This is a genomic window from Rufibacter sp. JT3400010, from assembly GCF_054956755.1.
In genome coordinates, this window is record NZ_JBUDXA010000002.1 from 1 (window position 1) to 115,343 (window position 115,343).

Here is a 115,343-nt window from a genome sequence, read left to right on the forward strand (position 1 = left end):
TTACCAAATGGTGCCTGCGCTCTAGAGTTTAGCGCTTTTGTCTAAAGCCTCAGTAGCTTTGGCGGCAGTCGCTTTTTTGGCTTTTTTGGCTTTGAGGTAAGCATTCAGCACATAACCGGCCTCTCCGTCAATCTGTACCAGAGACCAATCTGCGTTTTGTTTCCGCATCACAATGATATCGTCCTCAGAACCCAGCACCCGTACCACTTCTCCGCCCAAAACAGGCTGACGGTACATTTTAACTCTTTCTGAGTTCACCCGGCTGGTTGGTCCCTGGGCGAATACTGATACTACTTGCATGCAAACTAGAGCGACAACAAAGAATAAACGTTTCATGGTTTTAGATTTTAATGAGTGAAAGCCTAATTAATTGATATTCTATTTCTAAAAAAGAGTCTGATAAATCACCTTTTATCTAAAAAAAGGACGTAACGAGCCAGGGCATATTTTGCCTATTTTTGTTTTAATTAATGCTTTGGATTGTTTCTGTTATATTCTAATAGATGCAGGATCTAAAGAAAGGTTGCTTGCGAATTCAAAATTATTTTTCATTTTCTGTAAGCCTCCTATATTCGTCCTAAAAACTGCTACTTCTTCAGTACCTTCTACTAGCCTGTTGGTTTCTCTTCTAAGTTTACAACATGCGTGCCATTTATTTAAACGCCTATTTTACAGCTCATTATAACTTACAACCCTTTAAACTTGTCCGGTGGCGCGCACTCACTATTCATAATCGGACACCTTGCTCATCTTTTGTCCTGAAAACAACTGAGATAGTAAGCAACTCTGTCTTTTTCAACTTTAAAAGTGACGTATCCTTATTATTACATAAGAATTTATTACTATAGTTCTCATTACTTAATAAGACAACGAAAACCAGTAAAGCCTTTCTTAATTTAAATTACTTGCTCTACTTTTCTTTCCTATATCGTTTCCTTCGATTCAAATATAACAGGGTAATTAAGTTAACACTACACCCAAAATGTTAATTAACAGATATTTAACGCTATCATAAATTAGCTTGTCTTATTTAACATTTTATTAGCATTTACTTTACCGCCAACAACGCACTTCTTATTTTTGGGCTGGAATTTCTACTCTATGGCTACACACTTCCAAATAAAGGAAATAACCGACCTGGCTGAGATGGTTCAGCAGTTTCCATTGATTCAGTGCCTGAACCCAAACATGGAGCCTGCCCGCTATGAAGCCTTACTACGTCTCATGCTACCCCAGCAGTACCGCATGGTAGGCGTCTTTAACGGCACCACCTGCCTTGGCCTGTCTGGCTACTGGATAGGCACCAAACTGTACAGTGGCAAATACCTGGAGGTTGACAACTTTGTGGTAGAGGATCAGTACCGTTCCCAAGGCATAGGAAAGATGTTGATTGATTGGCTCACCGCCGAGGCGGCGAAGCACCAGTGTGAAACCATGATGCTGGATGCCTACGTGGGAAACAACGCCGCCCATAAATTCTACCTCCGCGAAGGCTTTGTCATCAAAGGCTTCCATTTCCTGAAAAAGTTGGGATAGAAACCTGATTTATCAGAAAGGAGAGGCCTTAAGCCGGGTAAGTGGTAAGAGGAATCGGGCACGCCTTCATTCTCCTGCGCGGTTTGGCTGCTCTTTTCCTAAAACTGCCTCAAAACTGTACACCTTCATTTGAACCAGTAAGAATGCGTATCGCCATGGAACCTTTGCTTTTGTTACACGGCGCCCTTGGGTCTAAAAGCCAATTTGAGCCGCTGCTGCCCTTGCTTCCTGCTACCGTGCCGGTACATTCCTTCAACCTGGCCGGGCACGGCGGGGAACCCTTCCCGCAAGGTCCGTTCCGCATAGAAGATTTTGCTCAACAGCTTTTAGAATGGCTAGACGCGCAGAACCTCCCTCCTGTGCAGGTGTTTGGTTACAGCATGGGCGGCTACGTTGCCCTGGAAGCTGCCCGCCAACAACCAGCCCGTTTCTCTAAGATCTTCACCTTGGCCACTAAATTTGACTGGACTCCAGAAACAGCCCGGCAGGAAACCGCGAAACTTAACCCCGAGGTCATTGCCCAGAAAGTGCCCGTTTTTGCGGAAACGCTCCAGAAACGGCACGCCCCTCAAGATTGGAACGAAGTCCTGCACCGCACCGCCCATATGATGCAGCAATTAGGCCAGACGCCCGCTCTTCCGGCCTCGGCTTTAGCCCAGATCATGGTTCCAGTGTGCCTTGCCGTGGGCGACAGAGACCAAATGGTTTCGCTGGAAGAGTCCATGACTGCTTACCGACAACTGCCGTGGGGTCAGTTCCAGGTTTTACCTAATACCAAACATCCACTTGAGCAACTTAACTGGCCCCTGCTGGCCAGTGCTTTACAACATTTCTTTTCTTATGCGTAAGCCCTCCCCACTGTTCCGCTGGAACCTTGTTTGTCTGCTAGTACTTCTTGCTTTTTTCACCACCAACTGCACCTCCACTGCCCCTGCCTTCGGGAAACGGGGCTACACCGAAAACGGCAAAGCCTCCTTTTACTCCGATAAACTGAAAGGCAACAAGATGGCCAACGGCCAGCGTTACCGGCCCGGCAAACGCACCGCCGCTCACAAGAAATTACCCTTTGGCACCAAGGTGAAAGTCATCAACCCACAGAACGGACGCTCCGTCAAAGTCCGCATCACTGATCGTGGTCCTTTCGCTCGGGGCCGTATCATAGATCTGTCTAAGTCTGCGGCCCGCAAGTTGGATATGGTGAATAGTGGGGTGGTACCGGTGCAGATGAAGGTGATCAAGGAAGGGAAGCGGTAAAGCTTTGCTTGTTTTGGTTGCTAGTGGGGTACGCGGCTTGCTGCTTCCTTAGCTTATCTGCTTGTTGAGTGGATATTTTTTGGTGTATGCAGTTTGCCTGTTGCTGGCGTGGCGGCGGGTGGATGCGGTGCCCTTATGCTTTGTTGTTGCATGGCTGACCTCCGTGCGCTCACGGCCGCGAGGCCCCGTCTTCCCCTCGCGCACTGCCCTTTCGGCCTGAAGTGTCTATCTCTTTTAGTTGGTGTCTGTCTAGGGCCAAAAGCGAGGCGCGCTCGGGGAAGACTGGAAAGGGGAAAGTAGCGTAATGCGATGATAGCAATGCATGGGAATACCTTTCAAAAGCAGGGATTCCCCCTTTGAAGGGGGCGAAGGGGGATGTTTACACTAGCAGATTACATGCATTGACCTTCTTCTTCAAAGGTTATTCCCCAAGAAAACATGGTTCAAGTCTGTGACTTGGACCTACCATGACCGGAAGTTTGCAAATCCGTGGGGGTGATTTTGCTGCATTATGGATTGCGTTCCTAACCCGTTTTCTAAAAAATGACTCCAAAGACCTTGTAGTGTGTGCAGTACCTACGAGCGTCTGTGCCAACGGCAGTTAAGTTCCAAAGATTTATTGGCGGGATTTCAGCCAATCATAGATGCTTTCTACATCTGGTTGGCGGCAGAGTTCTGAACCGGGCGTCATGGTGGCGGCGGTGCCGGCGGCTACGCCATACCGAACTACGTCAGGCAAAGGCCAGCCTTCTAACAGTTTCAGGACCATGGCTCCTACCATGCTGTCACCGGCGCCAACGGCACTTTCTTGTTTGACGGTAGGCGGCACTATGTATTCGAATCCTTCTTGAGATGCTAACATTGCGCCCCGGGGGCCTAAAGACACCACCAGCACTTGGCTTTTTCCTTCGGCTAAAACCTGGGTGGCCAGATTTTCCTGTTCTATAGAGGAGATTACTTCTTTGTTGGCCAGGGCGGCTAGCTCGTTCAGGTTGGGTTTGAGCAGGAAGATTCCTTTCCCGGCGGCTTTCAGGAGCGCCTCGCCGGAAGTGTCTACCACCAGTTTGAAGCCTTTTTTGCATGCCAGTTCGGCTATGCGGGCGTAGAAATCATCTGGTACGCCGGGCGGGTTACTGCCGCTGGCAATCACGAACTCCGGGGTTTCTTCCAGTTCTTCCAAGGCCTGCAAAATTTGTTTCCACTCGGGTTCCGATACGTGCGGACCGGGCATTCCGAACCGATATTCCTGCCGGGATGATTTCTCAAACACCATCAAATTCTCCCGCGTGGCTTCCTGACAAGCGAATTTTCTAAAAGACACGCCTTCGGCTTGCAGCAGTTGCCCCAGCTTTTCCCCGGTATGTCCGCCCGACAGGAACCAAGCGCAGGACTCCCCGCCCAACTTCTTGATAGCTCTGGACACGTTGATTCCGCCGCCGCCCGGCTCAAACACGGGCTTTTCGCAGCGGAGTTTCTTTTCTGGGGCCACAGATTCTACCCGGGTGCTTTTGTCCAGCGCAGGGTTTACGGTGATGGTGATGATTTTCATAGGGCAGGTATTGGTTCTGGTTTGGTCAGGTGTTGCTCAGGTAGCATCCGTTCTATAAAGAATAACCAGAAGGTAAATGTCCGGTTTAGGGGCTATTCTTTTGAAAAGAAGCTCAAAACGTTTTTACGGAACTACACCGGATATTTTCGAAGAAAAGTAAATTTTATACTTGCTGCAGGGGCTTTTCTGGTAATAGATGGACCCATAAGCAGAAAGGCCTGCCTAAAAAATAGTAGACAGGCCTTTCTATAGCCACGGCATCTTAGCACAGTTTTGTTACCAGATTTTCACTCTTTTTTCAGGAGCCAGATACAAAGAGTCAGTTGGTTTTACATTGAAAGCGGTGTAGAATTCAGGGATGTTCCGTACCACCCCGTTCACCCGGAACTCGGCGGGGGAGTGCGGGTCTGTGGAAACCTGGTTGCGCAACGCTTCTTCCCGTGCTTTGTTCAACCAGACCTGCCCCCAGCCAAGGAACACCCGCTGTTCTCCGGTATATCCATCCAAAACAGGGGCAGGCTTTCCGTTTAAGCTGTTTTTATAGGCTTTTAAGGCGATACTCAAGCCGCCAAGGTCCCCAATATTTTCGCCTAAGGTAAAGGCGCCGTTTACGTTTAAATCTGGGAATACCTTGAACTCACTGTATTGGGCGACCAGCGCATTAGTGCGTTTTTTAAATTCCTGTTGGTCTTGATCTGTCCACCAGTTGCGCATGACGCCGTTTCCGTCAAAGGTGCTGCCTTGGTCGTCAAACCCATGTCCAATCTCGTGTCCTATTACGGCTCCTATACCCCCGTAATTCACCGCATCTTCGGCAGTCATATCAAAAAACGGCGGCTGTAGAATGGCGGCCGGAAAAACAATCTCATTCAACGGTGGGTTGTAATAAGCATTCACGGTTTGTGGTGTCATGCCCCATTCGCTGCGGTCAACGGGTTTGCCTAGTTTGTTGATGTTACGCTGGTATTCAAAAGCTGTGGCCCGCTGCATGTTCCCGTACAGATCATGCTTGGCTACTTGCAAGGCTGAATAGTCGCGCCATTGGTCAGGGTAGCCAATCTTAGGCGTGAATTTACTTAGTTTATCCAAGGCCTGTTGTTTGGTGGCATCGCTCATCCAATCTAATTCCTTAATACTACTTTCATACGCTTTGATCAGATTGCCCACCAGTACCTGCATGCGCTCTTTGGCCTGAGGTGGAAAATGCTTTTGAACATAAACTTTCCCCACCATTTCGCCCAGACTGCCATTTACCACATCCACACCTATGCGCCATCTAGGTCTTTGTTGCTGTACGCCATACAGGGTCTTCCCATAAAATTCAAAGTTTTGCTTGTCCAGGTCAGACGTTAAGAAAGAAGCAGCAGTATTAAGGGCACTCCATTGCAGATAGGTTTTCCAGGTAGAGAGCGGAGTGGTTTTTACAATGTCATTGACAGCTTTCATGTAGGCCACCTGCGTTACCACAATGCTGTCTTGCTTTATGCCGGCTTCCTGCAGAAAACCGTTCAGGTCAACGGCTGGCATGAGGGCTGCCGCATCTTTTACGGCATATTTGTTATAGAGCGCCACTATGTTGCGGGTGTCTTCCTTCTTCATGTGCTTGGAAGCCATACGTGTCTCCAAGGCCATGATCTGAGAAGCTTTCTCCTTTCCTTTGGCAACACCCGCCAACGCGAACATCTTCTCAATGTGCGCTACATACTTGCTCCGGACATCCTTTGACTTGGCATCATTGAGGAAATAGTATTCGCGCTCTGGCAAACCCAAGCCTCCTTGCCAGGTCATCAACATGTATTGTTTTGGATTCTTAAGATCTGTCTCAACCACTATATTGAACGGAACTTTACCACCATACTTATTGACATAGGCGAAATGCCGGATCAAGTCTTTCTGCGTACGAATAGCGTCTATTTTCTGGAATTCTGCCCTAAGGGGTTTTATGCCAATAGAATCACGGACTTGCATATTCATATAAGACGCGTACAAGTCCCCGATCTTCTGTTCTTCTGACCCTGCCGCGGAATTACCGGCAGCAGCAGTTTCAATAATGGCCTTTATGTCTTCCTGCGCTTTGTCCACGATCAGGGACCAACTCCCAAAAGCCGCTTTATCTGCCGGAATCTCCGTTTTCTTCATCCACGATCCATTGACAAAGGCTGCGAAGTCATCGCCGGGTGCCACCGTAGTATCCATGTTGGCTAGCAAAATTCCCGACTGCAATTTCCTTTCTGGCGCAACTAGCGTGGTTTCTTGTGTAGTGGCAACGGCTTGTTGGTCTGTAGTAGTAATGGCCTTGTTGCAGCTTACTGCCAGAACACCAGCAAGTACAAGAAATATAACTCCTGAAGGTTTAAGGGTATTTTTCAACATCATAAACAGAGTAGTAAAGCTTAAGAAGAAAGGCCATCATGCATCAGAGGAAGAGGAAAGACTTAAAGAAGCGGTTGCTACTAGTAAGTCTTTATTTGAACAGCTATATGTTCAAATTGAAGATCAGTCCAATTTATTATTAAAAAAGCAATATACAAGCTATATACTTGTCGAAGCTCAAATATATAGCCATAGGGCAAAAGCTAAATTCCTGAATCGTTTGACAAGGTATAGCCCCTTATTCTCCTTTGAACAGGGTTTAAGGAAGTATTAATCTGTTGTAGAGGAAGCAAGCTTTAAACGTCCTGATTTATTTCTCTTGTAACGCCACCTCAATTCCGTCTACCCACACCTGCTGTAATTGTAACTCCTGATTCAGGACGACCACGTTGGCGGCGGCACCGGAAATTAGTTGCCCTACTTTGTGCTCCAGTTTGAGAACCTGCGCCGGATACAGAGTCGCCATCCTGATGGCTTCATCTACTGGTATGCCTACCATGTTTACGGTATTCTGTACCGCCTGTAGCATAGTTAAAGCCGAGCCTGCCAAACGTCCATCTTCGGTTTCGCAGCGGCCATTGCGGTAGTACGCTTTGAAGTTCCCGAAATCAGTAAACGGAATGTCTGACCCTACGCAGGCGGCGCAGTCTGAGATGAGCAAGAGTTTCTCGCCCAGCATCTTTTTGGCTAAACGCACGGCGTACGGGTGGCAATGTTCACCGTCTACGATAATGCCGGTCCAGGCTTGGCCGTAATCTAGGGTAGCGGCGGCAAGGCCGGGTTGTTTGGTGTCTATGCCGCTCATGGCGTTGTAGAGGTGGGTAACGGCGGCCACTCCATTCTGGAAGAAGTGGATGGCTTGGTCATAAGTGGCTAAGCTGTGCCCTGCTGATAGAACAATACCACTTTCCGCGAGCCGCTGCAATACGCTTTCCTCCACGCATTCCGGGGCCAGGGTCAGGTACGTAATAACGTCTTTTCCGGCTTCCAGCAACACATCTAGTTCCTGGTGCGTGGCCGTTCTAATGCAGGCTGTGTCATGGGCGCCCGCTTTGCCGGGGTTGAAGTACGGTCCTTCCAGGTGCATGCCCAGAAAGATACTGGGTTGCTGTTGCATGGCCTGCCGTACCGCTGAGATGGTTTCCAGTATCTTTTCCTGAAACGCCGAGATAACGGTGGGCAGAAAACTGGTGGTGCCAAACTGCAAGTGCGCATCTCTGATGGTGTTCAGGCTTTCCAGTGTGGGGTATTGGGTAAAGTACACGCCGCCGCCGCCGTTCACCTGCAAGTCTACAAAGCCGGGGCAGATGATGCCGCCTTTCACATCCAGCACGGCCGCATCTGCAGGAATTTCATCGGCTTGAATGATGTCCAGAATTTTATCGTCTTCGATTAGGACGGCGTAGCCTTGGGCAGTGGTGTAGCCAGAATAGATGGTACCGTTGGTAAGTGCGAGGCGCATGAGGGAGTGTTTTTATTTGGCGGCTAATTTGGGGAAAACAGCCCAAATAGAACGAATCATTTTCCCATTTCCATCCTCTTTTTCCAGAAACAGGTCTGAAACAGGCTTGGCTTTTTTACCAACTCGCTTAAGGGAATTCTTTATAGAATGCTGGGCCAATCTTAGGGATTGCCTTTGTTTATGATTAGCCAAAATGGCCCCGAACGTTATTATGGTTGTTGACGAGAACACGTAACAACGGCAGGAGAAAATGAGGTGAGCACCGCAGATAAATGAAAAGGGCAACCAACAGGAGTTGTCGCTACAGAACATGATAGCAAAGCTGTGTAAGTCCATTCATTGATAGAGTCTTGAGTTCTGAGTTTGATGGGAAGCAGGTGTTTGGGGCGGATTTTCTGGAAAACAAGGCAAAAGCGCCAAGCCAGACGGGGAAGTAAGTCAATTTAATAAAAATGACTCAGGACTCCAGACTCAGAACTCAGGACTATTCAAAGAGACTCAGGACTATTTCAGCAGGATGATCATGACAGAGCCCACCACCATGATAATGGCCCCGAAGGTTTTCTTGAGAATGTTGGTTTCCTGAAAAAACCGATAGCCCAGCCCTATGCTCACCAGCGTGGAGAGTTGAAACAGCGAAAGTGCGTAGCCCACCGGCATTTGTTCAAACGCGAAGTTGGTGGTGAGTTGCATCAGCCCGATGCAGAAGACCAATAGCGTGTACCGCTTCAGCTTATGCTTCGTGAATTCCTGTTTAAACTGCTGCCGGTGCGCAGCTCCCGAAAAAGTAACCATCCCCGAAAACAAAGCTCCAAACCAACACCAACTGATGAAAGAAACGGTGGGCGAAGAATACAGAATGGTCTTCTTGATGAACACCGCCTCAATAGCCGCAAAGACCATGGCCCACAACCGAAACTGGATGCTAGGTTGCTTCAGAAGTTTCCAGGAGAACTTCTCCTTTGTGGTGTCCAGCACAAAATAGCTTCCGCCAATGATAAGCGCAATTCCGGCAACGCCCCAGACATTTGGGAATTCCCTCAGCAGCACCATTCCCGCCAGCAACCCCACCACCGATTTGTACGCATTCACCGGCCCCAACACAGACAAGTCTCCGGTTTGCAGCGCCCGTACCAAAAAGCCGTTCCCCAGCGCTCCAAACAAACCCACTAAAAGCGAGTAGCCCCAAAAGCCTACAGGCAACGCGAGCCAGTTAACACCAACCGCAGGAACAAGACAAAAAACACTCAGCAGAAAATAGGTATTAAAATTCACCAGCAACGGCAGACTACCCAAAGAGGTCAACTGCTTCTGGAAAACATTCGCGAAGGGATTGGAAAGAATTCTGAGGAAAACGGCAAGAAAAATCAAAGCAGCTGGGAGGACGAAGGGCCCGTTGGTTTTTGGGTAAAGTAGAGAAAAAGGGTTTAAAACACGATTACTTTCCGTTTAACGGAGCGGGTTGAAAGAAGGCTGCTTGTTGACCTCCGCAGCAACATTCATACGATCTTTCTTCAGTATTACTCACCTCTATTTTTGCCTGCTTTCCCTAAAAACAGGCCTTAAACAAGACTACACCCATAGTCGTCGCACCAGGTAACCAGACAAAGCACTCACCCCACCTACAATTCCGCCGATGAGCACGGTAGCGACCATCAAAACCCAGGGGGAGTTCACGGTGAACATGGCGGCTACCCGGTTGCTCAGGAGACCGTCGGTCACTAGGTGCCAGAACAGCGCCGCTCCCAACCACGTGAGACCAATCGCGAGAAAACCGGAGAGGAACGCCTGCCCACCGTACCGGGCTTTCCAGAAGGCCAAGGCAAAACAAACCAGCGCAATGCTCCACCACGGCAGAAAGAACTGGACCAATACACTGACGAGAAGAATAAGGACGAAGAGCATGGTTAGTTTTTGGTTAGAGTCCAGTTAACGGAGGTGGCGGCGGGTCTATCTTCCACGCTGCGCAGGAACAGCAGCGGATGCAGCTTCCCGGTTTGCCAATCATTCAGCATATTGTCAAAGTAGCGGCTGCCGGGGTTTCCGCTTTGCCCACCGGGGTACACGCCCCAGGCCTGCACCTGCGGCCCCATCTGCACCACCATACGCCAGGACGGGCCGTGGCTGTTATTGAGGGCATTGATGGAATTGGCGCTTCCGCCCGCATCCAGTTGCTGTCCGAAGCCCGGGAGTTGCGCCATGTGCCGGATGTGCGAGTTTCGTGAGTACCCCCATTCCTTTTTGCCACGGCCTGCCGCCAAGCTATCCGTCACCTCTCGGAAGGTGACATTCGCCAAACCTGCTAGCGTTTCTTGCTGCGGCGTGGTTACATCATCATACCAACGGGCATTGGGCTCAGCTAGAAGCATCTGCACCAGACGATCGCGGGCGGGGGCTTTGAATTTTTCCACGGGGAAGTCATCAGCCCAAACTGAACGGGCGAAAACCTGCCACCATTCCTCAAACAGGTAAGGTGCAGTTTTGTCTGGGTCATAGCGGTAATCCCATTCGGCCAAGATCTGGTACGCCCTCTTCTGCCCCTCAGAAAGTGAAGCCTGATCTACTAGCTTCAGCAGGGTAGGCAACACGTTTCTGGGAACAAAGCTGTAATTGTCTGTTTGCATCAACCGGAAAGAATCTGGCGTGGCCTGCGTCATACCTGAGAGCCGTTGGTTGATGCGGGCGCTCCGTTCATATCCGGCAAAGCTGGAGCCAAGGTAATACGGGTAATCCTTCGGGCTGGCCGGAGTTTGGTTGGCTGAACTTACAAAGCCCCGCTGCGGATTGAGCACCTGCGGCACCTGGTCCATAGGCACCCAGCCTTGCCAGTCGTGCGCGGGGTTGGAGCCGTCCAGCAGAAACTTGCCCTGCCCTTGCCATTTAAGCGGAAACTGTCCATTAGAGACAATGGCAATGTTCTGCGCATCGGCGTACACGAAGTTGAAGGCCGGGGCCGCCCAGGTAGTCAACGCTTGCCTGAACTCGGGGTAATTTCTGGCCCGGTTAATCAGAAGCAGGGTCTTGAGTTCGTTCTGTGGGTCATGGGCCGTCCAGCGCAAGGCGTGGCCCGTAGGGGTGTTGCCGCTCCGGAAAGCTGTTTCATGGGGCAAGTACGCCACTGGTCCATGGTGCGTGTACAAGACTGTGTCTAAGATGTCTGGCCCGCCTTTTACCTTGATTTTCTCCACTACGCGCCGCACGGGTTTCCACTGGTTGTTGTGCCAATATTGTTGCCGCTTCTGGTCTTTGAATTTGATTTCGTACCAATCCAGCACATCGGCACCTACGTTGGTCATGCCCCAGGCAATGTTTTCATTAAACCCAATGCCCACACCTGGTGCCCCCGGAATAGTAACGCCGTAGGTATTAACGCCTGGCGCATGCAATTGCACCACGTACCAGATAGAAGGCAACGTCAAGCCCAAATGCGGGTCTGAGGCCAACAGCGGATACCCATTTGCGCTACGCGCACCCGTAATGGCCCAGTTGTTACTCCCCAGGTTCTCGGGCTTCTGGCGCTCTAGCGTATGGAAAGCCATCCCGGCCACAAACTCCGCCGGCGTAGGCGGAATAGGAAGCGGCTCAAAGTCGGCGCGCGTACCTACCGGCACAATTGGTTCTTCGCGGAAAGGATAATCGGGGAAGAGGTCTTTTACCACGGCAGTTCCGTACTTGCGGAGGGTATTGGTCATGCGCAGATCATCTGAGTACCCGGTCATGTCATTGGCCAGCATCTTGAGCAACAGTGCAATCTTGAGGGTGCTCCACGCTTCTGGCTTGTAATGCAGCAATTTGTACTCAAACGGATACTCCTGCGGCGAAAGCTGGGTAACGTAGGCATTCACGCCGGCGGTATAGGCCTCCATCACGGCGCGGGTCTGCGGGTCTGCCATCATTTTTGCCAGAGACTTTTTAGCCGAGGTCACCATGCCGATCCGGCGCTGGTAGCGGTCCATTTCCAGGGCGCGGTCTCCAACAATTTCAGACAATCGGCCCGCGGCCGCGTGCGTCATGAATTCCATCTGCCACAGCCGGTCTTTGGCCGTGAGGTAGCCTTGGGCATAGTACAGGTCATGGTCGTTCTGGGCGAAGATGTGCGGCACCCGCAAGGAGTCAAACCGCACCTGCACCGGGGCCTGCAATCCTCCCAGGGTGAGTTCTTCTGAGGTGAAACTATCCTCGTTCCCACTTCGCCAGAAGCCTTCATACGGACTCAGAAAAGGCCCTAGCGCCGGAACTATGCCGTAGGTGCGGTTTAGGGCGTAAATGAGGGAAAGGGTCAAGAAAACAGCAAGCAGGGCTTTGATCCATTTCATAGAGGTAGCAGGCAGCAGTGGAATCTTCCGGTAAGATAGCCGCTAGTTCAGGCAATGGCAAGTGCGTGCGATGTAGATCATGTAGGGGCAATCCCTTGTGGTTGCCCTACACGTTAGCTGGTGAATGCTTTCTGATATCGTGGGACAGGTCGCGACCTGTCCGTACAGCATTCTCTGCATATTTATATGGGAAGGAGTAAGGTAATGTAAAAAGGCAACCACAAGGGATTGCCCTTACACTTGCAGTTTTGCAACATTATCCTTTTTAGGGCTATTTTCCAGGAAATACGTCTAAAATAGAAAGCGTCTTTTCAGCAACTTGTTTGCTCAAAAGACCTGACAGCGTTGGGGCTGAGGGCATCTGTGCTGATGGCTTTCCCATAACGCCAATCAGGAGATTGGCTGTCTCATGGTGCGTAGAGCGCTTACGCTAACTCTACGCACAACAACAACAACAACAACAACAACAACAACAACAACAACAACAACAACGGAATCAATGGGACACAAAAAAAGCCAGAGTTTTGCTCCGGCTTTTTTTGTGTCAAAAGGAAAGGCTTATTGGTTGCCTTGGCTGTTCTGACGACGCTGACCGCCGCCTTGGCCTTGTCCGCCGTTGTTTTGTCTTTCCATTTGCTCGGCCAGCATTTTGGCGAATTTCTCTTGCTGGGCTGGGGTTAGAATGGCGTTGATTTCAGTGGCGCGTTTCTGGGCTTCGGCTTGCATGGCGGCACGGTCTGGGCGGGTGCCAGCAGCGCGCATTTTGTCCATGTCTTGCGCCGAGGCCATCACGATGGCTTTGATTTTAGTGGCCTGGTCTGGCGTGAGGTCCAGTTGTTTCTGGTAACGCTCTAATTGCATGGCGGCTCTTTCTTCGGCAGAAAGTCTGGCACGGCCCTGGCCTGGTCCTTGGGTTTGCTGGGCGAAGGCCGAAGTGCCTGCCAACAGCGCGATGAACAGGAAGGCAAGCTGGGTTAATTTTTTCAGGGTGTTCATATTACGGTTTTGTTTAGTGGGTTTACAGATTAGAGGATATTTTTGGGATTAGGTTTAATGCTTGCTCAAAAAAAGAAGAACTATCTGCTAGGCAATCAGGCAAATGGAACAGTTTTTGGGAAAAAAGCCTTAATTTTAAAGATGTTTTCTGGAAACAAAGCCAAAAACACGCCAAACTGTACAAACGACCCTTTATATTTTAATGCTTTTTGAATGAAACGTAAAATTTTGAGTATCCTGTTGCTGGGTGCCAGCTTAACGGCATCTGCGCAGAGCAACAAAATTGAGTTTACGGAGTACGACCTGCCCAATGGTCTGCACGTAATCCTGCACCAGGACAAAACCACTCCCACAGTGGCTGTGACCATGATGTACCACGTGGGCTCCAAGAACGAGAACGCTGACCGTACCGGTTTCGCGCACTTCTTTGAACATTTGATGTTTGAAGGTTCTGAGAACGTGGAACGTGGCAAATACATCAACATGATTCAGAGCGCGGGCGGAGCCGTGAATGCCAATACCTCTTTTGACCGCACCTACTACTACCAGATTCTGCCTTCTAACCAACTGGCCTTAGGTCTCTGGATGGAAGCCGATCGTTTGCGGGCTGCTAAAATTGACCAACAAGGCATAGAGACACAGCGCCAGGTAGTGAAAGAAGAGAAGAAACAGCGCATTGACAATCAGCCGTACGGCTCTTTGCTGGAAAACACCTTCGCCACGGCGTACGCGGTGCACCCGTACCGTTGGGTTCCTATTGGTTCTGCGCAGTACATAGACCGGGCATCGGCCCAGGAATTTGCGCAGTTCTACAAGACGTTCTACGTGCCTAATAACGCCACTTTGACCATTGCCGGTGACCTGAACATTGAGCAAACCAAACAATGGGTGGAGCAGTATTTCGCTTCTATCCCTAAAGGGACAAACGCTATTCCGCGCCCTACGGTGGTGGAACCGGCACAGATAGAGGAAGGCCGCAAAGTAGTGTTTGACAACATTCAGCTACCGGCCGTGGTGCAGGCGTACCACATTCCGGCGCAGGGTTCTGAGGATTCCTACGCCATCAACATGCTCACTACGCTCCTTTCCGGAGGGCAAAGTTCCCGCCTGAACAAAGCGTTGGTAGACAAGCAGCAGAAAGCCGTAACGGTGGCCTCTATCCCGATGTCTTTGGAAGACCCAGGCTTGTTCATCAACCTGGGCATTGCGAACCAAGGCGTAGATGTGCATGACCTGGAGCGGGCCATGGACGCCGAGATTGAGCGCGTGAAAAATGAAACCATCTCTGACCAGGAGTTCCAGAAACTTCGGAACAAAATGGAGACTGACTACATCAACGGCATCTCTACGCTGGAAGGTCGCACTGAGAAACTGGCCTCTTACCACGCGCTGTACGGCAACACCAACCTCATCAACACGGAACTGGATAAAATTCTGGCTGTGACCAAAGATGATTTAATGCGGGTAGCCAAGAAATACTTCACCAAAGAGAACCGCGCCGTGTTGCATTACCTGCCCAAGGTAGCACAAGCCAGATAAGTATTGGTCTCTTTTCCTTATTCACAGAATTCCATGAAAAAATATATTTCGATTTTCTTTTTGGCGCTGGCGGTCTCTTATGGCACCTCGGCCCAAACCACCAAACAAACGCCACCACCTGCGGGTCCGGCCCCAACCATTGAGGTAGGCCAATACGAGTTCTTCACGCTTTCCAACGGCCTGAAAGTGTATGTAGTGGAAAACCACAATCTGCCAACCGTGGCTATGAGTCTGGTGCTGGACCGCGTTCCTATGCTGGAAGGTGAAAAAGCCGGACTAACCGGAGCCGCCGGTTACCTGATGCGTACCGGTACCACCACCCGCACCAAAGACCAGCTAGACGAGCAGATTGACTTCATCGGGGCTTCGTTGAACACTTCTTCCACCGGTTTTTCGGCCTCTGGCCTGAAGAAACACCTCCCTAAACTATTGGAGCTAACCGCCGATGTGGTGTTGCGTCCTAAGTTCACCCAGGAAGAGCTGGACAAGTTCAAGAAGCAGATGGCCTCTAACCTGGCTTCGTCTAAAGACGACCCCGCTACCATTGAAAACAATGCCCAGCAGGCGCTGCTTTACGGCAAGAACCACCCGTACGGCGAAGTGCTGACGGAGAAAACCGTGAGTAACATTGCCTTGGCCGATGTACAGAACTACTACAATTCTTATTTCAGACCGAACATTGGCTATCTGGCCATTGTGGGCGACATTACGGCGAAAGACGCGAAGAAACTAGTGAAAGAGTACTTCGGGAAATGGAAGAAAGCCGATGTGAACCAAAACACCTATCCGGTTCCGCCTGCGTTGTCTGCCAATCAGGTAGCCATCATTGACCGTCCTAATTCGGTGCAGTCTAACATCTCTGTGAACTACGCGGTTGATTTGAAGCCCGGTAGCCCAGATGCGATTGCAGCCAGTTTGATGAACAACATTCTGGGCGGCTCTTTCGCCCGCTTAGACGCGAATCTGCGCGAGAAACACGCCTATACGTACGGCTCTAACTCCTCACTTTCCAACGACCGTATCTCAGGCCGTTTCAGTGCTTTCGCCAGCGTACGGAACACCGTTACTGACAGTGCTTTCACGCAAATCATGCATGAGATGGACCGTCTGCGCAAAGAGCCTGTCCCGGCGCAGGAGTTGCAAAAGGTAAAGAACATGGTCATTGGTTCTTTCGCCCGTTCTCTGGAAAACCCGTTGACGGTAGCCATGTTCGCCATCAACACCGCGCGTTACAACCTGCCTAAAGACTACTACGCCAACTACCTCAAGAACGTAGCCGCCGTAACACCCGCAGACATCCAGCGCGTGGCCCAGCAGTACCTTCAGCCGGAGAAAGCGTACCTGATAGCCGTAGGAAACGCCCGTGAAATCTCTGACAAACTGAAAAGATTCAACGGAAACCAGCCTATCGCCTACCTGAATGCGTTCGGGGAAAAAACCGAGGCTCCCATGATGTCTTTGCCTTCCGGGGTGAATGTGCAAACGGTATTGGCGGCCTACATTAACGCCCTTGGTGGCAAAGCCAACGTGGAGAAAGTAAAGGACCTCACCATTAAGCGCACCATGAACGTGCCCGGCGCACAGCTGGCGGTAACGGTCTTGCAGAAAGGCGTTGACAAGTCTTTGCTGACGGTGAGTTACAATGAAAACCAGATTAACCGCGTGGCCATCAACGGCACCAAAGGCACCATCACCACCCAAGGCCAGGTTAAGGAAATGTCTCTGCCCGAATTGCAGGACCAGAAACTGGACAACTGGCTGAGCTTCCTGAACTATGATCAATTAGGCGTGAAACTGGCCCTGAACCAGATAGAAAAAGTAGAAGGTCGCGATGCCTACAAACTGGAGCTTACCTTACCGAGCGGCAAGAAGGCGTACCACTACTTTGACAAGGAAACGGGCCTGAAAATACGCGAAGTAGCCACCGAGCAAACCTCCGTAGGTACCGCCAGCCAAACCACCGACTTCAAAGATTACCGCGAGGTGAACGGCATCAAATTCCCGCACCAGATTGACCTGCACATTGGCAGCCAGGTGATTTCTTCTACCGTGAACAGCTTAGAAATCAACAAAAACCTGAAAGACGACACCTTCAAACTGAAATAGGCCGTTCTTCCCGTTTTGCATCAGCCCCGCTTTTGAGTTCTTTTCCTGAAAAGAGCCTAAAAGCGGGGCTGACCTTTTTAGGCCTTTGCCGAAGGGAAAGTAGTGTTAGTTTTTAACTTGTTTCTAGGAAAAGCAGGTTAAAAATGGCTGGTGCAGATAAACCGCCATTGGCACAGACGCTCGCAGGTCTGAAAGACACTGCGAGGTCTTTTGAGCTGGCGCAGTTGCGAAGATGAAAGATTGTTTGGAGGGCCCCTAGTAATAAATTTGACTATTCTGGCGCGAGTCTCCAGACTCGTGATTTAGGGTAATGGGTAGTCTCTGACTACCCTCGCTGCAAAACAGCGAAAAAGGGAAAGCAGATTCACTCTTGTGTAGGAAAAGCTTTGGAAAGAATTACTTCTGTATCTTGAGTAAGAGATAAGTGATTGGAGTAATTCAGAGTGCAAGAAAAATCCCTGGCATAGATCACTCATGGTTCCCGGCGATTCTGGAGACTCGCAGCATCCAACGTCATGAGACTTGAGTCTTGTGCCAGTAAAAAGGTAAACGTCCTACTTCCTACAGTAAATGCACTCACTCAAAAGACCTCGTAGTGTCTTTCAGACCTGCGAGCGTCTGTGTTAACACCTGTTCCCTCGTAACTTCTATTTCAGGCCTCTTTCCAGAAACCAAAGCCTAGACGCACCCCTACCACACAAACCCTGGACCCAAGACTCCTTCCTATTGCCTAGCTCGGCTCATTAAAAATGCCCTGAGTGCTTTGTCTAAGGGTTCATGCAGGTGGAAGCGCTCATAGTGAATCTGCTTTTTGCGGGTATCCGTTTCCAATGCCCTTAACCATTCCTGCAAGCGAGCGAGGTACTGAGTGCGTTGGGTCTCTGTGCTGACTTGAAGGGTTTGGCCGGTCTCCAGGTCCTGGAAGGAAACCTGGCCCTGGTACGTGAATTCCAGTTCGTTCATTCCCATGAGGTGAAACAAGAGCGTATCTTTCTCCCGGGCACCTATCTTGCGCAGCAACTCCGTGATTTCAGAGGTTTGCTCGTACATATCGGTCACCAGCACCGTAATCTCTTTTTGCCGCTTTTTCACAAAAACAGGTGCTAAACGATCTGCAGCGGGAAAATGGCCGTTAGGTTTCACGTGTTCCAACTGATAAAAGAACCGCTGCAGGTGCTGACTACTCTGCTGTGGCGCGAGTTGCACCAACTGCTCTTCCTGCAAGACGAACAGTCCTACGGCATCGCCCTGCTGCGTGGCCAGATAGGCCAATGCCGCCACCAGATAACGGGCATAGTCCAGCTTGGTCAGATTCCCGTCTTGGTGCGCCATAGAACCGCTGGCATCCACCACAAACCGCACCGCCACGCTGCTGTCCACCTCAGACTCCCGGATATAGTATCGGTCTGACCGCGCGAACATCTTCCAGTCCAGTTGCCGCAAGTCATCGCCGGGTTGGTAGCTGCGATACTGCGCAAACTCAATGCCCGCCCCTCGTCTAATGCTCTGGTTCTGCCCCAGTAAGAATCCATCTATCACAGCCTTCGCAATTAAGCGCAAGTCTTTGATAGCAGCGAAGGTTTGCGGGTTGAGCAGGCGGTGGGGCATGATTCAAGATTTTAGCGGTGATCAAGAGTTAGGCAAGAGACTTCATTCTATTTTGTCATCTTGGAAAGATCTTGTGGGCGAACTAGAAAGGCCTTAAACTATGGCTATTACCACTTGCCCACAAGGTCCTTTCAGGATGACATAAAGGAGACCGCTAGTTAGTATATTTAATTTGAACCGTAGTAGAATCCAGTGCTTCTTCGTCCTTGAAGTAAACAACGGCTCTATCAGGATATTTCCTGAAGCTTATGATTTCGCTTGGTGGATGGCTGTCTCTAAAATCAACTATTTTTCTATCAAACAGTAAGAACTTTTTCTCATACAGAGTATAGGAACAACACCCTCCTAACAAACCCGAGAACGAACTCCTGACTTCATAAGTACCATTTCTAGCTGCTGCCTCAGCATCTGTTATGGAAGCAGGTGGCCCCCATATTCCAAGAAAAACAGAACCTAAGATTGTTCCAAATATTCCGTCAGCCAACCAACTAATGATGACTGCAATAGGTGATATGATGTATAAAGATGTGTAATACTTTAAATAGCTTTTTCTCCTTAAGGAAAGAAAGAATAATATAATGCCTGATGTGTAAACTACTACTTTCAGAATGAAAACGATTCTATCGTCCATCTCTATCCTGAATACGACCTGAAGTAAAAGGTTTAGCGCTAAGAAAATAAGTAAGCCAAAGTGGATCTGCTTTATTCTGCTTCTCATACCTGGCTATTATTCTACCGCAACACTTCCCTTGGCAGTTCTACTCCTTTCAACAGTTCCTCCACTACTTTATCGGTGGTAATATTATCTGCCTCGGCAGTGAAGTTCACCAGCACTCTGTGCCGAAGCACCGGATACGCCATGGTCTGCAAGTCGGGCAAGGTCACCGCGAACCGGCCTTGCAGCAGGGCGCGGGCTTTGGCGGTGAGAATGAGGGCTTGTCCGGCTCTTGGTCCGGCTCCCCAGCGCACAAACTCCTGTACAAAGTTTACCGGGCTTTCGGCGGGGCGGGTGGCGCGCACCACGCGGGCGACGTAGGCTACTAAATCGTCAGAAATAGAAACTTCGCGCACCAAGCTTTGCAGCGCCAGAATCTCTGGGCCAGATAAAATGGGTTGTACCGTTTCGCGCTTGCCGCCGGTGGTGTTTTTCAGAACCGAGATTTCCTCCAGTTCCGTGGGGTATTTGATTTTGATGTACAGCAAAAAGCGGTCTAATTGTGCCTCTGGCAGTGGGTAGGTGCCGCTCTGCTCAATAGGGTTCTGCGTGGCGAGCAGGAAGAACGGGCGCGGCAGCGGGTAGGTCTTGCCGGCGTAGGTTACCTCAAATTCCTGCATGGCCTCCAGCAGCGCCGCCTGCGTTTTAGGCGGAGTGCGGTTTATCTCATCTGCCAGGACAATGCTGGCGAAGATAGGGCCTTCATTGAACTGGAAAAAGCGCTTGCCCGTGGTATGGTCTTCCTCCAGCACTTCGGTGCCCAGAATATCTGTAGGCATGAGGTCTGGCGTGAACTGGATACGGCGGAAGGGCAAGTCTACGGCACTGGCAAGGGTTCGCACCAAAAGCGTTTTCGCCAAGCCCGGTACGCCTTCCAAGAGTCCGTGGCCACCGGCTAACAAGGTGATGAGCACCTCATCCAGCACTTCCTGCTGGCCTACAATGATTTTACTTATTTCCTGCCGAAGCGCCGGCAGTTTACTTAACAGTTGGGTTACGTCTTGTGGGGTCACGTGGGGCGGAAGCTAAACGGTACTACTTGAACTAGTAAGTAAGCGATTGTTCTTGAATTTGCCGTTCCGATTTTGGTTTGTTTTCAGGAAATCAGGGCAAAAAAGCTATTGGGCATTCTTACGCTGGCGCGAGCCGGAGGCTCGCGCCAGCGGTTGATCACATAAACAATTCTCTGTTATTGGCCCGAATTCTAAAAAACAGGTTAAAAAGGGCAGCCTCAACTCGTGAGCGCATACATCAGAATATTCACGCCAAACTTAGTATTGTCCTCAGCCAGCCAGCGCTTGTTTCTGAAATCATAGTCCCATTCACAGCCGTAGTCTTTGTTGCTGTAGAGCACGGCAATGCGGCCGTTCACTTCGTAGGCTTTCAGGTAGTCGTGTACCAGGTCATCACCCCATCCGTTGAGCTCAAAAGACGTTGTGGGCGGACCTTCCTCAAACTTGAAAAAGGAACGATACAGCGCGTGGCTGTTGGGAATTTTCTTCAAGGCCTTCGGCCCGAAGCAGACGCGCATTTGCTCTTCAAAGGAACGCGCGAAAAGTCCGTCAATATCATGGTTGCAGTCGTCTACAAACACGAAGCCGCCGTTCTGCACGTAGCGCTCAAAATTAGCCCGTTCTTTGGCGTTGAACTGCACTAGTTTGTGGCCGCTCAGGTAGCAGAAAGGGTAACGGAACAACTCGGCACTTTCCAAGCTGATGATTTTCTCCTGCTCTACAATGGGCACAGTGGTGTATTCTACCAGCGAGTGCAGCAGGTTGGAAGGCATACGTTGGTCGGTGTCCCAGTTACCAGAACGGTATTGCAGGCGGGCGAAGGTGAAGGGAGTAGGCATGAAAAGAAAGTAAAGCCGTTCTAGCGTGTAGAACGGCTTTACTGGTTATAGCTATAAATTACACCGCGTCAGACAAGCTGGTAAAGGTAAAGTCTCTGATCTTCATAGGTGGCACCAAGTTACCTCCTATGCGCTGCGGCTTGCCCATGGCTTCCAGGTTGTTGAGCATGATCACGGGGCTTTCATTGAAGCGGAAGTTCTTTACCGGGTGTTTGATCTTGCCGTTCTCAATGTAGAAGGTTCCGTCGCGGGTGAGGCCGGTGTAGAGCAGGGTTTGCGGATCTACGGCTCTGATGTACCACAAGCGGGTCACCAGAATGCCTTTCTGGGTGCCTTTGATTAGGTCTTCCAGGGTTTGGTTTCCGCCGGCCATGATGAAGCCACCGGGAGCAGGCAAGCCTTTCACTCCTTTTTTCTGTGCCCAGAACTGAGAATACGGAATGTTCTTGATCACGCCTTTGTCAATCCAGGTCACTTTCTCGTGTGGACGGCCATCGCCGGACCAGGTAGAGGAAGGCACCTCGGGGTTGGTGGGGTCTGAGGTGATGGTTACGCGCTCGTCAAACATTTTTTCGCCTAGTTTGATCTTTCCGCCAGGCTTGCTCAGGAAAGAGCGACCTTCTTCGGCAGAGCGGGCATCCATGCTCCGGAACATGTTCTGCAGTAAATCTACGGCGGCGGTAGGCTCCAGGATCACGGTGTACTTGCCGGGCTCCACGGCTTTGGCGTTCACTGAGGTCACCGCTTTCTGCGCGGCAATGGCAGATGCGGCGGCAGTATCTAATTTGCTTACATCGCTCACGTCACGGGTTACGTAGCCCGAGCCGGTACCGTCTGCGGTGCGCATGGTCACGGAGAAATCTACGTTGGAGCTTTGGTTATAGGCGAACAGGCCTTTGGAGTTCATCTTGGCGCTGAACCCGCTGCGGTCTTCCCAGAAACCAGCGGCGGTCAGTTTTTGGCTGTCGGCGAGCTGCATGCTTTTGGCGGCGGCATCGGCGCGGTATTCTGGGTCAATGTCATGCGTGGTCTTGAACCAGGCGTTGCTAGGCAGGTAAGTCTGCGGGCCGAGCATGGGCACGTACTCGGGGCTCTCAGGGGCAATGCGGGCCACTTCTTCGGCGCGGCGCACCACTTTCTCCAGCGAGGCATCATCAAACTCATTGATGGTGGCCACGCCAGAGCGTTTCCCGAAGCGGGCTTCCACAGCCAAAGACATGTTTTCTTCTTCCCCGCTGGTAGACACGGTGCTGCGGGCGTAGCGGATGTTACCGCCTTTGTAGCCGCTGAGGTTTACCTCACACTCATCGGCTTTGGAATAGCTCAGGGCTTTTTTGAGGAGCGCCTGTGCTTGATCTTTTGATAATATTGCCATTGGTTGGTATCATGTAGCAGGTAGCAAGACATAAGACATTCTCTAACGTTTCAGGTCTCGCTAGCTTCAGTTCTAATTAAATCTTACGACCGGTGTTTATGACATTGACTCCGTTGAAGCGGGCGTGGGACGAGCCGTGGGAAACGGCACTTACCTGGCTGGGCTGGCCTTTTCCGTCAAAGAAGGAGCCGAACAGGCGGTAATCGCTTTCGTCACAGACGGCGGCGCAGGAGTTCCAGAATTCCTGGGTATTGCTCTGGTACGCCACATCTTCCAGCGGACCCACAATTTTGCCGCCTTTGATCTCGTAGAACAGCTGGCCGCCGAACTGGAAGTTGTAGCGTTGCTGGTCAATGGAGTAAGAACCGCGTCCGGCAATGTACACGCCGCGGTCTACGCCTTTGATCATGTCGTCTACGCTCAGTTTCTGCTTACCCGGGGCCAATGACACGTTGGGCATGCGCTGAAATTGGACCGAGCTCCAATTGTCGGCGTAGGAGCAGCCGTGCGATTCTTTCTCACCTATGATGTGGGCCTGGTCACGGGTGGCTTGGTAATTCACCAACGTTCCGTCTTTGATAAGGTCCCAGCGTTTGGTTTTCACGCCTTCATCGTCATAACCCACCGCGCCCAGTGAGCCCGGCTGCACTTTATCAGCAAAGATGGTCACTTGTTTGCTGCCGTAGGGGAAGTTCTTGGTTTTCCATTTGTCCAGCGTAGCGAAGGAGGTACCGGCGTAATTGGCCTCGTAACCCAGCACACGGTCTAGTTCCAGCGGGTGCCCCACGCTCTCGTGGATGGTCAAGCCCAAGTGGTTGGGATCCAGCACCAGATCATATTTCCCGGCCATCACAGATTTGGCGGTCAGTTTTTCGCGGGCCTGCTTGGCGGCCAAACCGGCATCGGCGACAATGTCAAAGTATTTGTCATAGCCGGTGAGACCAGTGCCCTCAGGGCCTTTCATGGTAGGAGCCTTCACGGTCAAGTACTCAAACCCCATGCCCATGGGCGCACTCAAGGCATCGCGGGTTTTGAATTTACCGCTGGCTTTGTCTACAGCCGTTACCGTGAAGTTAGGCCAGATGCGGTGAATGTCCTGGTCAATGTAAGACCCGTCTGTGGAGGCAAAGTATTTCTGCTCGTTTATCTGAAACAAGGCCGAATTCACAAAATTGGCGCCGTTGGCCAAAGCGGCAGCGTTGGCAGCCAGCAGAATATCGGCTTTGTCTGAAACCGGAACCGCGAAGGCGTTTTGCTTGATGGGCGTTTGCCAACTTACCTCGCCGTAGCCTCTCTGCGGAGCCAGCACCACCGGTTCTTTCTGCAATTTAGAGTTCGCCTTGGCGATGGCTACGGCCTGCTCGGCGGCTTTGGCAATACCTTTGTCGCTCACGTCTGAGGTGGCCGCGAAGCCCCAAGTCCCGTTCGCAATCACGCGCACCCCTACGCCGTAGCTCTCTGTGGTGCTGATGCCTTGTACCTGTTTTTCGCGGGTGAACATGTTCTGGGCCAGGTAACGACCAATGCGCACATCGGTGTAAGTGGCGCCTTTGCTCTTGGCGGCGTTGAGGGCCACATCGGCCAATCGTTTTTTGAGGGCTACGTCCACGGTTTCCAGGGCACGGGCCGGGTCAATCTCATGACCAAAAGTGGGTACGTTGGACAGCAAAAGCCCTCCTACGCCCATAGCGGTCAGTCCTATAAAATCACGTCTTTTCAAGGGGTTTGTTTGTTAGGTAAGCGAGAGGTTTAGGGAGCAGTGATATTTGCTCCATTAAGTTTAATTCTTGTTGGGGAGGAATGCAAGAATAAGTACCACGAATTATAGAATAGCGCCTTCGGGAACCCGCTGAGAGTCCGTTTAAGCGCTGTTTTCGGCAAATAAGGGGAGAAGCGGGTTTGTCTAGTTTCGTTCTGGGAAGTAGAACTTAGAGAGGCAGTAAGGGCAACCACACGGGATTGCCCTACTTTATTGTTTCAAGGCTGTTTTCAGGAAAACACTTCTAAAATACCGATGGCTTTAAAGCAGTTTTTTTTCAGGGACGAAGTTGTTTCAGGCGCGTTCTACGCCATTTGCCCCAAATTGGAGACTCTCTTTTGAACCGGTATTACTGAAAAGACGCCAAAAATAGGTAGCTTCTTCCAATACTCCCTGGCTAGGCTGCACGTGTAGTATTCGGTTTCCTTCCAGCGCAATGGTCAGTTCTCCCTCCGGTGAGGCGGTTACCTGCCAGACGCGTAATTGGTCTTTTTGCCCCCGAACCAGTTCCTGTAGTTTCCGGTCTCTGAGGTTGCTGCCGGGCACCTGCGGGTCAAAGTCGGGGTTCGCGAGCGCTTGTGTGTCTCTGGGGATTTCCACCTCTTCAAACCGAATAGTGACCGCGTTTGCTTCTTCCAGTTGCCAATGACAGGCTATCTCCAGCGTCCAGGCACCTACGTCCAGAATAAGGCCAGTGGCATTCATGACATGCGCCTTCCCGAAGTGGAAGAACTGCACATGCCCCAGCCGGGTCGTTTTGGTTAAGGGCAGTCCTAGTAAGTGCTGCATTTCGGGAAAGATATTCTCGCTCATAGGTTTGCTTCTGTGAATAAAAACGAAGGTACAGCTTTACCTGCTTAGAACAGACAACGTGTTTTAAAGCTGTTTTTGAAAAAGCAGCGTGAAAGCATTTGGCAGCTTGTGTACGGGATCTGTTGATTTCGGCAATAAACCGTATGTTTAAGGATAGATCGTGCTGATAAGCGTGGGAGATACGTTTATTTGGTAGTTAGCAACAATGCAAAGAACAATAAATGCCAGCAAACGAAAACATAGTAGAACTTAAGATATTCAATTTTGAATCTGAACATGGGCAAATTACCGACATGCTTGGATTAACTCCGACAAAATTTTGGGTAAAAGGTGAGGAATACATTTTTGGTGACGAAAGGAACGGATTAAAGAAGACCCAAGAAAATAATTATTGGGAATATAGGTCTACTAATATTTCAAATGGCTGGATTGGTGACTATATAGACAAGTTTATTGAAGAGATTATTCTTCCAAGAAAGGATATATTAAGAAGGATTACAGAACAGTTCCATACAGAACTTTCAATTGTTCAATACATTTACGACAGCTGCAATCCAGGTCTTTACTTCGACAAAAAGGCAATAAAAACTCTAAATGATTGCGGACTTGAGTTGAATATTGACTTGTATGTTTTAAGCGAGACAGATAAAAAATAATAAAAGCTCAGTTGCTAACACCGTGTAAACCTCTGCTTCGGCCAACTGCCTCGCCGTCGTTTACACAAGTACGTTGGGTAAAATAAAAATGATAGATAGAAACTCAGGTCAACTTACTTTCGGAAAGGACAAGACTATTTCCCCGACAACGGCACTTAGTGAAATAAAAGCTTTCAAATTAAGTGAAGTAGTAGAAGAAAAGAATTTTGGTAACGGATGGATTCACTACACTGTTAGAAATGTGGAAGCATTTGATAAATTCTTCCATTTTACTTTCTCTTTTGATAGAGAGAAGTTAAAATCTACCGAATTAGTAATCAACGAATCTCCTTTCGACTTAAGTAAAGGTTGGGATTCTTGGTGCGAACAAAGAGAACGAGAAAATGCCCTGTTGTATAACAATTGGCTAAATAAGGAAATAGGAACTGACAGAAACTTCACTTGGGGAAAGATTTGGGCAGACTATGACCCAAAATGTGGCGGAAGTTCAATAATTATCAGGTATAACTAGAGAATTACTTGGCACAACCTTGTGTAAACATCATACTTCGGCCGACGGCCTCGCTCATCGTTTACATGAGACCGTTGGTGCGCATTTTAAGAACTTGAAAAGAATAATATACAGAACCCTTCTTTGCCTTGTCTTGCCCTTTACTGGATGCTTTGACAACCTGAGAACCTATTGGAGTGAAGGTAATTATGAAGTATGGGACAGCCCATCTGACCCTTCATGTAAAAACTTAAATTACAATTTGGGGGACGGTTCAGGAATTGGGCGAGTAAAATGTATTTCCCATATCGGCTCCAATGATCGATATATTGTGGCTGCAAGTAATAATGGAGGAACCGAATATTGGATACTAGACAAAGAGAAGGACAACAAATATTTTAACTCTGATGAAATTGTTGAAGGTCCGTTTAATCTGGTAGAGTTCAATGCCGAGAAAGAAAAACTAGGAATAAGCGGCCTTGAATTTGAGAAAGAGTTTAAATAAAGAACGAACACCAACAAGGATAACTATTGCACAACTAGTTCATTTCTGATTATTTTCAAATCTATCGGTTAAAAATGATAAATGAAATCATAATAACTATTCTAGGAGTTGGTTTTATAATTGGAGGAATTACAAAAATCCGAGAGAATGCTTATTTAGAAAGCTATGGGGTAAAAGTGAAGGGTATAGTTTATTCCTTAAAGCAACGGAAAAGCTTGTATTATCCAGTAGTAAAATTTCGGGCAAAAGAAGATAGTTGGATAACACAGGAGTTGGGTATTGTATCTAATCCATCGCTCTATTCTGAGGGTGCTGAGGTAGACTTGATTTATGATCCTGAAAATCCAAAAATTGTAGAGTTGGATTCTTATACCAGTTTGACCATAGCGCCAAAGCTGTTTGTTGTAATTGGCATAGGTTTAATGGCTTATACTATCCTATCCTTGTTTGACTTAATTTAAGACAACACCTAAACGGTCACTTTGCTAAACGGCCTCAGCAAAGTACCGTTGACAACAGCCTTGAGTAGCACCAACTTCAACAAGTAGTTTAACAGCAAAGCAAAATTAAGCGCCTGAAATCCTACACTAGCACTTAAAAAAAGGGAGCCATCTTACATACGTGTAAAATGGCTCCCTTCTTTACTTACCAGCCGTCCTTAACGGCTATTCATTGAGGTTGAAGCATCTTATTGATTCCAGCCGCCGCCTAATGCCCGGTAGATATTCACCATGGCGTTCAGTTGCTGCATTTTGGTTTCAATCAGATCAAACCTGGATTCCAGGGCTTCGCGCTGGGTAAGCAGTACTTCTAAATAATCTGCTCTGGCAGACCGAAAAAGGTTGTTAGAGATATCAATAGACTGAGAAAGCGCCTCTACTTCTTTTGATTTCAAAGCGTAGCTCTTTTCCATGTTACTGATCTTCGCCAGTTGGTTTACTACTTCTATGTTCGCATTTAAAATGGTACGCTCATAGTTGTACACCGCCTGTATCTGTTGGGCATTGGCACCAATGTACATGGCTTTGATGGCGTTTTTGTTTACCAATGGCGCAGTGACATCTCCTACTAAAGAGAACAGCAAAGACTCAGGGTTAAACAGGTGCCCGGGGTTATACGCCTGTAAACCTACTCCCGCAGAAAGCCCCAAAGAAGGGTAGAAGCGGGCTTTGGCCACCTGTACATCTAACTTGGCTGCCTCCAGTTGCAGTTCAGCCTGTCTAATATCTGGGCGGTTAGACAACAACTGCACCGGAATACCTGCCTGTATGGTTTTAGGAACTAAACTAGCAAATGCCTCAAAATCACGTTGCACCGGCTGCGGAAATCTACCTACCAGGAAATTAATGCGGTTCTCCGTTTCCGTGATCTTTTGCTGAATGTCATACTGCAGGCTTTGGGTGTTCAGTACCTGGGCCTGAAATCTCCGAACCGCTAATTCTGTAGTGCGGGCCGCTTCTTTCTGCAGTTTTACAATCTCCAAGGCATTGCTTTGCAGCTTTATGTTCTGCTGTACAATGGCCAACTGATTGTCTAGCGCCAGCAATTCATAGTAAGAGTTGGCAATTTCAGAGATAAGGTTGGTCACCATGAAGTTCCGGCCTTCTACGCTAGCCAGATACCGGTTAACGGCAGATTTTTTGGCATTGCGCAGTTTGTGCCAGATGTCCACCTCCCAGTTAGCAAAGACGCCACCCACAAGGTCTGTCAATGGCTCAGGCATTTCTACGCCTTCTTCCATCTCAGTGGTAGCTTCCATGGCACCAATGTTGGTGAATCTGGCCACTTTCTCTACCCCGGCACCACCTCTAATACCCACAGACGGCAAGTACTCACCGGTTCTGGCTCTTACTTCACTCTGGGCAATCTGAATTTCCTGTAAAGTGATATTCAGTTCCTGGTTGTTCTGCAGCGCGGTGTCAATTAAAGCCGCAAGGTTAGGGTCACTGAAGTACTCTTTCCACTTTAGGGTTGCGGTGTTGGTGGTATCCTGCGAGTTGTTATAACTCGCAGGAACCGCTGTGTTGGCAGATTTTTGAACTAAAGTAGGAACACTACAGGCTGTGTAGGTGAGGGAAATGAAAGTCACTCCCACCCATTTCAATATTCTATTTTTACGCATGGGTTTCACTTTCTTCAATGAGGGGAAAACGGTCAATGGCATGGACATAATCTTCGGTGAGAGAAGTCTCCTCTTCATCTTTGATGAGTTGACGTCCGTCTGCCAGATGCGCGAAGATGAAGTACAATCCAGGAATGATGATCACCCCGAAAATGGTACCGAATAACATACCACCCAAGGCGGAAGCCCCAATAGTCCGGTTACCAATGGCGCCTGCACCGGTGGCAATAATCAACGGGATCAAACCAGCAATAAAGGCGAATGAGGTCATTAAAATAGGCCGGAAACGCACTTTGGCACCTTCAATGGCGGCATCTAAAATAGTGGCTCCCTGGTGACGCTTGAGCACGGCAAACTCCACAATCAACACGGCGTTCTTCCCTAGCAAACCAATGAGCATGATGAGTCCTACCTGGGCATAGATGTTATTCTCCAGTCCCATCAGTTTCAGCACCAGGAATGAACCAAATACCCCCACCGGCAGCGAGAATACCACCGCTAGCGGAATGATAAAGCTCTCGTACTGGGCCGCCAACACGAAGTAGACAAACACCAATACAATCAGGAACACATACAAAGACTCATTTCCCCGGGTAGATTCATCATAAGAAAGGCCTTCCCATGCAATGTCATACCCTTTGGGCAGCGTCTTGGCGGCCACTTCCTGTACCGCTTTGATTGCATCTGCCGTAGTATAGCCTTTGGCCGGAAGCCCCTGAATAGCAGATGAATTGTACATGTTGAAACGGGTCACCTCATTTGGTCCCTGCCCTTTCTTCAATCTCATGAAGGCCGAGTAAGGCACCATTTCTCCCTGGTCGTTCTTCACGAAAAGCTTTAGCACATCTGAGGGCAGCCTTCTGAATTTAGGGTCAGACTGCACGTACACCTTGAAAAACTGCCCGAATTTGATAAACCCTTGCTCATAGGTACTACCAATCAGAATGTTGAGGTTTTCCATGGCCGTTCCAATAGACACTCCTTTCTGCATGGCCAGGTTGTTGTCTATCTCCAGCTCGTACTGCGGATAATTGGCCGCGAAGAAGGTAAACAAACCGGAAAGTTCTGGCCGTTTGCGCAGGTTATCCATGAACTCCTGGTTTATCTTATCAAACTCATGGTAGTCTGTGGTGGTGTTTTTATCCAGCAAACGCATAGAGAAACCACCGGAAGAACCGAAGCCTGGGATGGCGGGTGGCTCGAAGAACTCTACTACCGCCCCAAGCCCTCTGGATTTCTCCTCCAGTTCTTCCATGATCTCTTTCACGGTATGATCCCGGTCTGACCAGTTCTTGAGGTTGATCAAACACGTACCGGCGTTGGAACCGCGACCTTCAGTCATGATCTCATACCCGGCCAAAGAAGATACTGATTCTACTCCTTCAATTTTCTCGCAGATTTTTTGCAACCGTTGAGAAACCTGGTTTGTTTTCTCCAGTGTAGAGCCCGGCGGTGTCTGAATAATGGCATAGATAGTGCCCTGGTCTTCGTTAGGAATAAAGCCCGAAGGAAGAATCAGGTTCTCATAGAAGATACCCGCGCCAAAGGCCAGTAAGATGGCAAACGTGAGCCATCTTCTGCTCACAATCCTCTTCAGCAAGCCAACGTATTTTCCGGTCAGTTTATCAAAACCACGGTTAAAACCGTCCAGCGCTCTGGTCAGCAGGTTTTTCTTTTTCTCATGCCCATGATGGTTCTTCAACAGCATGGCACACAGTACCGGGGTAAGCGTTAGCGCGATGATGGCCGAAATCACAATGGAGCTGGCCATGGTAATGGAGAACTGCCGGTAAAAAGTACCCACCGGTCCAGACATAAAGGAGATAGGCAGGAATACAGATACCATTACGGCCGTGATAGCGATGATAGCACCGCTAATCTCACCCAATACTTTCTTCACCGCCTGGTACGGCGTGAGATGCGGCTCTTCCTCCATCTTGGCATGGACGGCCTCTACCACCACAATGGCATCATCTACCACAATACCAATGGCCAATACAAGTGCGAAGAGCGTTACTAAGTTGATGGAAAGCCCGAAGAACTGAATCACGAAGAACGCCCCTATCAAAGACACCGGTACCGCCAGAATTGGAATCAAGGTAGAGCGCCAGTCGCCCAGGAAGATGAACACCACAATGGCCACCAAGATGAAGGCGTCTCTTAAGGTGTGGATCACTTGCTCAATGGAAGCATCCAGGAACTGAGAAACGTCATAGCTGATTTTATAATCCATGCCCGGAGGGAACGTGGATTTCATGTCCTCCAGCTTGGCTTTTACTTCGGCAATCACATCACTGGCATTACTGCCGTAGTTCTGTTTCAACACAATAGCGGCTGATGGATGACCGTCCAGGTTGGAATAGATATCAAAGAACTCACTTCCTAATTCAACCTTGGCAATATCACCCAGATGAATGCTTTCCCCTTCTGAATTAGCCCGCACAATGATGCTCTCGTACTCTTCGGGCTTGTTGTACCGACCTTTGTAGGTAAGCACATATTCCAGTGACTGCGCGGCTATACCGGAGCTTTGACCAATTCTACCAGGACGCCCGATGATGCTTTGCTCTCCCAACGCCTTCATCACTTCTTCTACAGAGATTTTGTAGGCCCGCATACGGTCAGGGTTCAGCCAAACGCGCATGGCGTATCTGCGGCTACCCAGGATTTGTGCCCGGGCTACCCCTTTGGTCCGCTGTATTTCCGGGATCATCTTCACCGTAGCGTAGTTGAACAGGAACTTCTCGTCCATGCTCTTTTCTTTGGAATAGAGGTTGACGTACATCAACATACTAGGCTGTACCGGGGTAATCACCACGCCTTCGCGCTGCACTAACTCGGGCAGGAGCGGCATTACCTGGTCTACCCTGGTCTTCACCCTTATGACTGCGGTATTGGGGTCTGTGCCCGGCTCAAAAATAATTCTGAGTGTAGCTTCACCCGCACTGGTGGCATCTGTGGCCACATACCGCATTCCTTCCACCCCGTTGATTGCTTGCTCCAGGGTGATGAGTGTGGACTGCACTAACACATCTGCGCTGGAACCAGGATAAGCAATAAAGATATTGACGGTGGTTGGGGCGATGTCTGGGAACTGGGATATAGGCAGCTGCTTGATGGCCAAGCTGCCCATAAAAACGATCATGACCGATATTACAATCGCGAATACGGGTCTTTTTATAAACTTACTAAACATGTCTTTTTAGAAAACTTTTTTACTCGGCATATAAATCCAACTGAGACATGACGGTAGCAGGCTCCACGAATTTGGTGTGAATTTTCTCGTTTTCCCGTACCAGGCGTAAACCTTCCAACAAGATCTTGTCACTTGGTTCCAGTCCTTTCTGAACCACATAGATGTGCGGCAACTCAGCGGCTACCGTAATCTCCCTTGACCTGATCACGTTGTTCTTATCCACTACATAGACATATTTCTTTTCCAGCACTTCAAAGGTGGCTTTCTGCGGAATGAGCAGCGCGTTCTTCATGGGTACTTCCATTAGAATATTCCCGGTTTCGCCGTGGCGCAACAGTCCTTTGGAGTTAGGGAAGGTGGCCCTGAAAGCAATGTTCCCTGTTTCATTGTTGAAGTCTGCTTCAATGGTTTCCACCACGCCCGGGTATTCAAATAACTGCTGGTTGGCCATTTTAAGCTTTACTTTCTGCTTGCCTTCATTCTTTTGAATGGTGCTTTTAAAATCTAGGTATTCTGCTTCGGGCACGTTGAAGTACACCCACATCTGGCTGTTGTCAGAAAGGGTGGTCAACAAGTCGCCCTCGTCTACCAAGCTACCTAACCGTACCTGGAAATGGTCCATGATACCGTCAAAAGGGGCTCTGATCTGAGTGAAGCCTAAGTGTACCTGAGCTAAGGAAACCTCGGCTTTCGCTTTGTTTAATTTAGCTTTGGCCATGGCCAGTTCACCGGGTGCCACTACGTTGCTGGAAGCCAGCTTTTGCGTGTTCTGGTATTCTATCTGTGCAAAACTGGCTTCTGCCTGGGCTTTTTGCAGCTCTGCCTGGTACATGGTAGGCATGATCTGGAACATGATCTGCCCTTTCTTTACCAACTGTCCTTCGTCTACAAAAATCTTCTGCAAGTAACCTTTCTCTAAAGCCCTGATCTCAATGTGGCTCACCGCATGGATCTGGCTGACATATTCCTTCGTGATCAAGGTGTCCTTTACTAGAGGGCTGGTTACTGAAAATTCGGTTTCCTCTTCTTTTGCTTCTTTTTTTGATTCGCAGCTTGTCTGGAAAAACAAGGCACTCAAACTCAGGAGCATGAAAATTCTCTTCATGGTAATTTGTTTTAAAAGAATATATAAGAGATGTGTAATTTGATACACTTGTGCCGTCCGCTAGCATGTGGCTACTGGACGCTGTGCAATTGAAAAATGAATGGAGGTTAGGCTGTAGTAAGCAGCCTATGTAGTGGCTGCATCATATTTTGGAATATGAACTACCTGAATACTTTTTTAATGGTGTGCAAGATGTTACACATGCCTCTGGGTAGCGGTAACTACCAGGTGCGGGCATTAAATACCGTAATGGGTGTGAGGGTTAGGCGAGGAGAATTGCCTAAGAGGAAATTACATCATATCCGGAACACGCGGAATATGAGGTACAATCTGTGTGATGAAAAATAAGAGAAATGCTTACAGAAATGTAAGGCTCTTGTTAGCAGGCCCAGGAAAAGAGCGAGCACATGGGCATAGAAAACAGCAGCAATGAAATGTGTGTTTTCCGCAACGTTTTGGAAGAAAGTGAATTCGTCTTCCTCTTTCTCACTTTCAGAGTAGAGCCTGTTTTTTTCAGCGTCAGGCACCGAAGACTTGAGAGTAGTGGCCAGTTCATGTTGCAGCGTGCTAACGCTGGCCGCATGCACAGAGCCTTTCAAGGAATGAGAAGCACTCTCCTTATTTGGTTGGGCATACAGGTGACTGTATCCGCTCAAGAGGAGGATACATAGCGAAAGAAGATATTTCATGAACGCCTTTGTCATCTGGGGCGCAAAAGTAGATCAGGCTTTTGATAAAGACAAGTTGTGCCTCTTTTAATATTTGTTTCAAATTAAAATATATGTTGCGGACACTCATTTAGACAAAATATAACATTGATATACAGTAAGTTACCCATATCAATACATCCTAAATAATTGTTGATCATATTTGCCTTACACAATCATAATTTAAGGACTATTACATTTTAGATACCTGATTTTAAGTACAAAAACCACCTTCACGCAATAGTTTACAGAATAGCACTTTAGCGTTACTGGTACGTTTTCAGGGACAGAAGCGAGAAGGGAGTACTTGTTTGGCGGCATCAGCAATAAACCAATAGAACATGGATAGCTCAACCACAACCATCCAAACCTGGGACAAACTGGCCGCTGCCTACCAGGATAAGTTCATGGACTTTGACCTGTATGATGATACTTATGATACCTTTTGCCAACTGGTGGAGAAACCCAATGCCAAGGTCTTCGAGATTGGGTGCGGGCCAGGAAACATCACCAAGTATATCTTAGCAAAAAGGCCCGATTTCAAGGTAGAGGCCATTGACGCCGCTCCTAACATGGTTGAGTTAGCCAAAGCAAACAACCCCACGGCTCAGTTCAGGACCATGGATTGCAGGGAGATTAACCCGCATCTGGGTAGCTTTGATGCCATCATGTGCGGCTTCTGCCTGCCCTATCTCTCCAAAGAAGAAAGCACGAACCTCATCAAAGACTGTGCTTTCTTATTGAATTCTGGGGGTATCTTTTACTTCAGCACCATTGAAGGAGATTACCAGCACTCTGGCTATGAAACCAGCAGTAACGGGCGGCACAAAATGCATGTGTACTATCATCAGGAGGATTATCTACAAGAGGCCCTGCAAGAGAACCATTTCGAATTGATACACTTGGTACGGAAGCAATACCCTATCACAGCTGGAACCGCCTCCACCCACATGATTTTCATAGCAAGAAGAGTAACAGGTGTAAATGATAGGAAAACATCAGAGAGCGGATTCTTTTGATTGGACCGCATAAACAGTAAAATCCCCTGCTTCTCTGTTAATGGTTCGTTTTTATGAAAACAACCCGTAAACAGATAAGCAGGGGATTTCTGGGTTTAACTTAGGGCCGAGACTCTTCCTTATTTGGTCTTAGAGTTTTTGTTTGACTGGATAGTAAAGTTAGCTCCTTCCTTTTTCAGGAACAGCTCCACGTCTTCGCCGGTAGTGGCCTGCATGATCTTTTTATACTTTTCAAACAGGGCATCAGACTGTTTTTTGTCGTTGAGAAAGAGACCGTTCTTGCTCAGCTTAAACTCATAGTCGGCTTCAGCAGAGGGGATGAGGCCGTCAGATACCAGCGCGGTCTTGAGTTCCTTCATCATGGCGTCATGTTTCTTCATGCGCTCGTTGTGTTCTTCCATCCTAACGGCATGCTCCGCCATACGCTTGCTGTGTTCTTTCTCCCGCTCAATGTGCTCGGCCATGCGGCGTTTATGCTCTTCCATACGGTGGGCTTGATCTTCCAGCCGTCTTTGCTGGCTGTCACGCATGCTGGCGTCAAACTCTATCCGGCTTTCGGTAAATGCCTCCAACCTAGCCTCGTACTCCTTCATGCGGGCTTCGTATTCCTTTATTTCCTTCTGGTAACGCTTATTACCGGCTTTGTCATCTGCTAACGGGGCCAGAGGAGCCATTGGCGGTACGGGCGGGACGGGTGCTCTTTGCAGTCTTGGGGCATGTGGCGCACGTGGGGTGCGAGACATTGGGGGCATGGGCGCAGGCGGAGCTGGTGGTGCGAAGTTTCCATTCGCCTCAATATCTTCTAAGGAAGCTTCTACCCGGCTCATGGCTCTGCTCACTTCCTCGTCGTTCCGCAGGGTTTTGCCTTTTTTGGCGGCGGCTAATTGCTGGTCAATGCGGCTCTGGTATCTCCCCAGTTCGCTTTTAGGAATGCGCTGGCCGTTCACATACACTTCCACTACCTTGCCTTTCTTGTTCTGCACAATCACCAAGCCGTCTTCCAGTTGCTGCAAGGTCAGATCTTCGTCCTGGGCTTCCGGTTGTTCCTGCGGAGCGGCGAGGCTAAAAGAAGACTGGGCAGGTTCGGGCTGCTTTGTTGGTTCCTGGGCTTGGGCAGGGTGGGTGGGCACGTTGTAGTTGGCCCAGGCGCTGGCAGAGAATATCAGAATGCCGGCAATAACGGCACAACTGGCCAGAAACCCTTCTGAGAAAGAAGGCCTACGGGTAGATTTCTGCACCAGTCTGGTGATGCGGCTTAACAAGGACCTGCGGCGGCCCGAAAAGGCGACGGCCAGGCGTGGTGGAGTTACATTCGTTTTCATGAGCAGTTCTTCTAAATTGGTTAAAGCGTAAGCATAAGTGAGCGAATCGCCGCATAGCGCCAGGGCGAGGTCATCACAGGCGTGTTCCCGCTCGGTGCGGGCGCAGTCAGAAATCCACCAGACAGCAGGGTGAAAGAAAAACAGGGTTTCCACCATACTTTGCAGCAGATTCAGGAGGTAATCGCGGCGGTGGATGTGCGCCAGTTCATGCGCCAGAATGGCTTCTACCTGCACCGTAGACAAACCCGTTAGGGCTCCCAAGGGCAGCAGAATCAACGGCTTGAAATGACCTATAACCATGGGCACCTGTACCAGGGCAGATTCTGCTACGCTTACCAGTTGGTGCATTCCCAAGGCTCGGGACAACTCCTGGGCTTTCTGTTGCCACCCTTCGGGCACCGCCCGGGTACGGTAAGATTTTAGCCGTTGCACGTACACCCAGCCGCCCAACACGCGCAACCCCATCAGCAGCATGCCCATAAACCACAGAATGACCACGGCCGGGAGGTGCTGGTTCAAATAATCCTGTCCTTGCGTGAGAGTGTTTTCCCAGACAGAAGGCGGAGCCGTTTTCAAGACAATGGTCTGCAAAGACGGTTCAGGACTCACCACTGCAGCGGTCATCTCTTCGCCGGCGGCGATGTTGGCCTGGTAGAGCTTGCAGTACGTGACCACCGAAATAAGCAGCAGCGCCATCAGGCTTCCCCAAGTAACCCAGTAGCGGGTAGCAGCCGAATGCCGGTGCATTAACCTGAGCAGGACCCCAACCAACAGGGCCATTACTGCTCCTTGCCAGAGCGAGTGCAGGAGCGTGTACCCTAGCGCATGGGTGACCGCCTGCGGGAGTACATCATGAATCAGCGTTTGAGGAGTCATCTTCCAGTTTTTTCAAAAGGTGGCGTATTTGGTTTAATTCATCTGGGGTGGTGCGGTGATTGCCTAGGGCTTGCATGACCAGTTTCATGGCCGAGCCCCGGAAAGTGGTGTCCAGGAAACGGCCCAGGAGGTGCTGCTGGGTTTCTTCTTCGGTGACGGCGGCGCGGTACACGTGCGAGCGGCTTTCCTCATCGCGGGAAACCAGGCTCTTCTCGTACATGATCTGCAGCAGTTTTAGGGTAGTGGTATAGCCTGTTTCCTTTGCTTTATTCTGTTCTTCGTTCACAAACCGGACAGTGCTGGGACCATGCTGCCACAGGATCTGCAAAATTTCCAGTTCGGTTTCAGTGGGTTTGATTGGGGCTGTATTTTCCATGCTCTTTCTTCTCGGCTCTATCCTACGACTTATTTCGTAGTCAATTATACGAAGCTTTTCGTAAAAAGAAAATGTTTGCACGAAATTTTTCGTAATTAAGACCTGATTCAGCTCTATTTGCCTGCATCACACTGATTACCAGCACTATCAAGAATAACAATTGTTTTAGTAGTCCTTTTTGGAAAACAGCCTATAAAAGAAAACCCGCATACCCGCCGTTCAGGAGAAAAGCGGATGCCTACTTTTTTGAGCAGTCGTTTGGTTTTCTCTTCCGTACTTTACCCCATGAAGAAAATATTCCTGTTAGGGCTTTGCCTGAGTTTGCTGAGTTGTCTGCCCGCTTTGGCCCAACGCTATAAAACCGCCGCTGGTCTGCGCATTGGCAATGATGAGTTTGGCGGCACCATTCAGCAAAAGATTCTGGATAAAACTACGTTGGAAGGCATTGTCACTGCCGGAACAAGACAGGTAACGGCCACTGTACTGGCCGAACAACACTTTCCTGTGCTGGGACAGCGCTTCAACTACTATATGGGCGGCGGGGTACACGGTGGCCACTTGAAAGACTACGGAAGCATCTACGGCTTTGACGTAATTGGCGGCTTGGAATATAAAGTAAACGGGCTCCCGTTCCTGTTTTCTGCCGACCTTAAACCTGCCATTCACCTCCGGCACGAGGACTGGTTTGATTTTGGGGGCGCCTTCTCCATCCGTTACGTGATCATAAAGGAGAAACCACCCACTCCGGGGCAGATTATCAAAAGCATTTTCAGCCCTTCAGACAAAAAGAAGAAAAAGAAAAAGGAGGGTTCCTCTATATTCAAATTTTAGTAGAACGGAGTGTTTCTGATTAAAGCCTGTTATCTGTAAAACAGCCTCTAATCAGGAAAAAAGCCACCTAGTTTTTCAGGCATTGAAGGTCACTTTCCCGGCAGAGGTGGTAGAAGTTCTTGCAGCAGTAGCAGGAACACCCGTTGGGCCTGGCATCCGCTCACCGGCTTGGTTAATATAGATCACTTCTTGTTTGTAGCGCATGCCGCTTAACGCATCTTGCAAGGCCAAACCAGAACCAATACACATAGCGAATAATAAGACGATAATTTTCATGGCTTTATGTTTAAGGTAATAAATAGACTATCTCATTGGCGGGAAGTTGCATCCCTTTCTAAGCCCGACACCGGAATTGTTTGTTTATTCTTCCTGCCCTGCTACAACTAAAAGATGCCAAGGCTGTCCTTTTGGTTGTCTGCTCAGGCTACTTTCTTTTCCAAAGCTGTGCCAACTCATAATCACCTTACAGGTCAATTAGTTACACAACTACATGTCTTTGTAACTGTCCGGGTGTGAACTGATTATGTCCAGAAATGAACAATGTGCGGTCAAGCCGATTTTGCGGTGAAAACACCCTCTTCGCGGCTAGCGCCCTATCCACTGCGATGCCCTTACGTATTGCTATTATGCTTCCAGATTTAACGCCTGAACTAACCTTCCAGACTTCGCGCAGCAGTGGCCCCGGCGGACAGAACGTGAACAAAGTAGCCAGCCGGGTAGAAGTGTGGTTTTCTATTGAGAACTCCGCCCTCCTGACGCCGGAACAGAAAACCCTGCTCCTGGAAAAGCTTTCTCCCCGCCTGAACAAAGAAGGATTTCTGCACCTGGCCAGCCAGGAGGACCGCAGCCAGCTGGCCAATAAAGAACTGGTAGTGCAGAAACTCTATGAGGTGCTGGAACAAGCGCTGCATCGTCCTAAACCCCGCAAAAAAACCAAGCCCTCCAAAGCAGCTGTGCAGAAACGCCTGTTGGCGAAGCAAAAGCAAGGACAGAAGAAAGCGAATAGAAGGGTTGGTGGGGAGGATTGAGTTGTTTTAAGGCTGTTCTTTTAGAAATAGACTCAGAACACATTATGGCGGCTACTGAACTCAGCTTAGGATATATTTCGGATATGCTTTATAGTGCATGCAGTCTGCTATTCCCTTAGCTTGTCCGCTTGTTCTGTGGGTGCAAATACTTTGATGTTTCATCTTTTCTGGTAAGCGCTCACGGCCGCGAGGCCTCGTCTTCCCCTCTCGCACTGCCCTTTCGGCCTGCATTGTTTATCTCGCTTAGCAGGCGTCTATCTAGGGCCAAAAGCGAGGCGCGCTCGGGGAAGACTGGAAAAGGGAAAGTTGCAGAAGCGGTGATGGAGGAACAAGTGTCCAGCCTGTCTCTACAGATATCTTTAACAAGTAAATGCTGATTATGTAGGGGCATCCCTTGTGGTTGCCCTTTTTGGGTGATTGTTCCTACAGGCGGGAGGCGGGTAGGAAATGGGAGACACCAAGGGCAACCACAAGGGATGCCTCTACATTTTCTGGTTTGTTACCCTCTTCAGTGGAGCATGGGTAAGTTTACCCCATTCCTATCTCCTGCTGAATGCAGCATTCAATATTGATAGTAGTTTGTAGAAAATAGATTAAAAACGTTACCACTCTTCACCCTACAAGAAACGAACTGCCCAAAGAAAGCAAGTGTCAATTACAACTTTCCCCTTTCCAGTCTTCCCTGAGCGCGCCTCGCTTTTGGCCATAGATAGACTTGAACTAAGCGCAAAGGACAAGTCAGGCCGAAAGGGCAGTGCGCGAGGGGAAGACGGGGCCTCGCGGCCGTGAGCGCACGAAGGGCAGCCATGCAACAACAAAGCATAAGGGCACCGCATCAACCACCCGCCACGCCAGCAGCAGGCAAAAGGCATGCACCAACTAATTCACTTTAAAGGAACAAGCTTCTAAGTAGATACTGAAACCAACCTTTACCTCCTTCTTAAAAACTTAACTGAATACCATTCGTCAGGTTATACAGATAGTTGGGAATAGGCACAATAGGCCGGTTCTCATAGGTATGGGAGAAGTTGGTGGTTAGTTGGAAGCGGGAGTTTATCTTCATGACAATGGAGACATCGCCGCTGAACCGGTGCCGTCCCATATCGGCTGGGCGGTCATAGCCTACCTGGTAATAATGGATGGTGCTCAGCTCCAGAAACGGGTTCAGGGGTAGCCGGATGCTGGCATAGCTGGAAAGCTTGGGAATGTCTTTGTTAATGTAGCGGTCTTCCTCCAGGTTGTGCCAACGCTCGTGCTCTTGCATGACGCCCGTGCCCAGGTTAAACCGAAGATTGTCTTTTTGAACCACCGCAAACCGGATACCAGCCCCCACCAACAGCCGCAGCTCCAACCCTCGGTTATAGTCATACTGCCCCTGTCCGAAGGCCTCATAAGACAAACGCTGCTTCCGCTGGAACGTGACGCGGCCGTGCACATAGCCGGTTTCTATCTGGGTTTCGCCTTTGAGGCGCACGTAATTGTAGGAACCCAGTAGCAGGTACGTGTTGTGTTCAGACACATACCCGATGTTCCCGTTGCCGGTAAGTCCCAGAAAATGGTCGGTTTTGCCTTCTTTGCCCGTAGCCCGGTTAAAGAGATTCAGGTTAACGCCCAGTTTACCAGTGAAGTAATGGGAAGAGTCTTTTTCTACCCGTGCTTTTTCCACGTTCAGGATTTGGGCCGAGGCAGTAGCAATACAAAGAGAAAAAAAGAAGCAAAAGAGGAAAAGACGTAAAAAAGTAAGCATACGCAATAGTAGGGGCACTGCCCGCACGGTACAGTGTCATTTCAAAACAAGCCGAAGCTCTGGAAAATCGCTCCCTTTTAGGGGAAAACAGGTCCGCCAGAAACGCTTCTATCCCGAAGGTATAGATTTCAGGTTAAACGGCCAGTCACTTTTGCCACAAATTGCGCTTTTCATGCCAGAAATGGAGTGAAAAGATTCTGCAAAACCATCACAGCTGTAGCAAAAACTACCTACAGAATAAGAGTTTTACAAAAATGAGAATGCCCGCTTTTTAGGGCTGCTTTCCCGAAAACAAACATAAAACAAGGTTGTGCTTAATGTGCTCAACAGTAAAAGGCCCGTCACGAATGGTCTGTGTTGGGAAGCTGTACTTAGAAACCAATATTTTCCACTCGCTCGCCTCAGGCGAGTGTGAGCTACCTGCGGCGTCCCGCCGCTAATGAATAGAACCTAAGTGGATTTCAGTAACTCGCCTGAGGCGAGCGAGTATTCTTTTCAGTTTGCGCCGGGGAAACCTTTAATAGCCTCACTTAGGTCATAGACGGGCACGTCGGGGATGGCTTGTGCGATAATGCTCACGCCAACCGCCGACCGGTACCCGGCGGCACAATGCACCACAATAGGTTTATCAAAAGGAATCTCGTCAATGCGTTCGCGAAGTTCTGGCAAGGGTATGGCTACGGCATTGGTGAATATGGGCTGCTCTTTTACCTCATTCCTATTGCGCACATCTATAATGGTATAGGCGGCTGGATTGGCCTTGAAGTGCGCCACATCCAGCAGCGGGAGTTGCTCTGTTCCTTCGGGGGCAACGGGTAAGGCTCCTGAAATGAAAGGTTCGTAACCAATGCTGGCAATTCTGCAAATCAAGCTCCGAAGCTTTTCTTCGTCTTCGCCAATCAGGTAAAATCTTTCGTCGGGACCTACAATAGAGCCTAGCCAGGTCTCAAATTTAGGGCCTTCCTGCAGGTTAATGGCGCCGGGCAAATGCCCTTGCTTGAACTTGTCCTGAGGGCGCGTGTCAAGGAGAAGGCAGTCTTTGTCTAGTTTATGGTTGGGTTCCAGAAAAGGCACCTGTTTCACTGAGGTCTGGAACTTAGGCGCTCCTTTACGGTTCAGGTGCACGTCATAGGCAAAATATTTAGGTACAAAGGGTAAGTCTTTGGTGAGAAAGGTTACAAAATCCTCTTCGGTCATTTCCTGCAAGGCGGGGTTGGTCTGCTTTTCATCCCCAATGGTGCTGCACTTGGCATCGCTTAAGGCTTTGCCGCAAAGGCTACCGGCTCCGTGCGCCGGGTACACCAGCACATGATCTGGCAGCGTCATCAGTTTCTGGCGGGTTGAGCGGTACAGCTGCCGGGCCAGTTCCTGGCGGGCAGCGGCTTCATGGTCTTCGTTTTCCCTCAAATCTGGACGGCCTACATCTCCTACAAAAAGCGTATCGCCGGTGAATACCGTGTGCTCTTTGCCAGATTCATCGCGCAGCAGAATGGAGATACTGTCTGGCGAGTGGCCGGGGGTGTTTAGCGCCTCAAGGGTTACATTTCCTATGCGCAGCGTATTTCCTTCATCAAAGGGCGTGTGATTGTATTTCGCCTTGGCGTGTTGGCTCACGTAAATAGGAATTTGCTTGGCTTCAGACAGCTCCAGGTGCCCACTTACAAAATCGGCGTGCGGGTGCGTTTCAATGATAGCGGTGATTTTGGCATCATGAATCATGGCGTACTCTTCGTACTGCCGGGGGTCACGCGCCGGGTCAATGACCGCAATCTCAAAATCATCCATGATGATGTAAGAGAAATGGGCGAGGTTTTTGTCTTCAAATTGCTCAATCTTCATATCACTTACAGGTACGTATCAGGAGCAGACATCGTTGGAGCATGCGGCTTGCTTCTGCCCACTTCATAAGGCGCGTTTGCTTCCTTCTCTTTTCTGTTTTATTTTAACACCCTTTGGCAAGGCCTTTCGTTGATACCCGTATAGTTTTGCCAAGAAATACTTCAGAGAAGGTCTACCCTAGTGTACCCTAACCTTTAACCCCCTGACTTATGCAAGTACCCAACGGAACCCTGATAGCCCTGGGCGGCGGCGATGACGACGGTTTGCTACGCCTGATCCGGTCTGAGCTTTGCAGCGTCAACTCTCACATTGAGGTGATTACCACGGCCACCCTGGAGCCCATGGAATCTGGCCAAGCGTACAAAGAAGGCTTTGAAGAACTGGGCTGCAAAAGCGTACGGTTCATGCACATTGATGAAGACAACGAGGCCGATAAACCGGAATATCTTTCCCGCATTGCCAAGGCCGAGGTCATTTTCTTTACCGGGGGCAATCAGTTACGCCTGAAAGAATTTCTGGCTGGTTCCCAACTGCACCAGCTCATGCAACGCCGTTACAAGGAAGAAGAGATTACCATTGCGGGCACCAGCGCTGGGGCCGCTGCCATGTCTGACCGCATGATTTATGAAGGCCACAGCTATCATTCGCTGCAGAAAGGCGAAGTAAAAACCACCAATGGTCTCTCTTTTATCCAGAATGTCTTCATTGATACCCACTTCACAGAACGCGGCCGGTTTGGACGTCTGGCCCACGTGGTCACCAAACGACCCGAGTTTGTAGGCATTGGCTTAGGCGAGGAAACCGGCATCATTATCAGGGGTGGTAACCACGTAGAAGTGTTCGGGAACGGGGTGGTCACCATCATGGACGGCTCTCACGTGCGTTATTCTAATTTAGACGAAGTAGAGGAAGGCGAACCTATTGCCATTGAGAACCTAACCATGCACCTGCTAGTGGAAGGCCACGAATACTGCCTCTCTGACCGGCATTTCCGGAAGGTTTCCCAACAGAAACGTAAAACTTCCAGCGAAACATAAGTTTTGATTAAGGCTTCCGCTGAGGGAGGTATGATGCGTTTTAAGCTTGATTTTTGGAAAATGGCTTTGGAATGCGAGCTGTGACGCGTCTTGAGGTTAGTTGGTGCATGGGGTGTGCTGATGTCTAGGTCGCTTTTTGCGTGGGTAGAAGTAGGTGCATGCAGTTTGTTTTTCCCTTGGTTTTTCTGTTGTTGCGAGGTGCAAATACTATTTTGTTTCATCTTTGGCGGTAAGCGCTCACGGCCGCGAGGCCCCGTCTTCCCCTCGCGCACTGCCCTTTCGGCCTGAGACGTCTGTCTCTCTTAGCAAGTGTTTGTTCAGGGCCAAAAGCGAGGCGCGCTCAGGAAAGACTGGAATGGGGAAAGTAGCGGGAGTAGCGCAAATGATTTTACTAGAAAACATGGTTCAAGTCTGTGACTTGGACCAACCATGACTGGAAGTTTGCAACTTCCGTGAGGCGAAGCCTCAAAAGAACGTCTGCTGAACCAGAAAGAGCAAACGGGTAACTCTGCGCCATGGTGTGCGTGGCAGGGCTATACTTTAAATCTTGTTAGTTTGTATTGCTATTTGCTTCTCGGCAGATTTTGCCAGCATGCAAAAAGGTGCGTTTCAAGGACGCTTTCTGAGAAACAGCCCTGAAACGCACCTTTCGGTACTCTCAAAAGAAATGAAGTATTTGCTGAACTTACAGCCTGAACTCTTTCTGCAATTCCATATTAATGGCTACGCCTGCTTTGGTGCCTTCGGCGGCAGCTACAATCACTAACTGCATGTCGCGGGCGGCGTCTCCGGCTACGTAGAGGCCGGGCACGTTGGTTTGCTGGTGTTTGTAGGTTCTGACCACGCCTTTGCTGGTGAAATCGCACTGGAGTTGGCGGGCCAGGTCTGAACGTTGGTCTGAACCGGTAGAGAAAAACATGACCTCGCGGTTTTCTACCTGTCCGTTCTTGAGCACGATGCGCTGCATGTGTTTGCCTTCGCCCTCTACTCGTTCAATACCGGCGGTGTTTATCTGTACTTTGTTGCGGGCCAGCAGCTCACGGTCTTCGCGGGTGAGGCGGTTGGTACCGTCTGTGAACAGCATCACGTCACTGCTCCAGGTCTTGAGCGACAGCGAAAGACCAATAGCATCGCGGTTTTTGCCATATGCCGCCAAGGGTTTGTTTCGGGATTCAAAGCCGTCGCAGTATGGGCAGTGGTGAATGCTGCCGCCGTAGAAGGGCTCTGCACCGGGTATTTGAGGCCAGCGGTCGCTTAAGCCAGTAGCCAGCAGCACCTTTCTGGAAAGGTACACCTGGTCATCTTCATCGGTGGCTTTGAACAGGTCGGTTTCTTTGGTGATCTGCACAATGCGTTTATGCTTGAATTCTACCTCGTACTTTTCCAGATCTTCGCGCCCCAGGCGCAGAAACTCTCCCGGCGGCGTTCCATCTCGACTTATGAAACCGTTCATGTTATGGGCGTAGTGGTTCCGGTATTCGCCGGAATCAAACAGGGCTACTTTCCGCATGCAACGCCCCAGCAACATGGCTGCACTCAGCCCGGCCGGGCCTCCGCCAACAATCAATACATCATACATAGTTCTCTATCGCTTAACCAGTCATGGCTAAACGCATCTGGCAAAAAAGGGATGGGTTCAGCGGCACTTTTTTCTCTGAACCATCTTGGTTTCTGACTTATTCCATGAGGTCACGGTCTGGCTGCTTTTAGCCCATCTGCCCACAAGATTAATATTTTACAAAAAAAATAGTGCTTATGCATACTACTATCTAAATATCAATTCAATTTTTCTATATTTGGTTAGCAAATTTACATGAACCAAATACACTTATTCTTAACTAGCAAACGCATGAAAAGTAGATTTTTAGCCTTATTGGGCAGTGCTGTGCTCTCAGCGGGCGTTGCCAATGCGGGGGGCTTCCAGGCCAACCTACAGGGGCAAAAGCAAATTGGCATGGGGCACGTGGGTACTGGACTGGCGTTGGACCAGAGCAGTATTTTCTTTAACCCAGGGGCTTTGGCCCACCTGCGGCAGAATGGGATCCAGTTAGGGGTAAGTGCCTTGAATGCGAAGATTGCGTACAGAGCCCCGGCACCGGCCATCAATGAAGCGTACACAGACAACCCTCTCAGCACTCCTTTTCAGGTATACGCTTCTTTTGGAAAAGAGGAGAGTCCGCTCCGTTTCGGGATTGGGGTGTATACGCCTTATGGTTCATCGGTTAACTGGGGGAAGACATGGCAAGGTCGCTTCGGCTTAAATGAGCTGACGCTGCAAGCTATCTTCATTCAACCTACCATCAGTTACCGGATATCAGACAAACTGGGCATTGGGGCTGGTTTCGTTTATTCTACCGGCAGTGTAAACCTGCAAAGAAGCATTCCGCTGGCCTATCCGTTGTCAACGGGGCAGTATGCCGAGGGCGGGGTAGAACTGGACGGTGCCGCCAGTGGCTTTGGCTTTAACGTGGGGGTTTTCTTCCAACCTACAGAAAAGCTTTCTTTGGGCCTTACCTACCGGTCTAAAGTAGAAATGGAAGTAGAAGAGGGTGATGTGACGTTTGCACTTCCTACGTCTCCTTTGGTGACAAGCCAGTTCCAGGCAACGCAGTTTGACGCCAAACTTCCATTACCGGCCAATATTACCTTGGGTATTGGCTTCAAACCCACCGATGCCCTTACCCTTGCTGTTGATGTGCAACGCGTGGAGTGGAGCGCCTACAAATCTCTTCGCTTTGACTACAATGCCGGCATACGTGGTGAGATGTTTTCTGAAAGCCCCCGCAACTATGAAGATTCTTACATTTACCGCATAGGTGCCCAGTATCAGGTTTCTGACCTCTTCACCATTAGAGCAGGCGGATATTATGACAATTCTCCGGTTCAGGCGGGTTATCTTACGCCAGAAACGCCAGATGCAGACTCAAGAGGAGTTTCTGCTGGTTTGACTCTGGCCCTTAGTGAGAAAGTGGACCTGGACGCTTCCTTCCTGTACATCAACAAGAAAGAGCGCACAGATGACGCCAGCAAATCTGGCGGCGTACCCGGTACTTATAAGTCTGTGGCGTACATTCCGGGCGTAGGCCTTAATTACAAGTTTTAATTTAAAGTACCATGAAGAACATATTCTATAGATGGGGCGCTGCCGCGCTTCTTTCCAGCGCTTTCCTTTTTGCCGGCTGTGAGCCAGAGTTTGAAGAGGATATTACCGTTAGCCGCGGCAATTTAGATTTAAGCAAGTACGTAGCCGTAGGCAATTCCCTTACCGCCGGTTTCCAGGACAATGGTTTGTATTTAGAAGGGCAGATTTATTCCTACCCCAATATTCTGGCAAATCAGTTCAGCTACGCGGGCGGAGGCCCTTTTGCACAGCCTCTGTTCTCGCAGGCACAAGGCAATGGCTCAGGGTATTTACGCCTGACCGGCTTCACCTCTACCGGTTCCCCAATTCTTGCGCCGGTAACAGATTTCCTGGCGACCGAATCTGCGACCAATCCTTTTTTCAAAGATGAGTTCACGGGAGAGGTGCAGAACTTCGGGATACCCGGCATTAAATTAGCCGATATTAAAACGCCCGGCTACGGCAGTGCGTTAGGCAACCCGTATTTTGAGCGCATTACGCCAGATGCCAACCAGTTACAAACGTACCTTGCCCGTGTTTCTGCCAGCAACCCAACTTTCTTCAGTTCGTGGTTAGGCAACAATGACGTGTTAGGATATGCTACCGCGGGTGGCTTTGCCGGCACAATCACTCCAGTGGCTACGTTTACTTCTCTCTACACAGAGTTAATCACAGCCATGACCGCTAACGGTGCCGAAGGCATTGTGGCTACTATTCCAGATGTACGGTCAGTTCCTTTCTTTACAACCGTTGGGCCAACCGCTAAACCGCTGTTGACTGCTGCGATAGCCGCCGCCAATGCTGCAGGCGTTCCTATTACCGGTGTATCTGCTCTTACCAAGAATACCGCCACTCGTATTAATATTACTCCAGCCTCTCTTAAAGATGCGTCTGGCGGAAGTATTCTGCTTACGTTAACCTCCAGCGCTTATCTTCCTTTGATTGGACAGCCAACCGGAAGATACTGGCGTGAATTAGCCCGTTCTCAGAACCCGGCTAATCCAACAGCTCAATTACAGGGCTACCTTGCTAACTTCCAGATTGACACTACCAAAGCATTTGGGTTAGACCCAAGAAACCCTGTTCCTAGTGCTTTTGTGCTAGATGACGCGGAGCAAGCGGATATCAACACGGCTACTGTTGCGTTCAACAATGTTATAAAAGCGCAGGCGGCTGCCAAGAACCTGGCAGTGTTTGATGCTTATGAGTTCTTCAACTCTATCCAGAGCGGGTTCATGCTGAATGGCGTGGCATATTCTCCTGCTTTCATTACGGGTAACCTCTTCTCTTTAGATGGGGTACACCCTACGCAGCGTGGCTATGCCATTATTGCCAATAGAATGATAGAAGCCATCAATGCCAAATACGGCGCTACCATTCCAACCATTGATGTGACCCAGTTCAGGGCGGTGCTGATTCCGTAAGTTTATTTTCAACTATGATTCTATGAAAAGACCAGCCCTGTGGCTGGTCTTTTTTGTTGGGGCTCATGGCCGTGGCACAATCCCCTAAAAAATATCTCGTTCTTATCTTCGTAATCGCATAACTTCGTATACCATCTATCTTAACGCTGAACTTATGAAAAACTACCCCTTACTTCTTCTCTTATTCTGCTGCTCTGTTTTCTTTACCGCCTGCAGCGACGATGACGATGCAACTCCCAACCGGGAAGATATTCTGATGAACAAGCGCTGGCAGATCACAGCATTGGAGGTAATGCTTCCCCTTGTAGGCTCCCAAGATCTATATGCAGGTTTTGAGGAGTGTGAGAAAGATAACTATGTAGAATTCAAGGCGAACGGCGTGCTAGTGGTAGACGAAGGAGCCACTAAATGCGATAATTCTGATCCACAACAGTATCCTGGCACCTGGACGTTGGTAGGAGATGTATTAACCATTAAAGGGGCTGGTGCCTCTTTTGGCTTACCTGTCGATGACCTGGAATTCACCATAACAGACCTGTCAAGTAACCGCCTTGATGGCGAATTCTCCCAATTTAACATAGATGGTACGGTTACCTTAGAAACCATGTAAGCGCACTTACATTTCATTATACTTTATAAAAGGGAGCCTGGGCTCCCTTTTGTGTTTTAGTGGCATTTTTAGAATTCCGGCAGTAAACCATTGGCAGTTTCTACCGCTGTTTTCGCTATCTTCTAAGTGGAACAGGCCTACGTACCCGGCTTCGTTCTAAGAACAGCTTTGATGCTGTGGGGCAAAAGCCCTATCACAAAAGATTTCCTCGCCTTATCTGTGGCACTCCTTTTTTTGCCTGCACTTCTCTAAAAGGAGACCTAAAACAATCATTAAGGCTCCACCCATCTACCTGAATTTCTTACAGGACCTATCACTCCTTTCAAATTCGCGCTTTAAAAAGGTGCCGTTTCAGCATTGAAACTGTTGACTTCACTCGCCCAAAATCCGCCTTCAGTAGACTTTGTAGATTCTTACAGAATTGCTGGTAGGGGTATTTCCAGAGCGCTCGGTCTATACATTCAGAAACGCATAATAAATCAAATAACTGAATAACAATAGCTTACATCACTTATTCAGATAATCAAGGCCTCATACAACCCTGAAATATTCATTTTCAATTTAAACCTATAACCAATTTTTGTTCAACTCAATTTTTCCCAATCATGTTAAAAAAATCTTATTTACTGACCCTCTTAGCAGCCCTTACATTGGTATTCACTTCTTGTGAAAAAGACAAAGACAAGGAAGAAGATCCAACACCAACCCTGGAGGCGCAATTAGCGCAAAAGGAGTGGAAACTGACCGCACAAGTAGTTAAACGAGGAAGTCAGCCCACGCAAGATGTACTGAATACCATTTATGATGAATTTGAGGTGGATGAAATCACCTTTAAACTGGATGGCGAAGGTGGCTATATCATCTCTTCCCATGGCCAGGAAGTACATGATGGTTCTTATGACGTAAACAATAACAATAAGAAGATAGAGTGGAACTACCCTGCTACCATAGCCTGGCTAACCTCTGAAAGTGATGTGATTACCTATGACGTGGAGTTAAGCGGCAATAACCTGAAACTCATTTCCAATTCAACCTACCAGGGGCAAGCCTTTCAGGAAACCATCACTTTTAAAGCAAATTAGAAGCGCTTATTTCCAAGCCAGAACCATATACAACTAGAAAAGGGAGCCCGTAAGCTCCCTTTTCTAGTTGTATATGGTTTAATTTTAGCAAAACAGCCCCGAAACGCTTAATGCGCCTGCAGCCAATTTTCGCCGGTTCCCAGGCCCACTTCCATGGGTACGCTCAGCGGGAAGGCGTTTTTCATGAGTTCTTCAATCTTGGGCTGCACCATGGCTAATTCTTCTTTGAGTACATCAAACACTAATTCATCATGCACCTGCAGGATCATGCGACTAGCTAGTTTCTCGTCGCGCAGCCACTGGTCAATGTTGATCATGGCAATCTTGATGATATCGGCAGCCGTGCCTTGGATGGGCGCGTTAATGGCATTTCGTTCGGCGTAGCCACGTATGTTCTGGTTACGAGAGTTAATGTCTCTGAGATAGCGGCGGCGGCCCAGCAAAGTCTCCACAAACTCCTGGTCGCGGGCTTGGTTGATGGCGCTGTCCATGTACTCTTTCACAGCCGGGAACTCCTGGAAATAGGCTTCAATGATCTCGGCGGCTTCGCGACGTGGGATGGCTAATCTTTCAGCTAATCCGAAGGCCGAGATGCCGTAGATGATCCCGAAGTTGATGGTTTTTGCTTTACGCCGCATGTCAGAATCTACCTGGTCTACGGGCACGTGGAACACCTTGGCCGCGGTGGAGGCGTGAATGTCTAGCCCTTTCTGGAACGCTTCTTTCATGGTGGCGTCATTGCTGAAGTGCGCCATGATTCTGAGCTCAATCTGCGAATAATCTGCGGAAAGCAGCACGTGGTTCTCATCCCTCGGCACAAACGCCTTCCGTATCTCGCGGCCTTTCTCCGTTCTGATAGGAATATTCTGCAGGTTGGGGTTGGTAGAGCTCAACCGACCCGTAGCGGCTACGGCCTGATTGTAGGACGTGTGTAGGCGATTGTCTTCATTGCACACCAACGCCGGAAGCGCATCTACATAGGTACTTTTCAGCTTGGTCAACTGCCGATGGTCCAGAATGAGCTGCACAATCTCGTGCTCAAAAGCTAGCTTGGATAGAATCTCCTCGCCGGTAGCATATTGGCCGGTTTTGGTTTTCTTGATCTTGTTTCCGCCCAAGCCCATGCGGTCAAACAGCACCTCGCCCAACTGCTTGGGTGAGCCTATGTTAAACTCCATACCCGCCAGGTTGAAGATTTTCTGCTCAATTTCTTGGATGCTGGTTTGCAGCACGATGGAAGATTCAGCCAAGGCCTCAGCGTCAATGCTCACGCCTTCGCGTTCCATGTGGCCCAGCACGCGCAACAGTGGGTTCTCTACATCATTGAACAGGCGTTTCAGGCCTTGTTTTTCTAAAAGAGGGTCGAAATAGTTCTTGAGTTGCAGGGTGATATCGGCATCTTCACAGGCGTATTCGTAAATTTGGAGCGGAGGCAGTTTGTCCATGGTAAGCTGGTTTTTGCCTTTGCCCAGCAACGTCTCTATGGAAATAGGCGTGTAGTGCAGGTACGTTTCGGCCAGCAAATCCATGTTGTGCCGCATATCAGGTTCCAGCAGGTAGTGGGCCAACATGGTGTCATAGAGCGGGCCTTGCACATCAATGCCGTAGCGTTGCAGTACCACCAGATCATACTTGATGTTCTGGCCAATCTTGGTAATGTTGGGGCTTTCCAGCACTTCCTTGAACTCCTGCACAATCTCGCGGGCGGCATCTTCATCCTTCGGTGGCACTGGAATGTAGTAGGCCTCGCCGGGCATGTAGCAGAACGAGATACCTACTAGGCGGGCGGTGATGGCGTCAACACTGGTGGTCTCGGTGTCAAAGGAAATCTCTTTCTGAAGCTTCAGGTATTTCAAAAGCTGCGCACGCTGCTCTGGAGTGGTGAGCAGGTGGTATTCGTGTAGGGTGGTGTCTATGGTTTTGCGGGTGCGCGGCGCGTAGTCCTCGCCGGTTGCGTTGCCGTCTGTACCTTCTTCCTGAGTTATGGTTTCGGCGGCGGGCATGTCAAACAATGACGTCTGCCCCATCGGCTTGTCAGATTTGAAGCCTTTGCCTACGGTAGGTTTGTTGCTCACGGGCTTGGGAACGGCGGGCGAGGCGGTGCCTAACACGCGCGTAGCCAGTTGCCGGAACTCCAGTTCGTCAAACAAGGCAGCCAGTTTGTCCATGTCCGGACCATCATAGCGCAGCCCTTCTTCATCAAAGTCAATGGGTACATCCAGGTGAATGGTCGCGAGTTCTTTGGACATGAGGCCCTGCTCCGCGAAGTTCACCACGTTCTCCTTCTGCTTGCCTTTGAGTTCGTGCGCGTTGGCAATCAGGTTCTCCACCGAACCGTATTTCTGGATGAGCGTTTTAGCGGTCTTTTCCCCAATACCGGGTATTCCGGGGATGTTATCCACGGCATCGCCCTGCAAGCCTAGAATGTCAATAACCTGCTTTACATCGCTGATTTCCCAGCGCTCCAGCACTTTGGGTTTGTCAATTACCTCAATGGCATTGCCCAGAAAGGCCGGTTTGTAGACAAACACATGGTCCGTCACCAACTGGTAGTAATCCTTATCAGGAGTCATCATGAAGACATCGTACCCGGCTTTCTCGGCTTTGCAGGAAAGTGTGCCTATGATATCATCGGCTTCGAACCCGTCCAGCATCATGCCGGGGATGCCAAACGCTTCCACAATCTTCTTCACGTAGGGAATGGCGATGGAAATATCCTCGGGCATGGCCTGGCGGTTGGCCTTGTACTCTACAAAGTTTTCGTGCCGGAACGTCTTGGAAGGCGCGTCATAGCAGACCCCGATGTGGGTGGGCTTTTCGCGGTTGAGCAGGTCTACCAAGGTGTTGGTGAAGCCCAACGCGGCCCCGGTGTTCATGCCCTTGGAGTTGATTCTTGGGTTCTTGCTGAAGGCGAAGTGGGCGCGGTAAATGAGCGCCATGGCGTCTAGCAGAAACAGGCGTTTGTCTGGTGTACTCATAGGAAACGAAGGTACGGGCAAAGCCGCGGCTGTGCAATGTGGTATAGGTATAAAGTACGGGAATGACATAAATTTGGCGGTCCAGCGTTTCGGGGCTGTTTTCAGAAAATATGCGGTCATTCTGAGTTTGTCGAAGGATCTAACGAAGACTGGTTGTGCATGCCTTATGTTGTTGCCTTGGAAGAACCGCCTGTTCAGTTTCTATAAACTGTGCTGTTTCATCTTTTCCGCTATGCGCTCACGGCCGCGAGGCCCCGCCTTCCGCCCTCGCGCTGTGATTTCTCCTCGCCCACTTCGCTCTCGCTCAGGGACAGTCGAACTCTAGGCGCTCAAGCGAAAGGCTGGAACTTGGGGAAAGTAGAGACTCCTCCTTTGAAGGGGGCGAAGGGGGATGTTTACACCTGCAGATCATACGCATTCCCATTAGGAAACATGGTTCAAGTCTGTGACTTGGACCTACCATGGTCTGCAGTTTGCAACTGCAGTGGGGCGAAAGCCTCATAAACGTTTGCTGATCTATACTACCGGCTGCTCACAGGACTTCGTAGTGTCCGGAGGTCCTACGAGTGTTCATGTCAATACTGCTTCAGGCCTGTTTTCTACAAACCTCGGGTAAACCCGTTTCTATCTTACAGGAAGTGTGAACGCCAGAAATTCCCTGACGGCAAGAATCTGTAGAACTAACCAATTATTTGGTTAGTTTTGCTAGTAGACCAAAACTAGCAAATCCATGCCTAAATTTAGATCTGGGGTTCTGTACGGAGATGAAGTACAGGACTTATTCAAGTACGCCAACGATCATAACTTCGCCCTTCCGGCGGTAAACGTCATCGGGACCAATTCTATCAACGCAGTGTTGGAAACAGCCAAGGCGGTGAATTCTCCGGTCATTATTCAGTTCTCCAACAGCGGTGCCCAGTTTTACGCGGGCAAAACCCTGAGCAATGAAGGCCAGGCCGCCTCTATTGCCGGTGCTATCTCGGGGGCGCACCACGTGCACCAGTTAGCCGAAGCCTACGGCGTGACGGTTGTGCTCCACACAGACCACGCCGCTAAAAAACTGTTGCCTTGGATTGACGGTCTTTTAGATGCCGGTGAGAAATTCTACGCGCAGCACGGCAAGCCTTTGTTCAGTTCCCACATGCTGGATTTGTCTGAGGAGCCTATTGAAGAGAACATTGCAATCTCGGCTAAGTACCTGGAGCGCATGTCTAAAATGGGCATGACCATTGAAATCGAGCTAGGGGTAACCGGTGGCGAGGAAGACGGCGTTGACAACTCTGACGTAGACAGCACCCACTTATATACCCAGCCAGAGCACGTAGCTTTTGCTTACGAAGAGCTGAACAAAGTGAGCCACCGCTTTACCGTGGCCGCTGCTTTCGGGAACGTGCACGGCGTGTACAAGCCTGGTAACGTAGAGCTTCGCCCCGAGATCCTGAAGAATTCACAAGTGTACATTCAGGAGAAATTCGGGACGCAGGAAAACCCTGTGTACTTCGTATTCCACGGCGGTTCTGGTTCTGAGAAAGAGAAAATCAAGGAAGCCATTGAATACGGTGCCATCAAGATGAACATTGACACCGACATGCAGTGGGCGTTCTGGGACGGTATCAAGAACTACTACGAAGGCAAAAGAGACTACCTTCAAGCCCAGATTGGTAACCCCACCGGCGAAGACAGCCCGAACAAAAAGTACTACGACCCCCGCGTATGGTTACGCGCCGGCGAAGAGACCTTTGTTACCCGCCTGAAAGAAGCCTTCCAAGACCTAAACTGCCTAAACCGCAACGCGGAATAATAATGTGCTAATTTATTCATGTGCTGATGTGCTATTCTTAATTCAGCAGCGCTGGCAGAAAGCCGGTCCCTTGGGATCGGCTTTTTTGTTTTTAGAACGTTTTGAACGCAGGGAAGTAATGGACGGTAGTTCTGGTTGTTGGTGATAACACCAACAACGGCGGGTAACATCGTCGGGCAGGGTTGGCATAGACACTCGTAGGACCTTCGGACAATACGAGTGCTTGGTGAGGCTTTCGCCTCTCGGAAGTTGCAAACTTCCGGTCATTGTGGGTCCAAGTCACAGACTTGAACCATGTTTCCTAATGGGAATGCGTATGATCTGCAGGTGTAAACATCCCCCTTCGCCCCCTTTGAAGGGCAGGGCCGTTAAGTTCTAAAAATTGATATGGTTCAAGTTTTCAACTTGGACCTAAAATGAGCTGAAGTTTGCAACTTCAGTGAGGCGATAGCCTCAAACTCTGCAAGAAAGGCAATGGACTTTACCGCAGTTTAAGCCTCCAATGTAGAACTTAACGGCCCTACCCCTTCAAAGGGGGAGTCTCCGCTTTAGAGGGAAGAAGCCTATTACTACTTTCCCCAATCCAGTCTTTCCCGAGCGCGCCTCGCTTTTGGCCTTAGAAATGCTTTAGCTAAGCGCAAAGGACAATGCAGGCCGAAAGGGCAGTGCGCGAGGGGAAGACGGGGCCTCGCGGCCGTGAGCGCACAGAGAGTAACAATGAAACAACTCAGCATAAGGGCACCGCATCAACCAGTCGCCACGCCAGCAACAGGCAAACGGCATGCACCAAAGCAAAAAAGCGTTTCAGGCTTCCTTTTAGCAAAGATCACCTGAAACGCTTTCTATATTCTTAAGAGAACAGCCTCTTTTTATTTACCAACTGCTGCCAGCGCCGCCGCCACCAAAGCTACCACCTCCGAATCCACCAAAACCACCGCCACCACCGCCAAACATGCCGCGGCCGCCGGAGAAGTCTCCGAAGATAACAGGTGGGAAGAAGGGTCCGCCCAACGTGCGCATGCCTCTGCGACCACCCCGTCCGCCGCCACCGCCACGGCGGCTGATGATGAAGATAAGAATCATGATACCAATGATGATCCAGACCATGGAAATTCCCCCTTCTCCTTCGCCCTGGCTGTCTTTAGGGTCTGCTTTGTATTCGCCGCTGGCCACATCAATGATGAAACTAGTTCCTTTATCTAGCCCAGCGTAGTAGTTCCCATTCTTATACTCGGGTTTGATGGTGTACTCAGTGATACGTTTAGCAATGGCGTCTGGCACCACACCTTCCATGCCGTAACCAGTGGCAATAACCACACGGCGTTCATTTACCGCCGTAAGAATCAGAATTCCGTTGTTCTTACCCTTTTCGCCTATACCCCATTGCTCACCTAACCTGAAGGCGTAATCTGAGATATCATAGCCCCCGATGGACGTGATGTTGACTACTGCAATCTGCGTGGAGGTACTGTCATCATACGCCACCAGTTTTCGCTCCAAGGCTTGTTCTTCCTCTGGGGAGAGAATGTTGGCCAGGTCATTGACCAGACGCGGCGGTGATGGACGCGGCGGAAAATCCTGCGCCAGTCCTTGCCAAGCCCAAAGCCATAGTATTCCCAGAAACCAGATTGATTTTCTCATTATTTTTGATTCTCGTCCAGGTTTTTGCCAAAGGAGATATCATCAGACAACTCGTTGATATCTTTGTGGTCCCCAGCATACGGGAAATAACTTTTAAGCTGCTCGCCGGCCATGGTAATGCCTTTTCTCAGGCCCTCGGCGTACTTGCCTTCCTTGAAATCAGCGATGACCGTTTTGTTAATCTCTACCCAGAAGTCCTTCGGCACTACGGCGTTGATACCCGCATCTCCTAGCACAGCGAACTTGTGGCTCTTCATGGCTACGTAGAACAACACCCCGTTGCGCAGTTTGGTCTGGTGCATGTGCAGGTAAGCAAACACCTGGGTCGCCCGGTCCAGTACCTCGCCTTCGCAGGTGTCCTCAATATGCACCCGCACCTCGCCGGAGGTGTTGCGTTCAGCTTCCTGAATGGCCTGGACAATGATGGCCTCATCTGCTTCGGTGATGGTATCGCGGGGCATGGTGTAGGGAGTTCTGAGTCTTGAGTGATGAGTCCTGAGTCAATAGGAACTTCTGTTTAGAGCCCGCTTTTGTAAAACAGCTTCTAAACAGAAGTTAAAGTCCTGATACGTGCTACTTAATACAAGTTAGAACTGTACCGTAGGCGCGTTCTGGGCACCGGCAGCAGCTTCAAAGTAGCCTTTCTTCTCAAACCCGAACCAACCCGCGAAGAAGTTGCGCGGAAATGCTCTGATGTAGGTGTTATAGTCTTGCACCGTGGAGTTGAACTTCTGCCGCTCCACCGAGATTCGGTTCTCGGTGCCTTCCAACTGCGCCTGTAGTTCCAGGAAGTTCTGGTTCGCTTTCAGGTCTGGGTAAGCCTCGGCGGTAGCCAGTAAACGCGACAAAGAACCACTTAACTGGCCCTGCACCTCTTGGAAACGTTGGATGTTCTCGGGCGTTAATTGGTCGGCGTTGAGTTGGATGCTGGTGGCTTTGGAGCGGGCCTCTATGACTTGGGTAAGGGTTTCTTTCTCAAAGTTAGCGGCTCCTTTTACAGTATTTACCAGGTTTGGCACCAGGTCGGCGCGGCGTTGGTAGGAGTTCTGCACTTGTGCCCATTGGCTGGAGACTTGCTCGTCTTTCTGCACCATGTCATTGTATCCGCAGGAACTCTGCGAGGCCAGAATCACAAAGCCAACAAGGTAAAGCAATAGTTTTTTCATAGTTCGGGATGGTTTATTCAGAAGGTATGGTACGCAATATCCGTATTTATCACTAATAGGCAACCTCTATACGTAAGGCAGGCGAAAATGTGCGTTTTTACCGCAATTTCCTGAAAACGAAGCTAAAACGCATGGGCCATGGGTCCAGCTTTGCCTAAGAAACTGTCCGCCGAAAGATAGCAAGGTTCTCCTTCAATATTCAAAAATCACTATAAAGATTTTAGAACCTATGGCTTCTTCGCCGGTTTTCCTGCGTAGAGCATGTATTTGAAAACCACAGGAATTGCGTAGCTTGTGGTGAAAAGCCTTCTTGTAAGTAGTATGAAAGCAGTAATTCCGGTGGCTGGGATGGGAGCCCGCTTACGCCCCCACACCCACACCCAACCCAAAGCTTTGGTTCCCATTGCGGGCAAAGCCATTCTGGGCCATATCATTGAACGGTTACAGGCCGCGGGCATCACGCAGTTTGTACTGGTGGTAGGTTATCTGGGCGAGAAAATCATGCACTACGTGCAGCGCAAATACCCGCACATTGAAGCCGAGTTTGTGGTGCAGCAGCCGCGCGAAGGCCTGGGCCACGCATTATGGGCAGCCCGCGAGACGTTCCGGCACGAGAAAGACGTGCTCATTCAGCTAGGCGACACCATTGTGGACGTAGACATGCGGCAGTTCTTTTCTTCTGAACACACCATGCTGGCTGTGAAACCGGTCAAAACGCCCACCATGTTCGGGATTGCCGAAATGGACAAAGACGGTTTTATCACAAAGGTGATAGAGAAACCGAAAATCCCGAAGTCTAACTTCGCGCTGGTGGGCCTCTACAAGATCAGCCACCCCGCCAAATTAGCCGAGGCCCTGGAACACATTGTCGCCAACAACATAAGAACGCAGAACGAGCACCACCTCACCGATGCCCTCATGCACATGATTGAGCACGGCGAGAAAATGGTGTCCCTGCAAGTAGACCATTGGTTTGACTGCGGCCGCAAAGACACGCTGCTCCAGGCCAATGCCACCCTGCTCAACCGCCCCGAGTTCAAACGCGCGGAGTACCCTGAGTTTCCCAATACCATCATTATTCCGCCAGTGAGCATTGGCAAAGGCGTGCAGATCTCCAACTCCATTGTGGGTCCCAACGTAGCCATCGGGGAAAGCGCCATCCTCAACTACACCATTGTGCGCAACTCCATCATTGGCGGCTACGCCGAACTGGGCTATGCCGTGCTGGAAGATTCCCTGGTAGGTTCAGACTCTTCCCTGAAAGGCCTAAGCCAGCGCCTGAACATTGGCGACAGCACCGAGATTGATTTCAGCCATTAACCTGCTTTGAAGCATGAAAATTAGTTCTATACTCCTGACCTTCCTCTTTCTAACCATTTCTGCAGTTGGCTTCTGTCAAGACTACAAAGTAGAAATTGAGAAGCAATTCATCCATTACAATAACTTGATTATTGACAAAGATTTTGAAAAGTCCATGGATTTTATTCCAGCAGATGTCTTTGAGCTGATTCCCAAAACTCAGATGATTAAAGCAATGGAAATGACCTTCAATAATTCTGAAATGGAATTTGAGCTGAAGAGCCCTGAAAACATTAAAATCTCAGATGCTGAAAAAATTGGCGATAAGTTTTATTCCCACCTTCAGTATTCGAGCTTAATGAAAATGAAGTTGAAAAGAGATGACAATGTGGATGAGGACGCAACTGAAGATGGACAGAAACAAAGAATGAATCTCACCAAAGCGATTCTTCAACAAGCTTATGGTTCTGAAAATGTTCTATATGATGAGAAAACAGGCTTTTACGACATAATGATAGGGAAACAGGCTTATGCAATTTCTACAGATGGGAAAAGTGATTGGAAGTTTCTAGTAGTTGAAAAGAAACAAAAAATCTTTTTAGATAAACTGCTACCACCTCAACTTATAGAAAAGATTTGAGACACCTACAAGAAAATAGTATTTAGATAAAAAGTAAGCACGTTATAGATGACACAATTACTTACTTCTTGATACACAAATGAGCAACAGAATTACCCAACTCTTCAACATACAATACCCTATTATCCAAGCGGGCATGATCTGGTGCAGCGGCTGGGAACTGGCCTCGGCGGTGAGCAATGCCGGTGGACTAGGTCTGATTGGCGCCGGTTCCATGTACCCAGACACCTTGCGTGAGCATATCCAGAAATGCAAAGCCGCCACAGACAAACCTTTCGGCGTGAACGTGCCTTTGCTGTACCCAGATTTGGAGGAGCACTTCAAAATCATCATGGAAGAGAAAGTGCCCGTAGTGGTAACTTCCGCCGGAAACCCGAAGACCTGGACCAAAGTGCTACAGGAGAACGGCTCCAAAGTAGTACATGTGGTGAGCAACGTGAAGTTTGCGCGTAAATGTGAAGAAGCCGGGGTAGACGCCATTGTAGCCGAAGGGTTTGAAGCTGGGGGTCACAACGGCCGTGAGGAAACCACCACGTTCTGCCTTATCCCGTTAGTGCGCCAGGCGGTAAATCTGCCGCTGATTGCCGCCGGTGGTATTGCAAACGGTGCCGGTATTTTTGGCGCATTGGCTTTAGGGGCCGAGGGCGTTCAGGTAGGCAGTCGGTTTGTGGCCAGCGTAGAATCCAGCGCCCACCAAAGCTTCAAAGACCGCGTGGTTTCTGCACAGGAAGGAGATACCGAACTTTCTCTGAAGCAACTCACGCCCGTACGTCTGCTCAAAAACAAGTTCTACCAAGACGTGAAAGCTGCCGAACTTCGTGGGGCCACCAACCTGGAGTTAGCCGAGTTGTTAGGTTCCCGTCGGGCTAAGCGCGGCATGTACGAGGGTGATTTGGAAGAAGGCGAACTGGAGATTGGACAGGCCGCCGCTATAGTCAAAGACATTAAACCCGCCGGAGACATCTTGCGCGAAATGTGGCAGGAGTTTGAGGAAGGGAAGGCAAGGTTTTGTGGAGAGTGGCGGTAAGCTTTTAACTCTTGGTCAGATTATCAGATGTTGCCCAACAACATTTCAATCATCCTAACAAGTAGATAAGTATCCTACAGAAAACACTGAAGTTAGCAGTATCTAAAACAGAAATTCCACCTGATGAAAAAGGTCTCTGTTGTGTCCTTTCTATCAGTTTATCAGACTGGATTTCTATAACCTGATTGAAAGTATTAGCTGAGGTTACAATTGATTTTGGTGATAACGGCCAGCAAACGAACAAACCGGCCGTTTTCACTAATACTAATGTACTGCTTTTCTGTAGGCTGTTTCTGTTGAGGCTCCTTTGACAATAGCACGCAACTGTTGAAGTTGATGCGAAACGTCAAATAGCTTACCCTTTGTAATAGCAACATCCCATTGGTTAGTTTATGAAGCTCTTAAAGTTTACTCCTTACGCATTATTCTCAATAAGAAAGCTTCGTTCACTGAAGGCCGGAATGGTGACAGCCTCCTCGTAGAAGTGCTTCAGCTCGTCCTTGCTGTCCATTAAGCCTAAGCTGTAAAGCACCGGTACATAATGGTCAGGGGTTGGGGAAGCCAACTTGCCGAGCTTGTGGCTGGTTTCGTACTGAATGAGGTTGCTGAAATTTCGCTCGTCCAATTGCTTCTTTAACCAATGGTCGTAATCTGCCTCCCAGCCAAAGGGTGTCAGGTCCCCGCTCCGAAACTTCTGACCGGCCAGGCTCAGGTTATGAATAAGAGAACCGCTGCCAATGATAAGCACACCCTTTTCCCGCAGAGACTTCAACTGTTTACCCAACTCATAGTGGTACTCGGGCTTGGCATGGTAGTCAATGCTCATCTGGAACACCGGTATATTGGCCTGCGGGAACAAGTGCATAAGCATAGGCCAGGCACCATGGTCCAGACCCCACTCAGGAGTTTCCTGCACTGAGGGAATGATTTTCTTCACTTCTTGGGCAATAATGGGTGCTCCTTTGGCCTGGTACTTCACCTCGTAGTATTCCTTCGGGAACCCGTAATAGTCATAAATCTGGGTTTGCTCAGGAGAAATGTTCACAAACGTGCCTTTCGTGCACCAATGCGCCGATACAATCAAAGCCGCTTTTACCTCGTACTTGTTCTGCAGCTGCAAGCCCAGCTCGTACAGGTTATTCCAGAAAGGTTTCTCCTCTTTGGTAAGCGGGATATCTAAGGGGCTGCCGTGCGAGGTGAACAGCACGGGCATCTTCCTGCTTTGCGTGGGAAGTGAATCAGTGAAGCTTTTGAAACTACTTAATGAACTCATGGTGGAAAAAGCGACTAATGTTTTTAAAAATTGATTCCGGTTCACCTTGATTAGGCTCTAGGTTGGATAGGGGCTTTCTTAAACCTTCCCCAGGCAACAAAGCCAGCCAACAGGATTAGGACAACGTTCATCCCGATGGCCGAGAACTCGCCTCTTGAGGCGTGAAAGATAGAGGCAAGAACCATCACGGCTACAAGGCCCAAGGCCGCCCAAGCGGTTAAGATAGGTTTAATGCGGAGCAATGCAGGCAGTATTAAGCCTAGCCCTCCCAGTACCTCGCTTACTCCAATAAACCTCACCAGTCCTTCTGGCACCTGGCTGGCCCAAGGCAGCATCTGCGAGAGCTGGTCAATAGGCTGGGCTAATTTCATGAAGCCCGACATCAGGAACATGCCGGCCAGAAGTACCTGCGCTATCCAAAGGGTGATGTTCAATGCCTTTGAAGAACTTTTCTGGGTTGTTAAACTGTGCGCTGTCATATTGTTCAGGTTTTTAGTTGTGGTTTTCTTTTATTGTGACACAAAGTTGGGGAGATTCTGAGGGGTACGCCTTGATGTATGTTAAGAAAACAAAAGGCTGGCCTATATAAGTGGAATCACTATTCTGCTTAAACAAAGCGAGTACTATATAATTTTGGCACCAGGCATCCATGGTGAAAGCTTCCAACTCCTTTAAATACCCCTTTTGGGATTTAACCAGTTAACACCCTATACACCTTTCTAAAAATGGAAGAAGCCTTCTTTGATTATTTGCGTTCTAAGCTGGCTATCAATGAGCACCAGCTTTCTCAATTGAAGCCTCACCTGAAAACACGGCGCGTGGAAAAGGGACAAATACTGCTCCGGGTAGGGGAAGTTTGCCAGTATGGTAGTTTTGTGCTTAAGGGATGTTTGCGGAGCTATGTCATTGACGCAAAGGGCAAAGAACACATCATCCAGTTCGCGCCCGAAAACTGGTGGATAGCCGAACAAATCAGTTTATTCAAAAAGGACCCCGCCATCTTTTACATTGATGCCATTGAAGCAACAGACTTGGTAGCCATAGACCCTTTCTTTTTTGAGGTGTTAAACCAGGTAGCCCCAAACATGCCGCAGATGATGAGTGGCTTACAGCTGAATAGCCTTCGTTCTTTTCAGAGACGGCTAATCAGCCACTTAAGTGAAACCGGGGAACAGCGGTACCTGGGCTTTATTGAGACTTATCCGTCCCTAGCTTTGCGTTTGCCGCTTTGGATGATTGCCTCTTATCTGGGGCTGACCCCCGAATCTCTGAGCCGTATCCGGAAAGAGTTGCTTGACAAATAATGTCAAACAGATATAACTCTGCTTTAGGAGTACTACTTAGGTAGTTTATTCTTTATGAATAAAGTAGCTCTAGGCAGAAAACCTCTTCCTGCTAAAAGGAAGAGGTTTGTTTGGTAACCGCTCAAGATTGGTTGAGATGAAAGCAAATGTCCTACTTAAATGTATACGCGTAGGAAGTTACGCTTAGGTTTTGCAGGACCATCAAATCTGAAGGTCTGGACCTCTATCCTCAGGCGATTTCTTAAACTCCCTTCTTTCAGTTGCACAGCACGCAATCTTTGTATTTTGAACCTGAGGTGGCAGCCCTGTTGTTTTAGATGCACCTGCCCTATGCGGTTCACCCCTTTTTTCACGCTTAAAAATTACATCCGTGGAAAGAAGAACCTTTATCAAATCAGTTGCAGGAGGAGCAATAGCGATGACTACTTTAAGTGCTTTCAGAAAATTTACTGAGGATTTAACGCCTCAAGACTATACCATGCCAGTGCTTTTTATTGGGCACGGCTCGCCAATGAACGGCATTGAAGACAACGAGTTCAGCCAACGTTGGAAGAAGATGGCGCAGGAGATTCCCACGCCTAAAGCGGTACTGGTAGTCTCGGCGCACTGGTTCACCAAAGGCACCAAGATTACGGCTATGGATTTCCCGCAGACCATCCATGACTTCGGCGGTTTCCCCAAAGAGTTGTTTGCGGTTCAATATCCTGCTCCCGGCGATGCGGCATTGGCCAAAGAAGCGGCTTCTTTGATTAAAAGCACGGAAGTAGAATTAGACCACGACTGGGGACTGGACCACGGCACCTGGACTATCATCCGGCACATGTATCCCGAGGCCAACATTCCGGTGTTGCAGCTCAGCATTGACTACACCAAAGGGCCTCAGTACCACTATGACTTAGCCAAAGAACTCACCGCTTTGCGCAAGAAAGGCGTGCTCATAGCGGGCAGCGGCAACATGGTGCATAACCTGCGCATGATGAACTGGAGCATGATTAACGGCGGCGGTTATGACTGGACGCACACCATGAACGAGAAGTTCAAGGAACTCATCCTGAACCGTGACCATCAGCCGCTCATCAACTACCAGACCATGGGCAAAGAAGCCTTGATGGCCATTCCTACCGTAGAACATTACCTGCCACTTTTGTACACACTGGGCTTGCAAGGCAAAGACGAAGAAACCTCGTTCTTTAACGATAAAATGGTAGGCGGGTCTTTGACCATGACCTCAGTGAAAATAGGCGCTTAGGTGCTCACCCAAAATTTCCTAAAAAGAGGCCGAAACGATTTCGGCCTCTTTTGCTTTAAACCCCTTTAAAACGTCCATTTAATAATGCTTTTTTTGCTGAGGTTCAGGGAAAAAGCTGGAGTTTGTCTAGATGATGCGGCGGTTGGTCTAAAAGATTTTCAGACGAGAAAGAAGCTTCTTTACTTGTGGTCATGAAAGGAGCGGCTTTGGGTGAAGTGGCTCTGTTTAAGCTGTAACATCTTAAAGGCCATGATTCAAAACAAAGACTTCCTCGTTCTTCTTACTCGCCTGTTTTTAGGCTATATCTTTTTCTCGGCGGGCGTTTGCAAGCTCACGCATGGGCAGTTCGGGCAACTGATTGGTCCGCCCTGGCTAGAGGAAGCTCTTGCGAAGCACGGCCTTGGGTTATTTGCACAGGTAGTAGCGTGTTGCCAGGTAATCTGTGGGGCTTTATTGTTTACGCAACGGTTCAGCACCTTGGGCGCAATTATGCTGGTACCCATGAACGTTTCCATTCTGGCAGTAACCGTCTCACAGAATTGGGCAGGCACACCTTACGTTAATACCGTTTTTCTTTTGCTAAACGTATTGTTGCTGCTGTATGAATACAAGCGGTTCCTGTTCCTTTTTTCCCCATCGGCACAGCCGATGATATTTCCATCACCTTTAGAAGCATTCCGAGGCGGTCGGCGCCCCTGGTTTGTGCTGACCTTGGCTTTGCTGACCATGGCCGCTGCGCCTTTCAACAACGTACTCACCAACACCTTCGGTATAATGACCTTCCTAGCAACAGGGGGCTGTGTGCTGGTGCCAGCCTTACTCAATAAACTGCAGAAGATTGTGGTAGGCCAAGCAATTGGCAATATGCTTCTGGTGACCCTTTGGTTTAAGCTCCCCCATGTGCAATTGATGCTGGCGGCTAGCTGCGGAATTTTGCTTCTGCTGCTGTTGCTCAGTTTTTGGCTTAATTCCCGGAAAACGGCTCCTATACCCAGGCAACCTTCTCTGGTAGTACTGTAGCCGAAATTCTACTGAAGGCTTAGAAACACATTAGCCCCCTAAACAGAAGAGGCCGGAACATTTCCGGCCTCTTTTGGTGAAAACAATTTCAAACTAAACCACCTTGGGCTTTTAGGTCAACCCTTATCCTCCAAGATTAAGAAATACACACCAAGTGGAGAACCCAATAAGGTGGAGAATGGCAGAATAAAGGGTAGGTCTGTTTCCGATTATCCTTCGGATTGAATTAACAAAAAGCAAGACTAGGCTCACGGGACCAACCAAAAAGAAGGAAAGTAAATCAAGACCGGGAGTACAAGGTCCGGACTTGAACAGTGAAACCGTGTTGAAGATAGTGACCAGTATGCCTACAACAAAGTAGAATACCAAGGTAGAACTAGCGTTTTCTAATTCGTGCTTTTTCAGTGATTCCATTCAATAGAAATGATTGTCATTCTCCAATAAATCTATCTGTTTTGTCTCACGGATATAACAGGTACTTTTTGCGCATCTCCTTGTACGCTTTTAGGCCGGGCTCCCAGGTTTCTCTGATTCTTTCCTCAGACCAGCCTTCTTCTATCTGTTTCCGGAAATCGGCTACGCCGGCTAAGCGCTCAATGACGCCCATCTGTTTGCTGTAGGATGAGTCAAAGAAGCGCGCTTTCTCGGGATAGGCCTTATACAGTTCTATCATCCAGCTCAAATTGATCTGGCGTTTCTTTCTGAGTTGCTCTACATCGTATTTCCGAAGATCCAAACCGTAACAAGCTTCGTTCATGTGCAGCGGAGTCTCGCTCATGCCTTTGAGGCTGACGGGGGTAAAGGTGAAGTCGTATTTGCCTTTCAGAGCGGGTGCACCTAGAACAGTAAACGGCATATGCGTACCGCGTCCCTGGCTGATGATGGTTCCTTCAAACAGACACAGGCTGGGGTACAGCATCACAGATTGCGGCGTGTTCAGGTTAGGCGAGGGGTTCACGGGCAGCACGTACGGCATGTCATGGTGGTAATTGGCCAGTTTGACGATGTTGAGCTTGCTTAGCTTCAGCCCTTTCTCCATCCAGCCTTCGCCGTTCACCATCTGGGCAAACTCGCCTACGGTAAGCCCGTGCGCAATGGGAATAGGAAACTGCCCAATACCCGATTTATACTTCATGTCCAGAATAGGCCCGTCAATCATGTAGGCGTGCGGATTGGGGCGGTCCAGCACCATCAGTTCCACGTTGTGCTCGGCGGCAGATTCCATGACATCGCGCAGCGTGTTGATGTTGGTGTAGAAACGAACGCCTACGTCCTGGATGTCATAGATGAGCACGTCTACACCCGCCAGATCTTCTTTGCTGGGCTTCCGCTTCTTACCATACAGCGAGATAATGGGAATGCCCGTTTTGGCGTCTACTTCATCGTCTACCTTGGCGCCGTTGCTGGCGTTGCCCCTGAAGCCGTGCTCCGGCCCAAATACCTTCACAATCTGAATTCCCGCCGCCAACAAGCTGTCCACACTAGGCTTTCCACCGATGGTAGAAGATTGGTTTACCACCATGGCTACTTTCTTGTCTTTCAAGTAGGGCACATATTTCTGCGTCTGGTCGGCCCCGGTGATAAGGCCGGGTTTGGCTTTGGCTAAGGTTGAACTGCTTTGCGCAGCAGTTGGGGCAGAGGACTTGGTACAGGAGCCATTGGCTAGTATGACCGTTAGGAGGCCAAGCGATAAAAAGGACAGCAAGGATTTAGCCATAGATTGGAAAAGATTGGAGTTCTGATGCAAGATGAGGGTTTGCCTCCAAAGTAACAATGAAATAAGTACTTAGGCTATATTATTCAATATTGAGCAAAAGGCTTGGGCAATGGCAGAAAAGGAGCTGTGTTTTTTATACGCTTTCCTAAAAGTAGCTTGGAAACTGGGCTGCTTCGCTCAAGTATTTTGTATATTGAACCTTCTCCTCAAAAAGGCACAGAAATCTCTTTTGACATACGCCTATGAAGAAGACCTATCTTCTGTTCTTCGTCGCTTTTCTAGTAACGGCCGCTTGCCAACCCAAGGTTGATCTTCAGGTACAAGGAGTTAGCGCAACGCTTCTGACTTTGGTTGAGCAAATAACACCCGTCAACGCTCCCCTCAAAGAGTATGAAGAGTTTGTCTCTCTTTTAGACACTGCTGAGGTAAAAAGTGTCTCAGAGGCTGCCCGGAAGTATGCTTCTTTGTTTGCAGGGCAACCTATGGCACTGGCCGATTCTGGCTATGTGATTTTTGAGCAGTTTTACCAACGCGTAGACAAGGCCATTAATCAAATCCACAGTCGTCGTTACGCATCAGATTTCAAAGTAGTGATCCTGGCATCTGAAGGCCACCATCCTCCCCAGTTCTCTGAAAGGCTGAAGGACTACAGCCAAACCATGGAAGACAACGGTTTTGAGATTGCTTTTACGAGAGAAGGCGCTTACTTAAAGCAACATCGGGATTTCATAGCTACCCACTTTTATTCCTTCCTTAGCCCTGTCCTGAAAGAGTATTTGGAGCAGGTGAACAGAGAAACGAAAGAAGGGTTCGCTCATAATGGTAACGTAGCCATTATAGAAGAAGCGTTTGTAAACAGAGTCCTCTGGTGGGAAAGCTTTGTGGACAGAAACTCTTCTTTTGTTTACGCCCAGGAAAGCTTGGCAAGGAAGAAATACTATTTAACTGTTTTGCTGGAAGGCCTGGTCAACACGCCCGTGATTTCTCTGGAAATAAAGAATAAGCTAGACACCTACTTCGCCGTTGCCTACAGTGAGTTGAACAGGTGCGCTCCTCATTCAGAAGCAAACAAACTAGTCCAGCCTTATTTTCAGGCCTTGAAAAAGACTGATAAAACCCAAGCCAAGGCTTTGCTAAAGAAATACAGGGAGGCCGGCGTGATCATTGATGCTTCTGAGCCGGAATCCAAAGCTATGTATAGCAGGAACAATCCTTGATTTAATGTTTTTCCGATGCTTTAAGCAAATACTGCTTGGGCATTCCCCCTACACGCTTTCCAAAACTATCATATATGATACTTAATATATATTAACTATTAATGGAAACTACTACTAGAGAAACTTCGGCTTTAACGGAAGAAACAACCGAACAGAAATTCTTACGACTTGCGGTAGTTGAACAAGTCAAATACCACGAAATAGCCGAGAAGCATGGTATTTCACTTGCTGACTGCAGAAGTCTATGGAACAACCTGACGTCTGAACGCGAACAATTAGCTACCACATTGGGAGTATGGAAATCTAAAGCTCTTAAAGGGGATATAGATTTCATTGAATTCAATAAATGGTATAATGCCCCAAAGCATTGCCACTATTGTGGTATCTCCCAAGAGCAGATGGATACTCTTTGGCAAAAATACCCTCAGCTTACGAAGCGCAGCAGAGGACGAAAATTTGAGATTGATCGCAAAGAGCCAAACGAGTCTTACACACTAGACAACATGGTCTGCGCCTGCTACTGGTGCAATAACGCCAAAACAGACACTTTTACAGAAGAAGAGTTCAAACAAATTGGACAAGCCATTAAAACAGTTTGGCAGAAGCGGCTAGCTAAATGATCACCGACCAGAAAACCAATTTTGTCTACTTCTCTTCCTTACTAACCACCGAAGTAAAATACCAACCTTTCTGGTTCAGGCTGAAAAATATCCTAGACAAAGAAGGTATTAGCTACGGCCTCCTTCAAGGCACAAAAGACATCTGGTGTCGTGATTATATGCCAGTGCAGGTTTCAGAAAGTGAAATGGTGCAGTTCCGCTACGATCCCAGCTACCTGAATAATGACAGATTTCGCCATACCAAGACCGATACTTCTGAGGTATCCCTTGCTTGGCATTCACCAATTAACACTTCATCTTTAAACCTAGATGGAGGCAATGTAGTCAATGCTAAAGGCACAGCAATTATCACAGAAAGAGTTTTCAAAGAGAACAGCCACTTAACTAAAGAGGACGTTAGAAAGGCTGTTCAAAATGACCTCCAATTAGAGAAACTCTTCATCATACCCAGTCAGCCTTATGACTTTACCGGCCACGCCGATGGGATGGTTCGGTTTTTGGATGAACGCCGTTTGCTGGTGAATGATTTCTGCCAAGAAACTCCCAGTTGGAAGAAACGGCTTTCCAGAGCTTTAGAAAAGACAAGCTTAGAAATTATCCCATTTCCCTACGTGCGGTCTGAGGAAAAGAATGAAGCAGGAGATTATACCGCCAAAGGTTGTTATATCAACTTCGCACAGATTGGTAGGGTTATTCTGCTTCCTTTCTTTGATCTACAAGAAGATGAGATTGTACAAGCCAAGATGAAGGAGCTTTATCCTGATTGCATTATTTACCCTATTCTTTCTAATGAAATTGCTAACCAGGGAGGTGTGTTGAACTGCGTAACTTGGAATGTAAAACTCTAACCATTCTTTCTTTTTCCTGTCATCCTGAAAGGATCTTGTGTACGAACTAGACAACCGGTTACGTAACGCTACTACCATTCGCCCACAAGATTCTTTCAGGATGACAAAAGAGGGGTAGGAAGAAGCCTAAAAACCAAAATAGGCCGGAAACATACGTTTCCGGCCTATTTTCTGTAAAACAGCGCTTAAATAGCAGACTATTCTTTGTCAATCAACTCCACGCTACGCTTCACGAAGGCCGTCAAGGCAGCACCGGAAAGCATGTTCTGTGACAACAGGGCCAGGTCATAGGCCTGCTTGGCTATCTTCTCGCCGCGCTCATCGGTGGTTTTGAGGATGCGGTGATTGATGGGGTGGTTGGCGTTGATGGTCACATTGTACATGTCTGGTAGGTTGCCCATCATCATCATGCCGCCACCGCCGCCCATGCGGTTCATGTCTTTCATGCGGCGCATGAATTCTGGCAGGGTAATGATCACCGGCTGGTCATCGGTGCTTAAAGCTTCCACGCCTACGGTCATGTTCTGGTTGGAGATCGCTTTCTCGAAAAGCTCCTTCAAACGATTGGTCTCGTCCTCTGACAGCACGCTCTCTGGCTTGGCATCGGTCTGGATGAGCTTGTCGATGGTGTCGGCGTCAACGCGTTTCAGGGTTGTTTTGTCCAACTTCTGCTCTAATTGACCAATGAAGTGCGGGTCAATCATAGTATCCAGCTTCACCACGTCATAGTTGCGGTTTTTGGCGGTCTCAATGAAGGCATGCTGCTTCTCAGGGTCAGTGGTGTACAGAATCACCAGGTTGCCGTCTTTGTCGGTTTGGTTTGCCTGCACGTAGTTGCGGTACTCTTCCAAAGTATAGAATTTCTCGTCGGTGCTTTGCAACAGGGCGAAGTCTTTGGCTTTCTCGTAGAACTTATCATCGGAAAGCATACCGTACTTCACGAACACCGCGATGTCGTTCCACTTCTCTTCGTAGGCGGTGCGGTCTTTCTTGTAGATCTCGTTCAGTTTATCGGCCACCTTACGGGTGATGTAGGTGTTGATTTTCTTCACGTTGGCATCGGCCTGCAAGAAAGAGCGGCTTACGTTCAACGGAATGTCTGGCGAGTCAATAACGCCGTGCAACAGCATCAGGAACTCCGGCACCACGTCTTTCACCTCATCGGTGATGAATACCTGGCGGCTATAAAGCTGGATTTTGTTTTTCTGGAAATCGAACTCATTCTTCACTTTAGGGAAGTAAAGAATACCGGTCAGGTTGAACGGATAGTCCACGTTCAGGTGAATCCAGAACAGTGGGTCCTCAGAGAACGGATACAGTTCTTTGTAGAAGTTCTTGTAGTCCTCGTCGGTCAGTTCAGACGGAGACTTAGTCCAAATCGGGTTCGGGTTGTTGATGGTCTCGCCGTTGAACTCCACCGGAATAGGCAGGAACTTGCAGTATTTGTTCAGGATGGATTGCAGACGCGCCTCTTCCAGGAACTCCTCAGAATCTTCGGCAATGTTTAGAATCACATCGGTTCCGCGCTCAGTGCGGGTTCCGTTGGTGATAGTAAACTCCGTAGAACCGTCGCAAATCCAGTGCGCAGGCTCAGAACCGTCTTGGTGTGACAACGTGTCAATCTCTACGGTACCAGCCACCATAAACGCCGAGTAGAACCCTAAACCGAACTGCCCGATGATCTGGCTCTTGTCAGCGTTGGAGTCTTTGTAGCGCTCCACAAACTCAGTAGCGCCAGAGAAAGCAATCTGGTTGATGTATTTCTTGATCTCCTCGGCAGTCATCCCAATCCCGTTGTCAGAGATGATGATTTGCTTTTTCTCTTTGTCTACCTTCACGGTCACCTTCAGCTCGCCCAGGTCACCTTTCAGCTCGCCAATGCTGGAGAGGCTTTTGGCTTTCTGGCTCGCATCCACGGCGTTAGAAACCAGTTCGCGCAAGAAAATCTCATGGTCTGAGTACAAGAACTTCTTGATGATGGGGAAAATGTTCTCGGTGTGAATCGAAATCGTGCCTTTTTCTTCCATTTCTTTCTATATCGATGTTATAAGTAATTACTTGTTTCCTATTCTACTTTCGGCTGTGCCGATGCTCCTGTTCTGAGCCTGTTTTCTGAAAACGAGGCTTAAAGCAGGAACGTCTTACCTCTGGCGCGAGTCTCCAGACTCGTGCCAGAGGATGCGTGGAGTCTCCAGACTCCAAATTTCCACATTTCCGGCTTATGGTTCCCGGCGAGTCCGGAGACTCGCCCCATCCATCGGCACGAGTCTTGAGACTCGCGCCAGAAGCTGAGAGCACGGCTTTTGCTAAGGTTCCTCATCTGGCCTTGTCATCCCCCTACCCCCTTCAAAGGGGGACAACTGGGAATGTTTGCTACTTGCAAAACAACCAACCACCAGCCAGCAACAATTCTTCCCTTGGCAAAAGCTGTTCCAGACGGCTGAAAGTGACAGGTTGGCAGATTGGCTGACGGCAAAAAACACGTAAAGACAACCGTTCCTGCGAAAACTTTGTATATTTGGCCGAATCTAACCTGTTCCGGTGAAAAACTTCTCGCGCTATAGTGCCCTGTTTTTGCTGCTGCTGTTCGCCCGGGTCATGACCCCGGATGCGCTGCTGCTGCAATTGCACGCGCACGAACACACGCCGGAGCACACCCACCAAGCGGGTAAGCAGGAGCTTAGCGCCAAGCACAACCACTGTCCGGTTGACAACCTGTTCCAGGCGTCATTCCAGGCTCCTGAGGGTGTGGTGCTGCCGGTTCCGCTGGTGCACGCGGTGCAGCATGGTTCTTCTGTGACGCTGGCCGGTTACGCCACGGCTCCGGCGCATTCTTTTCTACGCGGCCCTCCTGCCCCCTCTTTCCTTTCTTAATTTTTTCTTCGGCAGGAGAGGCTAGGCCTTTCCGTGCGCATCCGTTTGGAGGCTGTTTTCCTAAAAATAAGCCTGAAACGCCTTTGCGTGCCTGAGATTCTGTAGGGCACCCGCCCATCTATTTTCCATTCTTTATTCTTACCCAATTGCGCGAATATCTTTCCTATTCGGCGTGGTTGGTGCTGTGCGTCTGGCTGTCCTTGTCTGTAGGATGGGCCCAGCCCGTACATGCGCCTGCCGCCGCCTTTGGGGTGGCACCGTGCGGGCTTACCCTATCTGGCCTCCTCACCGACCGCGACCAACGGACTCCCTTGGTGGGGGCCACTGTTCAGATAGAAGGCACCCCGCACGCCACCAGTACCAACGCCCAAGGTCGCTACCAGTTCACGGGGCTTTGTCCGGGGACCTATCAGCTGATGGTGTCTTACGTGGGTTATACGCCCGAAAAGCGGCAGAAGCGGCTCAGGGCCTTGTCTGAAACCATGGACTTTGCGCTGCACGCCGATGCTACCCTGCTGAAAGCAGTTGAGGTAACCGGGCACCAACTGCCTGTGGATGGGGCTACTACTGGCTCCACCCTTAGCGGGCAGGCGCTGGAAAAAGCCAAAGGTGGTTCGCTGGCGCAGGCGCTGACCAATGTATCTGGAGTGACCATGTTGCAGACGGGCGGTACCATTGCCAAACCCGTCATCCATGGGCTGCACAGCAACCGCATTCTCACGCTCAACAACGGCATCCGGCAGGAAGGCCAACAATGGGGAGCCGAACATGCCCCGGAGATTGACCCGTTCATTGCCAATAGATTAACGGTGGTCAAAGGCGCGGAAGCAGTGCGCTACGGCCCCGAGGCCATTGGTGGCGTGGTGCTGGTGGAGCCTCCGGCCCTGCCTTCTACGCCCGAACTGCACGGCGAGCTGACCACCGCCGGGGCCAGCAACGGCCGCAGCGGCACAATGTCCGGCATGCTCCATGGCGGGCTGAAGCAGGTGCCGGGGCTGGGCTGGCGCGTGCAGGGAACGCTAAAGAAAGCCGGTAACCTCAAAACCACCGACTACTACCTGGAGAACACCGGGCTGCGGGAAGTCAACTATTCGGCGGCACTGGGTTATACCTCTGAGAAGATAGGGGCCGAGCTTTTCTACAGCCGTTTCCAGACCGAACTGGGGATTTTCAAAGGCGCGCACATTGGCAGTCTGGAAGATTTGATGACCCGCATTTCGGCGGAACGTCCGTTGGAGGACGGCGCTTTCTCTTACCAAATAGGGGTGCCGCGGCAGCAGATAGACCATCATCTGCTCAAGGCCAAAGGCCACCTGCACCTGCGCGAGGGCGAGAACCTGGACGTAGTCTACGGTCTGCAACTCAACCAACGGCAGGAGTTTGACATCCGGCGGGGCGAGTACCGCAGCGTACCATCGCTGGACATGGAGCTCACCACCCAAACCCTGGATGTGGCCTATGACAAACTCTATCAAAGTGGCCTGAAAATCACCACGGGCCTTAACGGGATGCTGCAGATTAACAACAACGTGCCGGGCACGGGTGCCATTCCGCTGATTCCCAACTATGACAGCTATGCCGGCGGGGGCTACCTCATTGGCAAGTTCATCCAGGAAAACTGGGAGCTGGAGGCCGGGGGGCGCTATGACTACAAGTACGTAAACGCGCGCGGCTTCTATGACAACGCGGAGGCCTACGGAGGCATCCGGCGGTTTCACAACGTGACGGGTTCTTTGGGTGGGGCGCTGCACCTGCACCCCGCCTGGACCATCCGGACTAACCTGGGCTCAGCCTGGCGCCCGCCCGTGGTGAATGAGTTGTACAGCAACGGCCTGCACCACGGCACCGCCAGCTACGAGACCGGAGATGCCACCCTGCAAAGTGAGAAAAGCTATAAGTGGACCAATACGCTGGAGTACCATACAGACAAATTTCAGCTGGAGGTCACCGCTTATCTCAACCACATTCAGGACTACATCTACCTGGAGCCATCCGGCGGATTCTATGAGAGCTTGCGCGGGTCATTCCCCACGTTCCAGTACCGGCAAACCGATGCCCGCTTCTGGGGCAGTGACGTGTCTTTGCAGTATAATTTCTGGAAACGCTTCCGCTATGAGCTGAAAGGCTCACTGGTGCGGGCCACTAACCTGCGGCAAGACCAGTACCTGCCTTGGATTCCTACGGATCGGCTGGAGAACAGCCTGAGTTGGAAACCAGAGGGAAACTCGGCTTTCAAAGACACCTATCTGCAAGTGCAGTCGCAGTGGGTGGCGCGGCAGCACCGCTATACCGTGGGCAGTGACTTCGCGGCTCCGCCCGCCGGGTATCATCTGCTGCACCTGAACGCGGGGACCCAATGGAAGCTGGGCGAACACTCGCTGGGCCTCCATCTCTCGGTGAACAACCTCACCAACACCCTTTACAAAGAGTACATGAACCGCTTTAGGTACTACGCCCATGATACCGGCCGCAATTTCACGGCCCGGCTTACCTGGCGGTTCTAACCCATTTACAAAATCGTTTTTAACCTCAAAATCTCAAAAAGACCATGAACAAGTTATTCCGTTCGTTTTTAACCGTTGCCGCTTTGGGCACTTCTTTATTCTTCACCGCCTGTTCTTCTGATGACCCGGAGCCCGAGGTTCCGCAGGAAGAGTTTGACGGGGTGAAGTTCTACTTTGTGGAGCTGGAAGTAGAACCACACGGTGACCACAACCATTACCACCAAACCACCGACACCGTGAAAGTGACCGTGGCAAAAGACGGCACCGTGTCGCCGCACCACGTGCACCTGGAGGAGCACGCGCATTACCGCCTGTTGGTGGATGTGCAACGCAACGGCAAGTCGTTGAACCAAGAATTCATTGACGCCGGAGACGAGCACCAGTTTTTCTTTATCCCGTCCAAGCCAGATTACCTGGCCTACACCTATGAAGACAAAGACGCCAATGGCCGCGGCATTGGCCTGAAAGGCCGCTTTGAAGTCCTGAAAGCCGATGACGGTTCTTTTGACCTGAAGGTAGTTTTGCGTCATGGCCTGGACAAAGCCCACGCCACCGCCGCGCAGTGGAACAACCCAGACTACCGCTTTGCCGGGGGCTCAGATGACCTCAACGTCACCTTTGAAATTCACCCGTCTTCTGGCCATGACCACTAAGCAGAAAGTCCTGGGCTAGTTTCCCGCCTAACAAAAAAGAGCCGTCTCAGCTGAGGCGGCTCTTTTTCTGTAATGACCGGCCCACTCCTGTTTTAAGGCAATTTTCAGGAAAACGGGCCCATAACGGTTTCCATCGCTTTAGGCTCAGATTTTTCTAGATAGCCAAGAATTGAGGAAGTTAGCTATATTTGTAGACACTCCTCTTGCTGTGCGGAATCTTCGGAACCTAAGTGCCTACCTCTTGCTCCTGCTGTTTTTGCGGGTGATGGTACCTGAAAAGGTGCTGGTGGCCCTGCACGCCCACGCGCACTCAGAAGACAAACCGCATGATGAGAACCGGCCCCACCTAGAGAAAAAGCACACGCACTGCCCTACCGCCGAGCTATTTGAAGCGCCTTTCCAATCTTCGGAAACCTTGGTGGCGTTCTCGGCTCCGCTTCCGTTGGCAGATAGTTACCAAGATGGCTACGCTTTTATCTGGAAATTCAGTTATCCGCACACCGCCTCTCCGCGCGGTCCGCCAGCCGTGGCCTAATTCCTTCCATTTCCTTTTTTCAGAATACTCCCGGTGCTGTACGCGGCGCAAGGGGGACTATTCCTGAACACTTACTTATTTCAATGTCTCTGTCCGCTGGTGCACTATAAGCTGCCCGAGCCGACGGATGACTCCTATTTTCTTAACCGCACTTCATGGTTTTCCAAAGATTCTTTCTTTTGATAGGCTTGCTGTTTTCCTTCGGGAGCACGCTGGCCCAGAGCAACAATTCCCTTTCCGGCACCATCACAGATGCCCAAACCAACAGCCCTTTGATTGGTGCTACTATTTATTTAACTGATCTAAAACGTGCTGCTTCAACAGATGTGAACGGCCAATACCAATTGCAGGGGCTTCCCAAAGGTCGTTTCCTGGCCCAAGTGCGCTATGTGGGCTACATTACCAAGGCGCAGCCTATCAACATCAACGGCGCTACCACGGTCAATTTTACGTTATCACCGTCTGTCACAGAGATTGGCGCCGTGGTAGTGACTGGGGTTTCCTCGTCCACCGAGGCCCGCCTGAATCCGGTTCCTACCACGGTGGTGGGTCGGGAGCAGTTAGACCGAGGCAGCGCCACCAACGTCATTGACGCCATTGCCAAAACACCGGGCGTAGCGCAGATTTCTACGGGGGCAGGCATTTCCAAACCGGTCATTAGAGGACTGGGCTTCAACCGCATCATTACCCTCAACGACGGCATCAAGCAGGAAGGCCAGCAGTGGGGCGACGAACACGGCATTGAGATTGACGAGTACTCCGTAGACCGCGCCGAGGTGGTGAAAGGCCCCGGCAGTTTGATGTACGGCTCAGACGGCATTGCCGGGGTCATCAACTTCCTCACACCAGAACCCATTGAAGAAGGCAAGGTCATCGGGAACGTTTCTACAAATTACCAAACCAACAACCACCTGCTGGGTTACTCGGCTTACAACGCGGGCAACCTGAACGGCTTTAACTGGGCCGCGCGCCTGAGCCAGAAAGTGGCGGGCAACTACCGCAATGACTATGACGGCCGCGTGTACAACTCGGGCTTTAGGGAAACGAACGCGAACGGCTACCTAGGCCTGAACAAGAGTTGGGGTTATTCGCACCTGGCCTTCAGTACCTTTAATCAGACGGTGGGCCTGGTGGAAGGCGAACGCGACGAGAACGGCAATTTCCTGAAACTGGTGAACCGCAACGGCGGGCCTGAAGAAGAAACCGCCACCGAAGAAGACCTTAAAGGCTATAACCTTGGCATTCCGCAGCAGCGCATCAACCATTTACGGGTGGCTTCGCAGAACAACCTGGTGTTTGACAATTCGCGCCTCACCTTCAACCTGGCCTGGCAACAGAACCTGCGCCGCGAGTACGGCAATCCGGTAGATACTGAGGAAGAGGAACTGGCCATGCGCCTGCGCACCTTCAACTATGACGTGAAATATTTTCTGCCGCATTGGGGGGCGTGGGAGTCTACCATTGGGGTGAACGGCATGGTGCAACAGAACCGCAACGAAGGCGAGGAAGTCATTATTCCGGAATACCGGCTGTGGGATGCGGGCGTGTTCGCGTTTATCAAACGGGAGTTCGGGCCGTTGCACCTGAGCGGCGGGCTGCGTTATGATTACCGGCAGATCAAATCAGATGCGTTGTTCATGACCGGCGAGGACGAATTCACGACCAATCCTGAGGATGCCGCCGAAACCAAATTCTATGACTTCACCACTACCTTCTCCAACGTTTCGGGAAGCATAGGCGCCACGTACAGCCTCACCGATAATCTGAGCGTGAAAGCGAATCTTGCGCGCGGTTTCCGGTCGCCCAACATCGCAGAGCTGGCCTCTAACGGTCGGCATGAAGGCACATTCCGGTATGAGGTAGGCAACACCGCCCTCAAAGCCGAAACCAGTTTACAGGCAGATGCCGGGCTGACGTATGACAGCAAACACGTGACCTTGGGCGTAAACGGCTTCCGAAACAACATCCAGAACTACATCTTCGCGCAGAAACTGACCAGCGTGTTAGGCGGCGACTCCCTTTCCGGCTCTGCCGATGACCTAGCTTCCACGTTCAAATACGTGCAGGGCGATGCCTACGTGTATGGCGGCGAGTTCACCCTGGACATCCATCCGCACCCGCTGGACTGGCTGCATTTAGAGAACTCCTTTTCCTGGGTGAAGTCTATTCAGAAAAACGTGCCGGCGGAAATGAAGCACCTGCCGTTCACTCCCGCACCCCGGCTGGACACTGAACTGCGCGTGAGTTTCCCCAAGGCGGGTGCTTACATCAGGAACTGGTACGCCAAAGCCGAGCTGGAAACCTACTTTGAGCAGGACAACGTGTACAGCGCCTTCGGCACGGAAACACCCACGCCGGGCTACAGTTTGCTGAACCTTGGCTTAGGCGGAAACCTCGCTAATGCCGCCGGGAAAACCAGGCTATCGGTGTACCTCATCGCCAACAACGTGCTGGACAAAGCCTACCAAAGTCACCTGAGCCGCTTGAAGTATGCTCCTGAGAACCCCGCCACCGGCCGCATGGGCGTGTACAACATGGGTCGCAACGTGAGCATTAAAGTGGTGGTGCCTATTGGGTAAGCCGCCTTGCGTATGGAGCCGTTTTTTGGAAAATAGCTCTGAAACGAGAACCCTTTTGATTGTCGGCCAAAAATGCCGTTTGGTTTTAGGTCTGTTTTAGAGAAACAAGGCAAAGAACAGAAGGGCATTTTTCTGACGCTTTCCTCTTCCCTATAAAATGCAAGTGGCCGGTTAGTGCATCTAACCGGCCTTTGCATTTGGATTAATTAGTAAAAGCTTTTCCTATAGGCTACTTTAATATATAGTTATTTAATTTAATATTGGTTCTACTTTATATCCTTGGGCACGCAACAACTCGATCAAACCTTGCTCACCGGCCAGGTGCGCGGCACCCACTGCCACAAACGAAGAGTGTTTCTTCATCATCTCTACCATGGGCTTCATCCATTTGTGGTTGCGCTCATCTAACAGCATGTCGTTTGATTTAGCGGCGTCTTCCTGAGAGACAATCAGGCTATACAAACCGGCAAGGTCTTCCTGCTGGTACAGACACAGCATCTTCTTCATGAGTTTCCGCTGCTTGTCAAACTGCTTTACATTATTGAGCAACTGCGAGGTCTGATCCTGCAGGGTAGATTGGTCGAAAAGAGCTACCTGCTCTTCTGGGGTCTCCAGCGTGTACACAGACTTGTGCCACTTTTTGGCTAGATCCAACAGCGCTAAATCATAGGATTCTGGGCTGTAGCCTAATAATTTAGGGTAAAGCAGCAACTGACCTAAATAGCCTGGCTTTATGTACCGGAACTGCTGCAGGCTACGCTCCAGGGTGTCTTTCACGAAACTGGTGAAAAGATTATATTCCTGCGTGGTCATCAATGTCTCCAGAGGCTGGTTCATGCGCATGGATCTTGACATCAGGCTGGTGAGCTTAGGGCTATCCAAATCCACTTCAAAAACAGCCACCTGTGACTTTATCATTTTTTCTTTTACCTTACCTGGCAGAACAAACTGGTCTTTAGGCACTAAGTGGAAAGTACCGTAGAGGTAAGAAGTTTTGATGCCTTTGCCACTAACTTTCCAAAGTAGGGAGTTTTGGCTAGAAGGCGCCGCACAAATTGCACTATTTGACAACAGCACGCCGCCGATAAACAGACTGAAGAATACTAAAAAGGAGGCTTTAAACGTGCCCATGAACTAAAGGTTACAAATTCTTTGACAAAAGTATGACATTTTTTGTGGCCACAACATGAATTTTGAAAGAACCCCCTAGATTCATATTAAATACTTCTTAAAATTTAATACACTGTAAACAAAGCACTTAGCAGATTAGCGTCAGATTTTTAAAACCATAGCCAAAACTATAAATAGTTATATTTTAAAACCCTTTAGTCTTTTTATGCAAACCACTACTTTTCCAGATGCCAAGAGTAAAATAGTAAACACCGCCGTGGTCGTAGCCGCGCTGGGGTACTTTGTAGACATCTATGACCTTGTGCTGTTCAGCATTGTCAGGATAGCCAGCTTGCGCGATTTGGGCGTCACCAGCCCAACGGCGCTGCTGGACGAGGGAGTACAATTAATCAACATGCAGATGACGGGCATGCTGCTGGGCGGTATTTTCTGGGGAGTACTGGGCGATAAGCGCGGACGTATCTCGGTGCTGTTTGGTTCTATCTTCCTGTATTCGGCTGCCAACATTGCCAATGGCTTTGTCTCCAACCTGGAACTGTACGCCTGGTTGCGGTTTATTGCCGGGGTAGGTTTAGCCGGGGAACTGGGTGCGGGCATTACGCTGGTCTCAGAAGTACTGCCCAAGGAAAAGCGCGGGTACGGCACCACCATTGTAGCATCAGTGGGAATTTCGGGGGCAATTCTGGCGGGGGTGATTGGCGAATATTTCCATTGGCGCACTGCTTATTTTGTGGGTGGCGGCTTGGGCTTGCTGCTCTTACTCCTCCGGATTGGCGTGTATGAGTCTGGCATGTTTGCACGTACTCAGCAGCAAGAAGTGGCGCGGGGCAATTTCCTGAGCCTCTTTACCAACGGTGCCCGGTTCCTGAAGTATGTGAAATGTATCTTGGTGGGGGTTCCTATCTGGTTTGTGATTGGCGTACTGATCACGTTTTCGCCAGAGTTTGGTCAAGCCTTAGGAGTACCGGTTGCCATCTCCACCGCCAAGGCCATCGGCTTTTCCTACTTCGGGTTGAGTTTGGGAGACGTGGCCAGCGGATTGCTGAGCCAAAAGCTGAAAAGCCGGAAACGCGCCGTCACGCTCTTTCTCTTTTTGCTGGCGCTTGCCATTACCCTTTACCTATTCGCCCATGGCGCGAGTGAAACCTATTTCTATGTCCTATGCTGCACCCTCGGGTTTGCCAGTGGCTATTGGGCCATGTTTGTGACCATAGCGGCAGAACAGTTCGGCACCAATATCAGGGCTACGGCCACTACCACGGTGCCCAATTTCGTGCGCGGTGCCGTTATCCCGCTCACCCTCACGTTTAGCGCCTACAAAGAAGAATGGGGCTTGTTGTTCACGGCCGGGGCATTGGGCGCACTGGCGCTGGTCATTGCGCTAGTAGCCATCTTAACCTTACCAGAGAGTTACGGCAAGGAACTTGATTATGTAGAATAAAATTTAGGGGCCGTTTTTCTGAAAACGGCCCCTAAACAGATTGCCTATCACTGGCAACACCGTTCTTATCACTCACGTCCCGCATCAGGAGAGCAAGGTCATTTCTTTTCAAAGACGAGATTAAATGATTGAAAGGCAATAGAGTCACCTGCTACTAACTGACTTAGGTCTGGCTGCTCCTTTAAAGCATTATTTATACCTGTTACCTTGGAGTAGCTTCTAGGCATATATTTCCCATTGGCGTAGCTATACTGCACTAAGACATAGTTCAACTTAAGGAAATGCAGCTGCTGGTTAGTGATTTGCGCCATCAATTTATCTACAAATCGGTAGGATGAACCTGAATTTGGAATATAGAGAGGCTCACGATAAGCATATGGGTGCATATAGAAAGCATTGGAGAGTCTGTAGAGGTATTCATCCTGGGTTCTGTTCTGTTCTGCACCTATATAGAAAATAGTGTCTTTTCCTACCAACTCCAGGTTCTGCCCCTTGTTCACAAGGGAAAAATTGCTCCAATTGTACAAAGAAGCTCCTTTTAATTGAGCACTTCCAGTTGAAATGATGCGCAGTGAGTCTGCATTTCCTGGCTGCACATCCTTTTTATAGCCATTTTCGAACAAGAAAGACTCCCCGTATCTCCGCACAAAACTACTGACCACCTGTGGGTCTGTGACTTCTCCTTGGCGCGAAAAAACCCTTATCTTAGATGCACTCTCTACATAAGAAGAAGTATAAGTAGATGGATATTCTAACGGAGCAGTCTCTTCCTCTTTCTCACAGGCAGCTAACATAAGGGCAAGCAACACTACGCAAATTTTCTTCATCGAAATCAAACTTTAATCATTAAGATACCTACAAGTAGGCAAAATACAATCAAGAGCAGTCCAATAGAAACAGACTTGGAACAGAATCAGGCACCATTTATCAGGACTCTTTGTTAGTCTGGCAAGATAAGCAGTATTTTTGAACATGATTCTTTTCAACGAAACCGTAAACATAGACAACGCTGTGGCGGCTCATTGGCTACAGTGGATGCAGGAAACCCATATTCCGGAGGTAATGGCGACTACCTTCTTCGTCAAATTCCAGATTGCCAAAGTGATGGAGGAAGAAGACAACGGCGGCTCTACGTACGCTATTCAGTACTACGCCCGCCACATGGATGACCTACTGGAATACCACCGCGAGCACGACCAAGCCATGCAGGCCAAAATGCAGGCCAAATACCCGGGGCAGTTCGTAGCTTTCAGAACCGTGCTGGAAGTGGTGGGATAAGCTTAGTTTTCAGTTGTTGGTTGTTAGTTATCAGTTGAGGATTCACTGATTTATTGACGACAGCTCTGCTTTTAGCCCGTATTTAAGAAAACGCCCTGAAATCAGAATTTGTTTTCAGGGCGTTTTTGCTTTTAGGGCCGATAAACGTTAGAAACGCTGCAATTCTTCCTGGCTAAGATTGCAGTTAATCCACTCGGCGTCCAGGTTGGCGCCAATGCTTCGGTAGAAATTGATAGCGGGCTCGTTCCAGTCCAGTACCTGCCATTTCATGCGCTTGTAATTTTCTTCTTTGGCCGCTTTCGCCACGGCATGGAACAGCAAACGGCCAATGCCTTGACGCCGGAGGCGCTCGGTGACCACAATATCCTCCAGGAACAGCATCTTGCCTTTCCAGGTGGAGTAGGCGGTATAATACAGCGCGATGCCCACAATGCCTTCCTCCGGAGAATCAGCGACGAAGAACTCAAAGATAGGCTGGTCCCCGAACCCATCGCGGCGCATGTCTTCTATGGTGTTGGTGACTTCCTGGGGGGCTTTTTCATAGACCGCCAGTTCCACAATCAAAGCATGTACGCCCGGTAAATCAGCCTCGGTTCCTTTTCTGACTTTTATGGTTTGGCTCATAGTAGTTTCGCTTGGGAAGGAATATCAACTCCTTTTTTCTCACGTTGTTTCCCGCAAGTTATCTATCCTGGGTCTTGAATGAAAAAATCTCAGCTTTTACTTCTCTGCCCGGGCTAGTTCCAAGGCTTTCTCCAGCAGCTCATCGCGCTGTTCTTTGATACCCTTTACGGTGCGCTTCACTTCTACGTCAGGTAAAATTCCTACGCGCTGCGTCTCTGTGCGGTCTGGGTAATAAATGCCAAGGCCTGTGAAAACAGCCTTCAATCCACCGGGCAGCGGAAGGTACGCCACATTTCCATCGGCCCCGGCAGTATGGCTACCCACTAGGGTAGCTCTTGGTGAAGCTTTCATGAGCATAGCCGAAAATTCTCCTTGGCTTTGGGTATGTTCATTGATCAGCATGATCACTTGGCCTTTATACGCCTTCCCTTTGGCAGGCTCTATTATTCTAGGCGCAAGATCTTGAAATGCACCCGGGAAAGTGAAATCTGGACCAGTGGCCAATGTTCTGGTTACTGGTGCAGCCGTCAAGAAAGTAGCAATTCTATAGCCGGTGCCCTGTGGATAATGCCTTAAATCAAAAATGATGGCTTTACTGGACCAGAGGCTACGCATCACGCTGTCCACCTGGGTCATTTTCAGATTGCCCATATGCACGTACCCAATTCCGTTCTTTTGCCAAAAAACCGTTGAATCAGATTTTTCTGCATAAGGGCCCAGTTCTTTGAAAGTGTATCGCTGCAGCTTCTCTGAGAAAGTTTCCCCGTTTCTGACAAATGTAACGTTAGTCACCGGGGTGGTGCCAATAAGCAAATTAGACCTTAAAGACCGAAGCAAGGTTGCTTCATTAGAAGCGGGGGTGAAGTTGCGTTTTTGTTCAATGATGGAATCTATAGGAACCTGGTTTACATGGGTGATGACATCGCCTGTTCGCAATGGTCCTAAGGCTGCCAAAGAATCATTCCATAACCCGTTGATCACCGGTTCCCGGCCTGCGAAGACCACTGTATAAGGACTGAAGTACCACGTCTCCCCAACTTTTTTGTGGGCCTGCAAGGCTACCGGAGAGTCAATGTCAAGCTTGCTATGGCTGTCATGGATGCTGGCCACCATTTGCTGGAGGGCAGCATTGTAGGTTTTTAAATCTTTCGCCTCTCTAAAGACCGGAATAAGCCTTTCCAATACCGCGCCCCAGTCCTCGCCTATGGCATATTTATACGGGAAGAAATACTGGATGGCATTCCAATAACGAAACAGGGTGAGCAGCTGGTATTCTTCGTTAGGCATTACCAATTCTTCATATGCTTTCTCGTTGCTGAAGTCAGGAATACCAGGCATCTTGTGCTTGGCATAGTAGTTAGGCTGCTGGTTACGGTTGTGCTTGATGTAGAGCAGGTCTTGTTGTAAAGGCAGGGAGAACAAGCCGGAATCTGCAAGAAAAGACAGATCAAGGCTGCGGCGGTACCAGGCCGAGATGGTCTGCTCTGTTGCGCAACTCTTGCATTCCGCCACTGGTCCTAACTCTTTGATCAATCTTTGATAGACAAGAGACAAATCATTGGGAGTGGTAGTCTTCCGCACTTCAGGCAACAGCTTTATCATCTGCTGGTCCCAATCTCGCTCTCCTTTGGCTACCTCTGGGTGGTAATACTTCAGGAAACCCCAGATTTTAGCCCAAGAAGCAATGCGTTCTGTTTCTGTTAAAGCTGACGCTGTGTGGCTCGTTACTAGGATAACAATAAGAAGCAGAAGGGGAAACCGGGTTGCAGCAAACTTCATAGACTCGTTTTAGAGGTGCGATTGAGAGATAATAATATAGTGTATTTCAAGAAGAACGCAAAAAAGCCGATGCTCTGGTATACAAGCATCGGCTTTTTTCTATATACGTAATAAACCGGCTCGCTTACTGCGCCGGATATGGATTTACGCCCATGTTATAGAACGTAAAAGCCCAGGTATCAGCGGCCTCGGCAATTTGGGCAGTGGTAGATTTTCCGGCTCCGTGTCCCGCTTTCACGTCTACTCTGATGAGGTACGGGTTGGGCCCGGCACCTTTCTCCTGTAGGGTGGCAATGTATTTGAACGAGTGTGCGGGCACCACACGGTCGTCATGGTCGGCGGTGGTCACCAGCGTGGCCGGGTAGCTCACACCTTCCTTGATGTTGTGGATGGGCGAGAACTTCAGGAGGTTCTGGAACTGCGCGGCATCATCTGAGGAACCGTACTCGGGCACCCAGGCCCACCCGATGGTGAATTTATGGAAGCGCAGCATGTCCATTACGCCCACGGCAGGCAAGGCCACCTTGAACAGCTCAGGGCGTTGGTTGGCTACGGCCCCAATGAGCAAGCCCCCGTTAGAGCCTCCGGCGATGGCTAGTTTCTGCGCAGAGGTGTATTTCTGGTTTATAAGGTATTCGGCCGCCGAGATGAAATCGTCAAAGACGTTCTGTTTGTTGGGCGTGATACCCGCTTTGTGCCAGGCTTCGCCGTACTCACCGCCGCCGCGTATGTTGGCTACGGCAAACACGCCGCCGTTCTCCAGCCACACCATGCGGGCAATACTGAAGCCCGGCGTCACCGGCGAGTTGAATCCGCCGTAGGCGTAGAGGTACGTAGGATTATCGCCGTTCAGTTGCAACCCTTTTTTGTGGGTAATGAACATGGGGACCTTAGTGCCGTCTTTGCTGGTGTAGAAGATCTGCTTGGTTTCATAAGCCTCCATGTCAACGTCTACCTCAGACTTCCGGAAGAGGGTGGACTGGTTGGTGGCGATGTCATACTGGTAGATGGCGCTGGGGTACGTGAAGGAGGTGAAGGTGTAGAAAACGGTTTTGTCTTCCTTCTTCCCACTGAAGCCGCTGGCCGTGCCAATGGTGGGCAACGTGACATCATGCAGCCACTTGCCGCTGGTATCATGCACGCGCACCAAGGTAGCGGCGTCTTTCATGTAGTTCAAAAGCAGGCGGTTGTTGACCAGTGAAGCATAATTCAGTACGTTGTCGGTCTCGGGCACCAGGGTTTTCCAGTGAGTTGGCTGCGGCTTCTTCAGGTCAATTTCTATGAGTTTGTACTTGGGTGCGCCTTGGTTGGTGAGCACAATGAGCTTGTCACCAATGTTCTCCACCACGCCATACTCCTTGTCAAAGCTTTCTACCAGCGGCACCAGCGGACTGTTGTTCTTGGTGAGGTCTTTCACGTACAAAGAGTTGTTACTGGTGCCCTCCGAAGCGGTGAGAATAAGGTACTTTTCATCCTGAGTGGTACCGGCAAACAATAGCCGGAGCGGGTGCGCTTTGTCTTCCCAGATGAGCTGGTCCTGGCTTTGTGGGGTGCCTACTTTGTGGTAGTAGACCTTATGGTACTCGTTCTTGTTGGCTAGTTTGGAGCCTTGGGTAGGCTCAGCGTAGCGGCTGTAGAAGAAGCCGTCTTTAAACCAACTGGTACCCGAGAATTTAATCCAGTGCAGCTCATCAGAGAGCTTTTGGCCGGTGGCCACGTCCAGCACATAGGCATCGCGCCAGTCAGAACCACCGGTAGAGGTGGTGTACACCGCGTATCTAGCGTCTTTGCTGAAGTCAAGGCTACCCAAAGAAGTAGTGCCGTCTTCCGACAGTTTGTTGGGGTCCAGGAACAGTTCCGGGGTGCCGTTCAGGCCTTTCTGGCGGTACAAGACGCTCTGGTTCTGGAGGCCGTCGTTTTTGTAGAAGTAGTAATAGTCGCCTTCCTGAAAGGGTGCGCCGTATTTAGGGTAGTTCCAGAGTTGAGTGAGCCGCTGCTTGATTTGCTCCCGGAACGGGATTTTAGCCAGATAATCAAAGGTGACTTCGTTTTGTTGTTTGACCCATGCCGCTACGTTCTCGGCGGTATCGGCTTCCAGCCAGCGGTACGGGTCTGGCACCTGCGTGCCGTGGTAGGTATCTACGTGGTTTATCTTTTCGGTTTTCGGGTACATCATGCTCAAAGGTTTGGCGGCCCCTGCGGGCGAATTGGCAGCTGCGTTGATAACTGCTGCTGCTGTAGGTGAAGCGGACGGCGTTTTGGTTTTGCAGCCGGTGATTGCCGCCAAGGCAGCAACCCAGATAAACGTAAAGGATCTGTTCATGTTTATAGGCGTTAGTATCACCAGGTAAAGCGTGGGGTTTTCTTTATTGCAATTTACAAAACCGAAGCCTCTTTTGAAGCATTCCTACCTGTTCCTCTCCAGCAAAGTTCCGTGGCTAACTTCACGCCCGGAAAGTACAGCAAGCCACTCAAGTAATAGTGGTTCTCCTGCAGCCTTTGCCGGTAGGCTTCAAACCCATAATAGACATCTTCCTGCCCATCTTCATAGGTTCTAATATAAGTGGCACTCTGTTTTATGCCAGTAAAACGAAAATCGGAGGGAAAACGGTATTGCTTCCGGTACTGTCTAAAGATGAGGCTATAGGGAAAGAACAAACACAGAATGGTCAAGCAGGCCACCACAAAAAAGATCAGAAACGCGAACTGGTTGAGCAGGTGAAAGCCGATTAGCAGCGCCCCCATCCAAGGCCGTAGTGGCGGGTGCCAGGCTGCGGCTACCGCCGAAGTCAGGCCGTAGACCACCATTACAAACCCTAGCTGCCACACCCACGGGTAGTCCAGAAACAGGTGCACAAACGTGAGCGGTTGGTCATAGTCTCTAAAACTGACCAGCGCATTGTACAAAGCCGCCTGGGGCTTGAGCCAATGCACGTCTGCGGAGGCAGAGAGGAGCTTCTTACCCAGCGCCGCTATCTTCCAAAGCCCGGAGAGGGTGTACACAAACAGCAGCCCGAAGTAGAACCAGTTGATGCTCGTGTACTGCATCTTGTCTGGCTTGTTCACGCCCGGCTTTTCTACCGCTACAAAAGTTAGGAAGAGGTGGGCCAGCAGAAACAGGTGGTTTACGTGCGGCAGATACCCATAGCTCCACAGCACCAGGTTCATCCACAGCAACGCCGCCGCCAACACCACCTGAGGGATTACGGCCTGTTTATAGAAAATCTTGCCCAAATTAGTTAAACCCGCCATGACGGCTACTCCCCAGAAAACTTCTTTACCGGGCAAAGCCGGTGCCACCACTTTGCCTATGAGGGTGAGTGGTTCATACAGCGCAGCGGGCCGGCCAAGGTACTGGTCAAACTTTACCAGCGCCCAATACAGCCAGATAAAGGTGAAAAGCCGAAGAAACAGTTCGGCATGGAAGAAGTCTGCACTGGCACGCAGGTAGCGGTTGAAAGCACCAGAATCGCTGGTCTTTGACTTTCGGGAAGCGTTTGAGGCTATGTTATCAGAAACGGACAACGGTATCGGCTTTATATTTTCCTGGATGGTGCAGCAGTTCCTCTACCGTAGTAGTCTCCCGAACTATGCGGTATTCTTGGGCTTGGGGGTGTAGGTATTTCACCAACGTTCGTAATCTCTGACGGCTGTTGCTTGTGTTAGCGGTATCTGACAGGGTGCGGTTTACCCAATAATCCAAGGTATAGACGTAATCATCCTGGTCAAAGGAACGGGTAGGGCGTACGGCTTGTCGTTGGAAAGTGGTTTCTCCGGGGCTGCGTGTGTACACCCGGTACGTGCTGTATTGGTTGTCATTGCCGCGCGGTTGGGTGAACAGCTTCCAATTGGCAAAGGGGTACAGTTCTCCCCAACTTTTAATCAGGGTAAAAGAAGAGCCTAATGACCCCAGAATACTAATCCCCACCAAAATTTGCAGGCAGACCAGTCGCCTAGAAGAGGAAAGCATACGCACACCAAAATTACCCCGTCTATATTAGAGAAAACATTCTTACAATCCCAATAAAGGAAGTGGAGACCGGCAAATCAGCCGCTATTGGGGTATCACTACAAAGCATAATTTCACTCGCTCGCCTCTGGCGAGTGTGAGCTACCTGCGGCGTCCCGCCGCTTTATGAATGTTTACCCAAAATGAGCAGAGAAGCGACCAGAGGCCGCAGGTAGCCCACGCTCGCCTCTGGCGAGCGTGGGTTCCTTTCTATTTTAGTATTAGGTCTGGGAGGCAGCTAGCACTATTATTTCACCTTAAAATAAATTTTCCCGGCCACGCAATATACCCTTACCTTCTTCCGTTTTAGAGGAGAAATAGTTGTTGTGTAACGTTGCAAAAGGATCTGGCAGACTTCGCTGGATCTTTTTGTGTTTCTACCCAATCTGGTTTTCTCCTTCTTTCTGTAAAACAGCCCTCCAAAGTAGTGCCTATACTTGTCAGAGTTGCCCGTCTTCGGCCCAAGGCCGATAAAGAAAACCTGCGAAAGAACTACATTTCCCCCTTTCTCTTTTTAAGCTGATTTCCTCAAAACAGGCCATAAACAAAAACTCCTGACTAGCTGAAGGACAATAACGTAGGTTGTTCCTCCGTTAAAATCCCGAAGTAGTTTCTGTTTAGCTTTTTGAGGCATTTACCTGTTTGGGGTAGGTGCCTCAATTTTTATAGGCAAACACTTCTGCCATCATCCGTACAGGCAATTAATTCCGTAGGTATATTGCATGGGCGCCACCTGACCAGTATCTTTCAAAGCCCGGAAAAGCCATAAGTTTCTTACTACTCAGCAGTTCTATTCAGTGTTTATATGAAGCATAGCTTTACTCGCCTTTTCTCTTCCTTTTTCAAGAGCTTTTCTCCTGTTTTAGTGATAACCTTGGGGCTCTTCTACGCTGCTTCGGCCCAAGCTCAGGATGCCTGTCTGCTGATTCCGTTGTCCTTGGAGGAGCGCATCCAAACCGCCGAGGTGGTGGTAGAAGGGAAAGTGATCAGTCAGAAATCCTTTTGGGACGAGAAGCACCAGAATATTTACACCGCTAACCAGGTAGAAATCTACAAAGTATTCAAAGGAACGCCTACTGCCACCACGGTGGAAATTATTACCGAGGGTGGTCGGGTTGGCTTGGACATGCACGTGTACTCGGCTACGCTTCAGCTTAAAAAACAGCAGCAGGGTATTTTCTTTCTGCAGTCCTCTAAAGGCAAGGCAACAGGAGCGCGCTACTCTGTTTTTGGCAGTTTGCAGGGCTTCATCAAGTACCAACTCACGGAGGGCACCGCCAAAGATCCATTCACTAAATACAACTCTATTCCGCTGCAACTTTACGGCTCGCTGGAGCGATTGTCAGGTGCCTCTCTGCGTAGGATAAAAGCCAATGCAGAACTAGAAGAAGCCCTTAAACCTGTACTTCCCGCGTCCAATCAGCGAAGATTGATTCCGTTGATCAGTGGTTTCAGCCCGGCCAGCCTGAGAGCGGGTACCGGCGACGTGTTAACCATTAACGGCAGCAACTTCGGGGCTACCCGCGGGACCGGATATGTAGAATTCCGGAACGCCGATGACGGCGGCAAGACTTTTATCCAGCCGCTCCCTTCTGATTATCTGAGTTGGTCAGACACGCAGATAAGAGTAAAAGTACCTTCGTACGGAATAGATGGCGGAACCGCCGGTAGCGGAGATTTCAGGGTAGTGAACAATGACCCTAACACCGCTACGTCGCCCACTGCCTTGAACATTGTCTTTGCGCATTCTAACGTGGGCTATGAAGACGAAGCACGGGGCATTGAAGAGCAGAGTTACCAGCCCAGGCTTATCTCCCAGAACGACAGAGGCGGGTACACCTTCCGGTTTGGTGCCAGCTTTGAAGCCAATACTCCGGCTCTGTACGCCTTTAAACGCTCTATGAACGAGTGGTCCTGCAACACCTTTATCAATTGGGTAGCTGCTTCCAATGAACCTGTGGTTACCACCGCCGAGGATGACGTAAACTCCGTGCGGTTTGCCAATTCCGGGGAGTTGCCCACTAATGTGCTAGGCCGAACCATTAGCCGCTACCGGGGCTGCATCTCGGGCAACGTGGTGAATTTCTGGGTACGTGAGATTGACATGGAGTTCTCGCCGCGCTCAGACTGGCAGTACGGACCGGATGTGTCCACCAACCGTCAGTTCGATTTCCAGGCCGTGGTAGTTCACGAACTAGGGCACGGACATCAGTTAAGTCACCTCATTTTGCCTAAGGCCATCATGCACTACGCGGTGGCACCGGGTCCGGCTTCCAGAACTCTAAATGCCGAGAATGATATTGCCGGCGGTAATTACGTGATGGCCCGCAGCAGCGCTACTTTTCCCTGCAACGTAGACCCCATGGAACCCAAAGCAGCCAATGCCTGCGCTATTCCGGTGGAATTGATTGAGTTGGAAGGACAACTGACTGCCAACAACCAGGTTTTACTCCAGTGGACCACCCAGCAGGAAACCGGTTTAACGGAGTTTGTGGTGGAAAGAAGCCCAGACGGCGACACCTACACCTCACTTGGGCGGGTAACGGCCAGCGGCAACTCTACCGTGCCCAGATCCTACCAGTTCACAGACACCGCTCCTTTCTCCCAGCTTAACTTCTACCGCCTGCGGCTGGTCAGAACCAACAACACCGAAGAATTCTCTGAGGTAGCGCAAGTGGCTGGCCCTGGCTTTGTGCGTCAGTTAGCGCCAAATCCCGGCGGAAACCAGACCTCGCTGTATTTCAATGCAGCCCAGGAAGACAGAGTACAATTGTCTATTTATGATATCTCTGGCCGACTCTACCGCACGTTTGAAATAGTAGTTACCCCAGAATCTAACCGCTACGATCTTACTCTGTTTCCTGAAAACGAAGACGAAAAGACTCCCATTGTGCGAGGGCTGCTGCTGATCAGATGGACCACTTCGCGCGAGAGCGGCACTATCCGGTACCTGAAGCTAGAATAGCGTTTCTGTTTTCTGTAGACGGTTTATTGAATTTGGTAGTTCTGAAAAGTAAATGATCGACAAAATTAAAACACTCGCTCGCCTCTGGCGAGTGTGAGCTACCTGCGGCGTCTCGCCGCTTTGTGAACGTTTACCCAAAATGAGCGGAGAAGCGACCAGAGGCCGCAGGTAGCTCACACTCGCCAGAGGCGAGCGAGTGAAATCATTACCAAATTCCGAAACCATAAAAAGCGGGTCTACAAAGAGCACTGTGCCTTTATAGACCCGCTTCTGCTTTACAGCCCTTTTCCTCAAAACACACCTAAAACCTGGTACTGCTGCCGTTTGGGTTTGCTTTGCAGCGTGGGTAGCCGTAGCTTCGGGTTTAGAGTTTTGCCATGCCACAGATGAACTGGGAGCGCCTGATCTCCAAGAAACGCTTTGATGCCCAAACCATAGAACACGCCACAGATGAGTCAGTGCGCGGGGAATTCCAGCGCGATTATGACCGGCTAGTGTTTTCCACCCCTTTCAGGCGGTTACAGAACAAAACGCAGGTAATGCCCATGCCCGAGAGTGATTTCGTGCACAACCGTCTTACCCATAGTCTGGAAACCTCCTGCGTGGGCCGTTCTCTGGGCCGAATGGTAGGTAAAGTGTTGCTGGAGCGGCATCCGGCTATTCTGGAGGCGCACCCCGGCATGCTGGAATCTGATTTCGGGGACATGGTGGCGGCGGCCTGCCTTACGCATGATATTGGGAACCCACCTTTCGGGCACTCCGGCGAAGACGCCATTTCCTCTTTCTTTAGAAGCCCCGAGGCCGCTACGTATCTGACGGGTTTAACGCCTGCCCAAATTTCTGACCTCCAGAATTTTGAAGGCAATGCCGCCGGGTTCCGCATTATCACCCATACGTATCCGGGCCAGAGCACCGGCTCCTGCGGCATGCGGCTTACCTACAGCACCCTTGCTACGTTTACCAAATACCCGCGCCCCTCAGACGCCGTGGTGAAAGGCACTAAACGGGCGAGCGAGAAAAAATACGGCTTCTTTCAGGCCGAACAGGCGCATTTCAGCAAGATAGCCCAAGAACTGGGTATGCTCCCGGCGGGTGAAAACGCATTCCACCGGCACCCCATGGCCTTTCTGGTAGAAGCCGCCGATGATATCTGTTACCGCATCATTGACTTTGAAGACGGTTGCCGCCTGGGTTTGATTCCGTTTGAACAGGCCAAAGAATTGCTGCACCCTCTCTTAAACGAGCGGCCGGGCAAAGTTCACAGCACCACCTTCCATGACTGGCGGGAGCAATTGGGTGTCTGGCGCGCGGTCATCATCAACCACCTGATTTATGAATGCGCCGGTATCTTTCTGGAGCACGAAGCTGAAATCCTGAACGGCACCTTTGATCAGTCGTTGATTAACCTGGTTCAGCACAAAGCTGCCCTAGACGAGATCAAGAAAATTTCCATTGACCGCATTTACCGGCACCGCCCGGTGCTGGAGATTGAAGCCGCCGGTTTTGAAGTGCTGGGCGGCTTGTTGGAAGCATTCCTGAAAGCTGCCTTTGATCCATCGGCGGGCCGCCACCGCAAGTACCTGGATCTGGTCCCCGACCAATTCCTGGGTCCGCAGCGCCAATTCTCCCCAGACGCCTACGAGAAAATCCTCAACATCACCGACTTTATCTCAGGCCTCACAGACAGTAGCGCTATCAGCTTGTTCCGTAAGATCAAAGGGATTGAGCTGCCCAGAATGTATTAAAGATTGCTGATTGTAGGTTGAAGACCGTAGAGAGATTCCTGTTTAGGCACTGTTTTGCGAAAGCAGCCCAGAAACGAATACATCCTCCCCACTTTGTCATCTTGGAAAGATCTTGTGGGCGAACTAGTAAGGCTCTTAGTGGCTGTCATTCCCGTTTGCTCACGAAATCCTTTCCGGGAACAAAAGAGGATAGAAAATTTCATTGCCTTAGTCACTCGCTCGCCTCTGGCGAGTGTGGGATACCTGCGGCCTCTGACCGCTTCTCTGCTCATTTTGGATAAACGTTAACAAAGCGGCGGGACACCGCAAGTATCCCACACTCACGAGACGCGAGCGAGTACTCTCTTTTTAAAAGATGATGGTTTTGTTATTGCTCACAAATACCTTCTCCGCGAAAACCAACTTCAGCGCCTGCGCCAGCACTATCTTCTCCACATCCCGGCCAGACTGGGCCATGTCACGAGCGCCTTGGGCATGATTGACCTGAATCACGTTCTGCGCGATGATGGGCCCTTCGTCTAAATCACTGTTCACAAAATGGGCGGTGGCACCTATGATTTTCACCCCACGTTCGTACGCCTGCCTATACGGATTGGCCCCAATAAAGGCGGGCAGGAATGAGTGATGAATGTTGATGATGCGGTTAGGAAACTGCGCCACAAACCCGGAACTCAGCACCCGCATGTACTTGGCCAGCACCACGTATTCGGGGGCATAGCTGGCTATGACCTGGCTCATTTCCTGGTCATGCTCCTCGCGGGTTTTCTGCTCATGCGACACATGATGGAACGGAATCCCGAAGCGGCTCACCAGCGACTCCAGTTCTGCATAGTTGCCCAGCACGGCCAGAATGTTCGCGTTGAGGTCGCCGTACTCGTGGCGCAGCAGCAAATCGCCTAAGCAATGGTGCTCTTTGGTTACCAGTAGCACAATGTTCTTCTTGCGTTCCGGCACCAGCCTGATGTTCGCCTCCGGCGGAAGTTCGGCCTTCAGTTCCTGTACCAGCATTTCAGGATATACTTCGCCCGCCAGCTCGGCCCGCAGGAAGAAGTGGTTCTGCTGGCGGTCTACAAACTCATCATTGCTTGTAATGTTGAGGTTGTTCCGGAAAACAATCTGCGTAATGGTGAAGATAAGACCCTTGCGGTCTGGGCAATCAATGAGCAGGAAATTAACCATAGCGTAGGGGTGACAGGTGCGCTGTTTACAGCCGATTTCAGCTAAAATAGACCATAAACAGATGGTACGGATAAGAAGCAGATACGGAGTACGGAGCTCCTGCGCTTACAGGCGTAGTTTCAATTGAGGCAGGTTTCTGAGTTCTTTAAACGTCTCCAGCAAACCCAGTTGCTTCATGACCGCTCCTGCGTTAGGCAAACCCACCACCTGCCAGTAACTGCCCTGGTCGCGCATCTGCACTTCCACAATGACCGGGTTTGGTTGTGAAGGCACGCGCAGGTCTAAGCCTACAACCGCTAAGGTGTCGGTGCGGTTTACGTAGGAGATACCTTCCAGGCGGCTGTTGGTCAAGGGGTTTTCCTGCAGCAGTTTCTGGATGGGCAGCACGGCCTGTAACTGTTCCCACTCTTCCTCACTTACGGCAGCGGGCCTGCCGTTCACGGACCGGCGGTGCGCTACGTAATCTTCAATACCGCCTCGCAAAGACTGCAATACTTCCTGCTTTTTAGACGCCATGGCCATGCCCAGCGCCATAGCCGCCAAGGCCTGCTCTTTTTGGGGCAACTCGGCCATGCCAGCCTTTACCGCCTGGTCCAGGAAACTGGCGGTGGTGCGGTCCACGTCTACGTACTTCTCCAGCGCCACCAAGTCGCGGTTATCAACGGCCTGCTTTATTTGGTAAAGGGAAAATTCCGGGCCTTGGGCATAACGCTTGTACAGCCAGTAGCCTACGGCTCCCACCAATACCAGCACCGAGAGCCAAACCATGGTTTTTTTCATAGCGAAGTCATCTATTCTGAGTAGAAAATCTTTTAACGTAAAAGCCCGGCGTCCGCTACCCGTCTCTCTCCAGAAGATGAAATTTTTCTTTCTTCTGTTTTTCGGCCACCATGAAGATAGCTTTTCTACCGAAAGCCCCAAAACAGAACCGCCGCCCCGTTTAGCGCTTGATCTCAGAAAATCAGGAGCTAAACGGGGCGGCGGCCTTTCGTCTTGATAGCTTTCTAGAGCATACCCGCACCAATGGCGATGAGGGCACCGGCCAGAGTCGCTAAGAGTTTGCCTCTGTTAAAGCGGTGCTCGGGGCTGGTTTCAAACAAAATAGTGGTAGAGATGTGCAGGAAATTCCCCACTACCAAGCCAGACAGCACCGTGTATGCCTCACTGGAAAGCAGTTTTTCCAAGGCCACGTAATTACTGAACAGCAGACCCAGCGGCGAGGCCACCGCAAACAGTAACAGGTACCCGAAGGCCTTCTTGAAACTATGCAGCTGCGTCACCAGCACCGACATCAGCGCAATGGCCGCCGGAATATGGTGCAGCGCGATACCCGCCAGAATATGGTAGAAATTATCGCCTACGTGGGTGTGGGTGTGCAGGTGCTCATGCACTTGCTGGGCGGCCATGCGGCTCTGCACCATCACGCTTCCCTCCAGAAAAGAGTGGATAATGAGCGAGGTCAGTAACAGCACCGGCACCGAGCCGCCGTGGTGGTGGTGGTGATGTCCGTTTCCCTGCTGCGGATGCGCGTGAATGTGGCCGTGCTCTACGCCGTGCGAAAACACCTCCAGTACCAACTGCAGAAAGAAGCCCGCCAGAATATAGAACCCCACGCGGTGCGGGTCTTGCGTGCTGAGCAGCACGTCTGGCAGAATGTGCAGAATGGTAAGCGCAAACAAATACGCCCCACTGAACGCCAGCAGCAACTTCAACCAGCGCTGGTTGTCTTTGGGGAGAAAGCGCACGAGCCAGCCCGCGCCCAAAACGGTAAAGAATAGAACGGAAACCGCTACTATCATGTAGAATATTTCTTCAGAATGAAAATCATGCGTTCGCTCTTCTCCGGGTCATACGGCCCCAGACGGTAATCACCATACACATCGGCAAGCCGAAGGTTGGCCATCTGGAAGTACTCTATAAATTCCGGGTAGCGGAGCGCCCGCACTCTTTCTATAAATTTATACGGCTGGCCCTGGTCTTCAAACGCAATGGTCTTGAAAATGAAACCAGCCTCTACTTTGCGGGTAATATGGAAGGTGATGCCCTCCACCTCTTTGGTCTCCTGGGCTACCAGTCTCCCAATGACCCGCTGCGTGTTCATGAAATCAATCACCAACTTGCCGCCGGGTTTAAGCGAGGCCGTAGTAGCCCGCAAAGTGACCACATTCTCATAATCTGCCTTGAAATACCCAAAGGAGGTAAACAGGTTAAAGACAAAGTTGAACGCCTCTGGCCTGAACACCTCGCGCATGTCATGCACAAAGAAATGCAGCTTCTCGTTCTCAAACTGTTTGGCATAGGCAATGCTCTGCTCAGACAAATCCAGGCCCGTCACTTCATAGCCCTTCTGGTTCAGATAGACAGAATGCCGTCCCCGTCCGCAGGCCAAGTCCATGAGTTGGCAGTCCGGTTTCGGCCTCAGCCGATGCAAGAGATTGTCCAAAAACAGTTGGGCCTCTTGGGCGTTGCGGTTCTTGTACAGAATATGGTAGTAAGGCGAATCAAACCAGGTATGAAACCATTCTGCCGGATGTGTCATGCAAGTGCGGATATGAAGCAGTCCATGTAGTTACCCGGCGCGCTCACGCGGGACAAAACCCTTATCTGGTGGTTGTGCTGTCAGCGGAGGCGTGGAAGTCTGGGTTCTTCTCCAGGTCCATGCCGCACACCGGGCATTTGCCGGGCTGCATACTGGCACTGCCTTCGCATTTCATAGGGCAGATGTACGCTAGTTGCGCGGTTTGGGCCGCGGTACTGTCTGCTGTGGCAGTAGTTTCCTGCTCTGTGCCAGCAGTGGTGGGCTGCTCAGTGCCAGAAGAGTTATTGCAGGAAGAAACAAACGCTACTGAGGCCAAGGTCATGCCCCAGGTTAAGAAAATCTTTCTCATAGAAAATAGAAGGTACGCCGAAGCCCGTTTCAAGGCTGTTTTTGGTAAAACAACCCTGAAACGGGCTTCAGAAAAGGTTGATTATTGGTGGCGGTCTGTTGACGCGTTGTTCTCTATCGCTTCTTTCTGGTTGCTTTTCTGGTTAGGAAGCGTGCCTTTCTGAGCACCTGGCGCAGTCTGGTTCTCGTGCTCATCGTGGTTAATCAACACATCGTTAGGAGTTTCCTCTTCACTGCGGCCATTGTCAATGTTAGAGGTGTTGTTGCGCATCCCTGGGGGCACAGAGTCATCAGAAACTTTAACTTCAGGGCGCAGGTCAGAAGGTTGGCTGCTGCAGGAAGCCAGCAAAAGGGCACCAGCTAAGGCGAAAACGGAAAGTGTATTTTTTATCATTTTTCAGAAAATTAAGTCTTAAACAGGTTCTGTTGTTTAGAGCTTGCTTGAATTTCAGGTTTGCTGGCGAAAATGGCCAGAGAAAGGTTCTGCGGAAGCATTTCTTGAGCTACATAGCAGGGCTATGAAGCGAGAAAAAGGCGAATGCAGGTTCTTTTTATGGTCGTTTGCAGCGCAAAGATGAAATATAAACATGCTCTTAAGACGCTTACGCGGGAATAAAGTTTTTACGGCGCAACAGCGACTCCATGAGCTTGATGTCATTAGGGCTGTTGAAGATTTTGAACGGCAAATGCAGAAACACCGGCACGTTGAAGTTCCTGGCAATCCAGCCTTTCCAGCCTTTGGGCAGTTGGTCCTCGGCGGGGCCTTTGAGGTACATCTGGTAGGCGTCTTTGGTTTGGGTCACGCGCTCAATCATGTCCCATTGCAGGGCCATACCTTCGCGGTCGTTGCGTTTCATGAGAATCTGGCGTTGGTCTATCTCAAACATGACGCGCTCAAACAGCACGTTGCTTTGCTCCATCTGGGTTACGCCCATCACCTGCGCAGAACGCACCAAAATGTAGAGAACAGTCACAATTACAGCCCCAGCTACCCACCACCAGGAGAAAGCAAAAGCGGCTGGCAGAGAGAACAGCACCAGCGGAATTAACGCGCGCCACCATTCTTTTTTCCAGACCTGTACCAGCGCCATCTTGGCGTAATCGTTCTTATCTAATTGATTTTTCTTCGTCCGGATGGCCAATGGGTTGAAAGGCTGTTGCTGTTGTACCCGCTGTCCGCCGCGTTGATTTGGTTGTTGCATAACTCTGTGGTATCACGTAGCAAGTATCATGTATCATGATGTTCCACCTGCCAACCTGCTGCTTTCTACGCTACTACCTTTATTGGTTTAATTATTCTCTGTTATTCTTTTTAAATCGTGCTACTTGCTACACGATACTTGCTACTATTTAAACGCCTTCAAACTAAGGTCCAGACTGCGGTTAGAGTGCGTTAAGGCGCCCACGGAAATGTAGTTCACCCCAGTCTCGGCTACGGCTCTGATGGTTTCTTCTGTGATTCCGCCGGAAGCTTCGGTTTCATAGCGGCCACCAATCAATTCTACGGCTTCGCGCAGCAAAGGTACTGCAAAGTTGTCTAGCATGATGCGGTCAATACCACCGGTCTCCAGCGCTTGCCGTACTTCGTCCAAGTTGCGGGTTTCCACTTCAATCTTGAGGGGTTTGCCCAGTTTCTCCAGGTAACGGTGCGTGGCTTCAATGGCTTGTCTGATGCCACCCGCATAGTCTACGTGGTTGTCTTTGAGCATAATGAGGTCATACAACCCGAACCGGTGGTTGGTGCCGCCGCCAATCAATACCGCCCATTTTTCCATCATCCTAAAGTTAGGCGTGGTTTTGCGGGTGTCCAGCAGTTTGGCGCCGGTGCCATCAATCATTTTGGCCAGGTGCTGCGTGTAGGTGGCAATGCCGCTCATGCGCTGCATGCAGTTCAAGACCAGACGCTCGGCGGTTAAAATAGATTGGGCTTTGCCGTGCACGGTGAAAGCAATGTCACCGTGGTTGATTTGGGCACCGTCTTGCAAAAACACCTCCAAACGGAGCGTGGGGTCTACTTCATGGAAGATTTTCCAGGCCAGCTCTACCCCGGCCAGCACACCGCGGTCTTTTACCAGGAGCTTGGCCTGCTTCTGGGCACTCTCGGGAATAGAAGCCAATGACGAATGGTCGCCATCAGCTATGTCTTCCTGCAGGGCCTGCCGGATAAATGCCCTAATGCCTTCTTGGGTAAGGTAGGATGCTTTCACAACGCAAAAATAAAAAAAGGCACCGAACTATCGGTGCCTTTTCTAACTATCGGCGCAAAGCGGCCAATTATATTTCGGTTGAAAGCAGAAGCCTGGTGTCTTCTACTTAAACTCTATGGTGTCAATCTTATAGGCATCCCCGTATTTCTTCACCTTCACCACTACGTTGTAGCGGCCGGCTTTGTGATTGTATTTGCCAATGGCGTAGCGCTGGCCGTCTTCAGAACCGCCCTGGTGGTCAAAACTGAAACTTACCGGCGCATTTTTGCTGAAGAAGTTCCGCACTACCATTTCGGCCTGGCTCTGGCTGAAACTGCCGTTGTCGCCGTCTATGTTCACGTCTACTTTAGAATTGAAGTAGCGGGCCAAGTCACGGGAAGACCCCGCTTTGATAGCCGACTGGATTCCGCCCATTACGTCAGATTGAGCAGCCACCGGTCCGGTACCTATCAGCATCCCCAACAGCACCACGGTCATCGCCAACAATCCCTTTAGATTTTTCATGTCTCTTTTTAAGCAAGTTTTACTCAACACATGCCAAAACTATGCCAAAGGCAGATAAGTTCACACGCCTAAAGATACAGGAAATCTGCAGAATCAAAGGGCAAACGCAACTTTTTACAGCCGGGCTTGTATCTTTACGCCCATGAGCAAGAAGGTACTTTTGATGATTCTAGACGGCTGGGGCCTGGGAACAGACCCTTCCGTATCGGCGATAGCCCAAGCCAATACTCCATTCATGGATTCTTTGTTTCAACGGTTTCCGCATGCGCGGCTGGAAGCCTCTGGTGAGGCCGTTGGCTTGCCCGAGGGCCAGATGGGCAACTCTGAGGTAGGCCACATGAACCTGGGCGCGGGCCGCGTGGTGTACCAAGACTTGGTGAAAGTGAACGTAGCCATTAGAGAGAAAACGCTAGACCAGAACCCCGTGCTGCAAGACGCCTTTCAGTTCGCCCGCGAAAACGGCAAGCCGGTGCACTTCATAGGTTTGGTATCAGACGGCGGCGTACACTCGCACATTGAGCACTTGAAAGCGCTTTGTTCGCTGGCGCAGGCAAGAGGGCTTGAGAACGTGTTTGTGCACGCCTTCACCGACGGCCGCGATACCGACCCTAAAGGCGGCTTAGCTTACTTAACCGATTTACAAAACCACTTGGACACTACCGGCGGAAAGCTGGCCTCCATCATTGGCCGCTACTACGCCATGGACCGCGACAACCGTTGGGAGCGCGTGAAACTAGCCTATGACCTGCTGGTAAACGGCCAGGGCAAAGCCACGAAAGACTGGAAAGAAGCTTTACAGGCATCTTACAACGAAGGCGTGACCGATGAATTCATTCAGCCCATTGTGTGCCTGGATGAAAACGACCAACCCACAGCGCACATAAAAGACGGCGATGTGGTGATTTGCTTTAACTTCAGAACCGACCGGGGCCGCGAGATTACCCAAGCCTTGACCCAACGCGAGTTCCCCGAGCAGGACATGCACCCATTGAGCCTCCGCTACTACACGCTCACCAACTATGATGACACCTTTGTAGGCGTGCAACCCATCTTTGACAAAGACAACCTGGCCAATACGCTGGGCGAAGTGCTGGAGCACGCCGGTAAAACCCAGATCAGGATTGCCGAAACTGAGAAATACCCGCACGTGACGTTCTTCTTCTCCGGTGGCCGCGAGTTGCCGTTTGAGGGCGAAAAGCGCTTGTTGTGCCCATCTCCGAAGGTGGCTACCTATGACCTTCAGCCCGAGATGAGCGCCTTTGACATCAGAGACGCCATTGTACCGGAAATAGAAGCAGAAACCGCCGATTTCATCTGTTTGAATTTCGCCAACCCAGACATGGTAGGCCACACCGGCGTGTTTGAAGCAGCCGTAAAAGCCGTGGAAACCGTGGACCAATGTGCCCAAGCCGTCGTGACTGCGGCCTTAGCGCACGGCTACGCGTCCATCATCATCGCAGACCACGGCAACGCCGACATGATGCGCAACCCAGACGGCACGCCCAATACCGCCCACACCACCAACCTGGTGCCTATCATCTTAGCAGATGAAGACTACCAGGGTACACTGCTGGACGGTAAACTAGGCGATATTGCGCCTACGGTACTGGCCTTGTTAGAAGTGCAGCCTCCAGCCGAAATGACGGGAACATCTTTGCTTGCGCCTAAGATTGTATAGCTTCTTTTAGCTGTTCAAACGGAGATGGAGAAGCTTCTTTGGCGTTCTCTATCTCCGTTTGGCAGTCTGTCTAGAAATGTAATAATTTTACTCGCTCGCTCCTGGCGAGTGTGAGCTACCTGCGGCGTCTTGTCGCTTTGCACGCATTTATTCAAAATGAGCAGAGAAGCAGCCAGAGGCTGCACGTAACCCACACTCGCCAGAGGCGAGCGAATGATATCTTTCGTTCATCATTACTTCGGCGTTCTCCATCTCCGTTCTTTGTCTGTTTTCCGTAGAACAATCCTAAAACACCCGTTGCTTACCTTTTCTTCCACAAGACCCATGCTTCACCTTCTGCCTGTCCGTTTTCGGTTTAAGACTTCATTCCTTGCACTGCTTGCCGTTTGCACGCTGGGAACCACTGCCTGCCAAGAGGAAACGGCGCCGCCGGTCATGCAGAGTACCCACCAGGCCTATGATTTAGTAGGTTTTCTGGACCAGGAAGTCAAAGCGCTTACAGAGCAGCAAGCCGCCTCGCGCAAAACCGTTTCTGAGGCCGGAACCCTGAAAGAGTCTAAAACTATTTCTTCTATGAACTGGTCTGAGGAGTTGGGGGTCTTCGCCGATGCGGATATCAACAAACCGGCATTGAAAGGGCTCTTCACCAAGCAGGTTTCTTCCAATGCACAAGGGCAGCAGGTACTGCACTACAAGGCTGCAGACGGAGCCGACACCAATGTGCAGGAAGTGACCTACACCTTAGATGCCCAAGGCCAGTTGGTACAGCTAGACGCCACCATTGTGCAGGAAAACATGTTTTTTAACACGCGCAAGCAAATGCACCTGGAGGCCCACTCGGGACCTTCGCCCCGCCTCATTAGGTACCATTTGGATGAAACGCAGAAACTGCTCTTGATGGGGGCCGACCGTTACAGCATCACGGGTGAAGTGGTGGGAAGCAACCAGCGCTAGGCCGTTTATTCGCTTACTTTCGTAAAATACCTGATTTTCACGCTGCCCGGCACCAGTTTGGTGTCTTTGGGAATGCCTTTGTGGGAATCTTGGTACTGGTGGCTTTTGTACCAGGTCTTGAAACTTTCCTCATCGTCCCAATACGTCATGAGCCAGATCTCATTGGGGCTGTCCTGCGGAGACAACACTTCCAGTCTCTGGAAACCCGGGGCATCGTCTACTAAATGGGGTCTATTCTTGAACGCCTCTTTTACACTAGCTTCGGTGTCATTGGCGATGGTAAAGGAACTAAGGGAAACGAACATAAGGCAAAAATAAAGTTTCAGCTTCTATCCCTACCCATATTTTCTAAGAAAGATTTGATAATAACCATCTAGTTAGGGATTTTTGCAACGTATTTATACGCACCGCGTTAATCGCATTCCTTCCTTCGTCCTTTCATGCCGCCTGAGGAAGCAACAATGTCATGCAGAATTATCAAAACTTCCAAGTGGACCTGTCTAACTGTGACACGGAGCCCATCCACCACATAGGTCGCATTCAACCTCATGGCTTTCTTCTGGTATTGGACCAAGAAACCCTGCAGATAGAGCAGGCCAGCAGAAATGTGGGCGACTACCTTTCTGTGTCTTTAGAAGAAGTGCTGGGCAAGTCGCTGGAGAGTTTTCTCTCGCCCACAGAAACCACCTTTGACCCTCAGTTACCGGGCACCCACTTCCTTTCTTTGAAAGGAATTCCGTTTATAGGCTACCTTCATAAATCTGAGGCGAAACTGGTGCTGGAATGTGAACCCTGCGTTCCGTATCCAGATGCGGAGAAGATGCACCACAACACCATTCTCTGCCAACTGCACAACCACCTCAACCACTTATACACTCTGGAAGAGGTAGCCGAAACCGTGGCCGACACGCTGCGCACCATCCTGCACTATGACCGCGTAGACGTTACCCAGTTTGACCAGGAGTGGAATACGGATGTGATTGCCGAAAGTCGTGTTCCGCACCTGCATTCCTTTATTGGGCACCATTTTCCGGCTACGGATATTCCGGCCCCGGCGCGGGAATTGCTGCTGCACAAACATGTGCGCCATATTCCAGATGTGAACGCCCAGGCTGTGGCCATTTTCCCGTACCTGAACCCAACTACGGGCGCGCCTACCAACATCCTGAAGTCAGAACTGCGCAATCCTTCTGAGATACACCTGGAGTACGTCCGGAATACGGGGGTGGCGGCCACCATCTCGTTCTCCATCATTGTCAAAAACAAGCTGTGGGGCGTTATTGCGTGCCACCATGTGCAACCGGCGTACGTGGACGTTTGGCGGCGGCAACTCTGTGATCTGGTCACCAAAACCTTCGGGAATGTGATTGCCTCCATTCAGGAGAAGCGCGACCAGGAGCAATTTGAGCGTTACAAGCAGGCAGAACAGGCATTGGTGCAGCACTTGAACAGCGGCTTGTCTATGCCCGAAGGCCTGTTTCACCAACAGCCCACGTTACTGGACCTCACGGAAGGTCACGGTGCGGCCCTGCTACTGGATGGCACTTTAACCACCTTCGGCATTACGCCCACGCAAGAGCAGATCAGGGAAATGGTGCAATGGCTTTCTGAGCACGTCTCTGACGGTGTGTTTTGTACCCGCCAACTGGCCGTTGAATGGCCCGCCGCCAAGGACTATGCTGAAGCCGCCAGTGGCCTCATGGCGTTGGAGATTTCGCGCTACAACCAGGAGTACCTGCTGTTCTTCAAACCAGAGATAAACGAAACCAGAACCTGGGCCGGAAACCCAGAGAAGCCTGTTTCTACTGATAATTTGGGAATTCACCCCAGAAAGTCCTTCGAGAAATGGATAGAGGTTATCAAAGGCAAATCAAAGCCCTGGAGCCTGAACGAGGTGGAGATTACCCAGATTCTGCTCAAGGACCTCATCGCCATCCGGCTCCGGAACCAAACCGCAGAGTTGCAGAACCTAAACCAGGAATTGCAGCTCAACACCGACCAGTTGCGCACTAGAAATGCCCAGTTGGAAGATTTTGCGTACATCATCTCCCATAACCTGCGCTCGCCGCTGGCTACCATCAAAAGCCTGCATACGTTCTATGAAGAAGAGCCCGGTGAGGAGAGCGCCACCTACGCCATGCAGAGCGTAAAGAAGGTGAGCGATAACATGTCTGAGACCATTGATGACCTCAACGTTATCCTGAAAACCCATCTGGTACAACAGCTCCCGCAAGAAGAAGTCAATTTACAGGAATTGATTCAGAAGGAAACCCAGAACCTGGCGGCTGTTCTGGAGCAGACGGGCGCGCAGATTTGGTCAGAGCTGGAGGTGTCTAGCATCTTTATGCCCAAACTCTATTTGGAGAGCATTCTGCACAACTTCATCTCCAATGCCCTCAAGTACCGGTCACCAGACCGCCAGCCAGTAGTCAAAGTAAAAAGTTGGCGCACTGGCAAAACGGTGCATTTGTCCGTTTCAGACAACGGCGTGGGCATGGACCTTGACAGCGTGGGAGATAAGCTGTTTGGGCTATACAAGGTGTTCCACAAAACAGAACAATCCAAAGGGTTGGGCCTTTACCTCACTCAAATGCAGGTAAAAGCTCTGGGCGGCACCATAGACGTAGACAGCGAACTGGGCCAAGGCACCACTTTTACTGTGAACTTCACCACCATAGATTACTCTCCAGATTTGCGGTAAGCAGCACCGGACTTTCACCAAGTGCTTTATTCCTGGTTAAGTACATTTTCATATCACCAGCAATCGCTTTGAAAGCACCTTTTGTTTAGGCCCTGTTTTTCAGAAAACAGGGCCTAAATCGTATTTCCCCGTTCTGTTTAGCAGCTCTTGTCGCTGATTCTTTGCGCATAACAGGGTAATAACACTTCAATGGGGTGTAAACCAGAAATATATTGCTCTTCCGGTACCGCGCTGTGGTAGAATATACAGAAAAGCAATATCTTAGATGCGTCCTTTTTACAACCCTTTTATCACTGCCCTGTCCCTTTATCATGAAAAACATAAGCATTTTGCTGCTATTCGTCTGTCTAGCCGCGTGCGCCCCAAAAGTCTCCACCAGTCTTCTTGGTAACAATTACACGCCCTTAGATTATAGAGAAGAGGTGCGGGTGTATGACCTGCAAGACCCCGTACCCCAGAATGCCGAAGAAATAGGAACCGTTAAAATTGGAGACACCGGTTTTTCCACCAATTGCGGCTGGGAGGCAGTACTGGAGAAAGCCAAGCTGGAAGCCCGCAAAGGCGGCGGCAACGCTCTGAAGATTGTAGCGCACCAGACACCCAGTCTCATGACCAGTTCCTGTCACCGTATTACAGCTACTATCCTAAAAGTGAGCAATTTTGACGATGTGCTGGTTTCTACCGTTGGGCAAGACAGCGTCCTGCCCGATGTGGATTATGCCCTGCTGCACGTGTACCGCCCCAGTGGTGTAGGCCCGCTGGTGAATTATGACCTTTACCTGGGAGATTCGCTTCTGTGCCGGGTCAAGAACAACTGGAAACAAACCATTAAGGTGAAGAAAGATGGCCTGAACACGCTATGGGCCAAAACCGAAAAGAAAGTGGAAGCGCCCATCAACATTGAGATTGGCCGCGAATACTACGTGCGGTGCGCCATTACCATGGGTGCCTTTGTGGGCCGCCCAGAAGTGGAGGTAGTCAGTAAAGCTGCGGGTAAAATGGAATTCCAGTCTATTAAAGAGAAAGCGACCAAGAAATAATGAAAAAACTAGTACTCCTTCTATTCTTAACCATTGCCGGTTACCAACTGCAAGCTCAGGACCTGATCATCACCCAAGACGGCGACTCCCTGAACTGCAAAATAACCAAAGTAGCCAAAGACAAAATCTACTTCACCTTTGTACATAAAGGCGAAGTACGGAAGACCTTGCTGTTGAAGCCGCTCATAAAGCAATACCAGCACAATTATTATGCTACCAGCGCCATTCCTGAAGACTACAAAGCGACCTACGCTGGAGACTATCCGCGTTTGAGGCTGGGGGTAAGCGGCGGCTGGAGTTACCGGACCGCCAGCGTGCCCGAGGGCATGGACGCCTACCTGGAAGACTACATCAAAGATCTGAAGAAAGGCTACAACCTTAGCGCCGATGTTTCTTATTACTTCTCAGAGCAAATGGGCGCGGGCCTCCGGTACAGTGCTTACCGGGCCAGCAATAACATACAGGTTTCGGCTATGCAGTCAGATGGCACCATGCTGTACGGGAAAATGAGCGATGACATCAGTATCAATTTCATTGGCCCTTATTACAGCACCAGAATGCTGAACGCCAATAAACTGAACGCCTTTATTTTCAACATCGGGATGGGCTACCTGGGGTACCAAGACAAGGCCTTTCTCCTAGAGAATAAGTACAGCATCACAGGAAGCACGTTCGGTTTCTCAGCTGATCTTGGCTATGACATGAAAATCTCCAGAAAGTTGGGCTTAGGCCTGCAATTATCCCTGGTTTCTGGTATCCTGAAAGAGTATGAATTAAGCGATGGCCGAACCACCCAAACCATCACCCTGGACGAAGACAGCTATGAGAACCTGGCCAGAATTGACCTTTCCATCGGCTTGCGGTTCAACCATTAATCTTCTGTAAATTCCAATGAGCTGTTTTAGGTCTGTATTCCAGAAAGACAGTCCAAAACGCATCTATGGCGCGGAAGTTACTTCCGTGACTTTCTGTATTCCCAAGAGTGTGTATCCAATCGTCTCCTTCAAAGGCGCTTACATTATAGTGGTATTACTTTCCCTGCAAGGTGACTATAACTGTGCGTTTGCCGCCGTGGTCACGGTGTTCGCAGAGGTAGATGCCTTGCCAGGTACCCAGGTTGAACTGGCCTCTGGTAATAGGAACGGTCACAGAATTGCCTAGTAAGGCAGCTTTGAGGTGCGCGGGCATGTCATCTGGGCCTTCCAACGTGTGCCGGTAATAGGGCGCATTCTCGGGTACCATGCGGTTGAAGTGCTGCTCAAAGTCATGGCGCACGGTGGGGTCAGCGTTCTCATTGATGGAAAGGCTGGCCGAGGTGTGCTGGATGAAAATATGCGCCAGCCCTACCTCAATCTCTTCAAGTTCGGGCAGTTGCGCCTCCACTAAATCGGTGATAAGGTGAAAGCCCCGTTTTACGGCGGGTAACCGGAGCGTTTTCTGAAACCACTTCATAAGCTAAAGAGAATTAGTAATCTACTTCCAATGCCCCAACATCGGGCTTCTGCGCGTCACGGGGTTTGTTTTCGTAGTCCACCGTAATGCCCGGCACCGGTATGCCCACAGCGTTGGCCGGAGATAGTTTGATCAACTGAAAGTCAAACTTTGGCCCGTCGCGGAACAAGGGGTCTACGTTGATTTTGTTCTCCCAGGTCGCTTCGCCCAGTGTCGCGGCATATTGCTTCGTCTTCACAAAAGAATTCCTTATTTCAGTTGTAGAGCCCGCTGCTATTGGCGGCAATTGAAGTTCTTCTTCCTGCCGCCCCCAAAGTATGCTGTTAATGATCTTGACCTGGTAAGGCTGCGCGCCTCCCTGAAAAAGAACCGAGGGGGTCGTCCTGATGAAGTCATTGCTGTAATTGGCCAACGTACTGAAGTAGATGGAATAAACGCCTCCATTTATTCCGGCAAAGGCGTATTCTCCGCAGTTGGTGATGATGCTATTTTCCAGGCGCACGTTGCCGCCGTAACTCAAAATGCCGTTTTGCAGCATGTTCTTCAGAAAAGCGTTCCTTAGCGTTACCCGTGGAACATGGCTTCCTTCGGCCCGCAGGTAAACACCGGTGACGGCGTTTTTGAGTTCCGCGTAGCTGAGTTCATTGTTCTGACTACCGGCATGAAATTCTATGCCCTGCCATTGCCCCGGCGCATTGCGGTATTGTTCCTCTTTGCGCACCTGCTGGAACACTACCCGCTGCTCGTGCTGGCCTTCCACCTTCAACGTGCCCAGCACCTTTATCTTGGCGTTTTTGTGTAGATGCACCTGACTGCCTTTCTGGATGGTGAGCGTCTGCCCCGCCGGTACCGTCACAGAATCATAGATGACGTGCGCTTTGGCAGCCGTCCAGACCTCGGCGGGCGCAGTCGTGTAGTTCTGTCGGTAATAGGTGGCATTCTGCCCGTAGGCCAACAATTTTACTTTTTGCTGGTTTCCGTTGGTCAGGAACAAAATAGAGTCATTCACCAGAAACGGCTGCGCCTGGGCGTTGGGGTTGATGGTAGCTTTAACCAAAATGAGCAGGCTGTCCTTCCCTCTCAACTCCACATTATCCACCTGTGGCCCTGGCGCCCCGTTCACAAACACCTGAAACGGCGATGTTCCCATTCCACCTACTTTTATCTCAGAGATCCGGACGGCGTTTTTATGCGGGTTGTAGACTTTCAGGCGTTTGGTTACGCTGCCCACCTCGGTGAAAACCGTGTCAAATACCACCGTATCGGCCTCCAGCCGAAGCATCACGCTAGCATCTGGCGTGATTTCCTCTTCGCGGGGCGTACAGGCACCCATCCACCAACCTACAGCACACAGCAGCAACAGGCTCTTGAGCCAGTAGTGCCAGGAAGCAAAAAGAAGGGAAGGAAGACGCATGAACCTAATGTGCTAATGAAGTAATGTGCTGATGTGCTAATTAACCTGCCTGTACGTAGCAGAGTTGCTTTGAGGCTATTTTATGAAAATTGGGTCCGAAACAGAGAAACAAAAAAGCGCAACCCTGGGGCTGCGCTTCTATATATATAATTGGGCTTAGGCTTGTACGCCTTCTTTCAAACGCTCGGCGTTCTCCGCGATACGAAGCTGCTCCACAAACTCGTCAATGTTACCATCTACTACGCTGGGCAGGTTGTACACGGTTAACCCGATGCGGTGATCGGTGACGCGGCCTTGCGGGTAGTTGTAGGTTCTGATTTTATCGGAACGGTCGCCACCGCCTACCATGCTCTTGCGCTGGGCACCTTCGGCTTCGTTTTTCTTGGCTAGCTCTATCTCGTAAATACGGGAACGCAACACGGCCAGGGCTTTGTCAAAGTTCTTGAGCTGCGATTTCTGGTCCTGGCACTGGGCCACAATACCGGTAGGGATGTGCGTTAACCTAACCGCAGAATACGTGGTGTTTACTGACTGACCGCCAGGCCCTGAGGACATGAACAAGTCTTTCCGGATGTCGTTCATGTTCAGTTCTACATCGAGTTCCTCTACTTCGGGCAGTACCACCACTGAGGCTACTGACGTGTGGATACGTCCGGCCGTTTCGGTGGCGGGTACGCGCTGTACGCGGTGTACGCCAGACTCAAACTTCAGCTTGCCGTACACGTCTTCGCCTTTGATACCTACAATCACCTCTTTGTAACCACCAGCGGTACCTTCCATGACGTCAATCACTTCCATTTTCCAGCCTTGCTTCTCCGCGAAACGGCTGTACATACGGTACAAGTCACCGGCGAAAAGAGAGGCTTCATCGCCACCGGCACCCGCCCTGATCTCCATGATAATGTCTTTGCTATCGTCTGGATCTGTAGGGATGAGCATTTCTTTGATGCGCTCTTCCATCTCGGCGCGCTGCGGTAACAGCTCGTCCAGCTCTTCTTTGGCCATCTCCCGGAAATCTTCGTCTTTTTCCGTGGAGATCACTTCTTTGGTATGCTCAATGTTGCTGAGCAGCAGCTTGTACCGTTCGTACTCGGCCACTATCTTCTCCAGGTCTTTGAACTCTTTGTTCAGAGACTTATATCTTTTAAGGTCGCTGGCAACATCTGGTTGGATGAGTTGCTCATTTACCTCTTCAAACCGCTGTTTTATGGCTTCCAGTTTATCTAACATGTTCTGCTTTACTTAATTCAGGCCGCAAAGATACGAAATTTCCGGCTCATTTGCTCTTGTGCCTGTAAGGCTTGTTTTAGGTAAAAGAGTTTCAAAACGGCCCAAATTTTTATTTCACCTGCATCTGGGCCTCGGTTCTGCCCAACTTGCCATTGGCCGTGAGCCCTTCTACTACGGCGCGGTAGGTGGTGCTGGGATCTGCCGAGAAAAAGGAGAAAGTGGCGTTCCCGCTGACATCTGTGACCACGCTGGGGCTCCAGAAAAGGGTAGTGCGCAGATCGGGTAGTTCTGTTTCAGAAGGTTTGTCATAGCGGGGCATGTAGAACTCTCTGGCTTTCTGGTAGTGGGGTCCCCTGTATGCCGCCACGCCCCGGTAGCGGGCCGTACTGGCAACCGTATTGCTGCCTCCTCTTCTTAACAACACAGAGATGACACCATTACCACCTTGCGAACCAAAGATAGCGGAGGAAGCCCCAGGCTTGAGAATATCAATGGCCTCAACTTCAGACATAGAGATGGAACGGATGTAGTCTGCTTCTACCGGCATGCCGTCCAGCAAAAAGAGAGGGGTTCCGCCCCCGCGCATGGAAATGTTACCGCCAGAAACCTGCAACCCGGCTACGCGGCCTTGCAGCGCAGAAATCAGGTCCATAGACATCGGCAGGGCCGAAGCTTTGAGGGTATAATCTGGTTGACCATAGATCTGGTTTTGACGCAGTTGGTCTTCTTCCTGCATTTTTTTGGCTCTGATCTCAACCGCACTCAGCAAAATGCTTTTCCCGGACAATTGATCTAGTCGCAACTGCTCTCTATTGCTTCTAAGGTAAGCCCAGGTGCTTTGGGACAGCAGAGCTGGTGGCAAGGCATAAGGTACCTGCGGCACCACTGGGGTAAGAGGCAAACCGTTGTCTAACTTCACTTCCAAAGAACTTTTGCCTTTGAGCGTACGGGCCTGCACCGCCACGCGGGAACTATCATTTATGCCCATTGCCCCAAACTCAAACTTACCCTGCGCATCTGCGGTGTCTATAAGGATCATGCTTGGCGACCGGAGGCTGATGAACGTGACAATGGCGTTAGGCTCTGGTTTACCAGACAGTTTCAGGACCGTGCCCGTTACCGCCAGACTTTGCTCTATGGGATATGTCAGTTGCCGCTTTTTATCTTGCAGGAGGTCTTTCCAGGTAAATCGGCGCCAGCCTTGGGTGAGCATGAGGTTGTCTAAGGCTAAGGCTGCTTCCGGACTCTGGTTAGTGAAATAGTAATTGGGTTGCTCTATGTGGCCCCGCAGGTCTGAGGAAAGCAGGGTAGTGGACAGGATGGTGCCCGCGTTTAGGGCTGGCGTTACTTTCTGGGCATCTGTGACAGAAACAGAGAAGTGCCCGGACACAGGATTACCGGCTGCATTTTTTGCCTGCAACTGCATGGTCACTTTTTCCCTGGGCTTATAGCTGGGTTTGTCTGGCGTTAGCGTGAGTTGCAGGTGGTCCTGGTGGTTGATAAAAACCAGCCGCTCCGTTAATGGTTCTCCGGTATGGGAAAACAAGGTAAACTGAACTACTCCGGTGGGCAACTTTTCTTTGGGCACGTTCAGGAGCAGCAAATCTTTGTCTGTTTTCGCGTGCGCGGAGAAACAAACAACGCCTCGGCTTTGGCCAACCACACTAATAGATGTAGGTCTGTCTGCGGCTCCGGCATAGCCTACCAGATACGCTTTTATCTGCACCTTGTCGGGCTTGCTGTTGTCTACGCTCATAACCACGCCTTTTTCTTTGGCGGCGGGCAAAGGATACCTGGCTTCGCTGCCGTCTGCGTATTTAAGGATGGCCACGTAACTTTTACCGGCCTGGGGCAAAAACCCGAACCGCCCCATTCCAAATTGATGGCTCTTGAAATCGGCTACTTTTTTACCCGTTTCCTCGCGCACACTGCCCTGGATTTCTATGCCCAAGCCATTTTCATCGGTTGCTTTGAAGGCCACCGTGTTCCACATATTATTGACTAACTCGCCGCCTTCGGGGAAGAGCTGGAAGTCTGTTTTCTCCGTTGTCTGCGGAATAGGGAAATGCCGCTTGATCTGTTCCGTTCCCTCTTTGAGGCTGAGCCACAGTTGGGCGTCCTTTCGGGCTTCAGTGGATGGTAAGTAGAACCGGTATTGGGCGGTTCCCTGGTTGTTGGTTTCGCCTTTCTTCCGGCCCGTTACTTTCTTGCCTACCTGGGTGTAAAAAGAAAGTTCTCTCTGCGTAAGAGGCTCTTCTTTGAGGTTTCTAAGCAGCACATCGGCGTAGACGGAATCTCCGGCTCCCACTCGTTTGAAGGTGAAATTGACCGAAGGCACCAGATCGGCTATCCTGGGGTTGAAGACTTGCAGGTTCTGATGAAAGAAATAAGTTTCGTCAAAGTTCTGCATCCAACTGGTGTAGGCGCGCAACCGGTACAACCCCTCAGGGATGGTATCTTCCAGCGCGAAGTCGCCGTGCCCTATGCCGTTTTTCACGTCCACCACTACTCGTTTGTAGACGGAATCTTCGCCAGACACTAGGTCCACGTACAGCACTTTGCTCAGCAGGCTGGGTTCATGGGAAGCTGCGTTCACCAGGTACGCCTTGAACCATATATCTTCGCCGGCGGCGTAGTACGGTTTATCCAGGTGCAGATACACTTTCTCCTGTGGGTACTGTTGCCCATACAACTGAAGCTTGGCAATAATCTCTTCCAGCCCCGTTTCCAATTGCCTGTTTTTAGGCATAAATGCGAAAAAAGCCGTTAAAACAGCAAGTACTAAAAATCCTTTAGAGAACGTAGGTTTCAAAAACATAAGACACAAAGCAACGGATTGGCCCGCAGGCCAACTGGTAATGATTAAAATTCTACTTTCCCTGTAAAGAAGAGCTACTCAAGATGGTCTGTCAGCTCCTTTTTACCTGATTTCCCCAAAAGAGGCCCTAAACAACAAACCTTTATTTCACTTGCATGGCGGCTACTGCCGTTCCTAGCTGCCCTTTGAGAGTAAAGCCTTCTACCACCGCGTGGTAAGTAGTTTTGGCATCGGCGGCGAAGAAGGTGAGGGTTGCTTTGCCCTGTGCATCTGTCTTAACGATAGGGTTCCAGTACAAGGTAGTGCGCCAATCTGGGGTGAACACCTCTGAAGGTTTGTCATAGCGGGGCATGTAGAACTCGCGCTTGGTCGGGAAACGCGGACCACGGTAAATGGCCACGCCCTGCCAACGGGCAGTGGAGTTTTTAGACGCGTACGAACCCGGCGTTCTCATAATGATAGAGATAACCCCATTGACTCCCTCAGAACCGTAAATGGCCGAAGGCGCACCCGGCATGAGAACGTCTACCCGCTCCACGTCAGTGGGAGATAGCGTTTGGGCCGTACCCATGTCTGAGCGGACGCCGTCTATGAGGTACAGCGGCTCCGTAGAACCACCTTCGCTAGCTCCGCCTTCGCCGCCAAAGTCAAAGGATTGTCTAGTAGTGCCACGCAATACCAGTTTCCCTTCTACCATAGCCACCCCGGCGGTTCTGCCGGGCAAACTAGAGATAATGTCACTGCCCGGCGGAAATCTGCTTCCTTTCACCGAATAAGTTACGTCTCCCAAATTATGCAGCGTGGTCCGGTCGGCGAGGCTGCGGTTGGCATCCTGGTTTCGGCGGCCCCTAATCATTATTTCGCCCAGCATCACACCTTTGCCCATGGACATATCCACTTTCTGCTGCTCGCGGTTCATGCGCAGATACGCCCACTGTGTGCCGGAAAGTGCCGTTGGGATTGGGGCGAAAGGAACCTTCGGCTGCACTTTGGCCGGAGCCAGGTCTTCCAGGTTC

At 50.1% G+C, this 115,343-nt stretch carries 96 protein-coding genes (1 of these 96 running past the window's edge); 42 read left to right on the forward strand and 54 right to left on the reverse strand.

Annotation, left to right across the window (positions count from 1 at the left end; all coding sequences use genetic code 11):
* Positions 1-21: 21 nt before the first annotated feature.
* Positions 22-336, reverse strand: a complete 315-nt coding sequence (locus tag ACY0JR_RS01825; RefSeq protein ID WP_462632108.1) for a hypothetical protein — start codon at positions 334-336, stop codon at positions 22-24.
* Between the two features lie 765 nt (positions 337-1,101).
* Between ACY0JR_RS01825 and ACY0JR_RS01830 the strand changes: the two genes are divergently transcribed.
* The 3 genes from ACY0JR_RS01830 to ACY0JR_RS01840 all read left to right on the forward strand — a co-directional run bounded on the left by ACY0JR_RS01830 (position 1,102) and on the right by ACY0JR_RS01840 (position 2,790).
* Positions 1,102-1,536 (forward strand): GNAT family N-acetyltransferase, encoded by a 435-nt coding sequence (locus ACY0JR_RS01830; protein ID WP_462632109.1) that lies wholly within the window; start codon positions 1,102-1,104, stop codon positions 1,534-1,536.
* A gap of 155 nt (positions 1,537-1,691) precedes the next feature.
* On the forward strand, positions 1,692-2,384 hold the full coding sequence (locus tag ACY0JR_RS01835) for an alpha/beta fold hydrolase (RefSeq protein ID WP_462632110.1): 693 nt from the start codon (positions 1,692-1,694) through the stop codon (positions 2,382-2,384).
* The gene (locus tag ACY0JR_RS01840; RefSeq protein ID WP_462632112.1) at positions 2,377-2,790 is read left to right on the forward strand and encodes a septal ring lytic transglycosylase RlpA family protein; all 414 of its coding nucleotides are present in this window, start codon (positions 2,377-2,379) and stop codon (positions 2,788-2,790) included. Before ACY0JR_RS01835 ends, ACY0JR_RS01840 begins: the two co-directional genes overlap by 8 nt.
* Positions 2,791-3,406: 616 nt before the next feature.
* Here ACY0JR_RS01840 and ACY0JR_RS01845 read toward each other — a convergent pair.
* On the reverse strand, positions 3,407-4,339 hold the full coding sequence (locus tag ACY0JR_RS01845) for a 1-phosphofructokinase family hexose kinase (RefSeq protein WP_462632113.1): 933 nt from the start codon (positions 4,337-4,339) through the stop codon (positions 3,407-3,409).
* A 276-nt stretch (positions 4,340-4,615) separates the two neighbouring features.
* Positions 4,616-6,535 carry a M13 family metallopeptidase gene (locus tag ACY0JR_RS01850; RefSeq protein WP_462632115.1) on the reverse strand — a complete coding sequence of 640 codons (1,920 nt, stop codon included), beginning with the start codon at positions 6,533-6,535 and terminating at the stop codon, positions 4,616-4,618.
* Between ACY0JR_RS01850 and ACY0JR_RS01855 the strand changes: the two genes are divergently transcribed.
* The gene (locus ACY0JR_RS01855; protein ID WP_462632116.1) at positions 6,534-6,986 is read left to right on the forward strand and encodes a hypothetical protein; all 453 of its coding nucleotides are present in this window, start codon (positions 6,534-6,536) and stop codon (positions 6,984-6,986) included. The two genes, ACY0JR_RS01850 and ACY0JR_RS01855, sit on opposite strands and share 2 nt — an antisense overlap.
* A 36-nt stretch (positions 6,987-7,022) precedes the next feature.
* On the opposite strand, the gene nagA is transcribed toward ACY0JR_RS01855, so the two are convergent.
* From nagA to ACY0JR_RS01880, 5 genes are all read right to left on the reverse strand, one after another.
* A complete protein-coding gene (nagA, locus tag ACY0JR_RS01860) occupies positions 7,023-8,174 on the reverse strand; it encodes an N-acetylglucosamine-6-phosphate deacetylase (protein WP_462632117.1) in 1,152 nt (383 codons plus the stop codon).
* Positions 8,175-8,678: 504 nt separating this feature from the next.
* Entirely contained in the window at positions 8,679-9,545 is an 867-nt protein-coding gene (locus tag ACY0JR_RS01865; protein ID WP_462632118.1) for an EamA family transporter, read from the reverse strand.
* 201 nt (positions 9,546-9,746) lie between these two features.
* Complete coding sequence (locus ACY0JR_RS01870; protein ID WP_462632119.1) at positions 9,747-10,079, reverse strand: hypothetical protein; 333 nt, start codon at positions 10,077-10,079, stop codon at positions 9,747-9,749.
* A gap of 2 nt (positions 10,080-10,081) precedes the next feature.
* Entirely contained in the window at positions 10,082-12,490 is a 2,409-nt protein-coding gene (locus tag ACY0JR_RS01875; RefSeq protein ID WP_462632120.1) for a penicillin acylase family protein, read from the reverse strand.
* A gap of 558 nt (positions 12,491-13,048) precedes the next feature.
* Entirely contained in the window at positions 13,049-13,486 is a 438-nt protein-coding gene (locus ACY0JR_RS01880) for a hypothetical protein (protein WP_462632121.1), read from the reverse strand.
* A gap of 213 nt (positions 13,487-13,699) precedes the next feature.
* Between ACY0JR_RS01880 and ACY0JR_RS01885 the strand changes: the two genes are divergently transcribed.
* Positions 13,700-15,025: a M16 family metallopeptidase gene (locus tag ACY0JR_RS01885; RefSeq protein WP_462632122.1), complete on the forward strand. Its 1,326-nt coding sequence runs from the start codon at positions 13,700-13,702 to the stop codon at positions 15,023-15,025.
* Between the two features lie 33 nt (positions 15,026-15,058).
* Positions 15,059-17,131, forward strand: a complete 2,073-nt coding sequence (locus tag ACY0JR_RS01890; protein WP_462632123.1) for an insulinase family protein — start codon at positions 15,059-15,061, stop codon at positions 17,129-17,131.
* Between the two features lie 723 nt (positions 17,132-17,854).
* Here ACY0JR_RS01890 and ACY0JR_RS01895 read toward each other — a convergent pair.
* The 7 genes from ACY0JR_RS01895 to ACY0JR_RS01925 form a co-directional block, all read right to left on the reverse strand.
* On the reverse strand, positions 17,855-18,739 hold the full coding sequence (locus ACY0JR_RS01895) for a DUF58 domain-containing protein (RefSeq protein ID WP_462632124.1): 885 nt from the start codon (positions 18,737-18,739) through the stop codon (positions 17,855-17,857).
* Positions 18,740-18,893: 154 nt separating this feature from the next.
* Entirely contained in the window at positions 18,894-19,457 is a 564-nt protein-coding gene (locus tag ACY0JR_RS01900; protein WP_462632125.1) for a hypothetical protein, read from the reverse strand.
* A 14-nt stretch (positions 19,458-19,471) separates the two neighbouring features.
* Positions 19,472-20,467, reverse strand: a complete 996-nt coding sequence (locus ACY0JR_RS01905; RefSeq protein WP_462632127.1) for an AAA family ATPase — start codon at positions 20,465-20,467, stop codon at positions 19,472-19,474.
* 218 nt (positions 20,468-20,685) lie between these two features.
* Positions 20,686-21,306, reverse strand: a complete 621-nt coding sequence (locus ACY0JR_RS01910; protein ID WP_462632128.1) for a DUF4159 domain-containing protein — start codon at positions 21,304-21,306, stop codon at positions 20,686-20,688.
* Between the two features lie 58 nt (positions 21,307-21,364).
* Entirely contained in the window at positions 21,365-22,681 is a 1,317-nt protein-coding gene (locus ACY0JR_RS01915; protein WP_462632129.1) for a TldD/PmbA family protein, read from the reverse strand.
* Positions 22,682-22,757: 76 nt separating this feature from the next.
* The gene (locus ACY0JR_RS01920; protein WP_462632130.1) at positions 22,758-24,401 is read right to left on the reverse strand and encodes a TldD/PmbA family protein; all 1,644 of its coding nucleotides are present in this window, start codon (positions 24,399-24,401) and stop codon (positions 22,758-22,760) included.
* 333 nt (positions 24,402-24,734) lie between these two features.
* Positions 24,735-25,253 carry a hypothetical protein gene (locus tag ACY0JR_RS01925; protein ID WP_462632131.1) on the reverse strand — a complete coding sequence of 173 codons (519 nt, stop codon included), beginning with the start codon at positions 25,251-25,253 and terminating at the stop codon, positions 24,735-24,737.
* 221 nt (positions 25,254-25,474) lie between these two features.
* On the opposite strand from ACY0JR_RS01925, the gene ACY0JR_RS01930 reads away from it, so the two are divergent.
* From ACY0JR_RS01930 to ACY0JR_RS01945, 4 genes are all read left to right on the forward strand, one after another.
* The gene (locus ACY0JR_RS01930) at positions 25,475-25,909 is read left to right on the forward strand and encodes a DUF4279 domain-containing protein (RefSeq protein WP_462632132.1); all 435 of its coding nucleotides are present in this window, start codon (positions 25,475-25,477) and stop codon (positions 25,907-25,909) included.
* Between the two features lie 88 nt (positions 25,910-25,997).
* The gene (locus ACY0JR_RS01935) at positions 25,998-26,420 is read left to right on the forward strand and encodes a hypothetical protein (protein WP_462632133.1); all 423 of its coding nucleotides are present in this window, start codon (positions 25,998-26,000) and stop codon (positions 26,418-26,420) included.
* 94 nt (positions 26,421-26,514) lie between these two features.
* The gene (locus tag ACY0JR_RS01940) at positions 26,515-26,904 is read left to right on the forward strand and encodes a hypothetical protein (RefSeq protein WP_462632134.1); all 390 of its coding nucleotides are present in this window, start codon (positions 26,515-26,517) and stop codon (positions 26,902-26,904) included.
* A 74-nt stretch (positions 26,905-26,978) separates the two neighbouring features.
* Positions 26,979-27,365 (forward strand): DUF3592 domain-containing protein, encoded by a 387-nt coding sequence (locus ACY0JR_RS01945; RefSeq protein ID WP_462632135.1) that lies wholly within the window; start codon positions 26,979-26,981, stop codon positions 27,363-27,365.
* 227 nt (positions 27,366-27,592) lie between these two features.
* On the opposite strand, the gene ACY0JR_RS01950 is transcribed toward ACY0JR_RS01945, so the two are convergent.
* Genes ACY0JR_RS01950 through ACY0JR_RS01960 form a run of 3 tightly spaced genes read right to left on the reverse strand, consistent with a single transcriptional unit; the run spans position 27,593 to position 33,327 of the window.
* Complete coding sequence (locus tag ACY0JR_RS01950; protein ID WP_462632136.1) at positions 27,593-29,026, reverse strand: TolC family protein; 1,434 nt, start codon at positions 29,024-29,026, stop codon at positions 27,593-27,595.
* Complete coding sequence (locus tag ACY0JR_RS01955) at positions 29,019-32,222, reverse strand: efflux RND transporter permease subunit (protein WP_462632137.1); 3,204 nt, start codon at positions 32,220-32,222, stop codon at positions 29,019-29,021. Before ACY0JR_RS01955 ends, ACY0JR_RS01950 begins: the two co-directional genes overlap by 8 nt.
* 19 nt (positions 32,223-32,241) lie before the next feature.
* Complete coding sequence (locus ACY0JR_RS01960) at positions 32,242-33,327, reverse strand: efflux RND transporter periplasmic adaptor subunit (protein WP_462632138.1); 1,086 nt, start codon at positions 33,325-33,327, stop codon at positions 32,242-32,244.
* A gap of 1,048 nt (positions 33,328-34,375) precedes the next feature.
* Here ACY0JR_RS01960 and ACY0JR_RS01965 point away from each other — a divergent pair.
* Positions 34,376-35,053, forward strand: coding sequence for a class I SAM-dependent methyltransferase (locus tag ACY0JR_RS01965; protein ID WP_462632139.1), 678 nt, complete (start codon positions 34,376-34,378; stop codon positions 35,051-35,053).
* 119 nt (positions 35,054-35,172) lie between these two features.
* Here ACY0JR_RS01965 and ACY0JR_RS01970 read toward each other — a convergent pair whose 3' ends face one another.
* Together ACY0JR_RS01970 and ACY0JR_RS01975 are read right to left on the reverse strand one after the other, a co-directional pair.
* On the reverse strand, positions 35,173-37,251 hold the full coding sequence (locus ACY0JR_RS01970) for a M56 family metallopeptidase (RefSeq protein ID WP_462632140.1): 2,079 nt from the start codon (positions 37,249-37,251) through the stop codon (positions 35,173-35,175).
* Positions 37,226-37,627 (reverse strand): BlaI/MecI/CopY family transcriptional regulator, encoded by a 402-nt coding sequence (locus ACY0JR_RS01975; protein ID WP_462632141.1) that lies wholly within the window; start codon positions 37,625-37,627, stop codon positions 37,226-37,228. Before ACY0JR_RS01975 ends, ACY0JR_RS01970 begins: the two co-directional genes overlap by 26 nt.
* Before the next feature lie 285 nt (positions 37,628-37,912).
* On the opposite strand from ACY0JR_RS01975, the gene ACY0JR_RS01980 reads away from it, so the two are divergent.
* Complete coding sequence (locus ACY0JR_RS01980) at positions 37,913-38,458, forward strand: hypothetical protein (RefSeq protein ID WP_462632142.1); 546 nt, start codon at positions 37,913-37,915, stop codon at positions 38,456-38,458.
* 75 nt (positions 38,459-38,533) lie between these two features.
* On the opposite strand, the gene ACY0JR_RS01985 is transcribed toward ACY0JR_RS01980, so the two are convergent.
* The gene (locus ACY0JR_RS01985; RefSeq protein WP_462632144.1) at positions 38,534-38,734 is read right to left on the reverse strand and encodes a hypothetical protein; all 201 of its coding nucleotides are present in this window, start codon (positions 38,732-38,734) and stop codon (positions 38,534-38,536) included.
* A gap of 329 nt (positions 38,735-39,063) precedes the next feature.
* Between ACY0JR_RS01985 and arfB the strand changes: the two genes are divergently transcribed.
* The gene (gene arfB, locus ACY0JR_RS01990) at positions 39,064-39,486 is read left to right on the forward strand and encodes an alternative ribosome rescue aminoacyl-tRNA hydrolase ArfB (RefSeq protein ID WP_462632145.1); all 423 of its coding nucleotides are present in this window, start codon (positions 39,064-39,066) and stop codon (positions 39,484-39,486) included.
* Between the two features lie 940 nt (positions 39,487-40,426).
* On the opposite strand, the gene ACY0JR_RS01995 is transcribed toward arfB, so the two are convergent.
* Complete coding sequence (locus ACY0JR_RS01995) at positions 40,427-41,233, reverse strand: DUF481 domain-containing protein (RefSeq protein ID WP_462632146.1); 807 nt, start codon at positions 41,231-41,233, stop codon at positions 40,427-40,429.
* A gap of 495 nt (positions 41,234-41,728) precedes the next feature.
* Positions 41,729-43,072, reverse strand: a complete 1,344-nt coding sequence (locus ACY0JR_RS02000) for an MBL fold metallo-hydrolase (protein ID WP_462632147.1) — start codon at positions 43,070-43,072, stop codon at positions 41,729-41,731.
* A gap of 209 nt (positions 43,073-43,281) precedes the next feature.
* Between ACY0JR_RS02000 and ACY0JR_RS02005 the strand changes: the two genes are divergently transcribed.
* On the forward strand, positions 43,282-44,109 hold the full coding sequence (locus tag ACY0JR_RS02005) for a cyanophycinase (protein ID WP_462632148.1): 828 nt from the start codon (positions 43,282-43,284) through the stop codon (positions 44,107-44,109).
* A gap of 685 nt (positions 44,110-44,794) precedes the next feature.
* On the opposite strand, the gene ACY0JR_RS02010 is transcribed toward ACY0JR_RS02005, so the two are convergent.
* Positions 44,795-45,688: an NAD(P)/FAD-dependent oxidoreductase gene (locus ACY0JR_RS02010; protein ID WP_462632149.1), complete on the reverse strand. Its 894-nt coding sequence runs from the start codon at positions 45,686-45,688 to the stop codon at positions 44,795-44,797.
* Between the two features lie 270 nt (positions 45,689-45,958).
* Here ACY0JR_RS02010 and ACY0JR_RS02015 point away from each other — a divergent pair, with 270 nt between their 5' ends.
* From ACY0JR_RS02015 to ACY0JR_RS02030, 4 genes are all read left to right on the forward strand, one after another.
* Complete coding sequence (locus tag ACY0JR_RS02015; RefSeq protein ID WP_462632150.1) at positions 45,959-47,212, forward strand: OmpP1/FadL family transporter; 1,254 nt, start codon at positions 45,959-45,961, stop codon at positions 47,210-47,212.
* A gap of 11 nt (positions 47,213-47,223) precedes the next feature.
* Positions 47,224-48,654 (forward strand): SGNH/GDSL hydrolase family protein, encoded by a 1,431-nt coding sequence (locus tag ACY0JR_RS02020; protein ID WP_462632151.1) that lies wholly within the window; start codon positions 47,224-47,226, stop codon positions 48,652-48,654.
* Positions 48,655-48,808: 154 nt separating this feature from the next.
* The gene (locus ACY0JR_RS02025; protein WP_462632152.1) at positions 48,809-49,264 is read left to right on the forward strand and encodes a lipocalin-like domain-containing protein; all 456 of its coding nucleotides are present in this window, start codon (positions 48,809-48,811) and stop codon (positions 49,262-49,264) included.
* Positions 49,265-49,869: 605 nt separating this feature from the next.
* A complete protein-coding gene (locus ACY0JR_RS02030; protein WP_462632153.1) occupies positions 49,870-50,346 on the forward strand; it encodes a hypothetical protein in 477 nt (158 codons plus the stop codon).
* A 107-nt stretch (positions 50,347-50,453) separates the two neighbouring features.
* Here ACY0JR_RS02030 and polA read toward each other — a convergent pair whose 3' ends face one another.
* Complete coding sequence (gene polA / locus ACY0JR_RS02035; protein ID WP_462632154.1) at positions 50,454-53,324, reverse strand: DNA polymerase I; 2,871 nt, start codon at positions 53,322-53,324, stop codon at positions 50,454-50,456.
* Between the two features lie 730 nt (positions 53,325-54,054).
* On the opposite strand from polA, the gene fbaA reads away from it, so the two are divergent.
* Entirely contained in the window at positions 54,055-55,125 is a 1,071-nt protein-coding gene (gene fbaA, locus ACY0JR_RS02040) for a class II fructose-bisphosphate aldolase (protein ID WP_462632155.1), read from the forward strand.
* 873 nt (positions 55,126-55,998) lie between these two features.
* On the opposite strand, the gene ACY0JR_RS02045 is transcribed toward fbaA, so the two are convergent.
* From ACY0JR_RS02045 to ACY0JR_RS02055, 3 genes are all read right to left on the reverse strand, one after another.
* A complete protein-coding gene (locus ACY0JR_RS02045; RefSeq protein ID WP_462632156.1) occupies positions 55,999-56,766 on the reverse strand; it encodes a TPM domain-containing protein in 768 nt (255 codons plus the stop codon).
* Positions 56,766-57,227, reverse strand: coding sequence for a TPM domain-containing protein (locus tag ACY0JR_RS02050; protein ID WP_462632157.1), 462 nt, complete (start codon positions 57,225-57,227; stop codon positions 56,766-56,768). The genes ACY0JR_RS02045 and ACY0JR_RS02050 overlap by 1 nt, the downstream gene beginning before the upstream one ends.
* Positions 57,228-57,353: 126 nt before the next feature.
* Complete coding sequence (locus ACY0JR_RS02055; protein WP_462632159.1) at positions 57,354-57,932, reverse strand: LemA family protein; 579 nt, start codon at positions 57,930-57,932, stop codon at positions 57,354-57,356.
* A gap of 321 nt (positions 57,933-58,253) precedes the next feature.
* Between ACY0JR_RS02055 and ACY0JR_RS02060 the strand changes: the two genes are divergently transcribed.
* The 3 genes from ACY0JR_RS02060 to ACY0JR_RS02070 all read left to right on the forward strand — a co-directional run bounded on the left by ACY0JR_RS02060 (position 58,254) and on the right by ACY0JR_RS02070 (position 60,898).
* Positions 58,254-59,252 (forward strand): sugar phosphate nucleotidyltransferase, encoded by a 999-nt coding sequence (locus tag ACY0JR_RS02060; protein WP_462632160.1) that lies wholly within the window; start codon positions 58,254-58,256, stop codon positions 59,250-59,252.
* 13 nt (positions 59,253-59,265) lie between these two features.
* Positions 59,266-59,871 (forward strand): hypothetical protein, encoded by a 606-nt coding sequence (locus tag ACY0JR_RS02065; protein WP_462632161.1) that lies wholly within the window; start codon positions 59,266-59,268, stop codon positions 59,869-59,871.
* A 79-nt stretch (positions 59,872-59,950) separates the two neighbouring features.
* Positions 59,951-60,898 carry an NAD(P)H-dependent flavin oxidoreductase gene (locus ACY0JR_RS02070; RefSeq protein ID WP_462632163.1) on the forward strand — a complete coding sequence of 316 codons (948 nt, stop codon included), beginning with the start codon at positions 59,951-59,953 and terminating at the stop codon, positions 60,896-60,898.
* 415 nt (positions 60,899-61,313) lie between these two features.
* Here the strand turns inward: ACY0JR_RS02070 and ACY0JR_RS02075 are convergent, their stop codons facing one another.
* Positions 61,314-62,171, reverse strand: a complete 858-nt coding sequence (locus tag ACY0JR_RS02075) for a dioxygenase family protein (RefSeq protein ID WP_462632164.1) — start codon at positions 62,169-62,171, stop codon at positions 61,314-61,316.
* A 50-nt stretch (positions 62,172-62,221) separates the two neighbouring features.
* On the reverse strand, positions 62,222-62,605 hold the full coding sequence (locus ACY0JR_RS02080; RefSeq protein WP_462632165.1) for a DoxX family protein: 384 nt from the start codon (positions 62,603-62,605) through the stop codon (positions 62,222-62,224).
* A 291-nt stretch (positions 62,606-62,896) separates the two neighbouring features.
* Between ACY0JR_RS02080 and ACY0JR_RS02085 the strand changes: the two genes are divergently transcribed.
* The 3 genes from ACY0JR_RS02085 to ACY0JR_RS02095 all read left to right on the forward strand — a co-directional run bounded on the left by ACY0JR_RS02085 (position 62,897) and on the right by ACY0JR_RS02095 (position 65,744).
* Positions 62,897-63,475, forward strand: a complete 579-nt coding sequence (locus ACY0JR_RS02085; RefSeq protein ID WP_462632166.1) for a Crp/Fnr family transcriptional regulator — start codon at positions 62,897-62,899, stop codon at positions 63,473-63,475.
* A gap of 418 nt (positions 63,476-63,893) precedes the next feature.
* Positions 63,894-64,724 (forward strand): 4,5-DOPA-extradiol-dioxygenase, encoded by an 831-nt coding sequence (gene ygiD, locus ACY0JR_RS02090; RefSeq protein WP_462632167.1) that lies wholly within the window; start codon positions 63,894-63,896, stop codon positions 64,722-64,724.
* Positions 64,725-64,973: 249 nt separating this feature from the next.
* On the forward strand, positions 64,974-65,744 hold the full coding sequence (locus ACY0JR_RS02095; protein ID WP_462632168.1) for a DoxX family membrane protein: 771 nt from the start codon (positions 64,974-64,976) through the stop codon (positions 65,742-65,744).
* A gap of 460 nt (positions 65,745-66,204) precedes the next feature.
* Here the strand turns inward: ACY0JR_RS02095 and ACY0JR_RS02100 are convergent, their stop codons facing one another.
* Complete coding sequence (locus ACY0JR_RS02100; RefSeq protein ID WP_462632170.1) at positions 66,205-67,461, reverse strand: exo-beta-N-acetylmuramidase NamZ family protein; 1,257 nt, start codon at positions 67,459-67,461, stop codon at positions 66,205-66,207.
* Positions 67,462-67,703: 242 nt separating this feature from the next.
* On the opposite strand from ACY0JR_RS02100, the gene ACY0JR_RS02105 reads away from it, so the two are divergent.
* From ACY0JR_RS02105 to ACY0JR_RS02115, 3 genes are all read left to right on the forward strand, one after another.
* Positions 67,704-68,678: a hypothetical protein gene (locus ACY0JR_RS02105; RefSeq protein ID WP_462632171.1), complete on the forward strand. Its 975-nt coding sequence runs from the start codon at positions 67,704-67,706 to the stop codon at positions 68,676-68,678.
* 101 nt (positions 68,679-68,779) lie between these two features.
* Positions 68,780-69,298: a hypothetical protein gene (locus ACY0JR_RS02110; RefSeq protein ID WP_462632172.1), complete on the forward strand. Its 519-nt coding sequence runs from the start codon at positions 68,780-68,782 to the stop codon at positions 69,296-69,298.
* Complete coding sequence (locus tag ACY0JR_RS02115) at positions 69,295-70,146, forward strand: agmatine deiminase family protein (protein WP_462632173.1); 852 nt, start codon at positions 69,295-69,297, stop codon at positions 70,144-70,146. Before ACY0JR_RS02110 ends, ACY0JR_RS02115 begins: the two co-directional genes overlap by 4 nt.
* 197 nt (positions 70,147-70,343) lie before the next feature.
* Here the strand turns inward: ACY0JR_RS02115 and htpG are convergent, their stop codons facing one another.
* The gene (htpG, locus tag ACY0JR_RS02120; RefSeq protein WP_462632174.1) at positions 70,344-72,173 is read right to left on the reverse strand and encodes a molecular chaperone HtpG; all 1,830 of its coding nucleotides are present in this window, start codon (positions 72,171-72,173) and stop codon (positions 70,344-70,346) included.
* Positions 72,174-72,687: 514 nt separating this feature from the next.
* On the opposite strand from htpG, the gene ACY0JR_RS02125 reads away from it, so the two are divergent.
* From ACY0JR_RS02125 to ACY0JR_RS02145, 5 genes are all read left to right on the forward strand, one after another.
* Entirely contained in the window at positions 72,688-73,020 is a 333-nt protein-coding gene (locus tag ACY0JR_RS02125; RefSeq protein ID WP_462632175.1) for a hypothetical protein, read from the forward strand.
* Between the two features lie 146 nt (positions 73,021-73,166).
* On the forward strand, positions 73,167-75,524 hold the full coding sequence (locus ACY0JR_RS02130; RefSeq protein ID WP_462632176.1) for a TonB-dependent receptor: 2,358 nt from the start codon (positions 73,167-73,169) through the stop codon (positions 75,522-75,524).
* A gap of 44 nt (positions 75,525-75,568) precedes the next feature.
* Entirely contained in the window at positions 75,569-76,177 is a 609-nt protein-coding gene (locus ACY0JR_RS02135; RefSeq protein WP_462632177.1) for a hypothetical protein, read from the forward strand.
* A gap of 208 nt (positions 76,178-76,385) precedes the next feature.
* Positions 76,386-76,712: a hypothetical protein gene (locus ACY0JR_RS02140; protein ID WP_462632178.1), complete on the forward strand. Its 327-nt coding sequence runs from the start codon at positions 76,386-76,388 to the stop codon at positions 76,710-76,712.
* Between the two features lie 155 nt (positions 76,713-76,867).
* A complete protein-coding gene (locus ACY0JR_RS02145; protein WP_462632179.1) occupies positions 76,868-79,291 on the forward strand; it encodes a TonB-dependent receptor in 2,424 nt (807 codons plus the stop codon).
* A 249-nt stretch (positions 79,292-79,540) separates the two neighbouring features.
* Here the strand turns inward: ACY0JR_RS02145 and ACY0JR_RS02150 are convergent, their stop codons facing one another.
* Positions 79,541-80,422: a TraB/GumN family protein gene (locus ACY0JR_RS02150; RefSeq protein WP_462632180.1), complete on the reverse strand. Its 882-nt coding sequence runs from the start codon at positions 80,420-80,422 to the stop codon at positions 79,541-79,543.
* A 205-nt stretch (positions 80,423-80,627) separates the two neighbouring features.
* Here ACY0JR_RS02150 and ACY0JR_RS02155 point away from each other — a divergent pair, with 205 nt between their 5' ends.
* On the forward strand, positions 80,628-81,863 hold the full coding sequence (locus ACY0JR_RS02155) for an MFS transporter (RefSeq protein WP_462632182.1): 1,236 nt from the start codon (positions 80,628-80,630) through the stop codon (positions 81,861-81,863).
* 98 nt (positions 81,864-81,961) lie between these two features.
* Here the strand turns inward: ACY0JR_RS02155 and ACY0JR_RS02160 are convergent, their stop codons facing one another.
* On the reverse strand, positions 81,962-82,690 hold the full coding sequence (locus tag ACY0JR_RS02160) for a hypothetical protein (RefSeq protein ID WP_462632184.1): 729 nt from the start codon (positions 82,688-82,690) through the stop codon (positions 81,962-81,964).
* Between the two features lie 145 nt (positions 82,691-82,835).
* Between ACY0JR_RS02160 and ACY0JR_RS02165 the strand changes: the two genes are divergently transcribed.
* Positions 82,836-83,141: a DUF4286 family protein gene (locus ACY0JR_RS02165; protein WP_462632186.1), complete on the forward strand. Its 306-nt coding sequence runs from the start codon at positions 82,836-82,838 to the stop codon at positions 83,139-83,141.
* Between the two features lie 147 nt (positions 83,142-83,288).
* On the opposite strand, the gene ACY0JR_RS02170 is transcribed toward ACY0JR_RS02165, so the two are convergent.
* From ACY0JR_RS02170 to ACY0JR_RS02190, 5 genes are all read right to left on the reverse strand, one after another.
* A complete protein-coding gene (locus ACY0JR_RS02170) occupies positions 83,289-83,765 on the reverse strand; it encodes an N-acetyltransferase family protein (RefSeq protein WP_462632188.1) in 477 nt (158 codons plus the stop codon).
* Positions 83,766-83,861: 96 nt separating this feature from the next.
* Positions 83,862-85,544, reverse strand: a complete 1,683-nt coding sequence (locus ACY0JR_RS02175; RefSeq protein WP_462632189.1) for a S41 family peptidase — start codon at positions 85,542-85,544, stop codon at positions 83,862-83,864.
* Positions 85,545-85,668: 124 nt separating this feature from the next.
* Entirely contained in the window at positions 85,669-87,867 is a 2,199-nt protein-coding gene (locus tag ACY0JR_RS02180) for a prolyl oligopeptidase family serine peptidase (RefSeq protein WP_462632191.1), read from the reverse strand.
* Positions 87,868-87,920: 53 nt separating this feature from the next.
* Positions 87,921-89,069, reverse strand: coding sequence for a hypothetical protein (locus ACY0JR_RS02185; RefSeq protein WP_462632192.1), 1,149 nt, complete (start codon positions 89,067-89,069; stop codon positions 87,921-87,923).
* The gene (locus ACY0JR_RS02190) at positions 89,056-89,514 is read right to left on the reverse strand and encodes a hypothetical protein (RefSeq protein ID WP_462632193.1); all 459 of its coding nucleotides are present in this window, start codon (positions 89,512-89,514) and stop codon (positions 89,056-89,058) included. The genes ACY0JR_RS02185 and ACY0JR_RS02190 overlap by 14 nt, the downstream gene beginning before the upstream one ends.
* A gap of 913 nt (positions 89,515-90,427) precedes the next feature.
* Between ACY0JR_RS02190 and ACY0JR_RS02195 the strand changes: the two genes are divergently transcribed.
* Together ACY0JR_RS02195 and ACY0JR_RS02200 are read left to right on the forward strand one after the other, a co-directional pair.
* On the forward strand, positions 90,428-92,518 hold the full coding sequence (locus ACY0JR_RS02195) for an IPT/TIG domain-containing protein (RefSeq protein ID WP_462632194.1): 2,091 nt from the start codon (positions 90,428-90,430) through the stop codon (positions 92,516-92,518).
* A 377-nt stretch (positions 92,519-92,895) separates the two neighbouring features.
* Entirely contained in the window at positions 92,896-94,263 is a 1,368-nt protein-coding gene (locus ACY0JR_RS02200) for a deoxyguanosinetriphosphate triphosphohydrolase (protein WP_462632196.1), read from the forward strand.
* A 348-nt stretch (positions 94,264-94,611) separates the two neighbouring features.
* Here the strand turns inward: ACY0JR_RS02200 and purU are convergent, their stop codons facing one another.
* The 9 genes from purU to ACY0JR_RS02245 all read right to left on the reverse strand — a co-directional run bounded on the left by purU (position 94,612) and on the right by ACY0JR_RS02245 (position 101,040).
* On the reverse strand, positions 94,612-95,442 hold the full coding sequence (gene purU, locus ACY0JR_RS02205; RefSeq protein ID WP_462632197.1) for a formyltetrahydrofolate deformylase: 831 nt from the start codon (positions 95,440-95,442) through the stop codon (positions 94,612-94,614).
* Positions 95,443-95,547: 105 nt separating this feature from the next.
* On the reverse strand, positions 95,548-96,222 hold the full coding sequence (locus ACY0JR_RS02210) for a DUF2939 domain-containing protein (protein WP_462632198.1): 675 nt from the start codon (positions 96,220-96,222) through the stop codon (positions 95,548-95,550).
* A gap of 224 nt (positions 96,223-96,446) precedes the next feature.
* Positions 96,447-97,241 carry a ZIP family metal transporter gene (locus ACY0JR_RS02215; RefSeq protein ID WP_462632199.1) on the reverse strand — a complete coding sequence of 265 codons (795 nt, stop codon included), beginning with the start codon at positions 97,239-97,241 and terminating at the stop codon, positions 96,447-96,449.
* On the reverse strand, positions 97,238-97,981 hold the full coding sequence (locus ACY0JR_RS02220) for an SAM-dependent methyltransferase (RefSeq protein ID WP_462632200.1): 744 nt from the start codon (positions 97,979-97,981) through the stop codon (positions 97,238-97,240). The genes ACY0JR_RS02215 and ACY0JR_RS02220 overlap by 4 nt, the downstream gene beginning before the upstream one ends.
* Before the next feature lie 61 nt (positions 97,982-98,042).
* Positions 98,043-98,330, reverse strand: a complete 288-nt coding sequence (locus ACY0JR_RS02225) for a heavy metal-binding domain-containing protein (RefSeq protein ID WP_462632201.1) — start codon at positions 98,328-98,330, stop codon at positions 98,043-98,045.
* 81 nt (positions 98,331-98,411) lie between these two features.
* A complete protein-coding gene (locus tag ACY0JR_RS02230; RefSeq protein WP_462632202.1) occupies positions 98,412-98,723 on the reverse strand; it encodes a hypothetical protein in 312 nt (103 codons plus the stop codon).
* A gap of 208 nt (positions 98,724-98,931) precedes the next feature.
* Positions 98,932-99,531: a hypothetical protein gene (locus ACY0JR_RS02235; RefSeq protein WP_462632204.1), complete on the reverse strand. Its 600-nt coding sequence runs from the start codon at positions 99,529-99,531 to the stop codon at positions 98,932-98,934.
* Between the two features lie 144 nt (positions 99,532-99,675).
* Positions 99,676-100,536: a carboxylating nicotinate-nucleotide diphosphorylase gene (nadC, locus tag ACY0JR_RS02240; protein ID WP_462632205.1), complete on the reverse strand. Its 861-nt coding sequence runs from the start codon at positions 100,534-100,536 to the stop codon at positions 99,676-99,678.
* A 102-nt stretch (positions 100,537-100,638) separates the two neighbouring features.
* The gene (locus ACY0JR_RS02245) at positions 100,639-101,040 is read right to left on the reverse strand and encodes a DUF4783 domain-containing protein (protein ID WP_462632206.1); all 402 of its coding nucleotides are present in this window, start codon (positions 101,038-101,040) and stop codon (positions 100,639-100,641) included.
* A 142-nt stretch (positions 101,041-101,182) separates the two neighbouring features.
* On the opposite strand from ACY0JR_RS02245, the gene gpmI reads away from it, so the two are divergent.
* A complete protein-coding gene (gene gpmI, locus ACY0JR_RS02250) occupies positions 101,183-102,718 on the forward strand; it encodes a 2,3-bisphosphoglycerate-independent phosphoglycerate mutase (RefSeq protein ID WP_462632208.1) in 1,536 nt (511 codons plus the stop codon).
* Positions 102,719-103,042: 324 nt separating this feature from the next.
* Entirely contained in the window at positions 103,043-103,672 is a 630-nt protein-coding gene (locus ACY0JR_RS02255) for a hypothetical protein (protein ID WP_462632209.1), read from the forward strand.
* A 5-nt stretch (positions 103,673-103,677) separates the two neighbouring features.
* On the opposite strand, the gene ACY0JR_RS02260 is transcribed toward ACY0JR_RS02255, so the two are convergent.
* Complete coding sequence (locus tag ACY0JR_RS02260; RefSeq protein ID WP_462632210.1) at positions 103,678-103,977, reverse strand: antibiotic biosynthesis monooxygenase family protein; 300 nt, start codon at positions 103,975-103,977, stop codon at positions 103,678-103,680.
* A gap of 161 nt (positions 103,978-104,138) precedes the next feature.
* On the opposite strand from ACY0JR_RS02260, the gene ACY0JR_RS02265 reads away from it, so the two are divergent.
* The 3 genes from ACY0JR_RS02265 to ACY0JR_RS02275 all read left to right on the forward strand — a co-directional run bounded on the left by ACY0JR_RS02265 (position 104,139) and on the right by ACY0JR_RS02275 (position 108,288).
* Positions 104,139-106,373, forward strand: coding sequence for an ATP-binding protein (locus tag ACY0JR_RS02265; RefSeq protein ID WP_462632211.1), 2,235 nt, complete (start codon positions 104,139-104,141; stop codon positions 106,371-106,373).
* Positions 106,374-106,684: 311 nt separating this feature from the next.
* Positions 106,685-107,413, forward strand: coding sequence for a hypothetical protein (locus ACY0JR_RS02270; protein WP_462632212.1), 729 nt, complete (start codon positions 106,685-106,687; stop codon positions 107,411-107,413).
* Complete coding sequence (locus tag ACY0JR_RS02275) at positions 107,413-108,288, forward strand: hypothetical protein (protein WP_462632213.1); 876 nt, start codon at positions 107,413-107,415, stop codon at positions 108,286-108,288. The genes ACY0JR_RS02270 and ACY0JR_RS02275 overlap by 1 nt, the downstream gene beginning before the upstream one ends.
* Before the next feature lie 154 nt (positions 108,289-108,442).
* Here ACY0JR_RS02275 and ACY0JR_RS02280 read toward each other — a convergent pair whose 3' ends face one another.
* The 5 genes from ACY0JR_RS02280 to ACY0JR_RS02300 all read right to left on the reverse strand — a co-directional run.
* Positions 108,443-108,865, reverse strand: coding sequence for a secondary thiamine-phosphate synthase enzyme YjbQ (locus tag ACY0JR_RS02280; RefSeq protein ID WP_462632214.1), 423 nt, complete (start codon positions 108,863-108,865; stop codon positions 108,443-108,445).
* A gap of 13 nt (positions 108,866-108,878) precedes the next feature.
* Entirely contained in the window at positions 108,879-110,279 is a 1,401-nt protein-coding gene (locus tag ACY0JR_RS02285; RefSeq protein WP_462632215.1) for a hypothetical protein, read from the reverse strand.
* 156 nt (positions 110,280-110,435) lie between these two features.
* Positions 110,436-111,509, reverse strand: coding sequence for a peptide chain release factor 1 (gene prfA, locus ACY0JR_RS02290; protein ID WP_462632216.1), 1,074 nt, complete (start codon positions 111,507-111,509; stop codon positions 110,436-110,438).
* 109 nt (positions 111,510-111,618) lie between these two features.
* On the reverse strand, positions 111,619-114,258 hold the full coding sequence (locus ACY0JR_RS02295) for a TonB-dependent receptor plug domain-containing protein (protein WP_462632217.1): 2,640 nt from the start codon (positions 114,256-114,258) through the stop codon (positions 111,619-111,621).
* 211 nt (positions 114,259-114,469) lie between these two features.
* Positions 114,470-115,343: the 3' end of a TonB-dependent receptor plug domain-containing protein gene (locus tag ACY0JR_RS02300; protein ID WP_462632218.1), read on the reverse strand. It continues 1,907 nt past the right edge of the window; the window shows 874 of its 2,781 coding nt (coding positions 1,908-2,781); its start codon lies beyond the right edge, outside the window; its stop codon occupies positions 114,470-114,472.

Excerpts from the sequence above, each read along its gene's own strand:
- ACY0JR_RS01825 (WP_462632108.1), bottom strand. The coding sequence starts at position 336 with ATGAAACGTTTATTCTTTGTTGTCGCTCTAGTTTGCATGCAAGTAGTA.
- ACY0JR_RS01830 (WP_462632109.1), top strand. The coding sequence starts at position 1,102 with ATGGCTACACACTTCCAAATAAAGGAAATAACCGACCTGGCTGAGATG.
- ACY0JR_RS01835 (WP_462632110.1), top strand. The coding sequence starts at position 1,692 with ATGGAACCTTTGCTTTTGTTACACGGCGCCCTTGGGTCTAAAAGCCAA.
- ACY0JR_RS01840 (WP_462632112.1), top strand. The coding sequence starts at position 2,377 with ATGCGTAAGCCCTCCCCACTGTTCCGCTGGAACCTTGTTTGTCTGCTA.
- ACY0JR_RS01845 (WP_462632113.1), bottom strand. The coding sequence starts at position 4,339 with ATGAAAATCATCACCATCACCGTAAACCCTGCGCTGGACAAAAGCACC.
- ACY0JR_RS01855 (WP_462632116.1), top strand. The coding sequence starts at position 6,534 with ATGTTGGCTAGCAAAATTCCCGACTGCAATTTCCTTTCTGGCGCAACT.
- ACY0JR_RS01850 (WP_462632115.1), bottom strand. The coding sequence starts at position 6,535 with ATGGATACTACGGTGGCACCCGGCGATGACTTCGCAGCCTTTGTCAAT.
- nagA (WP_462632117.1), bottom strand. The coding sequence starts at position 8,174 with ATGCGCCTCGCACTTACCAACGGTACCATCTATTCTGGCTACACCACT.
- ACY0JR_RS01870 (WP_462632119.1), bottom strand. The coding sequence starts at position 10,079 with ATGCTCTTCGTCCTTATTCTTCTCGTCAGTGTATTGGTCCAGTTCTTT.
- ACY0JR_RS01875 (WP_462632120.1), bottom strand. The coding sequence starts at position 12,490 with ATGAAATGGATCAAAGCCCTGCTTGCTGTTTTCTTGACCCTTTCCCTC.
- ACY0JR_RS01880 (WP_462632121.1), bottom strand. The coding sequence starts at position 13,486 with ATGAACACCCTGAAAAAATTAACCCAGCTTGCCTTCCTGTTCATCGCG.
- ACY0JR_RS01885 (WP_462632122.1), top strand. The coding sequence starts at position 13,700 with ATGAAACGTAAAATTTTGAGTATCCTGTTGCTGGGTGCCAGCTTAACG.
- ACY0JR_RS01890 (WP_462632123.1), top strand. The coding sequence starts at position 15,059 with ATGAAAAAATATATTTCGATTTTCTTTTTGGCGCTGGCGGTCTCTTAT.
- ACY0JR_RS01895 (WP_462632124.1), bottom strand. The coding sequence starts at position 18,739 with ATGCCCCACCGCCTGCTCAACCCGCAAACCTTCGCTGCTATCAAAGAC.
- ACY0JR_RS01900 (WP_462632125.1), bottom strand. The coding sequence starts at position 19,457 with ATGAGAAGCAGAATAAAGCAGATCCACTTTGGCTTACTTATTTTCTTA.
- ACY0JR_RS01910 (WP_462632128.1), bottom strand. The coding sequence starts at position 21,306 with ATGCCTACTCCCTTCACCTTCGCCCGCCTGCAATACCGTTCTGGTAAC.
- ACY0JR_RS01915 (WP_462632129.1), bottom strand. The coding sequence starts at position 22,681 with ATGGCAATATTATCAAAAGATCAAGCACAGGCGCTCCTCAAAAAAGCC.
- ACY0JR_RS01925 (WP_462632131.1), bottom strand. The coding sequence starts at position 25,253 with ATGAGCGAGAATATCTTTCCCGAAATGCAGCACTTACTAGGACTGCCC.
- ACY0JR_RS01930 (WP_462632132.1), top strand. The coding sequence starts at position 25,475 with ATGCCAGCAAACGAAAACATAGTAGAACTTAAGATATTCAATTTTGAA.
- ACY0JR_RS01935 (WP_462632133.1), top strand. The coding sequence starts at position 25,998 with ATGATAGATAGAAACTCAGGTCAACTTACTTTCGGAAAGGACAAGACT.
- ACY0JR_RS01945 (WP_462632135.1), top strand. The coding sequence starts at position 26,979 with ATGATAAATGAAATCATAATAACTATTCTAGGAGTTGGTTTTATAATT.
- ACY0JR_RS01950 (WP_462632136.1), bottom strand. The coding sequence starts at position 29,026 with ATGCGTAAAAATAGAATATTGAAATGGGTGGGAGTGACTTTCATTTCC.
- ACY0JR_RS01955 (WP_462632137.1), bottom strand. The coding sequence starts at position 32,222 with ATGTTTAGTAAGTTTATAAAAAGACCCGTATTCGCGATTGTAATATCG.
- ACY0JR_RS01960 (WP_462632138.1), bottom strand. The coding sequence starts at position 33,327 with ATGAAGAGAATTTTCATGCTCCTGAGTTTGAGTGCCTTGTTTTTCCAG.
- ACY0JR_RS01965 (WP_462632139.1), top strand. The coding sequence starts at position 34,376 with ATGGATAGCTCAACCACAACCATCCAAACCTGGGACAAACTGGCCGCT.
- ACY0JR_RS01970 (WP_462632140.1), bottom strand. The coding sequence starts at position 37,251 with ATGACTCCTCAAACGCTGATTCATGATGTACTCCCGCAGGCGGTCACC.
- ACY0JR_RS01975 (WP_462632141.1), bottom strand. The coding sequence starts at position 37,627 with ATGGAAAATACAGCCCCAATCAAACCCACTGAAACCGAACTGGAAATT.
- ACY0JR_RS01980 (WP_462632142.1), top strand. The coding sequence starts at position 37,913 with ATGAAGAAAATATTCCTGTTAGGGCTTTGCCTGAGTTTGCTGAGTTGT.
- ACY0JR_RS01985 (WP_462632144.1), bottom strand. The coding sequence starts at position 38,734 with ATGAAAATTATCGTCTTATTATTCGCTATGTGTATTGGTTCTGGTTTG.
- arfB (WP_462632145.1), top strand. The coding sequence starts at position 39,064 with ATGCCCTTACGTATTGCTATTATGCTTCCAGATTTAACGCCTGAACTA.
- ACY0JR_RS01995 (WP_462632146.1), bottom strand. The coding sequence starts at position 41,233 with ATGCTTACTTTTTTACGTCTTTTCCTCTTTTGCTTCTTTTTTTCTCTT.
- ACY0JR_RS02000 (WP_462632147.1), bottom strand. The coding sequence starts at position 43,072 with ATGAAGATTGAGCAATTTGAAGACAAAAACCTCGCCCATTTCTCTTAC.
- ACY0JR_RS02005 (WP_462632148.1), top strand. The coding sequence starts at position 43,282 with ATGCAAGTACCCAACGGAACCCTGATAGCCCTGGGCGGCGGCGATGAC.
- ACY0JR_RS02010 (WP_462632149.1), bottom strand. The coding sequence starts at position 45,688 with ATGTATGATGTATTGATTGTTGGCGGAGGCCCGGCCGGGCTGAGTGCA.
- ACY0JR_RS02015 (WP_462632150.1), top strand. The coding sequence starts at position 45,959 with ATGAAAAGTAGATTTTTAGCCTTATTGGGCAGTGCTGTGCTCTCAGCG.
- ACY0JR_RS02020 (WP_462632151.1), top strand. The coding sequence starts at position 47,224 with ATGAAGAACATATTCTATAGATGGGGCGCTGCCGCGCTTCTTTCCAGC.
- ACY0JR_RS02025 (WP_462632152.1), top strand. The coding sequence starts at position 48,809 with ATGAAAAACTACCCCTTACTTCTTCTCTTATTCTGCTGCTCTGTTTTC.
- ACY0JR_RS02030 (WP_462632153.1), top strand. The coding sequence starts at position 49,870 with ATGTTAAAAAAATCTTATTTACTGACCCTCTTAGCAGCCCTTACATTG.
- polA (WP_462632154.1), bottom strand. The coding sequence starts at position 53,324 with ATGAGTACACCAGACAAACGCCTGTTTCTGCTAGACGCCATGGCGCTC.
- fbaA (WP_462632155.1), top strand. The coding sequence starts at position 54,055 with ATGCCTAAATTTAGATCTGGGGTTCTGTACGGAGATGAAGTACAGGAC.
- ACY0JR_RS02045 (WP_462632156.1), bottom strand. The coding sequence starts at position 56,766 with ATGAGAAAATCAATCTGGTTTCTGGGAATACTATGGCTTTGGGCTTGG.
- ACY0JR_RS02050 (WP_462632157.1), bottom strand. The coding sequence starts at position 57,227 with ATGCCCCGCGATACCATCACCGAAGCAGATGAGGCCATCATTGTCCAG.
- ACY0JR_RS02055 (WP_462632159.1), bottom strand. The coding sequence starts at position 57,932 with ATGAAAAAACTATTGCTTTACCTTGTTGGCTTTGTGATTCTGGCCTCG.
- ACY0JR_RS02060 (WP_462632160.1), top strand. The coding sequence starts at position 58,254 with ATGAAAGCAGTAATTCCGGTGGCTGGGATGGGAGCCCGCTTACGCCCC.
- ACY0JR_RS02065 (WP_462632161.1), top strand. The coding sequence starts at position 59,266 with ATGAAAATTAGTTCTATACTCCTGACCTTCCTCTTTCTAACCATTTCT.
- ACY0JR_RS02070 (WP_462632163.1), top strand. The coding sequence starts at position 59,951 with ATGAGCAACAGAATTACCCAACTCTTCAACATACAATACCCTATTATC.
- ACY0JR_RS02075 (WP_462632164.1), bottom strand. The coding sequence starts at position 62,171 with ATGAGTTCATTAAGTAGTTTCAAAAGCTTCACTGATTCACTTCCCACG.
- ACY0JR_RS02085 (WP_462632166.1), top strand. The coding sequence starts at position 62,897 with ATGGAAGAAGCCTTCTTTGATTATTTGCGTTCTAAGCTGGCTATCAAT.
- ygiD (WP_462632167.1), top strand. The coding sequence starts at position 63,894 with ATGACTACTTTAAGTGCTTTCAGAAAATTTACTGAGGATTTAACGCCT.
- ACY0JR_RS02095 (WP_462632168.1), top strand. The coding sequence starts at position 64,974 with ATGATTCAAAACAAAGACTTCCTCGTTCTTCTTACTCGCCTGTTTTTA.
- ACY0JR_RS02100 (WP_462632170.1), bottom strand. The coding sequence starts at position 67,461 with ATGGCTAAATCCTTGCTGTCCTTTTTATCGCTTGGCCTCCTAACGGTC.
- ACY0JR_RS02105 (WP_462632171.1), top strand. The coding sequence starts at position 67,704 with ATGAAGAAGACCTATCTTCTGTTCTTCGTCGCTTTTCTAGTAACGGCC.
- ACY0JR_RS02110 (WP_462632172.1), top strand. The coding sequence starts at position 68,780 with ATGGAAACTACTACTAGAGAAACTTCGGCTTTAACGGAAGAAACAACC.
- ACY0JR_RS02115 (WP_462632173.1), top strand. The coding sequence starts at position 69,295 with ATGATCACCGACCAGAAAACCAATTTTGTCTACTTCTCTTCCTTACTA.
- htpG (WP_462632174.1), bottom strand. The coding sequence starts at position 72,173 with ATGGAAGAAAAAGGCACGATTTCGATTCACACCGAGAACATTTTCCCC.
- ACY0JR_RS02135 (WP_462632177.1), top strand. The coding sequence starts at position 75,569 with ATGAACAAGTTATTCCGTTCGTTTTTAACCGTTGCCGCTTTGGGCACT.
- ACY0JR_RS02145 (WP_462632179.1), top strand. The coding sequence starts at position 76,868 with ATGGTTTTCCAAAGATTCTTTCTTTTGATAGGCTTGCTGTTTTCCTTC.
- ACY0JR_RS02150 (WP_462632180.1), bottom strand. The coding sequence starts at position 80,422 with ATGGGCACGTTTAAAGCCTCCTTTTTAGTATTCTTCAGTCTGTTTATC.
- ACY0JR_RS02155 (WP_462632182.1), top strand. The coding sequence starts at position 80,628 with ATGCAAACCACTACTTTTCCAGATGCCAAGAGTAAAATAGTAAACACC.
- ACY0JR_RS02160 (WP_462632184.1), bottom strand. The coding sequence starts at position 82,690 with ATGAAGAAAATTTGCGTAGTGTTGCTTGCCCTTATGTTAGCTGCCTGT.
- ACY0JR_RS02165 (WP_462632186.1), top strand. The coding sequence starts at position 82,836 with ATGATTCTTTTCAACGAAACCGTAAACATAGACAACGCTGTGGCGGCT.
- ACY0JR_RS02170 (WP_462632188.1), bottom strand. The coding sequence starts at position 83,765 with ATGAGCCAAACCATAAAAGTCAGAAAAGGAACCGAGGCTGATTTACCG.
- ACY0JR_RS02175 (WP_462632189.1), bottom strand. The coding sequence starts at position 85,544 with ATGAAGTTTGCTGCAACCCGGTTTCCCCTTCTGCTTCTTATTGTTATC.
- ACY0JR_RS02180 (WP_462632191.1), bottom strand. The coding sequence starts at position 87,867 with ATGAACAGATCCTTTACGTTTATCTGGGTTGCTGCCTTGGCGGCAATC.
- ACY0JR_RS02190 (WP_462632193.1), bottom strand. The coding sequence starts at position 89,514 with ATGCTTTCCTCTTCTAGGCGACTGGTCTGCCTGCAAATTTTGGTGGGG.
- ACY0JR_RS02200 (WP_462632196.1), top strand. The coding sequence starts at position 92,896 with ATGCCACAGATGAACTGGGAGCGCCTGATCTCCAAGAAACGCTTTGAT.
- purU (WP_462632197.1), bottom strand. The coding sequence starts at position 95,442 with ATGGTTAATTTCCTGCTCATTGATTGCCCAGACCGCAAGGGTCTTATC.
- ACY0JR_RS02210 (WP_462632198.1), bottom strand. The coding sequence starts at position 96,222 with ATGAAAAAAACCATGGTTTGGCTCTCGGTGCTGGTATTGGTGGGAGCC.
- ACY0JR_RS02215 (WP_462632199.1), bottom strand. The coding sequence starts at position 97,241 with ATGATAGTAGCGGTTTCCGTTCTATTCTTTACCGTTTTGGGCGCGGGC.
- ACY0JR_RS02220 (WP_462632200.1), bottom strand. The coding sequence starts at position 97,981 with ATGACACATCCGGCAGAATGGTTTCATACCTGGTTTGATTCGCCTTAC.
- ACY0JR_RS02225 (WP_462632201.1), bottom strand. The coding sequence starts at position 98,330 with ATGAGAAAGATTTTCTTAACCTGGGGCATGACCTTGGCCTCAGTAGCG.
- ACY0JR_RS02230 (WP_462632202.1), bottom strand. The coding sequence starts at position 98,723 with ATGATAAAAAATACACTTTCCGTTTTCGCCTTAGCTGGTGCCCTTTTG.
- ACY0JR_RS02235 (WP_462632204.1), bottom strand. The coding sequence starts at position 99,531 with ATGCAACAACCAAATCAACGCGGCGGACAGCGGGTACAACAGCAACAG.
- ACY0JR_RS02245 (WP_462632206.1), bottom strand. The coding sequence starts at position 101,040 with ATGAAAAATCTAAAGGGATTGTTGGCGATGACCGTGGTGCTGTTGGGG.
- gpmI (WP_462632208.1), top strand. The coding sequence starts at position 101,183 with ATGAGCAAGAAGGTACTTTTGATGATTCTAGACGGCTGGGGCCTGGGA.
- ACY0JR_RS02255 (WP_462632209.1), top strand. The coding sequence starts at position 103,043 with ATGCTTCACCTTCTGCCTGTCCGTTTTCGGTTTAAGACTTCATTCCTT.
- ACY0JR_RS02260 (WP_462632210.1), bottom strand. The coding sequence starts at position 103,977 with ATGTTCGTTTCCCTTAGTTCCTTTACCATCGCCAATGACACCGAAGCT.
- ACY0JR_RS02265 (WP_462632211.1), top strand. The coding sequence starts at position 104,139 with ATGCAGAATTATCAAAACTTCCAAGTGGACCTGTCTAACTGTGACACG.
- ACY0JR_RS02270 (WP_462632212.1), top strand. The coding sequence starts at position 106,685 with ATGAAAAACATAAGCATTTTGCTGCTATTCGTCTGTCTAGCCGCGTGC.
- ACY0JR_RS02275 (WP_462632213.1), top strand. The coding sequence starts at position 107,413 with ATGAAAAAACTAGTACTCCTTCTATTCTTAACCATTGCCGGTTACCAA.
- ACY0JR_RS02280 (WP_462632214.1), bottom strand. The coding sequence starts at position 108,865 with ATGAAGTGGTTTCAGAAAACGCTCCGGTTACCCGCCGTAAAACGGGGC.
- ACY0JR_RS02285 (WP_462632215.1), bottom strand. The coding sequence starts at position 110,279 with ATGCGTCTTCCTTCCCTTCTTTTTGCTTCCTGGCACTACTGGCTCAAG.
- prfA (WP_462632216.1), bottom strand. The coding sequence starts at position 111,509 with ATGTTAGATAAACTGGAAGCCATAAAACAGCGGTTTGAAGAGGTAAAT.
- ACY0JR_RS02295 (WP_462632217.1), bottom strand. The coding sequence starts at position 114,258 with ATGCCTAAAAACAGGCAATTGGAAACGGGGCTGGAAGAGATTATTGCC.